Raw genomic sequence first — 115,343 nt, 5'->3', positions numbered from 1 at the left:
ACCGCGCTGGTCCTTACTTATAAGAACTTGTCTCCGGGGCAGTCGGTCGGAGCGACTCGGGCTTTTGAATCCAACGAAAAAGATTTGACCAAGTATAAAACGCTGAAAATGGAAATCCATTACGAAACGGATGCGACGCGGACGCCTGTGCGCTTTGCCTTGCAATTTGGCGAAGGTTCTTTGGACGGTTCGACGGATTATTACGAATGGAGCTTCAGACCGGTCAAAATCACTTGTTCCTCGGCGGAACGCGCGGCGGATTGCCACGAACGGAACTGGCTTGCCAATGCTTTTTCGGAAAAGCTTTCGGCGTTCTCGAATTTGAAAAAAGGACGGAAACCGCCGTATTTGAATGCCGTCGTGGATTCGATTGGCGGCGAGCGTGAAGAAGTCCTGAAGCTGGTCGGAAATCCTTCGACGACTTCTGTCGATTGGATTCGCTTTGTGATTATTGCCGACGAGGACGCTTCGCCTGCGGATCTTTCCGGCGAATTCTGGATTGACGACTTGCGGCTTTCGGACATGGATTCGGATTGGGGCTACGCTTTCCGCACGTCTGGGCAGGCGAATTTCAGCGACTTCCTTTCGGTTTCGGCTTCCGCCCGTTATCAAGATGGAAATTTTGCAACGCTTTCCACCAGTGGCTCGTCTCCGAAACCCGCCCTTTCCGAAGCGGCTTCTCAATTGGATGTTGCCGCAGACGCAAGCCTGAACCTCAATAAATTTTTGCCCGATGACGAAGGCTTCCACATGCCGATGAATTTCGGTTACAGCAGCACGACGGAACGCCCTTATTTGAAACCGACGGACGATTTGGAATTGTCCCGCGACAATCTGGGCGATTTTATCCAAGACGCCTGGGATGGAAAATTGACTGTTGAAAATGCCGATGAAGAAGAAAAATTGCGTGAAAATGCGGAATCCCGCGGATACGAATCTTTTAGTCGGACGCGGCGGTTCAGCTTTAGCTACAGCAAAGATTATAAAATGCAGAGCAGCCCCGTCAAAGAAATTCTTTCGCAGATTTTCTTGGAACGCCCGGCGTGGAGTTACAGCTACACCGAAACGGAATCCCGATCGACGACTTCGGCGGATTCGACTTATTCCTATCACACGATTATCGAATACAGCCTGGGAACCTTCAACCGCTTTAACTATAAGCCTTTCAGCTTTCTCAAGGATTCCAAATGGGCAAAAAGTTTTTCGGACGCGAGCTTTGAACCGTGGCCGCAGACCATCGATTTGACCTTGTTCGACTTGAGCTATGTCCGCTATGTCAATCAGGAGCGGGATCCGGATTTCTCGGAACCGCAGGTCGATAAGAATGTCACTTATACGGTGGATTTGTCGCACAAGGCGAATATCCGCTGGAATATCTTCCCCTTCCTTTCGACAAATTACAGCCTGAACATTTCGCGCGATATGTATGGCGGCGGTGATCAGGAGGATTTTGCCAAAGAGAATTTCTGGTCGCCGGATCATGGCGGGCTCTTTGCTTCGGATGATATTTTTGACTTTGACCACACGGACCGCAAGATTTACATCTCTCCCGACAGCATCGTGGTGATTCCCTATGATACCGTGGCCGTGGTGAACGCCAACGGCGACACCGCTTTGATCGATATGGACAACCCGAATACCTATAAAATTTTGTATGACAGCACGGTCTATTACAAAGTGGATAGTGTGGGAAGTCGCGAATACGGGCGTTCTTACGGCATTCTGAAAAACGAACGCAGCCGCAGCCAGCAATTCAAAACGACATTTAATCCGCTGATCATTCCTTTCTTGCCGATGTCCTTCGCCTTCTCGTCTTCGTTCAAGCAGCAGAAAACGATTCCGGATGAATACGATTTATACGACCCGACGATGGTGGAAAAAAATTACTGGACGATTTCGCAGACGAACCGCTTTGAATTTTCTCCGTCGTTCAAGCTGATCGAATTTTTGAAATTGTTCGGCGAAAAAAATGCCGCCGCGGGATTTTTTGAAAAGCTCCGCTGGCGCGACCTCAAGGCGGGCTGGACCGTGGACCTTTCGACGGTGGGCGAAAACTTTACTCTGGCGCAGCTATACGAAGAACAGGGCGTGACGCCATTCCAGTATTATCTTTACGGTTTGGGAATTGGAAACGGTTACAGGAATCGCGGCATCTGGAATATCGTTTCTGGCGATATGGGGCTGGATCATCGCGACGATTACACGCGATTTGCGCAGTATCGCAACGGCCATGTGGACACTCTCGTTTATCAAGGGAATTTTACGCATAGCGTCAGTCGAACTTTGAATCTTTCGACGGGATTTACGTTGCCGTTCTGGAGTATTGGCGTGGTGACGGATATGCAATGGAAACAGGATTTCAGCCAGTCCCGCGAATACCCGATGTACACGGATTCGACAATTGTTTGGCCAAAGTGGGGCGTAGGCGTGACGGTTCCGAATTTCTCGCAGCGGATAGGCTTTTTGAACGGATTCCGCAGCGTCAGCACAACGCACCGCGTCGATTATACGCACACGCGTTCTGTCAAGCCTTTCCAGAGCGCCGAGGACAGCTGGACGACAACGTGGAATTTCAACCCGCTTATTCGGGTCAGCATTCTTACGCAGCAGAATATACGGATTGAAGACAATACTTTCTTGAAATTGGAATTTACGGATCGCCGCCCGAAATCCGAAGTCATTTCGCAGACGAATTGGCCGAATCCGGTAGAAGACATCTCGGACACCAGCAAATATTATTACACTCCCTGGATTCCGACGGCGCTATATAAGGACTTCGGTTACAATGTGGGCAACGATTTGACGATTTCGTATCCGCTGAAGACAAAGCGCGGTTTCCAGTTCTGGAAATGGTATTTCAAATTGAAGAACGACATCGATTTGCGTTTGACGGCAGGTTATGAATACACCAAAACGGTTCGAGAATCTTATGAACCGAGTGCCGATTATGATCCGTGGGAGAAGGAAAGCGGGACGGACGGCGTTTATAAAAAGTGGTCGATAGAAGGAAAGGATTATACGGTGTATTTCCCCAAGCTGACCAAAACGGAACGCCGCGTGCCGTCCCGGATTCACGAATGGTATGTGCGCCCGAGTGCGGGCTACCAGTTTAATAAAATGGCAAGTATGAGTGCCTATGTGGAATATCGGCAAATTCATGAAAAATTGGACGACGAAACGGCGCATACGGAACAGATTCTGTCGTTTGAAATCGCGCTCCTGTTGAGATTTAATTGATGACGAATAATGTGATTCTGAACGGTTTTTTCACGTTTTTTAAAATCGGGCTTTTTACGTTTGGCGGCGGCTATGCGATGATTCCGCTAATCGAAGCGGAAATCGTGGATAAGAAAAAATGGATTTCCAAAGAAGATTTTTGGGATTTGCTGGCTGTGGCGCAAAGTTGTCCCGGCGTTTTTGCCATCAACATCAGCGTATTTGTCGGCTATCGTTTGCGCGGCTTGGCAGGCGGAATCCTCTGCGCATTGGGAACAGCTCTGCCTTCGTTCTTGATTATTCTTTTGATTGCGATATTCTTTCGGCATTTCAAGGAAAATCCTTATGTCGCTGCCATGTTCCGCGGGATTCGCCCGGCTGTGGTCGCGTTGATAGCGGTTCCGACTTTCAACTTGGCGAAGAAAGCGAATTTGAATCGCCGCACGATTTGGATTCCGGTGGCAAGCGCACTGTTGATCTGGCTTTTGGGCGTGTCGCCGATACTCATCATTTTAGTGGCGGGGCTTTCCGGCTTTTTAGTCGGGAGAAAGAAAAAATGACGTTCTTCTGGTTGTTTGTCACGTTTTTTCAAATCGGTTTGTTCGGTTTTGGCGGCGGCTATGGAATGCTTTCCTTGATTCAGCACGAAGTGGTTTCTTCTAGGCATTGGATGTCCGCAGGCGAATTTACGGATATTGTCGCGATTAGCCAGATGACGCCCGGTCCGATTGGCATCAACACGGCGACCTATGCGGGCTACACGGCTTTGCAAAATGAGGGCGCGAGCCCGTTCCTGTGCGTTCTGGGAAGCTGCACGGCGACTTTTGCCCTGGTTTTTCCCACGCTGGTTTTAATGCTCATCATTAGCCGCTACCTGATGAAATACAAGGACAATGCGTCGGTGCAGTTGGTGCTGTCGAGTTTGCGCCCGGCGGTTGTTGGTCTTTTGGCTGCGGCGACTCTTTTACTGATGACCAAGGAAAATTTTGGATCGTTCTCGGAAGATGCTTTTGGATTTGTCGTTTCGGTCGGTCTTTTTGTTTTCACTTTTGTGGGAACGAAATTTTTAAAAATCAGTCCGATTAAAATGATTGTGGTTTCCGCTTTGTTGGGACTGCTTCTTTTTTAATCTGTGATTGCAAAAAATTGGTTGGGTGAAGAAAAATGGCGCAAGACGGAATGAAGGCTGAAAGGAAAAGTCGGCATCCCCAAATGCCGACTCCAGACGAAAGCGATTTTTATTTGCGCATTAAGATGTGCCGTGAAGTTTTGCCGTTCCCCAATCGGATGATGTAGGCTCCTGGCCGCAAACTCGGCTTGACCTTTTCCCAGAAATCACCAACATTTTCCGCTTGCAAGCGCGCCGATTTTATCCATTGTCCGTGGATATCGAAAATCTGGCATTGGATTGGGGAGGCGTTAAAATTCCATTGAAATGAGGAAACGATGCCGTCCGTTTCACAGGAAGCGCATTCAAAGCGAATCCAGTCGATGTTTACATAGCTGCTGTCGATGTTTAAACGCAGGGTCTGCTCTCCGGCTGTCAGTGCGAGGGTGCCGGCGTCCACGGTGGTGTAGGAATTCCAGTTGCCTAAAGTCGGAATTTGGATGGAAAGCTTTTCGCTTCCGACGGAAAGAGTGACGCTTGCTGCGGTGGAATTGCCGGTTGCGCCGCGGATGGTTACGTTATATGTGCCCAAAGATTTCACGTTCAACGAGTATTCAAAATAGTCCCCGCTGTTTGTATAGCCCAAGGCGTAGCCGTTTTCTGTTGGAACGATGCCTGCGTCGTCTTCCCGGTAGCCCGTGGATTCGTTTTGTCCATCGGCATCGTAAAAAGCATTGATGTCATAATTTTCCGCTTCGACGGTTCCCGGAATGAGAATGCTTCCCGCAAAGGGCTGGGCCGAAGAACTGGAAATCATGGAACTGGAAGAGGGCGGAGCGATTTCGCCGGAACCGTTAGAAAGAACGATGTCTCCGCCATTTGGAACGGCATCAAAATAAATGTAGCCGTCTTGGATTTTTGCATTGACGCTTTTTCCTTTTTGGGTTGCTTTCACCGACGTCCAATTATTGGTGTTTTGAAGGCGAATGGATAGCGGGTAGTCGAAAGGGGAAAGGGACGTGCTAAGATTGTGAGTCAGGGAATAAGTTTCGCTTTGCGCATCACCGCTGAGTTTAGTGATTTTTGAAGCGTCTCGCTCTTTGGAATACATGATGGCATTGCGAAAGGTCGTCACCCAGATTTTGGAATCGTTCTCCTTTGCCCAACTCAAAGCCCCGTCTATCGCCGAAGATGCCGTGGGGGAGTAGCCACTGCCCTGATCGACTTCGTGAATCAGAAAAGTCACCCAGCCTTTTTTGTTTATCGCTTCTTGCATTTTTTGCTGGAAGGCTTGAGCGGAATTCACATTGCCCGTGTTGCCGCAGATGATGGAACTGATGCGGTTGTAGTTTTGCGGCGTTTTGCCGTCGATTTGTCCGCTGCAAATGCGACCGCCGATGTAATTCTGGGAAAGCAGGGTTTCGTCCGGAACATTGCAGTTCGGGTAGGTAATCGTGTTGCACTGCTGGTTGGGGATTTTGCTTTCGATAGTTGCTTTGGAACTGGCGATTTCATTGTTGGGCATGGTTTGCGCATGGCTGTCGGAATGGCTGCCGACTTCGTGACCTTGGGAAACGAGTTCTTTAAACTTTGCATAATTGGGATTCCAATTGTTCACGATGTAAAAACTCGCTTTGTAACCGTATTTGTCAAAGATGGGAACGGCGATGGAAAGCTGGTTGGCAAGATTGTCGTCAAATGTAAATGTGGCGACGGCATTTCGGAAACCCGCCCAATCGGCGATTTCCTGTGCGGTAAGAGAATGCGTAGCGAAGAAAATGGAGGCGGTAAACGCAAAAATTTTTTTCATGATATTCCCCGAAAGTTGAATCGGACTAGGTTAGAAATACTTTTGTTTGGAAATTCGGAAAATAAACGAGGGAATTTTGTGTTGTATAAAAAACAACGCCACCGAAGATTCGGGCTGTTGGACGGGGACGTTTTAAAAATCAAATAGAGTCCATCTTTTGACGGACTCTATTGAAGTACCCCCAACGGGATTCGAACCCATGTTCTGGGAATGAAAATCCCATGTCCTAGGCCTCTAGACGATAGGGGCATCGTTTAGATGAGCCAAATATAGGAAAGCTTTTGGAGTTGTCAAGGGGTAAAATGCAAAAATTCTAAATTGCCGGCATGATTCTTTCCCATTGGCTCAAAAAGACGGCCCAAAAGGTTCTTCTTCGGCTTTTTCCCCTTGTTTTGCTCGCCAGCCTGGCGGATGCCGCCCTTTTGTTTGTCGTTCGGCTTTTTATGCGGATTGTCGGTGGAAAAGTGGATGTACCAATGGGGGAATGGCTTCTTGCCGCCCTGTCGCTTGCTGTTTTGCGCTGGCTGTTTTCGTATTGGCGGGGAATTTCTGTGGAAAAGGCGAGTCGCTATGTGGAAGCAGTGCTTTCGATTTGGTTTGCTAGGCGCCTCCGAACGCTTTCTCCCCGTTTTTTTCATCGCCGGGATGCGGATGAAAATCTGATGGTCGCTTACGATTCCATCCGAATTATCGGGTCCAGCGTGGAAATGCTGATGCAGGCTGTCCAAGCCGTGCTGCAACTGATCGTTTTTTTGCCCGTGCTTTTTGTGATTTCTCCGAGGCTGACTTTTCTTGTTTTGCTGGTGGTTTTGCCTGTCGTATCCTTTGTCCAAAAAAAATTGCATGCCATGGCACCGTCCGTGGAAGAGGAAATGGCGAAACGCGGAACTCTCCGCTTGGATGTGGAAAATGCCAAAATTCTATTTCGGCGCTGGAGTTCTCCGGAAGACCGCCAAAAAATAGGAGCTTCGCTTTCCCAAAAAATTCGCCAAGTTCAAAAATCCGGCATTCTGGTGGGCGGCAAAAAAGTGGCTCTTTCGCAGGGCATGGAAGCGGTTTCTGTTTCGGCGGTCGTGCTGGTTTTGGGATTTTGCGGATGGATGATTTTGCATGGAAATCTGGATGCGGAAAGCTTGGTTCTTTACTGTTCCGCTCTTTTCCTTTGTTACAAGCCGGTCAAAGATTGCGCAAGGATTTTGCCTCAAATGCGGCAAGCGCGGAGTGCGCAAAAAACGCTTTTGGATTTGGAATCGGCTCCTCGAAAAAAATGCCCGAATGTGCATCGTGCGGATTCCCTCGTTTTTTCGGAAGTGTCTTTTTCGTATGCGCCAGAAGAAAAGGGAAATTTTGTTTTTCAAAAATGGAACGGGCAATGGGATGCGGAAACTCCGGTTTTGTTGCGCGGGGCGAACGGCTGCGGCAAATCGACGTTTTTCAAATTGATTTCGGGATTGGAAGAGCCTTGTGCGGGGCGGATTTTTCTTCCCCAAAAATATGCGCTCCATGGCGTCTTTTCGGTTTCGCAGGATTTGGCACTTCCACCGCGGGAATTTATAGGCGAAGCGGTTTCTGAACGTCTTGGCGAAAAGGAATTTGCGGATTTCTATTCTTTGATTGGCGGAGAAAATCTGCTGAAAAAACAGGGGCTTTCCGGCGGTGAAAAAGCAAAGGTCGCCTTATTGTGGGCGTTGGCGTCGCCGTCTCGGATTTTATTGCTGGATGAACCGTTCGCTTTTGTTGCGCAAAAAGAAAGAGAAAATCTTCTGCTCGCTTTTTTGCTTGCCGCAGAAAAATATGGGAAATGGACGTTTCTGGTTTCGCACGAATCGCTTTCGGAAAAACTTGCCTGTCGCTTTACGCTTGTGAATTTGGAAGAATGCAAATGAAATGTCTGTATCGATTTCGCGGCGTTGTGCTGGGAATTTTTGCGCTGGTTCTTTTCCTGTTTCCGCCGCATTCGGGAAAAATTCCGCTGTCGGCGGTGGGGCTGGCTGCCGCTGGCGTTCTTCTGCGAATAGAAGCGCGACGAGTCATGGGGGAACATTCGCGAGGAAATCGGGTAGAGGCTCCGGCTTTGGTGACGTGGGGAATTTATTCCCGTTTAAGGCACCCGCTGTATGTTTCCAATTTGTGCGTCTGTTATGCGTTTATTCTGTTTCATTTAGGGTGGCGGTGGAACGCTTTTGCTTTTGCCGGAGTCGTTACTTCGTTTGTTGTTCTTTTGGCGTTGCGGGAAAATGCTTTTTTAGAAAAGCGTTTTGGGGAGTCTTACAGGCGTTGGGCAAATCGGACGGCGATGTTCTTTCCCTGTAGAAACAAAAATGTAGAACTGGACGGCGTTTTAAACGCTTCGAAGAAATCGGTAAAAAGTGCTTTTATCGCGGATAAGTGGACGTGGATATGGCTGGTGTTTTATACATTGTTGCTGATGATGCGGAAATATGTGATGGATATTTTTCCGTTCTAAAGAGGATTTGCGATGGTCGGATTGAATGCCTTGCGAAGTACTTTAGGTGCGATTGCCTGGGTGGCAAGTCGGGTTTCTTCTGTGGAATCGAGGTATAAAATCCGCAGCCGGATGTATGGCCCTTTTTCGTCCGGTCCTTGTTTTTGGCTCCATGGAGCGAGCCTTGGCGAGTGCAAAATGCTATTGTCTTTGGCGCAGATTTTGAAAAGGGACGTTCCGGAAATTCCCCGAATTTTGATAACGACGCAAAAAACGGAAGTGCTGGAATTTTTAAAACCCGCCGTGGAGGAGTTGGGCTTTGAAACGTCTTTGGCTCCGCTGGACTCTCCGGCTGTCATGCGCCGCTTTATGGAATCGGTTCAGCCGGTGATGCTCGTGCTTGCGGAAAATGAATTGTGGCCGGGATATTTGTCGGCGATGCGCAAAGCTTTTGAAGAGCCTCGAGTCGCTTTGATTTCGGGGCGTTTCTTTCATTGCGTGGACGCTTCCGATTTTGGCTCTATCGGTTTTGCGAGTATGCAAACCGGTGCGGATCTTGCCCGTTTTATGGCAGCGAGCGAATACTCTTTTTCGGCGAAAGCGATTGTCGGCGGGGACTGGAAACTGCTTCGCTGGGCCAAGTTCCCGGAAGAAATGCGTTTGCCTCGTCAAGCGGACGTGGATTCTGCGTTTGTATCCTTTCACCGAGAAGAAATAAAACCGCTGTGCCGAATGTTGCTTTTGGCTCTGCAAAAAAAAGAAGCTGTCGTTTTGGCTCCGCGATTTGAAGAGGAGTTGCCCGCATTTCGGGACGCGCTCTGTCAAAAAAAAATGCCCACGGTCGAATGGCCGGAGGTGCAAAAGGGTGCGGTTTCTTTGGTGACGGAATACGGCAAGCTGACGGAAATTTTTAAGGTCTCCAGGGCGGCTGTTATCGGAGGGTCGTTCTCTAGAAGTTTGGGAATCCATGATTTTTGGGAGCCGTTGAAGCTCGGCGTCGTCACTTATGTCGGGCCGTATTGTCGGGGGCAGCAGGCATCGGTGGAAGCACTTTTACGAGAAGGGGCCGTCGTACGGTTGCGCAGACCTTTGGACTATGCGTCTAGGACCGTTCCGAATCCAGATGCCGTTTGCCGTTTCCTATCGCACGAACGGGAAAAAGCTCTTTCTTCGTATAAGGCGTTTCTCGGATTTGTGCGCTCCACCGTTTTATCTGTAGAACAAAAATCTGACTTGGATGGTAAAGCATGAAAAAAATTATTCTGGCGAGTCCTCGCGGTTTCTGCGCAGGAGTGGACCGGGCGCTTCATATTGTGGAGAGGGCTTTGGAAAAGTTCGGATCGCCGATTTACGTTCGCCACGAAATTGTGCACAATCAGTTTGTGGTGCAAAGGTTTCGCAATGCTGGAGCCATTTTTGTGGAATCCCTTTCGGAGGTGCCCGAAAATTCCACGGTCATCTTTTCGGCTCACGGGGTTCCGGACAGCGTGTATCAAGAGGCTCGGAATCGTCATCTGCGGGTTTTAGATGCTACCTGTCCGCTGGTTCAAAGAGTGCACATGAGCGCGAAACGCCATCACGAAGCGGGACGCCACGTCATTCTGATAGGCCATGCCGGCCATGCGGAAGTGGAAGGGCATTTAGGGCAGCTTCCCGCTAATTCGATGACGCTGATTCGGAATGTGGACGACGTGGAAAAACTTTCTTTTTCGCCTGAAATCAAATTGGCCTACATTACGCAGACGACTCTTTCTGTGGCGGAATCCCAACACATTGTCGAAGCGTTGCGGAATCGCTTTCCCGATATAGCGGGACCTGCGCGCGGGGACATTTGCTATGCGACAGGCAATCGGCAAGGGGCGGTTCGCTCGCTGTGCGGGCAGGTCCAGATGCTGCTGGTCGTCGGTTCGAACAACTCGTCCAATGCCAATCGCTTGGCGGAGCTTGGCGTCGAAAAGGGCATTTCTTCGCATCTCATCGATTGCGTGGACAATATCGAAGAATCTTGGTTTGAAGGAATCGATGTCGTCGGTTTGGCCAGCGGAGCGAGCACTCCGGAAGATCTGGTGCAAGATGTTGTGCACTGGGTGTGCGAAAAATGGCCCGAAGTTCAGGTGGAAAATTGGGTGACCATGCAGGAAAAACTCAAGTTCCCGCTTCCGGACGAATTAGCATCTTGACGAAATCGCTTAAATTAACTAATCTTGTGCCCAATAAAACACGGAGTTATACAATGAGCCGTATTTGCGAAGTTTCTGGAAAAGGTGCCCTTGTTGGCAACATGGTTTCTCACTCGAACCGCAAGAAGTTGATTCGTCAGCTTCCGAACCTGTTCTCTAAGCGTTTTTACATTCCTGAAGAAGACCGCTGGGTTACTCTTCGTGTGAGCGCTGCGGGTTTGCGCACGATCGAAAAACGCGGCATTTATGCCGTTGTGAAAGATCTCGGCCTTTAATCTTTTTCAGAGAGATAATTCGGAAGCCGCCTTGCTTAAGGCGGCATTTCGTGTTTGTGGACAAAAAGTGAATAGATGAATCTATCAACCGTTTTCGAGATAATTCAGCAGGTCGTGATACTTGGCGATGGGAGCCAGGATGAACAAAATATCGTTCGTCTGAAGCTGTACGCCGCCTTTAGGCGGTAAAATCTTGGCGTTCCTTGTGATGGATGTAATCACGACTTCATTGCCCAGATGCAAATCCTTAATGCATTTCCCTTGGCAGAAAGAGGTGGAAAAAACCTGAAATTCGTACATGTCCAGGTCTGCTCGGCGAACGGAATGCAGCTCAACGGAAAATGGCGAAAGGGGACGCTTGGGGATGGTCAATTTGAATAGGCGGGCTAGATGCCCGAGGGAACTTCCTTGCAAAAGGCAAGAAAGGATGACCGCAAAGAAGATGATGTTGAATACGGATTCGTTGGAATCGATTCCGTAGGCGGCGGGATATGTGGCGAGCACGATGGGAACGGCGCCTTTGATGCCTCCCCAGCATAGGAATAGGCGCTCTTTCATGGTAAAGCGGAAAGGAATCGTCGAAAGAAATACGGCGATAGGACGCGCGATAAAAATCATGAGGGTGGCTATCAGCAGGCCTTCTTTCCAGACCAGGGAAAAGCTGCGGGGGAACGCCAAAAGCCCGAGCATCAGGAAAAGCGTCATATTGCTGAAAGTGGAAACGCCTTCCAAAAAATTGCTGACACCGCGTTTGGAAACAAAATCCGAGTTGCCGAGCCAGTAGCCCATAAAAAAGACAGCGATAATTCCGTTCGCTTTGATGATTTCCGCAGAACCGTAGGCCAGCAGAATGACGCCGACGATAAGAACGTAATAGTAGCCGCGGTTTTCTGACTTGAGCTTATCAAAAAGAAGGCGCGCGACTTTGCTGACAAGATAGCCGGTAAGAATGCCGCCGGTAAATTGCCAAAGGAGAGAAGTGATGAATCCGATTGGCGTAGATCCTTGTCCGGCGAGGCTCCCTACAAAAGTTAGGGTGAGGAGAATTGCCATCGGGTCGTTTGCCGCGCTTTCTACATTGAGAGTCGCGGCGATTTTCCGTTTCAACGGATTTTGGCGCGTGATGAGAAGAACGGCGGCAGCGTCCGTAGAAGAAATGATGGAACCTATCATCATCGAAGTCATAAACTCGTAGTCCATGATAAAATGAATCGCGATGCCCAGCACGACTGCCGTAATCAGCACGCCGAATGTGGCAAGAATGGTCGCCGGCTTGGCGACAAGCTGCAAATCGTCCCGCGAAGTTCGAAAACCGCCGTCAAACAGAATGAAAATCAGCAGGATGTCCGCAATCCGCTTGGTGGTTTGGGCGTCGCTGAATTTGATGAGGCCTAGAACATCGCTGCCGACGATAATTCCTACCGCCAAGAATACAAGCAGAACAGGAACGCCGATTTTATCCGAAATCTTCGTTGAAAAAATGCTTGCGATAATCAACAATGCCAGAAAGAAAATCATTTCTCAATAAATACAAAAAAAGTTGTTTGGGCTGCCTTTAAAAATAATTATATACAATCTTCCACTAGACGCTTGCCATTCATTTTTTTTCAAATTGGGAAATTCTTTTCACAAGGGGAACTCATCTTCAAACGGAGTTTTTCTTTCATTCTTTTTAAAGAGGAATGTTTCTTTACAGGTTGAACTCATCTTCAAAACAGAAATTTCTTTTTCAGAAAATGAATTTTTCTCGCAGACGGCGATGCTTGCCTACCCATGGAAATTGAATTTTGCCTTAAACACAGTAGAAGCGGCGGTCCTGCTGCTTTTAAAAGCAAAACGGTTAGCCCCATGAGTCTTGGGAACTTGTTCCCTTAGACGAATTGTCCCTTTCAGGGGTACTTCAACTATGGAATCGGAGATTCCAAGTTTCAGGGATGCAAAGCCGAAGCAATCTGTGCTGGCACCTCGTCATTGCGAGGAGCGTAGCGACGTGGCAATCTTGTCAGCGGGAAAGGATTGCTTCTACACTTCGAGTATAACTCCACTAAGTCAATAAATTGACAAGTGTCGTATAACCCCTCCGGGGTTCGGGGTGACAGTCGCTTTCAAATGAGACTGTTTTTCTCCTTGGCGAGTACGCAATGACGAATACTACCAGTCTCCCTGAAATGATCACTTCATTTTAGTCAGGTAGGCGGGTTCCGAACCGTTTTTGATGATTGCCGGAAGAATGCGGGAAATATCCCAGTCTTCTTTGCGGAGTCGGCGCCGCAGAAGGGCGATGAAGACTTCCATCAGCATTTCGCAATCATATACCGCGCGGTGCATTTCGTCGTTGTTGATGGAAAGGCTGATTTGTCCTTTAATCCGTTGAAACATGTGCGCAAGATCTCCGAGTTTGTGCGTCTTCAGTTCCGGAAGAATGGAACGGGCAACTTTGAGACTGTCCACAATCGGATTTCCCGGCAAGAGCTGCGGGTTCTTGGTGTAGGCGACGTGCAGGAATCCGGCGTCAAAGCTCGCGTTGTGGGCCACGAGAATGGAACTCTGCCCGCAGAACACGGTGAATTTTTTCAGCACGTCTTTGATGGCGGGAGCGTTTTCCACCATGGCGTTTGTGATGTGGTTGATTTTTGTCGCTTCATCGGGAATCATCATCGGCGGTTTGACCAGCGTTTGGAATGTGGCGACTTGTTTGGGGCGAATCGTGCCGTTGTCGTCGCGGACAGTAAATTTTACCGCACCGATTTCAATGATTTCGTCTTTTTTATCAACAAGTCCAGTGGTTTCGAGGTCAAATGCGACAAACGAGGGGTATATCATGCTAGTCTCCGAGAATAAACAAAACTAAAGATAGCTTAAAGAAATTGTCAATTTTGACAAAGGCAGCGGAATGACCGCCTTGTCCCAACTAGAAAGGGAAATGTGAGCCCCGTAATGAATCCGCACCTTCCAGACGGGAACACCCGCTTTGTTGGCAAGCCACCGGGTTCCGGGCTTTTCGATTTCGGCAGGGCCTTGTGGCCCGTCAAGCGCCATGGCGCAAAGGGTTCCTTTTTTCAAAAGCGGCAGAATTTTCCGGATGGCGAGAGATTTTTCATTGCTGGAACCGCGGATGACTTGGTATCCCAGGTCTTTGGCGATTTGGGCGAGAACGTCCCCGTCTGCGCTGGGTGAAATGAAGGCGGCGATCCCCCGGTGATGGAAGCCCGCGGTCGCGGCGAATAAATCTCGGTGCCATAATGCGATAATGCCCGAAGAAATGGTTGAGTCGGCGTTTTCAAAGGAAATTCGCAGAGAACGGAGCCACAATTCCGCTATTTTGCAAAAAAAACGTTTTTTTAAGGGAAGAACTGCCATGGGAACCTTGGAAATTTAAAATTATTTCCTATAATTGGAAGCACTAGGCGACGTACCCAAGTTGGTAAGGGACGGCTCTGCAAAAGCCTCATTCCTCAGTTCGAGTCTGAGCGTTGCCTCGAAAAAGACGGATTTTTTTCCGTCTTTTTTTGTGCGTAGAATTGAAACGCTAAATAAATGGGGTAAGCTCAAGGCGTAGCCTCGAGTTGTTCTGATAAAAAAAGCAGAAAGCGAACTTTCTGCTTTTAAAAGCGGAGGAAAAGAACTTTGGGCTGCGATTAATAGCGTTTGCCTTTTCTGGCGTCGAGAGTGACCTTGGCCGTTTTTTCGCCTTCGATTTTCACCATCTGTTCCGCCATGCGTCCGTTGTTGCATTCCGCGCGAATCATGTGGTCGCCGGCGTCCAGGTTGTTTACGGTGAGCGGTGCGCCGTCCGTGCGGTCCGCATTGTCGCCATCCACATAAATAATGCACTTGCCCGGAATGGTAGTCACTTCAACGTGGCCTTTGGGAATCACTGTGCCAAAATTGAAATTGTTGCGCTTGTCGGATCCCGGCCAGATATTGACGCGCTGATTGACCAGCTCATAGCCTTGATCCACGACAATCAGGGTCTGGCGTCCGGATTTGACGGAACGGTTCTCGATGGGACTTTTTCCCAGCAGTTCACCGCCCAGATAGACTTCGCTGTTGGGAGGTTCCGTGAGAATGGTCACCGTTGCGGCTTGATCACGGGGAGGTGGCTCTTCGGCAAAAGCCGCAGAAGCACAGAAAGAAAGGGTTACAGCGCTAAAAGCGAACAGTTTAGAGATGAATTTCATTTATAGCTCCTTGAAATCCTCTTTAAGATATAAAGAAAAAGGCTTTTGGCGGGAACGCCGGATGTAAAAATCCCCTTATAAATTGTATTTTTCCTCAAATGAAAGAACTTTATCAAAAATTGCGCTCTTTTAACGGCAAAAATTACGGCTTGTATAAAAGTCTTGGTGGAAAATCCTGGCCGTTTGGCGATTTTACATTGGAATTTATTCATGTGCAGGGGGATCCGTTTGCGCCTGCGTCCCGTCTTAAATTCAGCGCGCCTTTAGACCTTTTGGGAATTCCCGTGGAATGGGGAAATTTTTCGGTAAAGCGTCTGGCTTTGGCGGATTTTTTGCTGCGAAAATTGGCGTCGGAAATCGCGTCGCGTGCAGAAGAGGGCGAAGGAAAATTCCCGGTGAGCGTTCTTGTTCCGGGAGAGGAAGTTCTTGTCCGGAATGCGCTCTGGGTTGGCGGGCCTTCGGAAAATGCGGGAAAGGCGATGGTCGAAGTGGTTCTTTCGGTCGATCTTCCAGGGGAAAAACGCCAGATAGATGTCCCGGCGGCAATGGAGCTTTTGACGTCGTTAATTCCCGATTTGCTGATGGCTCTGTATTTGAATGCGGAAACGGAAAAAAAGAAAGCTCTGGATTGCATCGAGTCTTTGGAAGTGCGGGAAGCCCTTTTGCTCGAAACGCAAAAGCGGGGTTTTGTCGCGTTTGTGCCGAACGGAGCGGTTCTTCCCCGAGAATCGGGAACAAGCGATTTGCCAAAAAAAGGAGCGATTCCTTTTCAATCTCCGAAGGAATTGCTGCAAACCTTTGAAGTTTGTGGAAAACAAATCTCGGGAATGGCGATTCCGAAAGGGATAACGGTCATTGCCGGCGGTGCTTATCATGGGAAATCGACGCTTCTTTCGGCACTGGAAAGCGCAGTCGTGCCGCATATTTTGGGGGATGGTCGGGAATGGGTCGTTTCGGATCCGTCGGCGATGCGCATTGCGGCGGAACCCGGACGCCTTGTCAAGGGAACTCGGATTGCGCCTTTTGTGCGGGAACTTCCCTTTGGCGTTTCGACGGAATCTTTTGAAACGTCGTCGGCTTCGGGCAGCACCAGCGAGGCGGCAAACGTCATGGAAGCTTTGGAATTTGGAACTCGCACTTTGTATATCGATGAAGATGCTTCGGCGGTGAATTTCTTGATTCGGGATTCCCGGATGCGGGAACTGGTCGGAGAAAGGGACGAACCTCTGATTCCTCTTTCGGACAGAATAGCCGAATTGAAATCGCTGGGCATCAATATGGTACTGGTTGTCGGGGCGTGCGGGGATTATTTAAAAGTCGCCGATACGGTTCTGGTGATGAAAAATTACGAACCGTTTTGCGAAACGGTTAAAGCAAAGGAAATCGCGGCTCGGTCGCCGGAGCAGTGCCCACTGCAAAAGTCGCCTCCATTTGGAAATTTTGAGTGCAGAAAGCTTCCGCAGCTGTCCGAAGCATTGCTTCCCGGCATCAAAACCCGAAATGCCTTTGAACGGCAGGTGAAAGTGCGCCTTCGCGGGTCGGAATTGAGTATCGGCTATGTTCGGGCGGATTTGCGGGCGATTTTCCCCAAAGCGGAAACGGCGAAATTGAGTGGCTTGGGACTTTTCTTGCTGAATTTATTGCAAAACGCGGAAAATGTTCCGGCAAACGAAGCTATTCGAAAATTGCACGAACAAATCCGGAATGTCGGTTTTCGCAGGCTTCCTCAGGGATTTTCCAAAGACTCGGCTTTGCCGAGAATGGAAGAAATCGCTTCGGCGTTGCTTCGGATGGCGATGGAAAATTAATCCGGTTCTGGCTGTGTCTGCGCTCACGTTTGGACAATTTGTCCATGGGACTTGTACTTGGAAAAATGCAGCCCAATATCCAAAATGTATTTTGTAAAAGATGATTTTATCGGCTGACATCACGGACTATCGAGATTTTCTTAAAGCTTTTTACGAGCGTCGTAAAAAGGAAATGCCATTTTACTCCTATCGAATGATGGGTGAAAAGCTAGGGCTGGATTCCAGTTATCTCTTTCGGGTGTTGCAAAAAAAGCACCATTTACCGGCTCATGCGTTGCGCACGGCCAAGGAAATGCTCGGACTTTCTGGGCGCTCTGCGGAGTATTTTGATTTGCTCTATGCGGCGGCGGTCTCCAAGGATTCTTCCCAAAAAGCGGAACTCATGGCGAAGGCTTTGGCTCTTGGCGATGTCGAACGGCACAGCTTGCAGGTTGCGGAACTGAAATTGCTTGAAAATTGGTGGATTCCAGCGGTCCGCGCTTATTTGGAATTGAATGGCGGAGTTGTGAACACCAAGCAGATTGCTCGGGACATGTGCCCGCCGATTACGGAAGAACAAGCGCAGGAAGCGATAGAAATTTTAAAGGAAGTGGGGCTTGTCAAAAAACTGGCTTCGGGAAAATTGGCGCTGACAGAAACGCATTTGACTGTAGGTGGCCCGGAAAAAGCGCAAGCGGTTCGAAATTTTCAAAAGCAGGCTCTTCGGTTGGCAAGCGATGCGCTGGAAAATATCCCTGCCGAAAAACGCAACATATCGACGCTCACACTCTCTGTCGATCAAGAAGGCTTTGAAGATATTGGCGATATGGTAAAAGAATTTCGCCGACTCGTCCAAAAAAGAGTAGATTCTATACAGAATCCAGATCGGGTAATGCAGCTTTCCATGGCGTTTTATCCGGTCGCGTGGGCGAGGAAAAAATGATACGTCGGATGAGAATGCTTTTGGTGGCTGCTGGGATGGAAATCTTGGCGGCGTGTTCAACAAATGAATCCGCGGGATCTACGTTTGAAACGGAGAATTCCATAGCGAAAATTGTGGTGACCAATGTGGATGGAATCCCGTTGGCGCAAAGCGTCGTCTCTATTCGGGAACAAAATTATCTGCCGTATTTGTATTTGGATTCTGCATTGGGGGAATACGACTCGTTTGACAATGCGCTTGGCATGGAAACCGATGGCTCTGGCGTGGTTCGGCTGGATTCCATAGGGGCGGGCGATTATATTGTTGAAGCTCGCGATGGCGATGGTGCGGATCTGCTGCTCGGAGCGACTCGTTTCACAATTCCCGAAGCGATTTCGGATTCGGCGATTTCTGTCCCGGTTGTTTTAGAAGAACCGGCAACTCTTTCCGGTTTCATTCAAACGGAAAAATCTCCTGTGTTCATAAAAATCCGAGGAACTCATTATTGGGCTCTTGTGGATTCGCTGGGACATTTTTCATTTCCTCAGGTGCCGCAGGGAAATTTTGAAATTGTGGCGGTTTACGAAGATGAAGTTCTAATTGCTGAACCGGTGAAAATTCAAAAGGAAAATGAAGATCTCTTTTGGGAAGACCCCGATTTGCCAGAAAAAGACACGTCCGTACAGCTCCATTCCTATTTGTTTGAAGATTTTGAAGACAGTACGGCGGGTTGGTATGTTTCGACTTCGCAGTATGCGACGGCGCATTTAGAAACGGATTCCGCGGGATTGGGACGTTCGGGACTTGTCGCGCATTTTGCCAATCAGAACGATTCTGCTCTGACCTGGGCATTGATGGGACGTCATATTGGGGATACCGATTTGAGCGAAATCGACTCGGTCACTTTCTGGATTCGCGGAAATATCGAAGGCAAAATTTATTTCTCGTTTGATGTCATTGCGGACAGTTCCGTGTCTTATGATTCGGGAAAGGCGTGGAAGTCTTTTGAAATCGATTCCGTGTGGACGCGCCTGGTGGTAACGCCGGAAACGTTGATTAAAGCGGACAGCATCGGCGAAAACATCGGCTGGGACGCGGTAAAAAATCATGTCACCAACATCTCCATTTTCGGCGGGTCGAGTGGGGAGTTTTGGGTGGACGACATTGTGTTTTACGGAGTGGATTCGACGGCGTTTCGCTTTGTAGAATAAAGCGTGAAAATAAGGAATTTGCGGAAAATTTTCGAGCTCGTTTATTTGCGGATGTAAAAAAGCTGCCTTTAAGAATCTATTTTCAAGAGTCGATAGTATTAGAGAGCTTTGCGATTTTTTAAAACAGAACTTTCTTTTGCTCGATGAGAATTTTTCCTCGCAGACCGCGAGATGTTCTGCATTTTGGCTAGCCGTATCTCCAACGTTCCCAACTTTCAACTAATCATTTATCCCTTGTCGAAGAACGCTCCGAAGCCGTTTTTAGAGTTTTCCAGAAGTGAATCTTAAAAAATGTGAAGATTTCGTTTTGGAAAAAACTATATTGAAATGCCGGTGAAACGTTTTGTATGGAGGTCGATTTAATGCTGAAAATTTTTCCGATTTTACTTTTCGTATCGATTGCTTTTTCAGCGGAAAAAACATTTTTCTTTTTGCCGCCGGATACAAAGAGCTGGTTTGATTCTTCGCCGATAATTGTCGAAAATGGCGATAAGCAATCTTTCAAGGAAATGCTTGCGGATACTCTCCATTGGTTTCGCTATTCATGGGACGAAGATTCTTTGCCGGATTCCATTTTGATTTATCGGGATAGCGATTCGCTTTTTTCGGAACCGATTGGCGCACAAGGATTTCCTTCTGAAATTGCCGTGCAAATTCCGCTGAAGAGCTTGTTTGAAGATAGCCGGGAAGGGGTGATTTCTTTTATTCCCGAAGAGGAGATGCGCCCCGATGAAGACGCGTATGGATTTTATACGAGCGATATCCGCCTGCGAAGCTATCTTGGTTCTTTTAAAAGCGATTTGACGGTTTTTGTCCTGGTGCCCGATTACAAGGAGTGGATAGAAGAAACGCCCGTGATGGTGGATGCGAAAGACTCGCGGGATGACTGGGAACTGGTTCCGGACGATTCTGCGTTTGCGGGCTGGTTTCGGTTTCATTTTTCAAAGGAAGAATATCGCCCTGCATGGTTTTATTTGTACAAGAAAAACGATACGCTGCGAAAAGCGCCGATTGGGAAAAACGGTTACGCTCTTGGCGAAACGCCTTTGTGGCCGCTGGGCGGGCGAGGCGAAGAGGATTCCATTTTCATTGTTCCCGATTTGAATTACGATTGCTTGCCGGAAGGGGAATTTCTGGCGGGGCAAGGCATCGTCTATGAAAATGACGCAAGGCAGGTTTGTACTTTGCAATACAACTGTTTAAAGCCGGATTTTAATCCGGGATGCTCGCATATCAATTTTTCGCCATCTCCGGTCTATTATTCCATTTTTTCTGCAGATTCCGAGCTGGTGAAACCGGATGAACCTTTGCTTTCGCAAAAGTCATGTGTTTGGGGAATTTTTGTTCCGGGGTGTAATGAAAAAATTTTTATGGAAAACGAATATTGCCAATTGGATGCGGGAAATTATCTGGTGAAAATTCATGTCAAAAATTTGGATTCTGCGTTCTTTGTGCCTTATACCGTGGCGAGTACCGCTTTGCCTTTTCCAGATTTCCGAAACAAAGTGGATGTCATTGCCGAAAATTCTTTTGTCTGGATAAGTTCCGCTGCTTCCGAAAGATATTTTGTACTGAATGCCTTGGGGCAGGTTTTGGCGCGGGGAAAAGTCTTGGGCAGCGTGAAAGTGGAAATCCCGACTGCGGGAAATTATTGGGTTCGGGTGGGAAGCGAAACGCATTTTGTGCGGATTCGCGGAAAGTAGGTTAGCAAAGGAAAATTTTGAATTCGCGCAAGGGACGGATGCCCGGATGGGGACGGACGCGCCCGTGGCGCGGCTGGACGGGGAGCGCGCGGTGAGCTTTGCGAACGGAAAGCGCGCGATTACCGCGACGGCCCGGTCCCGGCGGCGGTGATTTTTTCTGGCTGCGTTTTACCGCCGGGATGTGCCCTAAAAAGATTTTTGGATTGCTGCGGCAAGATTTTTGGATTGCTGCGGCAAGATTTTGCGCACAGGTTTCCCGTGGATAAAATGTCCACAAAGAATGCATCTCGGCAATTTTTTCATCGGCATTTCTGAAATAATTTTGGCATAAGTGCTTTTGAAGGAGTGTCTATGTCTAGGAATGTTTGGAAAGAATGCCGGACGGCGTTTTGTGTGGCGGCTTTTGTGGGAGTCGCGCTTGCGGATAATCCGATTTCCAATTATCATTATTTGGCGGATCCGGCGTGCACGGCGACGGATAGCATGTTTTACATTTTGACGGACAGTGACGACCCTGCGGGTTCCGATGGCTATACGATTAAATCGCTTTACGCATTTGGCAGCCGTGATATGAAAAATTGGACGGATTACGGCATTATTTTTGAAGCGAAGCGCGAATACGACAATATCAATGATATTTGGGCTTCGGGCATTGCGGTGAAAAATGGCAAGTTCTATATCGTTTATCCGGATGGCGGTGGAGGCGGTGTCGGGCTGGTCGGTTCTGAAAATATCAATGGACCTTATACGAATCCGATTCCGGGAAACAAGAAACTTATCAACAACTGGGGCGGCGGCCTTGCGGATTGCGATGGCATCGCTTGGTGCTTTGATCCGGCGATTTTCTTTGATGACGACGGCCAGGGATACTTTACTTTTGGCGGCGGGAATAATACGACGCGTCCCGCTGCCGATGGAGACAACAACATTTTCAATATCTACAAGTTGAATGGAGACTTGAGCGGTTTCGATTTGAATTCCAAGACGCAATTGAAGATTGCTGGCCCGCGGGCGATGGAAGCCTCGTATATTCACAAGAGGAACGGCATTTATTATCTGTCCTATAGCACCGCCGATTTGCGAATCGCTTATGGAACTTCGAATAGTCCGATGGGGCCTTACACTTATAAGGGCATCGTGCTGGACAATCCGAATATCGATGGTAAAAATATCAACGCTCACAATAACAATCACCACGGCATTGCGGAATTTAAAGGCAAGTGGTATGCGGTTTATCACGACAGGCGTCTGGTTCAAGCAGCAGAACATCCGGCGTCTTTGGGGGTGGCGAATCCCGAGCCGGCGTATCACCGGAGCGTGAGTATTGACGAATTGACTTGGAATGGGGATGAAATGAACAAGCTAGTGTTTACAAATGAAGGACCGAAGCAAATTGAAAATTTTGATCCCTATCGGACGTATCCGGCTTTGACGAGTTCCAAACAGAGAAATATCCGTAGCCGTACCGATTGGACGCGTGGAACTCCGGTTTCGCACGTTCTGACTCCTTATGCTTCTAAAGAATCCTGGATCCGCGTGAGTGGCGTGGATTTTGGCGATGGGGCGAAAAAGTTTGTAGCGACGGCGGCAAGTGTCGCTTCGGGAAATAAAATCGAAGTGCACACGGGTTCTGCAACGGGGACTCTGGCGGGAAGCTGCGAACTCGAGCAAACTGGCTCTTGGCAGACTTATGCGGAAAACGAATGCGAAGTGAGTGGACTTTCGGGAGTTGTGGACGAGCTTTTTTTAGTGTTCAAAGGAGCTGCGGATTCGACGATGGGGATTTTGGAATGGAGTTTCACTGCGGACGCTTCTGTTGAAATTCCGCAAGCTCCGTTCGGCGGGATCGCCGCAAAAATTCCGGGCAAAATCGAAGCGGAACATTTCGACGAAGGTCAATCTAAGGCTTACAAGGATAATGAAAAGGCGAATCAGGGCGATGCGGATTTTCGTACATCGGAAGGCGTGGACATTGTGCTTGGCGGTAGCGGTATGGCTGTGGGATACACGATTGCCGGTGAATGGATGGAATATACGGTGAATGTGGAAAAAGCGGGTACTTATGCATTGAGTATTTTTGCTGCTAGCGGTTCCGAATCTTCAAGTGCGGTATTCTTTGTTGATGATATTGCCGTTACCGATACGGTGAAATTTCCGAAGACCGATTCGACGTGGAATGTTTATAAAACTGTTGATGCGGGCACGATTGATTTGGTTGCCGGGGAACATGTTTTGAAAGTCTTGATTACGGGCAGCTATGTCAATTTGGACTTCTTTGAATTGACGGATATCGCTTCGACGGAAATTCCGAGCGGGCTGCATTTTTCCGGCAATAGCGCGGAAACATTGTTTGACGTTTTTGATTTGAACGGAAATCGAGTAATGGGAATCCGTTCTCGCGCGGATAAAGTGCTGGATGGAGTCCGCCACGGACTGGCGCGTTCTGGCGTGTATTTAATTCGCGGGCGGACAAACGGATTTGTGAAAAAAATCCGCATTGTAGAATGAAAGGAGTGTTTGGATGAAAAGCTTTAGATGGTTTCCATGTTGTGTGGCTTTAAGTTTTGGTTTGTCAAACGCTGCAACGGTGAATGTGAATCTTGATGAAGAACATCAGGTGATTCGCGGTTTTGGCGGGATGGTGCATAATACGTGGCAAGGCGGGGCGGGGCTCAGCGAATCGGATGCGAATCTGGCTTTTGGCAATGGAGACGGGCAATTGGGACTTACTGTCCTTCGCATTCCGGTAAATGAAAACTCCAGTGATTTTGGAAAAGAATTGGCAGCGGCAAAACTTGCCAAAGAACGCGGTGCGATTGTTTATGCAACTCCGTGGAAACCGCCGACTTCAATACAAACGCCCTATACGTTGAATCGGTGGGGAACCGTTTACAATACGACACAGATTGTTGAAAGCGACTGGCAGGCCTATGTCAATCATTTGAACAGTTTTAGCGATTATATGAAAAATCAGGGAGTTCCTTTATACGCGATAAGCATTCAGAATGAACCGGACTGGTGCGATTCCTGGACCTGCTGGACTGCTGATAATCTGTATAAATTCACGAAAAATTATGCGGGGCAGTTACGCAAGAATGGAACCAAGGTGATTTCGGCGGAATCTTTTGCCTATAGTAAGAGTCTTTACAATCAAATTCTGGAAGACGACGCTGCGCTAAAAAATATCGATATTTTGGGTGCGCATTTTTATGGAAGCGAAGCGAATACGGCGAACAATTATTTTGAATATGCCTTGGCGGATCAGAATAAAGTGGAACGCTGGATGACAGAGCATTACACGGAAAGCCAGGGAAGTGGAAATTATTGGCGCGTCGTAATGAAAACGGGTGACCAGGCGAATGAAAATAAATTGGATACGGTGCGTGCAATGGATGTCGGCTATGAGATTCACCGCGGTCTTGTCATCGGCAATTTCAGTCAGTACACTTGGTGGTACATCCGGCGTTGTTATGGGCTGATTATGGAAAAGGATTTTGGCAACAAACTGTCCATTCCTTCCAATGAAATTGGTAAAGTTTCTAAACGGGGTTATGTTCTTTCTCAGTTTGCCCGTTTTATACGCCCGGGTGCAATCCGTGTGGGCGCTACGCCAAATCCGGAAGCAGAACTTTACGCTTCCGCATACAAGAGTGCTGGCGGGGATAGTACTATCGTCGTTCTCGTGAATCGGGACTATAGAAACGAAAAAACGGTTACGGTGAATGTTCCAAATGCAAATATCGAATCCTTCCATATTTACACGACCAGCGAAGCGAAAAATGCGAAATACGAAGGCGAAGTGAAAGCGGAAAAAGGCAGAGTGACAATCGCAATGAGTTCGGGAGCTTCTAACAAAGATTGCATCGTGACTCTCGTCGGTGTAGGCCCGCAGATTATTGAACCGCAAACGCCTTTTGGCGGCGCTCTGGCAAAAATTCCGGGTAAAATCGAAGCGGAAAATTACGACATTCCCGGTTCGGGCGCAGGAAATTCTTCTTATTACGACACGGATTCCGAAAATAAGGGCGGAGCCTATCGCAATGACGGCGTGGATATTGTAGAGCTCTCCGAGGCGGGAGAATATGCGGTGGGTTACACAAATGCCGGAGAATGGATGGAATACACCATGGATGTTTCCAAAGCCGGAAAATATCGGCTAACATTGAATGCGGCTAGCGGTTCCGAATCGTCAAGCGTGATGTTCTTTGTCGATGATATCGCTGTCACTGATACGGTGAAAATCCCGAAGACAGATTCAACGTGGAATGTTTATAAAGCTGTCGATGCGGGAACGCTTGATTTGAGCGCAGGAACGCACGTGCTAAAAATGCAGATTACCGGCAGCTATGTGAATGTGGATTGGTTTGAATTTCAAGACTTGTCGGATACGGCAACGACGTCTGTGGTGCGGCGCGGGAGTGTGTCAAAATCGGGATCGGTTTTGCTGTCCAAAACGAAAAAATTCTTTGATCTGGTCGGTAGGCGCGTGCGCTTTCGGTAAGCATGATGGATAAATGAAGACCTCGCTATTTTGAGAACGAGGCTCTCCATTTTTGCTGTTGGAATTATCCACAGTAATGACTGGACATTTGACTCCCTTTTTCATCATACACGTAAATCCAACTTCCGCGTTTAACGCTTACTGTCGTAGAAGTGAATCCCATCAATTGTTCTCCAGAAATGGATGCGCACTGCTGGTTCCTTTCGTCATACACATAAATCCAACTGCCTCTTTGAACGGCGGTAGAAATCATTCTATACCTCTTGTTTTTTTGTCCTTTGATTAAAATGCTGATGACTGGACAAATTCGGTCAGCATTGCGGAATGTTTTTCCGCTCTTTTAAATGTAAACAAAAAAAAACATTGTCAAGACTTTTTTGAAATTTTCTAAAAAAACGAAAATAGATGTCAATGCCGGATTTCCATTCAGCGAAATCCTGTTATTATGACTAGATTTTTAACTGAAAAACTGCGTTTCGGTGTTTTTTCCTATTTTCTCCGAAATTTTGATTTTTCTATTAAAAAAATTTTTTTTTGGCAAAATTCCACTCAATTTGTTCATAATCGCTTCGCTTGTCCAAGCCTCTCGCTGTCTGCGAAAAAATTCGTCTTGAACATAAACATTCAATCTATGAGAGAAAATTCGTGATAAAAAACATTCCCTTTTGTGAAAAAGATTGCCGTGTTTCGCTCGCAATGACAAGAATGCGCTGCAGCTTTGCTTAATTCGCTTAAAGGAGGCAAACTTTCAAATACAAAGCGTGGCGGGGGTTAAGGTGAAGGGAAAAAGGAGGGTGGTTTTCGCAATGACGAAAACTGTACTTAGCCTGTTGCCGGTTGCTAAAAAACGAAAAGTCTGATGATGAGAAATAGAATGCAAACCCCGAGCACCCCAAAAAATTTTACTTGCGAGTATTTCGTGGAAGATCGCATATAAATCCTCAGAATTTTTCATTTAAAATTCTATTAGACGTTTTTTGTCGAAAACGGAACTCTTTAAAATTCTATATTTAAAATTAAACGATTTATAATCCTTTCAAAAAATCTATATAAATAGCCTTCAACAAAAGTTCAGGAAGATTTTATGCTGACAGTCTTGTTTTATATCATTATCGGATGCGCCGCAATCGCTTTGGCGATTGCTTTAGTCGTTATCGCCGTCAAGATTTTGCTCGTAGTCATTCCCATCGCATTGGTTGTGGGCGTTGTAGTTCTTTGCGTCAAGGGGTGCGATAATTCGTGGGATTTGGAACATTGGTTTAACGACAAGACGCAAAAAGTGCTTAATGACTCTCCCGTTCGTAAATATCGCAATGTCGAAGAAAAGGATTTGCATGAAGAAATCGCCAGCATTACGCGCCAAAAGGCGGGGGTGAGTATTTCTTCGCTCAGGCCAGAATTGGAACGCGCCATTTTGGAATGCGTGATTCCCGCTTATCGCGAAGCAACGAACGATGACGATTTTAGACCGCTCATCACCAGTGGAAACGATTCGCCAAAACATCATAAGGCATCGGCTCATTATGCCGGTGCTGCTGTGGATTTCAGGACAAAAGACATCGGCAGTTTGCCAAAACGCCAAGCCCTTTATGCACAAATCAAGTCGGAAATCGGAAGCCGCTTTTTTGTTGATCTTGAAGATGTCGGCACGGAAAATGAGCACTTGCATGTGCAGATGCGAAATGGAACGTTCAATCGAAACGAAGTCTATCGGTAGCGGTTAAAAAACAAAACCCTGCGCAAAGCGCAGGGTTTGCATTTTGAAATGGAGAGATTTACTTGAGGGTGCTGACTTGGACGTCCCAGCTCTGACCGTTCAAGGCGACTCGATAGGTGTTTGTTCCTTGCACTTTCATGCCGGCGGTATTGACGGCGGCTGCAGCGGGCTTTGCTGCGACCGGAGCCGCATTCGGGTCCTTCTTGGGAACGCCGATATGGCGGTTGCCCTTGAGGAAATCGATACCCTTGTTGCCGCCTTTCGTCTGAAGACATCCTGTGATAAAGATGTTTTCGTCCGTTACCGGCAGGCCGTTTTCTTCAAGGAGTTTCTTAGCTTGAGGAATGCCAGGTTCGATGATTTCCGCAGCGCATTTGACGCCCGGATGGGCTTCAGCAAACGGTTTCTTTTTCATCTGGTCGGCTGCGATTTTCACGAGTTCGGCATCCGGTTCGCACGGAGTTTTGCCAAGATAGCCGAGGATCATGTTGCCGTAGCCTTCGGTAATTTTGGCCCAAGTATCCAAACCCTTGCTCTTATTTACCGTATTGATATACGCCTGCTGGAAGTAATACTGGGAAACCGGTGTCACGGAAGAGGCAAATCCGCCACGACGGACGCATTCGCTCATGTTGGCAATCACCTGCGGATACAGATGGAATGTTTTCGTTTCGCGCATCATCAGCGTGTTTGCCGTCAGAGCGCCACCCGGCATCGGAGAGAAAATGACGTCCGAAGAAATCTGGCGAGATTCCGGCGGGAAGTTGTAGTCTTTCAGGCATTCTACGGCGACGCTGTTTGCTTCCATCAATTTGGGAATGGCGTTTTCATCGACAATGCCGTCTTCGCCGAGAGCGAGTGCATAGTCCGTGCCCTTCAACGCATGGAACATCGAGAAGAGATCCGGCTGGGAAGTTCCGCCGGAAAGCGGAGTTCGCGCGAGATCCACGCCGTCGGCACCACCTTCGATGGCCGCCAGATATTGACGAAGGCCCGTGCCGCAAGTCTCGTGAGAGTGGATGCGGAGTTCGACCCCTTCGCCAAGCAGTTTGCGAGCGCGTTTGAAAGTTTCATAAACCTTCATCGGATTTGCGGTTCCCGAAGCATCCTTGAAGCACACGGAAGCGAACGGAACGCCTGCATCCAAAATGTTCTTCAGCACTTTCTCGTAAAATTCCGGATCGTGAGCGCCTTTGCAACCAAGCGGGAGCTCCATCATCGTGACGACGACTTCATGTTCAAGCCCTGCCTCGGTAATGCACTTGCCGGAATAAATGAGGTTGTTTACATCGTTCAGCGCATCGAAGTTACGGATGCGGGTCATGCCGTGCTTCTTGAACATCTTGGCATGGAGATCGATCATATCATAGGGTTGCGGAGCGAGTGCCACCACATTGATACCGCGGGCAAGAGTCTGCAAACGGGCTTTCGGTCCGACAGTCTTGCGGAATTCGTCCATCATATCAAAGGCGTCTTCGCCGCAGTTTTGATACAGGGCCTGGAAGCGTGCGCCGCCACCGGCTTCAAAATGCGTGATTCCCGCTGCTGCAGCCGCTTCGACTGCCGGCATGAAGTCTTTTGTAAAGACCCGGGCGCCAAAGATGGATTGGAAACCATCGCGGAAAGAAGTATCTTGAAAGAGAATTTTTTTCATATTTGTTCCCATGGGAGAATCCTTCTCCCTGTCTAAGTGTCCGTTATTTTAATTGCGAAAAATCCATGTTAAAGCGATTCCTCATCCGGAGTTGAATCGTCCTCGTCGGTAACGCAATTCGGAGAGGACGGGTTTTCCATACATTCATCCGTGGTGGACGAATCGCTTGATGAACTAGAGCTGCTGCAAGCGGTGAATGTTGCTGCCCAGAGCAGCATCATCAAAGACAAAGCGCAGAATAATTTCTTTTTCATGCTGCTATTATAGATTTTTTTGCTGGAAAAGAAAATGGCACTTGTCAAATTTCGGCCCATCAATGCGTGAATTATTTGTTCCGATAAATAAAAAAGGGAATTATGGACAATCTTCCACCAAGGGGAACTTAGTTTTCAGTTCCGACTCCCGACTCCCAACTTCCAACCGGTCCCTGAGCCTGCCGAAGGGCATTAACCCCTAGCCAAGCAAATCGGGTGGATTTTATATATACCCCCTAAATAAAAAAGGCTCGCTTCGGAGTTGTTCCAAAACGAGTCCTTTTAAAAAGTCGTTGTAGAATTACTTCTTGGCGACCTTGGCCTTCTTGGCGGTAGCCTTGAGTTCCGAACCGACCTTGAAAGAAACAACCTTCGTCGCTTTGATTTTGATTGTTTCGCCGGTCAGCGGATTGCGACCAGTGCGGGCACCGCGTTCCTTCACGCTGAAGGTTCCGAAGCCGATGAGCTGCACCGGGCCGCCCTTCTTGATGCCTTCAGAGATGCCTTCGAGAACGGCGTTCACGGCCGCTGTCGCAGCAACTTTCGTTTCAATGTTAGCGGCTTTCTGAACGTATTCAACAAGATCTTGCTTGTTCATGGATTTTTCTCCTTAATTGATTTTAGAATTCCATACAGCTATTATAATTTTTTGTTTGCAACAAATCAAGAGATTTTCGCAAAAAACTCAAAAGAATCGTTATTTTTCTAGGTTTTTTCGTTTTGCTCTTCCCAAGATTTATCGCGCCGCCTCGGAAAAATCCGATGTTCGACGTATTCTTGAAATATAGCGATGACGATACAAGTGAACGGAATGGCGCACACCAGCCCTATAAATCCCAAGAGTTTTCCCCAGACAGAGATGGAAAGAAGGATGAGGACTGGAGGCAAATTCATCTCGGTTCCTACGATTTTGGGAATGATGAACATGTCTTCGACAACTTGAATTACAAGGTAAATAGCCGCAATAATTAACAGCACTTGCCAAAAGGGGATGCCCGTGTCAAAAGAGTACATAATTCCCAAGAAAAACGCAATCGGCATACTGGCCACTTGAAGGTAGGGGACCATGTTCAAAAGCCCGATGAAGAGTCCAAAGACGACGCCCATCGGAAAACCGAGAACGCCAAAGGCGATGGCGTAAAGGATTCCGACAATCATGGCGACCAGGCTTTGGCTACGGAAATACGCTTTCATCAACCGATTTGTTTTGCGCAAAAGATCGGGTTTGCTCAAATCGTCAAGCGGTACGAGCAAACGGATTTTTCGACGGATTTTGGGCATATCCATCATCAAGAACGTGGTGTACATAATGATGAATACGATGCTTACCAAAGTTAAAACGACCGAGGCCGTTCCCGAAAGAACCCCCATCGCTCCCGGAAGCAGCTTCCCGATCATCGACTGTACGGTTTCCCAGAAATTGATGTCCTGCAAAGATTCCAGCAGCTGCAGCTGCCCTGTAAAATTGTGCATGGAATTTCTCCAGTCCGACGGGAATAGCGCAAGCACCTGCTGAATCCAGACCGAATCCGACATGAATTTTTTGACGAGGCTTCCGAAACGGCTGAACTCTTCGCAGATCTGCGGAATGAAAATCAAGCAGAAAATCGTAACGACAGCGGCCATCAGACATAGCGTTGCAATTGTCGCTACAATGCGCGCAGAACGTTTTGGAATGCTCCGCAATTTCGGATGGCGTAAGAGAAAACGCGTCCATTCTTCGATTTTATCAACTACGGGATTTACAATGTAGGCGATAAGAAATGCGCCGACAAAAGGCGCAAGAACATTGCGCAGATAATACAGCAAAGCGCACAAACACACCACGATAAGAAATATCGTGATGTACTTGAGTTTGATTTTTGTATTTAACGAAGCTTCTTTTTTTTCAGAGTCGGATTTTTTTTCCATCGATTTTTTACCCCCGCAATATATAGACATGAAAAAAGAATCAAAAGTCCGATGCTCAACCGGATGACGGAACGGTTCTTGCCCGTAAATTCCCATTGCAAAATTTCAATCTCCGTCGGAAAACCGAGAAGGGTTCCTTTGCCCGATTCCACGGCGGCTTGGACAACGCGATTCATATACAGGGAAGAATCCGGTTCTATTCCGTGGATGTCAAACCAGATTTTGCTCGGCTTCAAAAGGGAAAGCGGTAAGCGGACTTCCGAATAAAAACGGGTCGCAGGAATATCCATTTTTAAAGGGCGCAACGTTAAGGGATCTCCAGCTCGGGAAACCTGCGGGTCGGCGACATCTAAAACAAGAACAACGTCGGAACTCGCTCGAAAGCGCAGCACAACGGAATCCATATTCGAAAAATCCGTGCCTTCCAATGCCAATTCTCGCAGCCCGGATTCTAAAGGAATTTCCACGCCGGCATGGGGATGATAAATGCCGGAGTTCAGGGTCATTCGCACGGCAAGGGCGCTATCGCTTTCAAAAAATTCTGCGGTGGAAAATCCGCCTTCCCGGATGTCGCTGTAAATTCGGGCGTTGCCGAACGAATCGTTTTTCGGCCATAGCACAATGTGTTTGGTCGCGAACGCTCCCCAAAACAATCCGATAAGGATTACGCAAATCGCATACGCGAGGGTTAATTTTAACAAGGACTTTTTCACTTTTTCTTTTTCAAAAAACCAAGAGCGGCGACCACGATGACGACGCAGACCAACAAGAAAATCGCAAGCTCCATAGAACCCACACCTTTCGCGGCGATTTTTGTAAATCGGAAGCGCATCGGTTTGCCTCGTTCTACATTCCAGCCGAGAGTGATTTCAAAACGGGATACGTGCTCCTTATGCCGTTGGACCAGTTCCTTGTCCGCTTGATTTTGCTGAAACCAAAATTCGGGAACATAAAATTCCGAGAAAGGAAGTGCGATGTGATTTTCCCCTTTTCGTAATGCGATTTCTTTTAAAAGAAGACGGTATGTCGTCAGCGAATCTTTTTGGGTGACATCGGGGTCGAATGTCCAAATTTTAATGACGAGTTCCGAAGCGGATTCTGAAAAAACATCCATCACGATAGAATCGACCAGAAGCCAGTTTTTGGAATCCAACGTCCAAATCAGGCCGCACCACGCCGCTTTCGATGTGTCCTTTCCCAAAGTACATTGAAATTCCAAAACGGAATCCACCCGTCGAACGGTCGCTGCAGACGAACCTCCGTCCGAGACGTCGTCATAGACAATCGGCAGTTCCGCGCTCGGCTGGGGAAAAATGGGAATGGAAAACTCCCGCTTGGGAACTAGCACAAAAACGACGAACGCGCAAATGATAGCAACAGAAAGGATTGCGAGTTTTTTCGCCATCAGTTCTCCGAAGACGTTTCAAAAATATCCTTGAACTTCATTTCGTATTGCATTGATTCAAACGGATCTTCTTCCGGGGAGGCCGTGCCGAAGATTTTATCGACAATTTTGCCCAGCTGCACGATGAACGCAAAATGGTGCTTTGGCTTTTTGGAAAGCAGCAGGCCATCCGAAGGAGAGGCGACCATTCGACGGAGAAGGGTCGCCATGGTCGAAGCGGGCAGTTGAAACATGTTGCAGCAAGTGGCGACTTTCCCGGCGATGCCGTAATCGGGCAATTTTCCGTCCACCAATTTTTCCCCGTGGTCAATGCAGCTGGTATTTTCTGTTGGCTCAATCCAGTCTGCTCGGCGTTCTTCTAACTTTTGAAGCCAAAGGACTCGCGTCTTGTCGTAGATTTCCCTGCGAAAAGCCATTGTTTTATCGCTTGGGAAAAACGTTCCCAGGCAATGCGGGCAAATTCGCAAGTCCAATCGAGAAAGTTCGACTTTTTTTGTTTCGGATTTACAGAAAGGGCAATTGCTCATCGTCTTTAGAAAATAGTAAATTTTGAGCTATGGCAAAAATAATCCCTGTTACATTGCAAAATTTTGAGACCGAGATCTCAGCAGAGGCGGAAAAACGCCCGGTTGTCCTGACTTTCGCGTCATCCCAAATCCCCGAATGCGCTTCTTACAACCAGATGCTGGAAACCCTCGCCAATGAGCTGGATTTCTCTTTGGGCGAAGTCAATCTGGACGAAACAGACAATATGGCGTTTATGGATTATTTCCAGATTCGGAGTCTGCCTTTTGTCGTCGTCCTTTCCAAAGGAGAAATCGCCGATGCCATCCAAGGCCGAGTTCCTCAAGATGAATTGAAGAAAAGGCTTTCCAAATTTTTTGTATCGGAAGAAGAGAGTGTCCGACAAACGATAGAAGACGCTGTTGCCGAAGGAAATTTTTCCCTTGCTAAACCGCAGATTCTTGCGGAGCTCGCTAAAAAAGCGGACGATCATCTGCAAATCCTGCTCGCGAAATGTGAACTCGGACTTGATGCCGCCGAATCTGCCAAGGAAATTCTGCAAAAAATTCCGGAAACCAGCGATGAATATGCCCAAGCGAAATCGCTTCTGGATTTGATGGATCTTTTGGTGGAGGCAGCCAAAACCGACGCTGTAGAAGGTTCCGCAGAAAAATTTCGCAACGCCTGCAAAGACGCTGCGCGCAAAGATTACCGGTCGGCGCTGGAAGGTCTTTTCCAACTCACCCTTTCCGATGCGGCGTTCCGGGATGGCATTGCCCAAAAATCGATGTTGGTTCTTTTCAGCGCCCTAGGCCCCAAAGATCCGCTCACCTGGGAATACCGCAACAAATTGAACACCTTCTTGTTTATTTAAAATGATGCGTCTGATTTCTTTCTTTACTGCTGTTCTTTTGCCCGTCGCCTTGTTTGCGCTGGACTTTCCTGTCCACAAAAAAGTTCTTGACAACGGATTGACCGTCCTTTTGTATCCGAATACGCAGGCACCGACCGTCAGTTGCAGGCTCTTTTATGTGACCGGTTCCGTGAACGAAATCCCGGGGAGTTCCGGGCTTGCCCATATTCTGGAACACGAATTGTTCAAAGGAACAAAAAAAGTGGGTGTCACCGATTTTCGCAAAGATTCGATCCTCCTTGTGAAGCAAGATTCTGTGATGTCTTTGTCTCGCGAAGCCGCTGTTCGTGGGGATTCTTTGAACGCTCAAAAATTCCGAGCTGAATACGATTCGCTTGTTGAAGAAGAACGGCAATACATGGTGAAAGAGGAATTGTGGAGTGCTTACCAGCAAGCTGGCGGAACAGGACTGAATGCTTTTACAACCGATTTGATGACCGCTTATTTTGTCACTTTGCCCAAAAACCGGCTGGAGCTTTTTCTGTATTTAGAATCGGACCGAATGCAAAATGCGATTCTGCGGGAATTTTATTCGGAACGCGATGTGGTGCGCGAAGAAAGGCGGATGCGCTATGACGATCGCCCTTCGGGAAGATATTTTGAAACGTTGAACGGCATGACTTACGAAGCGTTCCCCTACCGGATTCCTACCATCGGCTGGCCCTCGGACATTATGAATTTGACGCGTGAACAGGCGGCGGAGCACTATCGCAAATATTATAAGCCGAGAAATGCCATCCTCGTTTTGGCGGGTGATTTGGATACGGCATCTGCAATGGCGTTGGTTCAAAAATATTTTGCAGAAATTCCTTCGGGGGAGGCTTTTGCTCCAATCACCGTTCGAGATCCGGAACCTGCCGGAGAAAAACGTTTGACGGTTTACCGCCCCGATGCTCCCAACCGGATGGATTTTATTTTTAAAACTCCGGGCGTCGGCGACAGCAGCCTGTATGCGCTCGATATCGCCGAAGGCGTTCTGAATGGACGCTCGGGAAGGCTCTATAAAAAATTGGTGGAAGAGAAAAAAGTGGCTGTTTCTGCACGCGCCGCGAACTCTGTAAATAAAACCGTTTCGGAATTTTCGATTAGCGTATTGCTGCAACCCGATGCCAATCCCGATTCCGTAGAAGCCTTTGTTTGGGAAGAACTTGAAAAACTCAAAACAGAAACCGTTTCCGAACGAGAACTCGCCAAGGTTAAAAATCGTGCGACGATGGGACTAGTCGAAAGTTTTCTCGATATGGAAAATGTGGCGACGCAGCTCGCTTGGTATGAAATGTTCGGCGACTATAAAATTCTTTTGAACTGGCCGGACAATCTTGGAAAAGTGACTCCGGAAAATGTACAGAATATCGCCCAAAAAACATTCAGCCACAAAAATGCGACCATTGGACTTTTATTGAAAGGCGAGGAACGTTAAATGAAACTGTTTTCCCTTTTGTTGTTTGTTTGTTTCCTTGCCGCTTGTTCGGGGACAAAACAGCCGGCTAAAATTCAACAGCCCGCGACCAAAACCGTCGAAGTCGCTAAAAAAATGGAAACTCCGGCAAGCGATATTCCGGAATCATACAAGGAAATCGTTTTTCCGCCTTTTGCTTATACGGCTCCGTTCCCTGCTGATTCCCGCGTTCAAATTTCAGAAAAAGTAACGGGCTACGTCATTGAAAATAGAAGTCTTCCTCTGATTCACTTTAACATTTTCTTTGAAGAACCGCACGTCACCGACAGTCTGCAAAACAAAGCTGCCAACGCGCTTCTTTCTTTCATGTTTCGCCGAGGCGGTTCCGAAAAACTTTCTCCGCAAGTTTTGGACGATTCGCTGGAATTTATCGCCGCGTCTCTTGCGGGATCGGTCGGCACGTTCACCAGTGCCATTAGCGTGGAATGTATGACCAAAGATTTTCCGCAACTTATGGAACTCGCCAAAGAAGTCTTTTTGCATCCCGCGTTTGACAGCAGCGCTCTTGAAATTCAAAAAGCGAATGCCATCAACGGTTACGAACACCGCTATGATACGCCTAAAGATATTCTCGCCGCTTTGGACACTAAAGTGAATTACAAACCGAATCCTCGCTTATGGACCGCCACTGCCGAGGAATATCGGAATGTCAAACGCAACGACCTTGTTGCTCTTTCCAAGGGACGCTTTCAACGGGGGCGTATTGTTTTTGCGCTCGCCGGGGATTTTAACAGAGATTCCATGGTGACGGAATTAAAACGGTATTTTGAATCCTGGCCATCTGACAAACCGGACTCGTCCAAAATTCCGCCGATGGAACTTTCACAAAAAACGGGAATTTTCCTTGTGGATAAGGATATCACCCAAGCGAATATCCAGATGAGCGCGCCTTTTGTGAAACGTCCACACCCCGATTATTACCCGACGGCAGTGGCAAGTTTTATTTTAGGAGGCGGCAGTTTTTCCTCTCGCCTGATGGCGACGGTGCGCTCTGACAACGGACTCGCTTATAGCATTCACAGTTACGCTGAAAATTCTTACCGCGATCAAGGCCGGGTATTTATTTCTCTGCAAACGAAAGTGGAAAGTGCTGCTCTGGCGATAGACTTGATTCAAAAGGAAATTGAAAAATTGGCAAAGGAAGGCCCGACCGATGCGGAATTGGAACAAGCCAAGAAAACGCTGATAGAAGGACTTCCAAGCCTGTTCGATTCTCCGGCAAGTACGTCCATTCTTTTTGCGCAAGGAGATTTGCTCGGCAAAAAGGATTCGCATTATATTGACTATGTTCAAGAAATCAACGCCGTGACGAAAGAGCAGGTCCAACAGATGATTGCCAAATACTTTGACCCCAAAAAAATGGCAATCTGCATTGTCGGTCCTGAAAGCGGGCTGAAAGATGTTGGGACGTTTACGGTTGTTCCGCTGGACAGCTTGGATATGAGGCAGTGAGCTTTTTGAAACGCTTTTTCTTTATCTTAAACTTTTTTGTTTTTTGTTCGCTTGCGATTGCAGGTCCTGGACAAGAAGAGTTGCGTCACAATGCTTGCGCTGCCGCCAAAAAATGTTTAGATGTCATTCTTCCGAGATGTTCTGCCCAGGAGCTGGAACCCGTCGAAGATGTCGAATATGACGGCGAATTCTGCTCGGCATTTTTGGAATTGCAAAAACGCGGAATTCCACTGCAAAGCCCCGTCACCGCTGAAATTTTTGGGCATCTCGGCGGGCGTTATCGAGTCGTTTACGAAACCGAGGGCAAGCTCCCCGTCAGCGGACCGATGATGAGCTATCTTTTTGATCATTTCCCGTTTACGACTGCGCTGGTAAATGCCATGCAAGAAACCAATTACACGATTCACTACAATTCGTGGGATCAGCGGCTTTTCAGCGGCAATAACGGCGGAAATCTTTTTGGTGATTTTTACTGGGTTTTGCAGGATAGCGCTGGAGTCGGAAAAGGATTTCACAATGTTTTTTACGGCAGCGGACGTTGCAAAATTCTTCGCTGGAATCTGCATGGAATCGCCATCGCTGTTTTGGACATGTATCCGAACGGCGATGCGACCCGCTATAAATTCAAAGCGATTGTATTCCCGGCTAACGCCGTTTTGAATTCCATTATGAAAATGGGCGTCTTCCGGGATGTGGTCAATTCCAAAATTTCGGAAATTATCCGCAACATTTCGGAATCTTCGGAAAGTTACGTCGAAGGCAATCATGAACCCGTCGAAAAATCCGAAGTTATTCAAAAAAAATACAGTAAGGAAATTCATGAATTTCTGCAAGTCGCGTCTGGAAAATTATTTTGGACCGTCGGCGACGCTGTTCAAAAAAAACGCGAAGAAAAACGAAAACAGAAACCGAATTTTGTAACCGAAATTCCGATGATTTTCAAACAGGAAAATTCCCATGGCAACCCCTGACTATACTTATTCTTCCCCGGAAATGCAAGCGAAAATCGAAGCACTGCTCCCGCGGATTACAGAACACCGTCGCGATCTTTTGATGAAAGTGGTTCAAAATCGCACGCGGCATTTTTGCATGGTTCTCGAAGACCTTTTTGACCCGCATAACATTTCGGCGGTCATTCGCACGGCAGAGGTTTTCGGATTGGAAGACGTGCACATCATCGAAGAAGTGAATCCTTACAAAGTAAACAAATCTATTTTGAAAGGATCCATTAAATGGATGAATCTTTATTTGTATAAAAAACGCAAGGCCTGCATGGAACATCTGCGGCAAAAAGGTTACCGCATCGCCGTTGCTAGCACGAATACGACAAAGTCCGTTTTGGATTTGGATCTTTCTCAGCCGACCGCTTTCTATTTGGGAAGTGAATTTACCGGAAATCATCCTGATACCCTTGCAACCGCAGACTGCGAATTTATTTTACCGCAATACGGCATTACCGAATCCATGAATGTTTCCGTTGCCGGAGGCGTTCTCATGTGTTATCTGGATCACTTTATGCAGCAAAAAGGGCGTTCTCAATTTACGCTTTCCCCTGGCGAACGCGATGAACTTTTGCTCGAATGGCTAAAAAGGCATATAAATGACGAGTCCGCATCCAGCTCTATCACTCGCATAGACGGCGAATAAGTTAAATTGTATTCGCGATGAAAAAGAATATCGGATTATATCTCGCTGTCGGCCTTGTTGTCCTGCTCGCCATTATCATTTTGATTTTTGGCCTGTTCTTTTTGAACGACAAGGATCCCCGTGAAGTTTTTGACACCTATTATCTGCGATTTCCTCAAGTCAGCACCTTGACTTTGGACGACCCTGTTAAAATCAACGGCGTAAAGCTCGGTAAAGTCGAAGATATTTATTTGTCTGGGCATCGCGTTCTTGTTGTGGTGCGAATCCGTAACGACGTGCGAATCCCGGTGGGCTCCGAAATTCGCGTGCAGAACATCGGCATTATGGGAGAACGCCAAATCGGTATCATCCTTTGCGATTCCAGCGAAAATTATTCGCCCAACGACACAATCGACGGACAATTTGATGCGGGCATTGCCGAAGCGCTTGGGCTTGCGGGAGAAATCATCGATTCTACAAAAACGCTCATCACTTCGGTTCATCAAGTGATGGATTCGACCATCGCGAATCCCGAATTCCGGACTAAATTCCGCACGATGATGGACAAGGCGGAAAATCTGGAAGATCGTCTGGCGAAAATGCTCAAGGACACGGATCCGCAAATCAAAAGCAGCTTGAACAATCTGAATATGGCCACCGTTAAAGTAAACGCTTTGCTTGACACGGTAAAAGCTCCTGTCAGCGGGCTTCTTGCCGACGCCGGCAATTTGATGCAAGACGCGGGCGGCATTCTTGTCAAACTGGATTCTGTGACAAATCGCTTGACTCTTTTGACATCCAAGCTTCAATCCACGGACAATACGGCGGGAATCCTGCTCAACGACAGAACTCTCCATGACGATTTGGTTCAGACTCTCCATTCCGCGGACAGCCTGTTCCAAATTATTCTCCAAGACGGTTTGGATATTAACGTGGATTTCTTTTAATTAGGACGGATGTATTGTATGCTGACTAAAGAAATTGTCGTCACCAACAAGCTCGGCGTGCACGCGCGCCCCGCAGGAATGATTGTCGATATTACCGGAAAATCCCAAAGCGACATCTCTCTGGAATACGAAGGCAATAAAGTAAATGCCAAAAGTATTTTGAATGTGATGATGCTCGCCATTACGCCGGGTTCCACCGTCAGATTTACCGCCGATGGTGCTGATGAAGAACAGGTTTTGAATCAACTGGAACAACTTTTCCGCGAAAATTTTCATGAAGAGCAAAATGACTAATAAGCAAAAAAATCGAACGGTTCTAGTGGGAGTGGCCGCTTCTCCCGGTTATGCTTATGGTCCTGTCCGCAAAATTGAAACCCGAAAATATTCTTTAGACTCCTCGGCTTTGCCAACCAGTGCGCTTGCCGAAGAAGAAAACCATTTTTTATCTGCTGTCGATAAAGCTGCCAAAGAAATTCAGAACTTAAAAAAAGTTACCGGAGAACGGTTGGGTGAAGAAGAAGCCCGCATTTTCGATTCCCACTTGATGATGCTTCGGGACTCGACGGTTCTGGATCCGATTATTCAAAGCATCCGTCAAAAAAGGCATAACGCCCGTTGGGCTGTTCATAGCACGCTTTCGGCTTTAATTGCCAAATTTGAAAGCAGCAAAATGGAAATCATGCGTGAACGCACGATGGATTTGCGGGAGATTTACAATCGTTTGCTTGCCGCTTTGGACGAAGCGACTTCCGCGCCTCTGCCTCAAAGCAAAACTCCTTTGGAACCGTCCAATATCGTTTCGCACGAATTGACTCCCGGTATGCTGATGTCCATTGAAAAAAATGAGGTGCTGGGATTTGCGACGGACATCGGTGGGCGCACAAGCCATATTTCCATTCTTGCCCGAGCCATGCAGCTCCCTGCGGTTTCCGGTTTGCGCAACATTTCCGTTGTCATTGAAGATAACGATATGCTGTTTATTGATGGAACCGGAGGAATGGTCATCGTTAATCCAAACGAAGAAGACCTGAATCGCTACCAGGAAAAGCTGGCGGTTTACAATAAGCAGAAGCAAGAACTTTTCACCATGCGCCAATTGGAGCCGATGACCTTGGACGGCAAATACATTACGCTCCATGCGAACATCGAGCTTCCTATTGAAGCAGAATCCGTTCTGGAATTTGGCGCAACAGGCATTGGACTTTACCGTTCCGAGTTCCTTTTTTTTAGAAAGGGAACGCCGACTTGCGAGGAACAGACCGCTGCCTACTCGCATATTCTGAAAAGGCTTTCCCCTCATCCGGTGGTTATTCGAACCTTGGATGCTGGCGGCGACAAGCTCGTTTCTGATATTTCCGCCGCGGATGAAGCGAATCCTTTTATGGGCTGGCGTTCCATTCGCGTGTGCCTTACCCGCAAAGACCTTTTCCGTGAACAATTGCGTGCTTTGCTTTTGGCGAGTCGTGAAGGACATTTGCGCATCATGTTCCCCATGATCAGCAGTTTAAATGAACTCCGCGAAGCTAAGGCTCTTTATTATGAATGTCGGACGCAACTGCTGAATGAAGGCGTGGAGCTTCCCGAAGTGCAAGTCGGTTGCATGATAGAAGTCCCGGCGGCGGTCATGATGGTTGATACTCTCGCTAAAGAAGTGGATTTTTTCAGTATTGGTACAAATGACCTGATTCAATTTACGTTGGCTGTAGATCGTACAAATGAATTGATTGCCAATATGTTTGAACCGCATCATCCGGCTGTTTTAAATATGATAAACCGCACTGTTCAAGCGGCTCATAGCGAAGGCATTCCCGTTTGCGTCTGCGGCGAAATGAGTGCCGATCCCTTGTCCACGCTTGTTCTGGTCGGTCTAGGCGTCGATGAACTTTCCATGACACCCTGGAGCATTATGGAATGCAAAAAAATCATTCGATCCGTCAATTACGAAGATGTGAAAGCTACTGCCCGCGCCGTTCTTAAAATGGATACCGCCGCCGATGTCAATCGTTATCTCCGTCAAAAATATCTACAGATGATTATCGACTTGGGCATTTCCAGTTTTATCACATCTCACGAAATCAAGAATCCGTTAGAAAAAAATGCTTAAAAAAATTCTTCTTGTTGGTGCTTTGCTTTGTGCCGCTCTTTTTGCCTCTACAAAAGATTCTGCACAGGATCGGATTCCGGGATATGATTTTCAAAACAAAGTCATTCGCTATGAACGCAATCAGAAAAATTGCGATTCCCTGCCTGACGGTTTGGAAAAAGATTTCACTTGCGCTGCAGCCGCTTATTATCAAGGCGATTTTGAAGGCTCGCTTAAGGCATACGAATCTCTTCTTGGCAAGGATGAAAGTCTAGATAAAAGTATCTTGTCTCGAATAGCGCGATCCCAGTTTGAACGAAAACAATATGCGCAAGCTAAAAGTACCATCGCTAAAGGGGATGAAAAGTTTCCCGATGACGCTGGCTGGAAAGAATTTGCGGCACGAGTTCGGCTGGATTTGAATTTAGAAGACCCGAATATCAAACCCAAAGCGAAAGCGGATTCCATTGACGTCTTTTTGAAAAATTACGGCGACGATGTGCGAGTTCCTCGTTTGCGTTATACAAAAGGAACTTTGCTCGAACAAGCGCACTGGTATAAAGCAGCAAAGACCGCGTACCTTTACGTCATCGCTCATCCCTCGGAATATGGTGACGCCGCCTGGAAAGCTTTGCGCCGCATCCGTTCCCATTCCATCGCTGAAACCCTCGATGAAAAAATCACTTATACGAGTCGCCTTTGCAGCAAGGGCTTTCACAAGGAATGCCTCGATTTGATCGATTCCATTTTTGCGATAGATGCCGTTCAAGTTTCTGGACGCGACACGAGCAAAGCGCCCGTTTTAAAAACCGCAGAAGATTCTCTCAACCAGAAATTGCCCCCCAGCACGATTTCGTTAAAAAATCGTATCTCTTTGTGGGAATTTCGAGCGGCGGCCTACAAAAATTTGAAGCAGGATTCCGCGGCCATTCGGACTTATGAATTTTTAACGGACAGTGTGGATTCCCGAGCGGCATGGTTGCAATCTTTAGTTCGTCTTTATCGCGCAAATGGCATGACGGTCAAGGCGGCAAAAATCGATTCGCAATTCCAGGCCAAGTTCCGCTTTACTTTGCAAAACGCCAACAACATTTGGGTTCGGGCGTTTGAATTGGAGCAAGCGGGCAAATTTGCGGAAGCCATCGCCAGTTATGATTCCCTTTCCAATCCCCGTTTTAAAAACAGCAACAAAGTCAAATGGATTCGTTTTCGAATCGCCCTCTGCTATTTGAAACAGAACAAAATGGATTCCGCCATTATCGCTTTCAATAAGGCGAAAAGCGAAGATTTTCTCTGGAGTTCCAGCGGAGCAAGGATGTTTCTCGGCGACATTTATTTCTCTCAAGGCAAAGCAGAAGAGGCCAAGGCGGCCTATCTCGATTGCATCAAAGATTTTCCGGTCGGCTACTACGCGCATCGTTCCCGCATCAAATTGATAGAAAACGGCTTGATGGATTCTGCATCGGTTCCGTGGCTCGCTCCTCGAGATATGTCGGACTCGGCGACTATCGTCTGGATTCGTTCCATTCAAAAAGGAAAGTCGGATTCTTCTCACAGCGAAGCCCGCTACAAGATGGCGCAAAAGCTTTTGGACTTCGGATTTGCCGAAGAAGCCTTTGATTTATTTCACGCTGCCAAAAAGAAAAATCAAGATCGTTTGGATTTCTTGTATTCCTATGGCAAACTTTTCCTTGCTTACGATGAACTGATTCAAGGCTATGCGTTGGCACGAAAATTTCAGAATACGATTCCTCGCGCTTTTTTAGGGGACGCTCCGCGCGGTGTGATGAAATTTTTGTATCCCATGCCGTTCAAAGAACAGATTTTCGCCGCTGCGGATTCTTCCATCGACCCGTTCTTTGTTTACAGCGTGATGCGTCAGGAATCCACTTTCAACTATTTGATTACAAGCCCGGCGAATGCTTGCGGCCTTTTGCAAATTATTCCTCCGACGGCGAAAAAACTTGCCGATGCTGAAAAAATTCAAAACTTTTCTTCGGCTCTGCTGTACAATCCTTATATGAATATCCGATTGGGAGTGCGTTACTTGAAAGATCTTCTCAAGGAATACGAGAACGATCCCATGTATGTTCTGGCCAATTACAATGCGGGCCCCCGCCCTGCAAAACGCTGGCAAGCGGCTAGCAAAAACATGTCGTGGGATATGCGGGCCGAAGAAATCAGCTACTGGGAAACCCGCGACTATGTAAAACGCTGCTTGGGCAATTACTGGGTCTATACCGAAGTTTGGGAACGCTAAATGTTGCTTTTTGTTTTGACGTTTGGCGCTGCAATCTGTTTTGCTTTCGGGAATGTCCTTTCCAAATCGGGAGTTGCTAAATCCGGGAAAAAAGCAGACTTTGCACATCCTATTCAATTTATTCTCGGCTTTCTCACCTCTAAACGCTGGTGGACGGGATTTTTTCTTTCGGCATGCGGGAATGCGGGCAACTATTCGGCGATGGCGCTTTATAATTTGAGTCTGGTCAAACCGATTTCCGCATTGAATCCGGTTCTTACCGCTGTATTTGGGTGGCTCTTTTTGAAAGAGCCTATTAACCGACGCATTGTCGCTGCCATTGTGTGCGTTCTTTGCGGGCTTCTTTTTGCGTCCGCAGAAATCGGAGAAAAGGCAGGTGTGCAAAATATTCCGGCTCTCTGGATTTTTGTCGCCATTTTTTTGGCTTTCGCCTTTTCTTGCCGGTTCATTTTTCGGCGCAGCGAAATTAGCGATTCCCTGATGATGGGAACCTGCTACGGGCTTTCGGATGTTTTGTATAAAAGTCTTGCGATTGACGCTACCGCAAAGGGGATAGAACTTTCCGCTGGTGAATTCGTTTACTGGCTTGGTGACATTCGGGTTTGGGCTTTTGCGGCGACCTATCTTACCGCATTTCTTTTTACGCAAGTCGCTTTTTCTCGTGGGCGCGCCCTTTTTGTAATTCCGTTTAGCGCGGCGATCGGAGCCGTTGTTCCTATTCTCGCCGGGGCGCTTATTTTTGCGGAGCCGTTTCCTCCGATGAAAATCGTGAGCATCGTTCTGGTCATTTTCGGCTCTAGTTTGTTCATCACGAGCCCGCGCGAAATCATCAAGAAAAATTTTAGTAGGAAATTCTATGCAAAATGATATTTGGTTCAAAGCGATAGGACATTGCAAACCGGAAGAATACGATTTGGCGACGTTCTTTTTGATGGAAGCGGGAGTTGGCGCTTTGGAAGAACTTGAAACTTCTAACGCCGAGCGCACCGATTTTTGTTTTTATTCCGAAAGTCAAGAATTTCGAGACGGTATAATTGCTCGGTTTCCGCAATATCATTTTGTGGCAGAAAATGAAAAGGCTAAAGATTGGGATCGCTGGTGGCGGGACAGAGCGACTCCGGTCCATGTCTCCGAAAAAATCTGGGTGAGGCCGCCTTGGGTTGAATTTACTCCTCCAGAAAAAAACGCCGTTCTCTTGGTGCTTGAAGCCAAAAGCGCTTTTGGAACGGGCGATCACGCTACGACGGCTCTGATCTCCGGCATGATGGAATCCTTGGATTTTCAAAACAAGATCGTCCTCGACATTGGAACGGGAACGGGCATTCTCTCGATGATTGCCGATAAACTGGGAGCGCGCAAAGTCATCGGTACGGAAATCGATCCGCTAGCCCTTCCTTGCATTGTGGAAAATTTCAAGCAGAATCAATGTGGAAATTCCCGCGCCGTGTTCGGGTTTTTAAGCGCGTTCAGCGATTCCGCTTCCTTTGATATTATCGTTTGTAACATGATTCGCACCGAATTTTGGCCCATGCGAAAAGACGTGGAACGGATGCTTTCTAAAGGCGGACATTTTCTGCTCACCGGGCAACTGACCGCCGAAAAGGATTACATTCTCCATTGGTTTCAGGAATGCGGTTTTCAAGTCGTTCGGGAAAATACACGGGACGAATGGTGGTGCGTTGACGCTGTTTACACGGGAAAAGTACGATGACGACTTTCTTTGCGCGCGCCGTTTTAGGAAAAACAACCGAGAAACCTGTATGGCTGATGCGCCAAGCGGGACGTTACTTGCCCGAATATCGTGCACTCCGCAAACGTTTTCCTGATTTCATTTCTTTTGTACGTAATGCGGATGCTGCTGCCGAAGCGACCTTGCAGCCCGTTAATCGTTTTGATATGGATGCGGCAATCCTCTTCAGCGATATTCTTGTGACTCTTCCTTCCATGGGATTTGATTTGAAGTTTGAATCCGGAAAAGGTCCTGTCATTTCCAATCCTTTTCGCGACGCGTCTTGTGCGAAAAATCTTCGGCAAGTTCGTTTAGAAAACGATTTAGCATATACGAAAGCCGCTTTGCAAAAAGTCCGCGCCAAGCTCTCTTCGGAAAAATCCCTCCTCGGTTTTGTCGGGGGGCCGCTTACGATTGCTTCTTATGCTATTGAAGGTGGAACTTCTAAAGATTTGCACAGGACCAAATCCCTTTTTTATAATGATTCTGATGCTTATGCTGTTTTGCTGAATGCAGTTGCCGAAACAACCGGCAAATATCTGGCTCTTCAAGCGGAATGGGGCGCAGATGTTCTCGTCATCATGGATTCGTGGGCTGGGCATTTAAGCGGTGACGATTATCAAAAAATGGCAAAGCCCTACACGGATAAAGTCGTTTCCATTGTTCGCCAGCAAACGGATGCTCCCATTATCCATTATGCAAACGGCGCTTCGCATCTCGTTGCGGATTTTATCAAGTCCGATTTTAATGTTGTCGGAGTCGATCATCGAACCGATTTGGCAAATCTTCTGGACAAGAATCCAGGAAAAATTTTCCAAGGAAATCTGGACCAGGCTTTGCTTTTTGCAAATCCCGAAATCATTCGGGAGCGGACTCAAGAAATTTTAAAGACCGTTGGAAATCGTCCGCACATTATGAATCTTGGGCACGGCGTTCTTCCCGATACGCCTATTGACGGAGTTCGTACTTTTGTCGATACGATTCACGGAAATCATTTATGAATGAAAAAGCATACTTTCCAGCCATCGACGGATTGCGCCTTTTAGCTTCCCTCAATATCGTGATGCTGCATCTAGCTTCCTCTTCGGCACTTGGCTATATGGCGAGTTGGACTTGGGTAATGCCGATTGTAACTGCTCCCGCTTTTGCCGCTGGGCTCTTCTTTATTCTGGCCGGATTTTTATTTGCTTCTAAATTCAATGACCCGGACAGACGCTTGCCCGTCATACCCTTTTTGTTTGCTCGTATCGCAAAGCTCTATCGCTGCCATTTCGCCATGACGCTCCTGATGTTTGTCGCTATTTACGTCAAAGTGGGCGGGTTTGAAAACATGTTTCACCCCATCCGCTCCCTTTTCATGCACCTTTCGCTTTCGTGGGCGTTTTTTCCGCAGTTGGGAATGAAACTCAATGAACCCAGCTGGTCTTTAACAGCATTCTTTATTTGTTATGCAATCACTCCATTTTGCGCGCGGCATTTGGCGAAAATTTCCAGTCGAAAAATTCTGTGGACGCTTTGTGCGCTGGTTTTCCTTCCTGGAATCCTGTGGGGATTTTTCTTTGCATACGCCGGTTTTCTAGGAAACGTTCCGCTTCTTGGAGATTTTTCCAATTACAATTTGCGCTATCAGTATTTTCACATGTTTCCCTTTGTACGCATTTTTGAATATCTGTTCGGGATGATTCTTTTTAGGCTTTACAAATCGGGCGCATTCGATATTTTGAAAAAAAATTATGTCGCTGGAATTTTGCAGATTTTCTTTTTGGCGATTCTCTATGCGAGCCTTTTTACGATGAAATCCGAAAACGTCGCCTGGAATTTTATTTGCCATCATTCCGTTGCGGTTCTTATTTATGGCGGTCTTATCATCTGCGTCACGACATCCAAGGGTTGGCTTTCCCGAATTTTTTGCCAGCCGCTCATTCGCGCTGTCGGGCGCGCGTCTTTTTATCCGTATCTGATTCACTTGCCGCTAGTCACCATCGCCTGGGGCTTTTGTGATATGAACCGTCCTCTTTCCACCGTTCTCTTTCTCCTTTTCATTTACACGGTGAGCACGCTCTACCAAAAGCACAAAGATCGCTTGCATCGTTTGAAAAAAAGTGCGCATTCGCTTCCCCCGCAGAAGTAGCCGCGCAACGGCTGTTGGCTGTTTTTAAAATTCTAGTCTTTGGGTATTTTGGGACGGTCGAACCCGTCGAACATATTGATTTTTCTTTATCCGGGCAATTTTTAGAGGTTGCCTGTTTTTTGTTTTTCTAAATTAACGGAATAATTTTTAAAAAGGACTTTCAATGAGTATTCTTGATTCGCTTCTTCATAAGGTTTTCGGAACTCCACACGAGCGTAAAGTAAAATCCCTTCGCCCGATCATTGCGCAAATTCACGAGGCACGTCAAAAACTGGAAGTTCTAGATGACAAGGAATTGGCGGCAAAATCCGCAGAATTTCGTGAAGCGATAAAAGCCGGCAAAACGCTGGACGACATCAAGGTCGAAGCCTTTGCCGTGTGCCAAGAAGCGTGCGACCGCCGTTTGGGCATTTTCAACGTGTTCAAGCCGGAATTTGAATTTGATTTTTCTTCTCTCGGCGACGATCCGGAAATTATCGCCGCAGTGGAAGCCGCCAAAGCCGATATGGCTGCGGGCAAACCCGAATGGGAAATCTATATGCCCGCTAAATTCTACGCGAAAGTTCGCGAGCTTTTTCCCAAGTCGGAAAAGCCTTTCCGAATGCTGCCCTTTGATGTCCAGCTGATTGGCGGACTGGTTTTGCACGAAGGCGCTATTGCCGAAATGGCGACTGGCGAAGGAAAAACTCTGGCTGCGGTCTGCCCCGTATATTTGAATGGACTTTCTGGAAAAGGCGTGCACGTCGTCACCGTAAACGACTATCTGGCGACCCGAGATTCTAAACAGATGGGATTTGTTTACAAGTTCCTCGGTTTGACGGTCGGTTTGATTGTTCACGATTTGGATTCGGCACAACGCCGTGAAAGCTACAACTCCGATGTGACTTACGGAACCAATAACGAATTCGGATTTGACTATTTGCGCGACAATATGGCTGTAGATCCGAAGGACGTGGTCCAGCGCGAACCGAATTTTTGCATTGTCGATGAAGTGGACTCGATTCTTATTGACGAAGCGCGGACGCCTCTCATCATCAGCGGTCCTGCCGAAGATGCCACCGACAAATACACCAAAGCTCGCCAGCTGATTTTGCAATTGACCCGCGGCAAAGATTATACGGTCGATGAAAAAGACAAAATCGTGCAGCTCACGGAACGCGGTACAAACCATATCGAACAGATCATGGGTTTTACCAATCTGTATGGCGAACACGCGGAATGGGTGCATTTTATCACTCAGGCTCTCAAAGCGGAAAATCTGTTTCTTCGCGACAGGGATTACATTGTTCGGGACGGCGAAGTCGTTATCGTCGATGAAAATACGGGCCGCCTCATGGAAGGCCGCCGCTACTCCGACGGCATTCACCAGTCCATTGAAGCCAAGGAAAATGTTCCTATTCGCCGCGAAAACCAGACCCTCGCGACCATCACATTCCAAAACTATTTCCGGATGTACAAAAAGCTTTCGGGCATGACGGGAACGGCAGAAACGGAAGCGACGGAATTCATCAAAATTTACAACATGAACACGTGGGTGATTCCCACGAACAAGCCCTGCATCCGTAAAGATATGCAGGACATGGTTTACAAAACCGAAGACGCCAAGTGGAAAGCCATCGTCGCCGAAATCCAGAAGCGGCATGAAAAAGGACAGCCTCTTCTTGTCGGCACGGCATCGGTGGAACGATCCGAAAAGTTGCATCAGCTTCTGGTAAAAGCGGGCATTCCCCATGACGTTCTGAACGCCAAAAATCATGGGCGAGAAGCGGAGATTATCCAGTTTGCAGGCTACAAGGGAAAAGTCACTGTCGCCACAAATATGGCTGGGCGTGGAACCGACATTGTTCTAGGACCCGGTGTCAAGGAACTCGGTGGCTTGCATGTTCTCGGTACGGAACGGCACGAAAGCCGGCGTATCGATAACCAGTTGCGCGGACGTGCGGGGCGTCAAGGCGATCCGGGTTCATCGCAATACTTCCTCTCTTTGGACGACGATCTGATGCGCATTTTCGGCGGCAGCAATGTCAAGCAGCTGATGAACCGTTTTGGAGTCGGCGATGACGAAGTCATTACGCATCCGATTGTCTCTCGTTCCATCCGCGGTGCGCAAAAACGCGTAGAAAGTCAGAGCTTTGACACGCGTAAATACTTGCTGGATTATGACAACGTCATGAACGAGCAGCGTAAAGTGATCTATGGCATTCGTCGGCGCATTCTCAACGGTGACGATGTGCGCTCGGACATTTGGACAAACATCCAGGACGCCTGCGATATTAAAGTCTCCCAATTTGTTGGCAAGGAACGCTTTGCCGATGAATGGAACTGGGACGGATTGACGACTGCGGTTAAATTGAGCTTCGCCGTCAACTACAACCCGGCTGCGGAAGAGCGTGGCAAAAAAACAGCGGAGCAGGTTTTGGACGAAGTAATCGCTCTTTGCAAAAACAAATACGACAAGCTGGTCGAAATTATTCCCGACAACGATTTCCGCAATATCGAACGGCGCATTTTCCTGTACACCATCGACCAACACTGGAAAGAAAACTTGTACGCAATGGACCAGTTGAAAGACGCTATTCGCTATCAGGGTTATGCGCAAAAAGACCCGCTGGTGATGTACAAAAATCAGGCGTTTACCACATTCCAGAATTGTTTGGAAAGCATTGCCACGATTACTGCCCAGCGCATTTTGAACATCCGAATTCAGTTGGCGAACGGCGTTTCCGTTGCTCCGGAGCAGCTGCAAAAAGCTCCGCGCCCAAGCGAAAATCCGAACAATGGGAATTCCGCAGCGACCGAACAAGAACAGGAAACGCCTAAAGCAGTCAATCCTGTTCCGCCATCGACTCCGTCCGCAATTCCGAGTTCCGCACTTCCCGGTACACGTCCGCAAGGATTACGCCGTGCTGGAGTTCCCGGCGCTCGCTTAAAGAGCGACCATCCGAAGCTCGGACGCAATGACCCGTGCTGGTGCGGTTCTGGCCTCAAATACAAAAAATGCCACGGCAAAAACGAAGATTAAAATCTGTGCATTTCAATATGGAACGGCGGGACTTTTCTCTTCGCCGTTTCTTTTTTCCAATAGAACAAGAGGATTTCGCATGATACAAACCGCAAAACGTTTTTTTTGTTTAGAGGGAATCGATGGTTCGGGAAAAAGTACTCAACTGAAATTTCTTGCATCCGATTTGCAAAAAAGAGGTTTTGACGTACTCTGCATTCGGGAACCGGGCGGCTCTGAAATATCGGAAAAAATCCGAAACTTGCTTTTGGATGTTCGTTACAAAGGCATTATGAGCGACAAGACCGAATTGCTTTTGTACAATGCGGCCCGCTCTCAGGTTATCGCCGAAAAAATTGCCCCGGCTCTGGATGCGGGAAAAATTGTCTTGGCTGATCGATTTGCCTGGAGCACTCTTGCCTATCAAGGTTACGGTCGGGGAATTGACCCGCAAACCGTTCTGGATCTTTCTCAAATCGCTTGTGGGCATTATAATCCAGAGCTGACTCTTGTTTTGGATCTTTCTGTGGAAGAAAGTCGCCGGAGACAAACAAACGATAACCGAATTCCCGACAGGCTCGAAAGCGAATCGGCAAATTTTTTCAACCGTATTCGAAATGGGTATCGGCAAATGGCACAGGATTTTCCCGAATGTGTTTCGCTCATCGACGCGGAACAGCCTGCGGATAAAGTTTACTCTCAAATCCGTCAGGCCATTTGGAAAAAACTCGATTCTTAAAAGTTGTATCTCGTGTATAAATTAATGGAATGCATCGTGCGGGACATCGGTTGCACCCGTTCATAGGCGGCGATTTTAGCATAAGAATTGAGGCTAAGTCCCAGAGAAAAACGCAGTGGCAAATACAGATCGGCTCCGGCGCTGTTGAAAATCACAAAGTCGTAACCGTTGGTTCCGTAATGCGGTTCAGTATTGGGCATCGTATGGAACAAATATGCCGCAACCGAGTTGTATAGTTTTCCCCATTTTTTCAGCTCGATTTCTATGGAAGATTTATAGCTGAGTCCCAAGCTGTACTGGTAATCTCTCGTTTCTTCATACGTGGAATCCGTCAGAGCAAGCACATCGCCGTAATTAAAGTCCGACGAGCCTAGCATAACGAAGGAAGGCATGTGAATCATGCGGAAATTGAGGTTTTCAGAAAGATGAATGCTGACGTCGGCGCCCAAACCGATAGCCAGCGCGGACATTTCGACCAAGTCGCCGTAGAACGTGTCGAAATGCAGATATGTAGCCAGGTCCACCCAGTTTTCGCCGGAATTTAGATGGATGTTTTTGAGTTTTCCCACGGAATTCATCCGCATCATCATACCGTCTTCACTTTGCTCCTGATTGAAATCAAAAGTAAAGTATTCAAAAGGCTTTTGAATTTTGCGATTTGCCCTGCCGTAAACGAGATTCAAACCATAACCGAGCGACGAAGAGTTCCAATCGCTATCGGAACGGACATCGGCGTCTTCGTCGTAGCGGTATTCGCTGCCAAACCGATGGCCGACTCCGATAAACACGGACCAATTCAGCGGCGCATACCCCGGATTTGTTGGACTTGCTCCAGTCACTCTTTCTTGCAAGTAAGCAATCGGGCTAGAGACGAAGGCGAAGATGTTGTCCAAAATTCCCGCATCCGGTTTAGAAAGAACCCGTGTCGAAATCCGGTAGAGCATTTCGCCGTAGATGGTGCCGCCAACGCTGGTCGCTATCAGGTCGTTCGGTGCGGGATATTCTGTTTCGCAGAACATTTCCCAGACGTAGGAACCCGTAAAGGCAAACAAAAAGCTTTCGTAGAAAGAATAGCCCGACGCACGAGCCGCTGAATAATACATGCTGCCCTGATAAGGGTGCCCAAAAAAGTTGATGGCAAAATGGTTGTCGTCCCATTGCCAGCCTTCTCGATAGTTGCGCTTCCAGTAAGACGGTCCGGTTTTAGCGTAATCTTTCCGCAAAACGGCATAATCCCAAGCCCACACCAACACGTTTTGGGCAATCACTTCCGCAAAGGGGACGATGGTGGGGTACCGCTTGCCTGTCGGGGTTCTAGGCGTAAATTCCGGAATGGAGTCCGCTGAGGCTTCCGTTTTCTTCTGCGAAGCCGATAAGGAATCCTCTGGAGATGGCGTGGATACGTCTGCATAAGCAAACGTTGAAACCAAAACCAAAGAAAGAAAAAACAGAACTTTTTTCATGGCGATAAAAAATGTCCTTTTTGTAAGTTTTTTCTAGATGCTAAAAGATAAAATAAACTATTTCCCGATGAAGCGAAGAAGAGCGCGGGGTTTTATGTCCGTTTTTCTATATTTACGGCACAATGCAATTATGTCTAGAACCCAATCAGCTGGAAAAAGTCCAGAGAATTTTAAACGCCCATTTTGCCGAATTTGAAGTCGATGCCTACGGTCCGCGTGTGACCGGAGTCGATCTGACCCCGGATTCCCCGTTGAATATCGTGGTGGTTTCTACAAAACCGGTTTCATTTGAAGAAATGGTCAGCGTCGAAAAGGCCTTTGCCGAAAGCGAACTCCCCTTTCGAGTGGACATCGTTGACTGGTCCAAGCTGACGGAAAATATGCAGAAGGACATTAAAAAAGAACACGTCGTCATTCAAGAAGCCAATTCCAGCGCTATCTGATTTCAGGAATTTATGAATACTTCCAAATTTATTTTTACCCTTTCGTTTATGGCGGCATTTTCAGCCGCGACCGCTCAGAATGTGCAACCGAGCGACTGCTCCGCGGCGACTATCGAAACGCTGAAGCCTCTTGCCGAAAAAAAGATGAAAACCGAAGAAGGCTATCAGGCTTCCTTGAAATTGGCGGCTTGTTACCTCGCTGCAGATGACACGGCGAATCTGAACAATCTGACTACTCGCTTTTTGGAGTATTATGCCGGAGAGCCGAAGCGTTCACGTATGGAGCTGATCGCCGCCGAAGCGATGCTCCGTAAAGAGCAGTCCGTTGAAAATGCCATCGACATTTTGCTGAATGTCCTCTCTTATAGCCAGAACAATGCTATCAAGGAAGACGCTGAAAAATTGGCGATTCGCACGATTTCTAAAAATCCCAACTTGCAGATTGCGCAGCTCACCAACATCGCCGACAAGGCTCTTGTGAATCGTAAAGTCGCCAATGCGACTTGGTTGCGACTGGGGCGGGAACAAGCGAGAAGGCAAAACTCCAAAGCGGCGCGCCATTGGTTCAAAAGGGTGATAAGCGCCAACGAAAATGCGGACTGGGTGGCGACTGCCCAAGAAGAAATCGCCAAACTGGAAGGACAGCCTTCTATTCCTACCGTTCTGATTTTGGCTCCTCTGACCGGGGATTTCGCTGAATTTGGAAACGATGCGGTCAAAGGCGCTCGCTTGGCTTTTGAACAGTCGAATTTGAAAAATAAAGTCAATTTGCGTATTGCCGACACGCGGGCAGACGCTGTAGAAGCTCTTCGGCAAACCCGCCTTGCTGTCGCCCAAGACAGCGTTGTCGCCATTATTGGTCCTTTAATGAGTGCCCCGGCGGCAACCGTTGCCGCTTGGCTTAGCTCCGTTCACACCCGCATCCCTATGCTGACGCCTACTGCGACTGATGCCGGAATTTCCCGAATGGGACCCAACATTTTCCAAGTTAATGTGAGTATGGAAAATCTGGCGACGGGAATCGCCAATTACGCCATGAGCTGCTTGGGAATTCGCGAATTTGCCGTTCTTTCTCCTGTCGGGGATTTTGGAACCGCTATGACGCAAAGCTTTGAACGCGCTGTCGAGCGTCGGGGTGGTGCTGTTGTCGCCATTCAGGAATTTGAAGAAGGCCAACCGGATTACACCACAGAATTTCGGAAACTTCGGGCAACGCGTTTCAAACAGATTCTGCATAAACGAAACATCGCACGAGGAGCCAAAGATTTAGATGCCATCGGCGGCAAGGAACGCAAAGCTTTTTTGCAGGATTCCGTTTTCAGCATCCCGGGAGTTTTCATCCCCAGTTCCAGTCCTTCGGATGCAGGTCTCATCGCTCGACAAGTCGCTTTCCATAAAATTCGCGGAACCCTTTTAGGGACTTCGGGGTGGTATGGCCAGGACTTGATTGATGAGGGAAAAAAACTGGTCGAAGGGGCGCATTTTAGCGTTTCTTCTGCTACGACGGATTCGAGCAAAAACTATACGAATTTTTCCAACGCTTATAAATCCGCTTTTAATGAAGAACCCAAACCCGACAAGGTCAGCGGCTTGAGTTATAATGCGGCGAACATCGTTTTTTCCCTGCTCGCAAACGGCGAAACGGATTTGGTAAAAAAAATATCTTCGCAAAAAACATTCTCCGGCGTTTACGGCGACATCCGATTTGAGCGTGGGGCAAATGCCAATGTGCAAATCATGAGTGTGGATTCCAGCGCATTTGTCGATAAAACCCAGTGCCCTGCCAAATGACAATTGTCCGGATGCCAAATTGAAATTCTTTTCAGCCGTTTTTGCTTTAATCCTATGCGCTCGCACACTTTCTGTAGCTGCGGACTCCGCCATTTTTGCTCTGCCTCCAGAAATCCAAAATGCGGCAAAGCGATCCATGGATCAAGCGTTGAACACAAATTATGCGGCTTCTTTTTTGGCGATAGAAAAAATTCATTCTCAAAATCCGGGAGTCGCCTGCGTTTTAAAAAACATAGTCCGGCTGACAAAATTCGACGATTTGGGGGATACTCTGGCTTTGGAAAAAGCGGCGGAAGAACTTGCCGATTGTCAAGCGGACGGTGCTTGGGACGTGTTGCGGGAATTTGAACTCGGCTATGCAAAATCCGCACAGGGGCATTCCTTCAAAGGGGCTTTGGCAACCCGACGTGCTGCCAAAAAGTTTGAGGATTCTCAAGACAAAGATGCTCGGGCGATTTATTCCATCTATGCGTATTACGTCGAAGATGGCTTCGGATTCTTGCCTTTCATTTCGGACGACAGGGAGAATCACCTTAAAATTCTGGAAGAACGTGCGGCTCATTCGCCTCTTTTTTGGGCGATTTTTGCAACGCCATTGGCGTGGATGTATTACGACAAAGAAGAATACGACAAAGCGCTTGCTGTCGTAGAACGCTCCCTTGCCAAATCTCCGAAGAATCCCATCTTCATTCAAATGAAAGCGGATATGCTTTACAAACAAAAGCGTTACGCAGAAGCCGCTGCCATTTACGAAAACAGCGCTGCGGAATATTTAAAACGTTCGGGAAAATCGGTGCGGTATTTTTGCGCTATTGGCAATTTGGCTCGAATTTATTTGGATGCGGGAAAAGAAAATCTGTCTCGGCAAAATGCCGAAAAATTGAACGACCCCGACTATAAAAAAATTGAAAACTGGATGCCCGAATCCCTTGTCAAAGATTTGAAAAAGAAAAAACTTTATCCTTGATTTTTTGGGAAGCTTTTCAAAAAATTACCAATTTTACAATACCCCTTTTGAATCGTCCGCAAAAGGAATGTGGAACCCATTCACTTAATATATATTTTCAAGAACTTCGGATTTCGTGAAATCCAGAGCAAAGGATGGTGAAAATGGGAAAGGGCATATTGTCCAAAGCTGCTGGGACGATGCTGTGCATCGCTTTTGGGATGGTGGCGTTGCCCGCTGCCGAATACAAACTCCAAGATTTAGACTATACCGACCACCTTGCGCCTCTGCTGAAAAATCCGGGGCGCGGGCTGGCTCCAATGAAGGGCTTTCGGGTTAAGCCCGGCGAGAGTCTCAATCTTCGTACGAATGGAACGGTTTATAACGACTTTATGCGGTTCCATGTGGACCTCGGGGCGTTTTCTGACAATGCTTTCGTCTCCATCAAAGGAACCGACACCATATTCGGCGTTTCCCAACCGATCGACAGTTTTGCCATTGCCAGCGTTCACGCCGTTTTGGATTCCCTCCGTCGGCGCGGCGGTTCTTGTGTTATTCGCCAATCTTATGACATGAATTGCTACGGCAAACAGGAGCCTTCTACAGAATGGATTCTTAAACATGCCGCTCAAATGGCAAAAGCCTATAACGGCTATGAAGATGTCATTCATTATGTGGAAATCGGGATGTTCGGCACTTGCGGCGAGCAAACGTCGATGAATGGCGAATCTCAGGAAAAGATGGCTGAAGTGCTGCAAACTTTTCTCGAAAATACAAATGATGAAATTCCGGTAGGTATGCGCAGTCCCTATGTGATTGCCGTATGGCTCGGGCTCAAAGACGCCTATTCAGGCGGCGGACCCGCTTTTGGCGATTTCGATATTCATTCCGCGCGTTTTCAGGATTCCGTTCAATCTCGTCAAAAATATTTTCATCGTGTCGGACTTTATAACGACGGCTACTTGGGCAGCGACAACGATCTTGGAACTGTCGGTTGGGGGCATCCTCCGCTCTCCCGAGAGAAGATGGTACAATGGCTCGAATCCGAGCGAGTTCCTTATGGCGGGGACTTTGTACACAATTACAACGATTCTTCTAGGCCTCCGCTCAATACTGCCGAGTATATGAGTTACGAAGGTTTTCGGACGCACACGTCTTACGTCGGTTCTTTCGGAAATCTGGACAAATACTACCACAATATGGGCGAAGTGCTTTTTAAAGGTCCGGACGCAGAATACGGCGGCAAAGCGACCGGTTACGAATACATTCGCGACCATTTGGGCTACCGATTCGTTCTGCGTTCTTCCGAAATTTTGGATTCGATTGGCGTTGGCGGGCGATTTCAAGCGCGGGTAAAAATTCAAAATGTTGGCTTTTCCAACAACCGGATGGTTAAAAAAGCGACGCTTCTTTTGAAAAACGCCAGCGATTCCACTCAAATTTTTGAATTGCCTCTCGACATTGCCCCCACTCAAATTCATTCTCGCAAATTGAATGTCAAAAGTGAAAATCCGACAAGTCTTTGGAATGGCGAAAATTTTTACAGCCTTTACGACGAAACAGATACGTTTGACGGCATAAACGTCTTGGAATTTTCTGCATCTCTCCCCGAAACGATGACGCAAGGAAAATGGAATTCCTTTTTAAGATTTTCCCGTTATGGAAATTTTAAATCGGACGGTAATTTTCACACCATCCGATTTGCAAATGATTCCACTTATTACGATGCGGCAACAGGATCCAACTTCATCGGCAGTTTTGTCCTTTCGGACAAAGTACCGGCAGCGATGCATTCGGCAGAAACCATGGTCAAGAATCCCGCCTTTAGGGTTTATGGAAAAAATTTGGAATTGGAAAATGTTAGCCGTGTAGAAATTTACGACTTGCAAGGTTCACGGATTTTGAAGCAAAGCATTCAGGGGAATGCGATCCTTCCCCTACAATACAAAAGCGGAGTCTATATCATTCGGCTTCAAAATGGAAATTTCTTGAAAAAAGGAAAGATCCAAATACAATAAACTTTGGCAGCGTCAAAGGCGAGCTTATGAGTTGGAAGGATTCGCCGTGTTTCATTCGAATGGCGCATTCTAAAGAAAATTGCGCTTTCGAGTTTCGTCGTTGTAAAGATGGCCCGGCTAGCTTGACAGGCGCACCAAGCATGTAAATCGACATTGCAAGGAACAAAAGCGATGCGGCAATCTTGAAGTATTGCCCCAAGCGGCGGAATGCCGTTTCCCCGAATTTTCATATATATTTTGAAAGGTTCATCGATAGGAGATACTTATGGGTTGGCGTGGTTTGAAATGGGTGCATTCTCTTTTTGCAATGGGAACGGTTGCTTTCGGAAATCTTTGGGCGCAGGATGTTTTTATTACGGTGGATCAATTCGGGTATCGACCTGCGGCGAAAAAAGTGGCGGTTTTGCGCAGCCCGGAATCGGGGTATGACGCGGCACTTTCCTATGTGCCGGGAACGGTGATGGAAGTGGTGGATTCAGCTTCCAACAAGATTGTGTTTTCTGGAGCACCGGTGGCGTTTCAAGAGGGGGCAGTGGATACGGCTTCCGGGGATAAAATCTGGTGGTTCGATTTCTCGAATCTTTCGGAACCGGGGACGTATTTTATCCGGGACAAGTCGGATTATGCCAAACAATCCTTTTATTTTCGCATTGGCGAGGATATTTACAACGATATTTTGAAGGCGGCATTGCGTGTGCTCTATTACCAGCGGGTAGGCATTGCCCACGAGGCGGCGTATGCTGGCGAAGAATGGGCAGACGGCATGAATCACGCTCAAGACAAAACGGCCCGCCTTTTCACCGATTCCACCAATGCGGCGACGGAGCGTGACGTGAGCGGAGGCTGGTTTGACGCCGGGGATTATAACAAATATACGGTCTGGAACGGCAACTATGTGGAAATGCTGTTGCGCGCCTATTTGGAACGGCCCAAGGCTTTTACTGACGATTACGGGATTCCCGAATCGGGGAATGGCATTCCCGATATTTTGGACGAAGTGAATTGGGGATTAACCCATCTGCTTCGGATGCAGAATGCGGACGGCTCGGTGCTTTCCGTGGTGGGCGAGTCTCACGCTTCTCCGCCTTCGGCAGCGAAAGGCCGCACTTATTACGGAGCGCCCAATGCGGTTTCGGCCTATTCGGCGGCAAAGGCTTTTGCGCTGGGTTCGATTGTAGCAAAGCTCCGGAAGAATACGGAATATGCGGCCACATTGCAAGACGCGGCTTTGCGCGCTTACGCCTGGGCGGAAGCTCATCCGGATTCCATGTTTTTTAACAATCTGGAATCGGCGGGGACAAAAGGGCTTGCCGCAGGCCAGCAGGAAGTGGAAGAAAACGAAACGACGGCTCCCAGGCTTGGACTTGTAGTGCTTGCGGATTTTGCCCTGTATGAATTGACGGGGGATGCTGCCTATTTGAATCGCTTTAACGAAAGCATCGACCGATTTCCTTTGATGACAACTTATGGGAGTTGGGCGATGGATCAGTATCGCCATGCACAGCACCAGATGTATATCCAGTATTTAGGTTACAAGGACGCCGATAAAAATGTGAAGGCAAAAATCGAAGAAAAATTTGTGAACGCCTTTTCTACATCTATGAATTTTGTGCAACAGCTGGAACGAGATGGCTATCGTGCGTATTTGCGGGATTACAACTGGGGTTCCAATTCGGCAAAATCGGCGGGGGGACTTTTCTTTGACCAAATGGCAGAATTGAAAACGACTTCTGGAACCGATGCGGCAACCTGGCACAACGCTGCCGAGGAATACTTGCACTACTTGCACGGCGTGAATCCTTTCGGCATGGTTTACCTTTCCAATATGTCCCGTTACGGTGCGGAAAAAAGCGTGTCGTCTTTTTACCACACTTGGTTTAACGATGGCTCGCCTAAGTGGGACTCTGTGAGTAACTCGACTCCGGGACCTGCGCCTGGTTATTTGACGGGAGGCCCCAATGCCCGTTACAGTTGGGACGCCTGCTGTGCTGAATATGATGCCGACAACAGCAAGAAAGGATGCGGAAGCGTTTCAAACAATAAATTGTGCTATGCCTTTTCGCAACCTGCCGGTGAACCGCCAGCAAAAATGTACAGGAATTTCAATAACGGCTGGCCTCTCAATTCTTGGGAAGTGACGGAACCCAGTCTTGGTTATCAGACCAATTACATTCGGCTTCTTTCGCGATTTGTCGAGGAGCGGGGTGTGGGCTTTGACGAAGATTTGGGAATGGCGCGACCGATGCCTGCACCGCCTTCCGCGTTGAAAATTTCTTTGTCCGGGAAAAATCTGATGGTGCTCTGTAATGCCGACGTTCGGGAAGTGCGCCTTTTTGATGTGAATCATCGGGAAGTGTTGCTGTGGAGTGGCTCTACACAAAGCGTGACGCTGAATCTTTCTGCGCTTCCGTCGGGAGTGTATTTTGCGCGGGTGCGGGCTGGCAAGGATGCAAAACTTTCAAAAACGATGGCCTTTCCTTTGTTTCAGTAATGGCGTTGCGTGAGGCATGCGAAGGGTGGCACTTGCGCCAGTGCGTAGCACCGACTGGAAGGTAGCCCGGAGCTCGCCGACCCGGCGGAAGTTTTAGTTCGAACGTTTATGGAGCCGGGGCACGCCCATCTCAAAAATTTTCTTTGCGAAAAAAAATTCTTCCTCCTTTTTTACAGTTGGAATTTTTTCATTTCGCAGTCGATGACGCCCTCGTTCTCTATTAAATATGAAGCATTCAGATAACATAGGTTCTTTTTTCAGGCTGTAAAAATTTTCTTTGTTTTACTGGACAATCCCTGTGTTTTCCCGCTTGGAAACCAAAAAATTCCTACATTATGTCCAAAGATTCAACACAGTGAAGGAAACTATGGCAGCCATTCCGGAAAAAAAAGACAATCTTGTCATTGAAAATATCCAGCCATCCATAGATGCCGGGCGATTCGCCATCAAGCGCGAACCCGGTGACACCGTTCAAATCACCGCGGACATTTTCCGCCACAGCCATGAAAAATACGACGCCGCTATCTATTATAAATTGCGGAATGAACGCCGGTGGCGCAAAGCGCCGATGCACTTTGTCGATAACGATATGTGGGCGGGTGAATTTGTCGTGAACAGCATCGGTTACTACGATTATAAAATTGTCGCTTGGACAATCGATCCCAAGGACACGCCGACGGAAAGCGCCCTTTTTGAACTTCGAGTGGATCCTGTTTATGCGCGCGCGGGAACCTGGTATGAAATGTGGCCGAAGAGTCAGGGAAAAAGCGATACGAAGAGCGCCACTTTTAAAGATTGCGAAGCCCAGCTTGACTATATTCGCGATTTGGGATTTGATACGGTGTATCTGGTTCCCATTCACCCGATTGGCGTTACCAACCGCAAAGGTGCCAACAATGCGCTTCACGCTAAAACCGACAAAAAGGGAAAACCGCTGGAACCGGGATGCCCTTATGCCGTCGGCAACAAATTCGGCGGGCACTTTGACGTGGATCCCGAACTCGGGACGATGAAGGACTTTGAACATTTTGCCAAAACGGCGCGTTCCAAAGGTTTGCGGCTGGCTTTGGACATCGCTTTGAATTGCAGCCCGGATCATCCCTATGCGAAAAAGCATCCGGAATGGTTCTATCACGAGCCGGACGGCAGCATTAAATTTGCTGAAAATCCTCCCAAAAAATACGAAGACATTTATCCGTTCGATTATTACAACAAAAATTACAAGGCCCTTTGGAAAGAGATTCGGGACATCATCCTCTTCTGGGCGGACAAGGGAATCGAGATTTTCCGCATCGACAATCCGCATACAAAACCGTTCCCGTTCTGGGAATGGCTGATTCGCGAAATCAAGGAGCAGCGACCGGAACTCGTTTTCCTTGCCGAAGCATTCACTCGCCCCAAGATGATGCACCGTTTGGCGAAATCCGGCTTTGACATGAGTTATACCTATTTTGCTTGGCGTGAACAAAGGTGGGAATTTGAACAGTATTTCAAGGAACTCACACAGAGCAATGCCAAAGAATACATGCGTGGCATTCTTTTTCCGACGACACCGGATATTTTCCCGAAGTATTTGGCAAATCAGGGGCCTGCACAATTCAAGCAGCGGTATTTTTTGGCGGGAACGCTTTCTAGCTTGACCGGGCTTTACAACGGCTACGAGCTTTGCGAAAACATTCCTTCGCCGGTAAAAGAAGAACTTTGGGATAGCGAAAAATACCAGTATAAGGTTCACAACTGGAATGCTCCGGTAAATATCAAGGATTTTGTGCGCAGGGTCAATGAAGCCCGCCAGAACCATCCCGCTTTGCAGGAATACGACAACCTGGATTTCCATAGCGCGGACAATTCCAATCTGATGGTCTATTCCAAAAAGAAGGATAACGACGTCATCCTTTGCGTTGCCAACATGGATATGCACAACGCCCAGGAAGGAACCATCTCGTTGGACATGTCTAAGCTGGGACTTGCCGAAGACGCGTTCTTCTTTATCAAGGATTTGATTACGGGTGAATCTTATGTTTGGCATGGGGCGCATAATTTTGTGCGACTGGATCCGAACAAGGCTCCTGGCCATCTGCTGGTTGTCAAAAAACTGTAATTTCCCGCAAAAATTTCAGAACATCACCCACGGATATCGGGGTGATGTTTTTTTGCAACGCGTTTTTCTTTTCAGGCATCTAAAGGCATCATGAGTAGTCCAATTCTTTCCATTCGCCATTTACGCCGCGAATTCAAAATGGGCGGTGAAACGGTACATGCTCTGCGGAGTGTGAGCTTTGATGTCTGCGCAGGTGAATTTCTGACCATTATGGGAACGAGTGGATCCGGTAAAAGTACCATGTTGAATATCTTGGGCTGCATGGACAAGCCGACTTCCGGGGAATATATTTTGGGCGGCGAACATATTGAAAAAATGAAAACGGAATCTCTGGCAAATATCCGCTGCCGAAAATTGGGATTTGTTTTTCAGACTTACAATCTGCTTTCTCGTACAAGCGCTATTGAAAACGTGGAACTCCCCCTTTTGTACAATTCCAAAATCGCTGCGGAAGAACGCCGGGAGCGAGCGTTTAACGCGTTGAAACGCGTCGGCTTGGAAAGTCGAATGAATCATTTGCCCAATCAACTTTCGGGCGGCCAGCAGCAACGCGTCGCTATTGCAAGAGCTCTGGTAAACGATCCGGTCATCATTCTTGCTGACGAAGCGACGGGGAATTTGGACACCCGCACGAGCTACGAAATTATGGAAATTTTTCAGGAACTCCATTCTCGTGGGAAAACCATCGTCTTTGTGACTCACGAGCCGGATATTGCGACATTCAGCACGCGCACAATCGTTTTGCGCGATGGACAAATCCGGCGCGATTCGCCGAATGAAAATGTGCAAAGTGCCAAAGCTGCATTCGAAGCGTTGCCGCCCGCCGAAACTTTTGAAGAAACGGAGTCCCTATGAATCCGACGACTCTCATTAAAATCGCTTTTCGGGCTTTGCTGCGCAATCGGATGCGGACATTTCTTTCTGTTTTGGGCATCGTTATCGGTGTTGCTGCGGTCATCACGATGGTCGCTATGGGAGAAGGCTCCAAGCGTTCGATCAAAGAAAAAATTACCGCCATGGGAACGAATGCTATCGTCGTCATGCCCAATGTAGAACGCCGTGGCGGAATTCAGCTGGACGCCAGTTCCTCCACGCAAACGCTGGAAGAAGAAGATGTTGTCGCCCTTCGCCATCAGGCTCGATATATCAACGGCGTTTCTCCTGTCGTTACGGCGAACGGTCAAGCGATTGCCGGCAATAAAAATGAATCCGTTTCTTTGACCGGAATCAGCACGGACTATTTAAAAATCCGAAATTACGAAATTGAAAACGGCGTGATGTTCGACGATTCCGCCGACCGCATTGCCAAAGTCTGCGTCATCGGGCAGACTGTCGTTTCGACGCTCTTTCCCGATACCGATCCAATCGGCAAAACCATCCGCTACAAAAACATTCCCCTCAAAGTTATCGGCACATTGAAAGCCAAAGGCTCGGGGGATTTTGGACAAGATCAGGATGAAGTCATTTTTGCTCCCTACCAGACGGTGATGAAACGCTTCAACGCGACGACGGATATTCGCACGATTTACGCCAATTCCATTGGTGAAGGCTATGCGGCAAAGGCCAGCGAAGAAATTCTTTCCATTTTGAAAGAACGTCGTTCCTGGAGCGGGGAAAAAGAACCGTTCCGAGTGCACACCCAAGAAGAAATGATTGAAATGATTACGAGTACTTCCGACCTGCTTTCTTTGGTTCTTACTGCCATCGCAGGAATCAGCTTGCTCGTCGGGGGCATCGGCATTATGAACATTATGTACGTTTCTGTTACGGAACGCACTCGGGAAATCGGGTTGCGCATGGCGATTGGCGCACGCGGACGCGACATTCTTTTGCAGTTTTTATTCGAATCGGTGATGATCAGTTTGCTCGGAGGACTTGTCGGCATTCTTTTGGGCTCTGGAGCGACGGCGTTCATCCGGTGGATTTTAAATTGGCCGATGAGCATCACTCTTTCCAGCGTGCTCGTCAGTTTTGGCGTCTGCTTTGTGACGGGAGTGTTTTTTGGCTGGTATCCCGCCCGAAAAGCCAGCAGGCTTGACCCGATTGAAGCTTTGCGATTTGAATAGCGCTTGCCCAAACCAAAAAGAAAAACGAGCATTGGCGTTTGGCAACGAGAAGCCGCCGACAAGTACTTTTGGATTTTCTATATTGAAATGCGTCCATCTTCCCTAAAAAGGTCGCCTCTATGGAACTCACACCGCTTGACATCCGCAATCAGACTTTTCACTCCAAACGTTTTGGGGGCTTTGATCCCGAAGAAGTCAAGGCTTTTTTGGAAACCGCAGCCAAGGCTTTTGAAGAATCTGGACGTGTCCGCACGGATCTGACGGAGCGTTTGAAAATCGCCGAAGAACGTGTAAACTATTACAAGCAAATTGAAAAGACGATTCAGGATGCTGCGATTACCATGCAAAAGACCATGGATGAAATCAAGCGTTCCTCGGAGAAAGAAGGCGAACTGATTGTTGCCGAAGCGAAAACGCGCGCGCAGCACGAGATTGAAAATACCCGCCGGGAAGCCGAAAAATTGCGGGCCGAAATCGAAGAATTGCGCCAACTTCGCACTAATTATTTTATTCGGATTCGCGCTATGGTCAAAAGCCAAGCCGATCTTCTTTCCGCTATGGAAAAAGAACAGAATCCGGAAATAGCGGACGACGAAAAACCTCTTGTTTTTTAAAAGCGAGTCGCCGCCGATTTTTTGAAAATGAATTTTTAAAAGCGACCTAAAATGCGAATTTCCATTAAAGTTCACGCACGGAGCAAGCGGGAAGGAGTCGTTCCGCAGCCCGATGGTTCGTATAAAGTGGATGTGAAAGCTCCCCCCGTTGAAGGGAAAGCGAATGAAGCGGTTTGCGCAGTCATCGCTGAATTTTTTAAAAAATCGAAAAGTGCCGTCCGCGTCGTCACGGGGTCCACAAACAGCCGCAAAATCGTTGAAATCGACGATTAGCGTCGTGGGATTATTTCGCTTCGCACGGAAAATCATTTAATGAAAACGAAAGCGTATCGCCCAAAAATTGTTCAAAGGGATAACGCTTAAAAGAGACCAGCGCATTGCCGAACAGCAGTTCGTTGGATTCTGGAATAAACGCCGCGCATTTCCCGTGGGAAAAGAGCATCGGCTTGGATGCACGACCGCTGTTGAGTTTTAAATACACTTCGCTCGCATTTTTATACATCACGCTTTCCACGAAATTCAAAAAAATCGTTCCTGGGACATGGCGCAACTCGCGGCAGCGAATTCGGTTTTTATCCCGCTCGCAATAATATGCCGAATCGGGAGAAGAACGGAAAAATTCATCCGCAGAAAGCGAAACCCATGAGACTTTTCGGGAATTTATGGGCGAAATCGAAGCGGAATCCCCGTTTCCCGCCTCTCCGTAATAGTGGATTTCGCGGACAATGCGCTCTGCGTCGTAGGACTCGGCGGTTCCGTCTGCACCTTCATAGACAAAAGAACCGAATGTTTCAATGAACGTGGCGTTTCCCAAAGAATCGAACACCGTCGAAGATTCCCATTCTCCATGCCGATATGTATTCTTCGCGGAAAAATTCACGCTGTCCCGATAGACATATCGAATCGTGTCGTTTTTGGGAGACCAGGCTTTGGAATGCTTGGTAATTACACGGATCAAGCGGCCTTGGGCATCGTAGGAATAAGTTTCCGTCCAGTTCAAAAGGTCCGGATAAAAAATGCGCTCGTCAAAACGGAATTGCACCGTTTGCAAAACGCCGTCCTTAAAATGCCTTTCCAAAGAGCCGATTTTTTTTCCATCTGGGTTCAGAGCCACGATGCGCACCAGGGAATCCCTTTCGTCGTATTCATATAAATGCCGATATTGAACGCTCGGCGAAGAACCCGTAACTGCCACAATCTGATGCTTGCCGTTTTCTTCCCAAGAAAGGTGTCCGTCCGAAGAATTCCAGGAACCATCGATGGGACTCTGGCGATAAAACGGATTGGAATTTTCTTCGATAATCCGATTGTCGTTGGCGAGAAAATAGACAAAGTCCTTGTCGGCATCAAAAAGGTGGACGTAAATTTCTCGACGGTTCGCTTTGTGGACTACCTGCGCAAATGTATTGATGGTTCCCGAACTGTCAAAGCTGGAAAAATCGGCAACTTCCCCATTGGGAAGATAGTGGATTTTGACGGTTCCCGAAAAATGCGGTTCCAAAAGATTTCCGCTTTCGTCCTTTTGCACCATGTAGCTGCGTTGCAAAATAAATTTCACCGGGCCGTGTATTTCCTGATATTTCTTGGCTTCCCGATTTCCCAAAATGACTTCGTAAATCGTTTTTACATTTGGGGGCGTTCTTAAACTGAATTGCAGACGCTCGGCTCCCCGAGAATCCAATTCCGTGCTGCATCCGGCCCAAAAAATGACGCCAACTGAAAAGACGATAAGGGGAAAAGAAAAACGCATGGTGTAGAATATAAAAAAATCCCTCGACTCGTTACAAAGCGGGCAAAGTTTCCTAAAATTACAAAGAGCAGCAGGAACTGCCGTTGTCAAAATGCCGTGGCAAAGGAAAAGCGGCGAAGGAGTCTAGATGACAGAAATTCAAAAGAAAGTGCAGGAACTCGGCTTTGCGCTCCCCAGTTGCCCAGCTCCGCTTGCCGCGTATGTCCCGGCGACCCGATTTGGCGAAACCATCGTCGTTTCCGGGCAGCTCCCTTCGGTAAATGGGGATTTGTCCGACTTTTGTGGACAGGTTCCCACGGGAATCAGCCCCGAAAAAGCGAAAAACGCCGCTGCGATTTGCTTTTTGAACAATCTGGCTGCGGCCATGACCCTTTTAGAACAAGGAGAAACCCTGCGTCTGGTTCAAATGCAGGGATTTGTACAATCCGAAAAAGATTTTCACGAACAGCCCGCCATTTTGAACGGAGCATCTGAACTGGCCGTCAAAATTCTCGGGGAATATGGTCGCCATGCGAGAACCGCTGTTGGCGTTGCCGCCCTTCCCAAAAATGCAAGTGTCGAAATCAGCTGCACCTTTCAAGTCGTTCCCGAAAAAGTCCGTTTCAACGGACGCTACAACTGGATAGAAAAGAAATAGCATGGATTCTTTGAAGCTCCCCCTTCCCGACGATTTTCACGTTCACCTGCGCCAAGGTGAATTGCTTGCGCATTACGCCAAAACCGTTGCACAGGATTTTGGTCGCATTCTCGTGATGCCGAATACCGTTCCGTCGATTTCCAGTGCGCAAAGCCTTTGCGAATACCGGAAACAAATCCATGACGCTGCGCCGGGTTTGGATCTTTTGATGACGTTCAAGTTGAATGCGCAACTTTCCTCAAACGATTTGCAACAATTAAAAGATGCCGGAGCCGTTGCCGGAAAATATTATCCTGCGGGCGTGACGACAAACAGCGAAGACGGCGTCTCGGAATTCGAATCGATTTTCCCTGTCGTTGCTGAAATGGAAAAGTTGGGGCTGGTACTGTGCATTCATGGCGAAGAACCCGGAGCGTTTTGCTTGGACAGGGAATCGCTTTTTATCCGACGGGTGGAATGCCTTGCTCGGAAATTTCCAAAGCTTAAAATCGTCTTTGAACATCTTTCGACAAAAGCGGCTGTTGACGCCGTTCTTCGCTTGCCGTCCAATGTAGCAGCGACGATTACGGTTCACCATTTGTTGCACACCCTCGACGACATTGTGGGTGCGTCTTTACATCCGCATCATTTTTGCAAACCTCTGCCGAAACGTCCCGAAGACAGGGAAGCTTTGCGGGCGGCGGCTTTCAGCGGCAATCCAAAATTCTTCTTCGGTTCGGATTCCGCTCCGCACGAAAAAGGAAAAAAGGAAGGTCCTTGCGGCGCGGCGGGCGTTTATTCGGCTCCGGTTGCGGTTCCTATCTTGATCGAAATTTTTGAAAGGAACGGCGCATTGGACAAACTTCCGGACTTTATCGCTGGATTTGGCGCTGATTTTTATGGCATTGAACGCACAAAAAAATGCTGCACCTATCTTCAAAAACCGTGGACGGTTCCTGAAAATATCGACGGTGCAGTTCCCCTGTTTGCCGGGAATGTGCTAAAATGGCAAAAATGCGCAGACTGAAATGGCTCCGATTGCAAAAAAACTTGCAATTAACAAAAGTTTACGCTATTGCGGATTTCCTTGCGAAGACCTAAATTTAAGGAAAACAACATTCTCGTCTAGAGGTATTTTATGAAAGGACTGATTTATTTGGCAGCTGCGTCGCTCCTTGCGACAAGTGCCTTTGCGCTTCCTAAAGCAACAGAAGTTTATGCCAATATGGGCTTAGGCTACAACATCGGCAACACCATGGAAGTGCCGGGGAATCTCACACTCACAGCCTGGGGCAACGATTTTCCCACCGCCAAATACATCCAATCCATTAAGGCCGCCGGATTCAACACGGTCCGTATTCCTTGCGCCTGGGATTCCCACGCGACGAATGGCGTAATTAACGAAGGCTGGCTGGATTCCGTGAAAACCGTCGTGGACATGGTCATCGACAATGGCATGTATGCAATCCTGAACAGCCACTGGGACAACGGCTGGCTTGAAGACCACGTCTGGGACGGCAGCGGTTTTGATCGCAACGGAAATGCAGCCAATAACGACGCCAATGCCATTGCCGCCCAGCAAGAAAAATACTGGAAGCAAATCGCCAACAAGTTTAAGGATTACAACGAAAAGCTGATTTTCGCCAGTGCCAATGAGCCTGGCGTAAACGACCCTTGGAACGGCGGCAGCGATAATGGACAATGGGGCTTTGATCAGGCCCGTATGGAAGTGCTAAAGCTCTACCACGAAGCTTGTCTAAAAGCCGTTCGCGAGACAGGCGGAAACAACTCTACCCGCACCATCGTGGTCCAGATGCCCCGTACGGAAATCGACAAGTACGAACTTCTTGCGGATAATTATCCCACCGATCCTGCTGGCACAGGCTACACTATGGCGGAAGCCCACTTTTACCCCTATCAGTATTCTTTGATGACCCAAGATGAAAGCTGGGGACCCTGTTTCTATTACTTTGACGGAATGGAATCTAGCACCGACACCAAGCACAATATGGGTTCTTCGGAAAGTACGCTTGGAACGAAGCTTTATATCGACAAACAATTTGATTTGTTGAAAAACGCTTTTGTGAATAACGGCATTCCTGTGGTCATTGGCGAAATGGGTGCCATCAAGCGTCTGGAAGAAATTTCTGGTGACAACCTGAAACTGCATCTGGAAGGACGCGCTGCATGGTATGGCTATGTCGCCGCCGCAGCAAAGGCCCGTGGTATCGTTCCCTGCGTTTGGGACACCGGCGACGAAGGTAACGGCAACATGACCATTCTTCATCGCCAATCCAAATTCGCGGGCAACGTCGGCGATATTGTGGATTACGAAGTGCTGAATGCGATGCGCAAGGCTTATGGCTTGGATACCCTTCCCGGAAATTCTATCAATAAATTCGTCGAATCTAGCTTGGATACAAATGATAAAGTGCTCAAAATCACCTATACGAGCAAGCAGTCGGATTCCTCTGAAACGGGAACTATGCGCATTGATTTGAACGGAGTTAATTGGAGCGACTATGTAGCTATTTCTTTCCAAGCAAAAGTGAATGTTTCTTCGGCGGGTCCCTGCAATGGAGCAAAATGCAATGAATTTGCTTGGACTTCCCTCAGCCTGTTCGCGATGAGCGGGGGGGACTGGGCGTGGGATGATTATAAGTTTGCCGAATCCGAAATTTCCTCGGCATGGAAGACCTATACGGTTTCTCTGGATGCCAACGGCCTGAACATCACCAACAAAAGCAAGGTGAACGCCATAGGTCTTAACCTCTATGGGACGCAGGTTTCCGGCACAATCGAAATAGACAACATCACGCTGCACAAGGCAGATGGTTCTACCGTTGTCCTGCAAGACTTCAACAAGAAAACACCGACTTTGGAAGGCATCGCCTCGGGCGAACTTGTGACCGCGACCACCGCAATCCAACGTCCGGCGGCTTCTGTCGCTCTCGACAGCAAAATGCAAGTCAGCGTTCAGGCGGGAATTTTGAATGCGTTGTTCCATGCGAATCGCGCTTCTCAAGGATCCTTGAAACTCGTTAATAGCATCGGTCAGGTCATCGCTTCGCAGAATTTTGTTTCTTCTGTGGGAGCGAACTCGATTTCGATCGAAACCAATTATCACGGAACTGGATTCTTGGTTCTGGATTTGAATAGCAATCGCACGACTTTGCCGATTCGCCTCAAGTAAAACATTTCCTCTTTGAAATAAAGCGAAGGTCCAGTGGGTCTTCGCTTTTTTATTTTATTGTCGAATTCACGCTAGTACAGCAAGCTGGCTCTGTTCAAGGAGAAAAAAATGAAAGTCGAAAAGATCACCGATTTAATTGGCAACACGCCGCTGGTCCGCATCAACAAGCTGAACGACAGCGAAGCCGTCGTCTATGCCAAAGTGGAGTCCTTCAACCCGCTTTCCAGCGTCAAGGACCGCGTCGCCCTGAACATGGTCGAATCCGCCGAGAAGGAAGGGAAGCTCCGGAAAGGCTCCGTAATCATCGAGCCGACCAGCGGAAACACAGGCGTGGGCCTCGCCTACGTCGCCGCCGTCAAGGGCTACCGCGTCATCCTGACCATGCCCGAGACCATGAGCGTCGAACGCCGAAAGCTCCTTGCCGCGCTGGGCGCGGAACTTGTACTCACCGACGGCAAGGCGGGCATGAAGGGGGCCATCGAGAAGGCGAACGAAATCGCCGCCCAGACCCCGGGCTCGTTCATCCCGCAGCAATTTGAAAACCCCGCCAACCCGGAGGCGCACATCCAGACAACGGGCCCGGAAATTTGGAAGGACACCGAGGGCAAAGTCGATATCTTCGTCTCTGCCGCGGGCACGGGCGGAACCGTCACCGGCGTGGGCACCTTCCTCAAGAGCAAAAAACCGAACGTGCATATTGTCGCCGTCGAGCCGGACACTTCTGCGGTGCTTTCCGGGAAGCCGGCCGGTCCGCACAAGATCCAGGGAATCGGCGCAGGATTTGTTCCCAAAATCTACAACCCGAAAGTTATCGATGAAATCTACCTGACGAACGACGTGAAAGCCGGCAATATCGCCCGCCGTGCGGCCAAAGAAGAAGGGCTCTTGGTGGGCATCTCGTCCGGAGCCGCTTTGGAAGCCGCCCTCACGATCGCCAAGCGTCCCGAGAACAAGGGCAAGACGATTGTAGCACTTCTCCCGGACACCGGCGAACGCTACCTTTCCACTTGGCTTTTTGAATCGTAAATTTCAAATCGTCTTTTCAATCCGGCAATTTTTCCAGCTTAGCCGAAAATTGTAGGCTTCGCGGCGTTTTCAAGTTGTCAAATTGAACCACATACGCAGCCGCCGAGATATCGACGGCTGTTATCTTTCCTTCTCCAAAAATTTTATGCCGAACCCGGTCGCCGACAAAAAACAGATTTTGCAGTAGTTGTAAACTCTCTTCGCTCTGCTGAATTTTTCGCAGCGCATTTTTGCGCAAGTCGTCGGGAAGAGGTCGCACAAATTCCAGATTTTCTTCTCCGGATTCAAAAATAAAGCGAGAGGGAAATTTGCTCAAATTCGCGTCGCCGCCACCTTCATTTTCCGAAAGGAAGAGCCTCTCTTTGGCTCGAGTGAAAGCGACATAGGCGATTCGGCGTTCCTCTTCCATTTCTTCTGCCGTTTCGATTTGCGCACTGGGGAATAAGCCTTCGGAAAGTCCCGTTACAAAGACGAACGGATATTCTAAACCTTTTGCAGCATGGACGCTCAACAATTTAACCGCATTTCGGCGTTCTTCCTTGTCCAAATTTCCATATAATGCGACTCGAGAAAGAAAATCTTCCAGATTGGCGTCGGGATCGTGAGCGGCTTGCGCCACCGACTGTTTCAATTCTGCAATGTTGTCCAGACGATCTTGCTCCGCATCCATCCGAATAAATTCCGTATATCCCGAAAGATCCAGAATTTCGTCGAGGATGTCGTCCATCGGTTTGTTTTCCATTCCTTTTTGTGTGGCTGCAATCGCTTGAACAAAACGCTTGGCTCCCGTTCCCCGAAAAATTTCACTGTCCAAATTTTCGAGAAGAGCATTGTAAAGGGAAATGCGATTCGCTTCGGCGTATTCTTTCAAAAATTCGATTTTCTTTTTGCCGATTTTTCGACTCGGCGTTTGAATCGCGCGCAAAAAAGCGATGTCGTCCTGTGTCGTGAGCATTCTTAAATAAGCGATGACATCTTTAATTTCTTTGCGCTCGTAAAAGGAAATGCCCGAAAGAATACGGTACGGAATTTTTCGCTGAATCAAAATTTCTTCGATGCCGCGAGACATAAAATGCGATCGATACAAAACGGCAATGTCGCCAAGGCTTGCTCCTTGAGAGACCAGATTTCCCATTGTATCCGCAATCCAATTCGCTTCATCTTGAGGTTTTTTCGCATGAAAGTAGAGGGTTTTCGCTCCGTCGGAATGCAATGCGCGCAATTCCTTGGGAAAACGCACCGAATTATGTGCAATCAATGAGTTCGCCGTTTTTAAAATCTGCGGCGTACTGCGGTAATTGTCTTTCAAAACAATCGTTTTGGCATCTGGATATTTTTTGTCGAAATCCAAAAAGAGCTGCACGTGTGCATCGCGCCAAGAATAAATCGTCTGGTCGCTGTCGCCGACGATAAAAAGATTGCCGTGCTTTGCAGAAAGCGTCTGAGCAATGGCGTATTGCTTTTGGCTCACATCCTGAAATTCGTCCACCATCACATATTGCATCCGGCTTTGCCATGCTTCTCGAGCTTCTGGAAAAACGTTTAGAATGTAACCGGTAAAATTGATGAGGTCGTTAAAATCCAATCCGTAATTTTTCTTTTGTTCGTAAAGATAACGCAAAAAAATCTGGTTGTTCTTTTCGGGTTCTGCGGCGATTTTTTGTAACAGCTCCTCGCTGGAATTGCGTATGAATTCCGAAATGTAATCGTCTGTGATTTTCTTTCCTTCCAGCACTTGGTCGATTGTCCGTCGCATTGTCGTGTCGCGAAGGGTGATTTTCATATCGGCAAAAATCCGCTGCAACATTTGCCGCTGATCTTCCGTATCGATCACAATAAAATTTTTGGGATATCCCAGCCGGTAGATTTCTTCTTTCAAGAATCGGGTGCAAAATGCGTGAATCGTACTGATAAATCCCAAATCCAAATCGCCGAGCATCGCTCGCACCCGGCTTTTCATTTCATTGGCGGCTCGATTGGTAAATGTAACCGTCAAGATGTTTGCAGGCGAAATTCCCAATTCCGAAACCAGATACGCATATCGGGAAGTCAGTGTTTTTGTTTTTCCCGTTCCTGCTCCGGCCATCACGCGTATATGGCCTTCGGTCGTTTCTACCGCCGACAGCTGTTCCTTGTTGAGTTGTGAAAGAAAATCTTCCAAAATCCGATTTTAATTTCCGCGTTCCGCCATCGACAACAAGAACGCTTTGAGCGTTTCGATATGCTCATTTTTGGGAAGAGAGTCCGAGATTTCCGACGCATCCATAATATGCTGCATCGCCATCTCTTTCGTTTTATCAAAAGCGCTGGATTTCTGCAAACGTCGGCAGATTTCTTCGGGAACGCCGGCTTCGGCGGTTCGCGTTAAAAGTTCTTGCATCGCCTGCTTGTTGTTTTCCGGTTCGTGTTGCAGATAAAGAATCAGCGGAAGAGTCGTCAGGCCGTTGGAAATGTCCGTGAATTTGGCTTTGTCCAAATTGCTAGCGCCGACGCCATAGTCCAAAAGATCGTCGATAATCTGGAAGGCGATTCCGAAATGGGAACCGATTTTGCCAAATTTTTCTACATCGTCTTTTGAAAATCCCGCGATGAATGCTCCTATTCGGGCACTGGCTTCTATTAACGCTGCGGTTTTCCCTTCGATAATCCGATTGTAGCGTTCCAAGGAAATGTTCACGTCTCCCGTGGAGTCCAACTCGCAAATTTCCCCGACAATCAGGCGATTTGCTGCCGACGACAGTTCCAAAGGAATTTTCCGTTCTTTTTCGTGAATCACCGCTCGCATCGCTTGAGACAAAATGTAATCGCCCATCAAAACGGCGACTTTATTTCCCCATTCCACATGGGCAGTGCGTTCCCCGCGGCGGAGAGTCGTGCCGTCTATGATGTCGTCATGGACAAGGCTCGCCAAATGCAGCAATTCAACGCCCGCACAGGCGTGAGCCACCCGGTCCGATTCCGGAAGTTCCTTTCCCGCCGTAGCAATCAGGGCCAGAACCGTGGAGCGAACTTTTTTTCCTTTCCGCTGAATGAGCTTCATCATGCGTTCTGAAACGCCATCTGGTGCCGAACGCGCGACAGCGATAATGGTTTCATCTGCCCGGTTCAGATATTCCTGAACTTGCGTTCGGGCGGTCTGAAGCACTTCTTGAAAGGAACTGTGTCCGGAAAAATTCATGGCAAAATCAAATGTCCAAATCGTTGATGACTTTGTAGGCGTTTTCTTCAATAAATTTGCGGCGAGGTTCCACGTCTTCGCCCATCAGCATACTGAAAACGTTGTCCGCCAAAACCGCATCGCGAATATGGCATTTTTTCATGATGCGGGATTCCGGATTCATCGTCGTTTCGGCGAGCTGTTCCGGATTCATTTCACCCAGACCTTTGTAACGCTGGATGTCGTAATTCTTTTTTTCGGCAGCGTCAACGCTTGCCAGTTCCGCTTCGTCGAAGATGTAGCGAATGAGCTTTTTTCCTTGCGACAAACGGAAAAGGGGAGGCTGGGCGACAAAGACGTAACCGCCATCGACAAGCGGACGCATATAGCGGAAGAAGAAGGTGAGAAGAAGCGTCTGGATGTGGGAACCATCGACATCGGCATCGGTCATGATGATGACTTTGTGATAGCGCAATTTTTCCAATTTGAATTCGTTGCCGATACCGCAGCCCAAAGCGTTTACCAAATCCTGAATCGAATCCGCATTCAGCACACGGTCCAGTCCCGCTTTTTCGACGTTCAAAATTTTTCCGCGCAAAGGCAGAATCGCCTGAAATTCCCGGCGACGTCCTTGCTTTGCAGAACCGCCTGCAGAATCTCCTTCCACAATAAAGAGCTCGCATTTTGCGGGGTCGCGCTCGCTGCAATCCGCGAGCTTTCCCGGAAGTCCGCCGCTTTCCAAAACATTTTTGCGCCGGGCCAAATTCCGAGCCTTGTGCGCCGCTTCGCGAGCAACCGCGGCGTTGTAAACCTTATCGACAATCGCTCGGACAATCGCCGGATTTTCCGCAAAGAACTCGTCGATTTTCGCTCCGAAAGCCGTGTTCACCAAACCGGCAACTTCCGAATTTCCCAAACGGCGTTTGGTCTGTCCTTCAAACTGCGGCTGTGGAATTTTAATCGAAATGACCGCCGTTAGGCCTTCGCGAATATCGTCTGCGGCAATCTGCGTATCCTTTTTGCCTTTGGGCAGAATTTCTTGCACATACTTGCCGATGATGCGGGTCATCGCCGTTTTAAATCCCGTGACGTGCGTTCCGCCATCATGCGTATTCACGTTGTTCACGAAGCTGAAAAAGTTTTCTTGGTAGCCGTCGTTATACCAGAGGGCGACTTCTAGCGGATAAGTGCCCGCTGTCGTAGAAATGTGAATCGGTTCATCGAAAAGCGGCTTGCGATGTTCATCCACATATTTGACGAAAGCCGAAACGCCGCCCGGGAAATAGAAGGAATCGCTTTTTCCGTCTGGAGTGCGGGTGTCCGACAAGGAAATGCGGAGCCCGCTCATCAAGAAAGCCAGCTCGCGGAAGCGTTCTGCAAGAATGCTGTAATCGTAAACGGTTTCCGTGAAAATGCTGTCGTCCGGATAAAATTCCACAGTCGTTCCCGTTGAACCGTCCGAAGGCCCGATATCCTTTTGCTCGGCAAGAGGCTTTCCTTTAGAAAATTCCTGCTGAATCATGCGGCCATTTCGCCGAACGGTCACAATCAGTTTTGTAGAGAGCGCATTTACGCAGCTCACGCCTACGCCGTGCAAACCGGCAGAAACCTTGTAGGAATTGCTGTCGAATTTTCCACCCGCGTGCAATTTCGTCATGACGACCTGAATCGTTCCCACATGCTCCTTGGGGTGGATGTCCGTCGGAATGCCGCGCCCGTTATCGACGACGCGAATGCCGTTTCCCGGCAAAATGGAGATTTCGATATGGGAGCAAAAACCGGCCAGCGCTTCATCGACAGAGTTATCTACAACTTCCCAAACAAGATGGTGAAGGCCCACGGAATCGGTTGAACCGATATACATCGCCGGACGAACCCGGACAGCTTCCAGTCCTTCAAGAACGGTAATGCTGGAGCCACTATATTCTTCTGCCATGAAAACCTCTGTACTTCAAAATTAAACGAATCGGATATTCTTGACGTATTTCACGCCCAAGAGCCCGTTACAACGCTCAATAATAGCTTTTTTCTGGTAGGCGGACTCGCTTTTCCACACGGAATTCGAGGCTTTTAGCACCAAAACGGAATCCTGTAAATCTACGATTTTCAAGTGCTCCGACATCGGCTTTCCAAAAAGGGTTTCGATGTTGGAAACCAGCTTGAAAAGGTATTGCTTTTCTCCCAGTGCGCCTGCGGAAAGAACTTTGGCAAGGATGACTCCCGCATGGGTTAGACTCTTCAATTTATGTTCTTTGGGATCCGTTCTGCGTTTTTTGGGACAATCTTCGGCAAACATCATACGAGCAACAACTTGGAGAGAACGAAGCCGCCAACTAGAATGCTGGTCATGCCGGCAACTACCGTCGCCTTGGTGCTTTTTCCGACGCCTTCTGCTCCACTGTGCGTATTGTATCCAAAAAAGCAGGCGTAACTGGCAATGAAAAATCCGTAAAGTGCTGCCTTGATGAGTCCCACGGCGAAATCCCAGTCTTCGTAAAACATTCGAACGCCGTAAAAGAAGGTGGAAAAAGACACTTCCTTGTACAGGAACGCTGTCGCATAACCGCCGACGATGCCGATGAAAATGCTGATGATCGTCAAGATGGGAAGCATGACGACAGTGGCAATCAGCCGCGGTGCCAGCAGAAAACGGTAGGGATTCAAACCGAGAACGTTATAGGCGTCCAGCTGTTCTGTTACCGCCATCGTGCCGAGTTCCGAACACATCGAAGCTCCCACGCGACCCGCCAGAACCATCGCCGTCAAAATCGGGCACAGCTCGACCATCACGGATTTTCCGACGGCCATTCCCACGAATACCAGCGGAATCATGTCTCCGAATTGGTAGGCGAGCTGCCACGCCATAATCGCGCCCGTCGCCAGGCTCGCCGCAAAAACCACAGGGATGCTTGTAATCCCTGTAATGTACATCTGTTCGACAATTGTATGGAAATTGCGAAAAGAACTGGGAATGCTTTTTCCCAGCTCCCACATAAACACAAAGTAACCTTGGACCGTTTCAAAACATTTTCGAACATAATGTCCAAGGCTCTCTGCCGCTATGTCCATTACAGCAAACATTGCGCTATTTCTTTTTGCCCTTCGCCGGAGATTTTGTCGGAGCGCTGATCGTCTTTTTGTATAAATCCATATCCGACAGATATTTAATCGCTTCCTTGACTTGGGCGTCTTTTTTCAGTACAAACGCCGTGCTGGCGGAATCGCCCACGATGGAAGTCAAAAGCTCCCGCTTAATGCCGTCCATAATATATTCGCGGTTCTCTTCAAACTGATTGTTCCGATCGTTTTCCAACGCCTTGCGAAGAGCGTTAACTTGTGCGCTAAGAAGCGTATCGGAAAGGGTTTTGGAAGAATCGCCCATAAAGTTCTGTTCGCGAATCAAATCCTTTTCCAGAATTTCAAGAGTCGCAATGGAATTGCTTTTGATTTTGGTGAAATTGGTATCCTTCAGGCAGAACTCTTTGAACTGCGTAAACAGGGAATCGGGAACTTGCCAGTCGCCGTCGATTTTTACGCCTTGCTTTTCCAAACTGGGGCGGATTTTGACGGCGAATTTGAAATACATCGTCATCCGTTCCTGCACTTGAACAACCCAAGGAATCGGGTCCAGTTCCACGTCCACGTCTGGCGTAATTCCGCCGCCGCCATACATTTTGCGCCCGGCATTGGTAAAGAACGTGTCTTGTGCGACAGTATCGCTTGCCGCTTTTACGGAGTCCGCCGGTTCATCCAGTCCTTCTTCTTCGGCCAGAGCTTCCTCTTCGCGGATTTTCAATCCTTTAATGCCGTTTTCCGGCTTGTTGATGCAGCGGCCAAATGGCAAATAATAGAAGGCTGTCGTCAGCTTCAATGCGTAACCCTGATTGTCCAGCGGGAAAATCGTCTGCACGGAGCCTTTGCCAAAAGACGTCCTGCCTATGATCAGACCGCGGTCCCAATCCTGGATAGCGCCGGATACAATTTCTGCGGCACTTGCCGAACCTTGGTTTACCAGAACGACTAGCGGCACATCCGGAGACACGATTCCATTTTTATGGGCGCGACTTTCTGTCTGTTGTGTCCGGCCACGCGTGCTGACAATCAAATCCCCTTTGTTCAAAAAGAGTTCGCCGATTTCCACCGCCTGATTTAAAAGTCCGCCCGGATTGTAGCGCAAATCCAAAACGAGTTTTTTCATTCCTTGCTTCTGCAAACGCTGAATGGCATCGACGACTTCTTCCCGGGTTTTCAAGGAGAACGAAGCCAATTTGATGTAGCCGATATCCTTGGTCAGCATTCCGCTGTAAGGAACGGCGTGGACGACGATCTTCGCGCGGGTAATGGTAAAATCCATCAAATCCGTCACGCCAGCTCGTGCAATGCTTATCGTCACATCGGTTCCGACTTTTCCGCGGAGTTCGCCAACCGCTTCGTCCAAAGTCCATCCCTTCGTGTCTTTGCCGCCGATCTTCATAATGCGGTCGCCAGCTCGAATGCCCAATTTGAAAGCGGGCGTTCCCGCCAACGGAGAAATCACCGTGAGGATGTTGTCGCGAAGGCTAATCGTAATGCCGACGCCGCCGAATTCCCCTTCCGTCGAAACCTTCAAATCCTCGTAATCCTTAGGGGCGAAAACCGCCGTATGCGGATCCAAAATGTTTCGCATTCCTTGAATCGCCGATTCGGAAAGTTCCGCCGGATCCACACTTTCTACATATTTCAAATTGATTTCCGAAAGAACTTTGTTCAGCCGGGAAAGTTCCTCGTAAAAATCGCCAGGGGCTTTCTTTTCGGATTTGGAAGTTGCGGATGAAGCGACGCTCGCCGCAAAAGTAATCAGGAAAATCGTTTTAAAAACGATGCACGAAAATGACGTTTTGAATTTCATGCGATAAACATATAAAATTTAAGGATTATTGAAAAAAGAAATCGGGAAAAGAACCCGCCGATAGAAAGCATATACAAATCGGAAAGTCCTGGGAATGAAAGAACTCTAAAAAATGGCGGCAAGGTGTGCGGCGGAACTTTTCTGAAATAAGTTAGTTGGAAGTTAGGAGTTGGAACTAATAACTAATCGACCGACGCCCGGATGGGTTCGGACAAATTTCTGGAAATTTGGCTGAACGGACGCCGAAGGCGATAATGCTAGGGAGCGGCCCGCCGCAGGCGGGAAACGCCCGGAAATAGCGAGATGGCTTGCGAAAAGGAAACGATTCTTTTCTATAATAGCTGCATGATTTGCCGAATGTTCCTTTCTCTTTTCTTTGCGGTTTCGTTGGCGCTGGCGGCTCTTTCGGAAAATGTCGAGTCCAATTTTGTGGAAAGCTGCGTGGCTGGTGGCTCGTCCGAAAAATTTTGCGAATGCGTTTTTTCCAAGGTGGAACGCAAGTATTCCCAAGCGCAGATTGACGCGATTGAACTCAAGATGCGTCGCGGCAAAGAGGATTTGGGATTTTCTAAATTTGTAAAACAGGCGTCGGCGGAATGCGATGCGGCGATGAAGTCGGGGGCGTCGCTCGGCTCGCTGGCTGTTAGCGAGGATGCTCAGGTTCCAGAAATCGCATTGTCTCCGGAAGAGGCGGCGGCTCTAGAAGCTTTGGGCGTCGATGCGGATTTGGTGCAGGGTTTTGCTGCGCTCCTTTTGGAATCGCCGGAATACAAGAATGTGGTTGTCGCGGAATGCGCCGTGGAACTGTTGCCCTATTTGGGGCGGAAACAGTCCGAAAAAATCTGTGATTGCGGCTATCAGAAATTGATTGCGGGCGATAATTGGCGCAAATTGTTGGAAATTCTTCGCCGGGAGGATGCGCAAAAAGATTCCCTGCTGATGGAGATGTTCCTTTCTTGTATGCCGGAAAAATTTACGCCGGAGCTGAAAAAATATCTGATGGATTCTTGCTTGCTGGCGGCCTCGAAGAAGGATTGTTCTTGCCTTGTCCGAGAATTGGATCAAAAGTTCACTTTGGCGGAATGGCTTCGTTTAGCGTTGTCCGATTCGACTTTTCTTCAGCAATATATAGATAAGGCGGCATCCCTTTGCCAAGAATGAATTTATTTTTCTAAAAGCCATTAAAAAAGGAGTTTTTTGTGCTTGAACGAGAATGGAAAATTTTAGCGAGTGTGGCATGTGCCGCATCCTTTGCATTTGCGGCAACGGTGACGGTGAATCCCGAACAAACGGCTCAGAAAATTGTGGGTTTTGGCGGCGGAGTTGTGTATTACCAGAGCTGGATTACGCACCTTTCGGAAGCAAACCAACAGGCTCTTTACGATACGGCATTTACGGGGTTGAACCTTTCCCTTTTGCGCATCGGAAACTGGAAACAGGAAGATACGACAAGCATCGCTGACGACGTGAAAATCGTTCAGGCGGCAAAGCAGCGTTTGGGTTCTCATCTGAAAATCGAAATGTCCAGCTGGTCGGCTCCGGCGAGTTTGAAGCCGAGCGGGAGTGTAATGGGTAATGTGGGGGCCTCTACTTTGGGGACTCTTAAGTCGTCTTCTTCAGATCCTTATGGGAATTACGTCTATAGCGAGTTTGCGAGCTGGTGGAAACGCTCCTTTTTGGCGTATAAGTCGGCGGGAATCGCTCCGGATTACATCAGCATCCAGAACGAACCCGATATGTTTGCCGAGTATGAAGAAACGCTTTTTCGCCCGACAGAAACCTCTACGATGGCGGGCTATGCGCAGGCTCTGGCCGCCGTTCGCGATACGATGAACACGGTTTCGGGGGCCCCTAAAATTCTTGGACCGGAGCCGCTCGGCATCGGTTACAGCAATTTTCAGAACTACATGAAGGAACTGGACGATTCTAAATTGGACGGTTACGCTTACCATCTGTACCATGCGGGAAACGGTAACGACACCTCTCTTGCGAATTACAAAAATCCCGAAAATTTCCGCAGCCCGATGAAGGCGATTGCCCAGAATTACGGCTCGGATGCGAAACCGATTATCATGACGGAATTCTGCTCTATGGCGGAAAACGGTGTGGAAAGTTACATGGTCGGGCTCGCGCACATTATGCAGGTGGGATTTACGGATGGAAAACTCGGCGGCTATATCGCATGGGAATTGCTGTGGGGCGAAGGCAAAGGTCAGCTGATAGGCGTTTGCACTGCGGGCTGGGGAAGTTGCGAAAAAGACGAAATCGTCATCTCTCCGGAATATCATGCGATGCGCCATTACTCCAAATTTGTGAATCCGGGTTGGAGTGTCGTTTCGACGGAATCGGCGGCAAGCGATTTGAAAACCGTCGCTTTTAAGAGTGAAAACGCCGACTCGGTGACGCTGGTGCTTGTCAATACAGGAAATACCGAAATTCGCATAGATGCGCCGACTGTTTCGGGAATGAATGTCGCTCTTGCGGTGCAATCCAAGGAAAATGGAGCGAAAAGCAAAAATATCACGATAGCGGGCTGTTATGCGTTGCCGGCTCGTTCCATTACTTCTCTCGTTTACACCCAGACGGCGAGTGCGCCAAGCGTGCAGACTTGTGTCGATGAAACGAGCGACCCGAGTTATGTGGAACCGTCTTCGTCGGACACGCTGATGATTGTGGATTACAGCAAAACTTCGACGGCGGAAGGCTGGTCCGCCGACACGTCGCTTTCAACTCCGGTTTATGGAACATCGACGGTCGATGGCGTTTCAAGTTATGTTTTTGTGAAACAGGCGGGGTGTGATCAGGGTGATTGCGGATACAAGCACGCCTATTTTGCGCTTTCTGCGGAACAGGTGGATAATTTTGCCAAGTGTTCGGATTTGGTGGTTGTCATGCACAGCGCAGACGATACGACGGCCTATGTCAATATCGGTGGCGTGGGCGCGGAATGGGTGGATTACAAATACGGAGTTCAGGCGGGCAGTGCCTCTTGGGTTTCCTCGTCGATTTCTTTGGAAAAGGAAGCCGGTAATGCTTCGAACCGTTTGAAATTCAACAGCAATGCTTCGGGATTTTACATTTCTAAAATTTTTGCGACGGGTTGCAGTGACGCTTCCATTCCGCAGCGTGTGCAGGTTGCTTCACAAAAGTTTGGCGGCGTTTCAAAAATTTATGACATGCAGGGGCGTCTGGTTTGGAATGGCGAACTTTCTTCGTCGGACATATCGGGTCATGTTCTGCATTTGCAAAATTTAAAAGCGGGCGTTTACACGATTCGTTCCGGGAGCAGGACCATGACCGCTGTCAAAAAGTAAAATGCCTTTTACCGTTGAGGAAATCGGCTATTTCACGAGCAAGGCGTCGTTCAAATACGAAGTTCCTCGACAAGGCGTTTTTTTTCGCGGGCATCCCGGGAAAATAGAGCTTTTGTCTCACCGGGGCTTCGAAGAAGCTCTTCGGGATATCGAGGGCTTTGAACGGATTTGGGTTCTGTTCCTTTTTCATCGGAATGCGGGCTGGCGTCCGACAGTGCGACCGCCTGTTCCTCCAATAGATCATGAACGTGTCGGCGTCTTTGCTTCCAGAAGCCCGTATCGCCCGAATCCCATCGGCATTTCTTGCGTTCGACTTTTGTCCGTGGAAAATCTGACGTTGAATGTGGATGAAGCGGACTTGTTGAATGGCACGCCCATTTTGGATATAAAACCGTATATTCCCAAGGCGGATGCTTTCCCCGAAGCCAAATCGGGTTGGGTCGATTTGCAAAATTCTCTTGAGTGGACGGTTTTGTCTTCGCCGGAATTTAAAGCGCAGAGCGATTGGATTGCCGCAGCCTGCGGTTGGGATTTGCAAAGTTTTGCGGAATGCCAGCTGTGCCACTCTCCGTTGGATGCTTCGCGTCGTCGGGTTCGGGTGGATTCTATTCGGTCTCGAGCGGAATTGGCGTTTCGGACTTTCCGGATTGCTTTTTCCTTTGACGAATCCCGTCGGCAAATTGAATTGTTACAAATTTACAGCGGCTACTCGGCGGAGGATTTAAAAGCCGGAGAGGATATTTATGGCGACAAGCCTATTCACCGGGATTTTTTAGCGCATTTTGCACAAATGCCGAAAGCGTAAAATTGAGAAGAAGTCAGAATGGTTCCTTTTTCCAGATGCTTTTGAATGTCTTCGGGAACGACAAATACATCGTGGATGGCGTTGCATTCCTGGCATTTAAAGTGGATGTGCGGAAAAGTGTCCGCATCATAGTGGATGCTGCCGTCGCCAAAGTCCAAAGCGGAAACCAGATGGCATTTTTGAAAAGTCTGCAACGTATTGTAAACCGTCGTGCGGGAAAGAGTTGGAATTTCGGGATGCAGAGCTTCGTAAATCGTATCGACTGTCGGATGATTTTTTTGCGAATGCAAATAATCTAAAATGCGCATCCGTTGAATGGACGGGCGTATGTTCTTGCTTTTCAAAGATTCCGACAGATTCATAGAAAATAAAAAGGGAGCAGTGGCCTGCCCCCTTCCTCTTGTAAAGATGACTACTTGTTGAAGTAACGATTCAGAAGGCCTTGGAATGCACCGCCGTGACGGGCTTCGTCCTTGCACATTTCGTGAACCGTGTCGTGGATGGCGTCGTAACCGAGTTCCTTGGCGCGCTTGGCAATTTTGAGTTTGCCTTCGGTAGCGCCGGCTTCTGCGGCGACGCGGACTTCCAGGTTTTTCTTGGTATCCGCTTCGACCACTTCGCCGAGGAGTTCTGCAAACTTGGCCGCGTGTTCCGCTTCTTCAAAAGCAATGCGCTTGTAGGCTTCGGCGACTTCAGGATATCCTTCACGGTCGGCTTGGCGGCTCATCGCCAGATACATGCCGACTTCCGTACATTCTCCGGTGAAATTTTCTCGAAGCCCTTGGACGATTTCTTCGTCAAGACCTTTGGCCACGCCGATTTTGTGTTCGTCAGCCCAAACGATTTTTCCGCCTTCTTTCTGTTCTTCTTTCAGTTTGAACTTGGATTTTGGCGCTTTGCACTGCGGGCAAACTTCAGGAGGTTCTTCTCCAAAAGAAACGTAACCGCAAACAGTACAGACCCAAACTTTCATAGTTGTCTCCTTGTTGTGGGCTTTATGGCAAGCCCGTTGTTTGTAACTATTCTAAATTTATAATAATTACAAATAAAAAGTCAAGTGCTTTTTTCGATTTTTTTTTGTCTTTTTGGAAAAAAGGTGATTTTTCTGGCTTTAATGGGAATTTTGCGCACTTTTTCTCCCGCATTTTCCTTTCAAAACCTGGATTTTGTTAAACTTTGTCAAAACATCTTTTGTGGAACGTTTTATCATTTTGAGGTTTATATGTCCGAAAAAACGCATCAGGTTCGAGTTCGTTTTGCTCCAAGCCCGACAGGCTTTCTTCACGTCGGCGGAGCCCGTACGGCAATATACAATTACTTTTTTGCCAAAGCGACGGGGGGCACTTTTTATTTGCGCATCGAAGATACCGACAGAAAGCGTTACAATGAAGCGGCGCTCAAGGATTTGTTGCGGGATTTGAAATGGCTCGGTTTGAACTGGGACGAAGGTCCGGGTTGTGAAGGGGCGTGTGGTCCTTATTTCCAGAGCGAACGTTTGGAAATTTATCATCGGGAAATTCAGAAACTGCTGGATTCCGGGATGGCCTATTATTGTTTTTGCTCGGAAGAACGTTTAAACGAAATTCGTGCGGCGCAAAAGAAGGCCGGAGCTCCGGAAACGGGCTATGATAGGCACTGCCGAAATATCCCAAGGGAAGAAGCGGAAGCGAGAATCGCCGCTGGGGAAAAGGCGGTCATCCGTTTTAAAATTCCGGAATCGGGTTCTACCGAATTTGAAGATTTAATCCGCGGGCGCATTGAGTATAAAAACGAAGTGCTCGACGATCTGGTTCTTATCAAGCGGGACGGTTTTCCGACTTATCATTTTGCGAGCGTCGTGGATGACCATCTGATGGGGACGACTCATGTTTTGCGCGGCGATGAATGGATTAGTTCAACGCCCAAACATGTTCTGCTTTACAAGGCTTTTGGCTGGGAACCTCCGGTTTGGTGCCATCTGCCCGTGATTTTGGATTCCAAAAATGGCGGGAAGCTTTCCAAACGCAACGGGGCTGTTTCGGTCGGCGAATTCCGCGAACTGGGCTATTTGCCGGAAACGATGGTGAACTATTTGGCGCTTCTCGGCTGGAATCCGGGGGACGATCGGGAAGTGATGACCTTGGACGAGATGATTCAAGCGTTCAAACTCGAAAACATCCACCCGACGGCGGTTAAATTTGACGAAAAGAAATTGCAGTGGATGAATATGCAGCACATTCACACGACGCCGAATGAAGTCCTTTTGAAAGAAATGGTTGCGGGCCTGGAGGCAAAGGGAATTTCGGTTGCGGGCGAATCTGCTGAACGCCTCAATGCGATTGTGGAGATGTTGAAGCCCCGAGTGCATTTCTTAAAGGATCTGGCCGATATGGCGGTGTACTTCTTTAAGGCTCCGACGGAATATGACGAAAAGGGACGGCGGAAACATTGGGCGGCAGGCAGTCGTGAAATCGCTCGCTCTGTCCGCGAAATGCTCATGTCCGTAGAACCGTTTACAACTCCCGAAATCGAAAAGGGTTTTGTGAAGCTTACCGAAAAGCGCGGTTGCAAATTGGGAGAACTTGTCGGTGCTGTCCGTTTGGCTGTTTCTGGAGTTACTGCGGGTCCCGGTTTGTGGGAACTTTTTGAAGTCGTCGGCAAGGATGAAACGATTCGCCGCATTGCCAACGCGGAACCTTTGATGCAGGAATGATTTTCGAGGCGGAATGCTCCGATACTGGATTCATCAGTTGTGGGAAATGCCGCTTTTCTGTGCGAAGTGCGGGGCGATTACCGCTCATGCGATTTTAGCCAGAGAAGCGTTTTCCAAGCGCTTTGGAATTTCCAAGGATGTTCCGTTTGTTTGTCGGTGCAATGCCTGTGGAACTTTTTTCGTGGCGTTTGCGGGTGAAATGTATTTGGGCGGCAATGAATCCAAAGACGAATATGCCAAGCTCCTTTCCCAGAATCGTCTGCTTCCCGGAGATTGGGTGTATATCGACGGAAGGCCTCGTCCGAGTCAGATTTCCGGACTGTTCGTCACCAAGCAAGAAGAAACGGTGATGCTAAAATCGGTCGGCGTACAGGAAAAATTTTCTAGGCCGCTGCTGTCTCGATATAACGAACAAGCACCACAGGGATTTAAACTTTTGCCGGCGCAAATCGGTTCGGTTTTGCTCGGCGATCCGGTCTATCACGTTTTGCGAAAAGCGACGGGATTTGTTGTCGGACGGATTTTGGACAAGTCGTCTGAAAAAGTTGTCGTGCGTTTGGAAGGTGGAAAAGTACTTTTTATCACTCTTCCCGAAAAAAAACAGGCTCTTCCGGATGATGTTTTGTTGAAACGATTGACTGCAGAGATGTCTCGAAAATTTCCCGGCCTGTCTTCGGAATTTCGGTTGAACGTGGTGCGTAACATTGCCTACGTTTACGGATCGGTCGCCGATTTGCCAACAAAGGAAAACGCTCTTGCATTTGTAAAGTCCTTTTCAGATTTTCGCGGCGTAGTCGATATGCTTTCGGTGAAATATGCAGGAACTCCGATTTCCGATGCCGATATTTGCCGCGACGCGTTTCGCATCTTGGAAAAAGAAAAATCGCCGCTGTTTTACTACGATCTCCATGCGGAAAATGGTGAATTGACGCTAAATGCTTACTACTTTGCCGGTTCGGATTTGGATGGGGTCACAAAGGAATTGCAGAACATTGCTGGCATTCGCCGGTTAAAATTGGAACTGGAAAAAGTGGAAGAATCGCCGGCTGCGCTTTGGCGCAAAGCGAACGCTTTAGAAAAATTGTTGAAAACGCAATTCATCAAATTCTGCCTGCGGGTCATTCCGCTTTCGGAAGGGCTTCTAGTAGAAGGCCATGTAAAAAATCACCTGCAAAAAAAAACGCTGGAATTTTTTGCAAACAGGATTACAAACAAAATCAAAATCGTTACCCGTTTGCGGGTGAGCGACTGAGGAGAAATCATGCCCAAATCGACTTATGAAAAATTGAACCAGGTGAAACTGCGATTGAGCTTGCCGAATAAGCCCGCTTCGATTGCAGAACTTGCGGATTATATGGGATGCGACGCGAGAACGATTTATCGTTATCTGGAAACTCTCAAGGCGGAAAATTGCGGGCTTCGGCAAGACAAGTCTTCAAAAAAGTTTTCCATTCAGCCTGTGGCGAGTCGGCGTCCCGAAGCGATTATTCGTGGACTCAAATCGGTGCAGAAAGTGCTGAATGAAATTGGAATCTCCGCTCACAGCAAAAGTGTCAAAAAGGCCATTGATTTTCTTTGCGGGGATGATTCCGCTGAAAATGCGCTGAATCAAGTCATCAATGTGGACTCGGATTTTATTGTCGATTTGGGACCTTTTTCGGAATACAGCGAACATTTGGAATTTAGGGAAACGGAAATTGAAAAATTTTTGGCGGCAATCAAGGAGCGGGCGAAAATTTTGCTGACATATGTGCCGGTAAGGGAAAACGGTAAAGAGGAACAATACGAAGTGTGTCCGTTGAAATTGGTGTTGCGCATCGACACTCTTTATCTGGTCGCCGATCTCCATTCAGAAATCCGTTTGTTTGCTTTGAGCCGAATCCGGAATTTCCGCAGAACGGGAGCTTTCTTCCCCGAAATTCCGTTCGACTATAAAAAATTGTACAGTCATTGCTTTGGCAAATTCACCGGTTCGTCTTACCCTAAAATCAAAGTGCTTATGGAAGTGAAAGCCTTTTGGTTGCAAACGCAATTCCGCGAGGCGCACTTCAATCCGGCGGTTAAAATCCGTAAGCAGCAGCCGTTCACCGTAGAAATGCACATTTACGACACGCCGGATTTTGAAGGCTGGCTGTTGAGCATCTTGCCGCAGGTGAAAATTTTGGAACCGTCCAGCTTAAAAGAAAATCTTCGGAAACAATTAAAGGAATCGAGCAAGGCTTTATGATCTCTGATCGTTTATCCGATTACGCTTTTGATTTTCCCAAGGAATTGATTGCCAGTCGTTCGCCGGGAAAAGGAAAAACGCAAATTTTGCATTGTCCCAAAGATGGAAAAGGTCCGTTGGAAATTGTTCCCGCGCCTCGGATTGTCGAATTTTTCCGTCCGGGCGATTGCATTGTGGTCAATAATACAAAAGTGATTCCTGCGCGTCTTTTCGGACGGACTCTGCATGGTGGGCAAGTTGAAATTCTGCTGGTGCAAACCCTTTTTCCCGATGAAGCGGGAAATGCTCGATGGGAAGCCTGGGTGCGTCCAGGCAAAGCGTTTCCGGTGGGACGGAAACTGGAAATCGCGGGCATTAAAACGTATGTAGAACAAATTAATCCTGATGGTGCTCGTGTTCTTCGCTTTGAAGCGACCCCAGTGGAACTCGAAAAGGTGATGAATGAGCAGGGGCACGTTCCCTTGCCGCCATACATCGCTCGCCCCGACGACGAAGAAGATAAAAAAGCGTATCAGACGATTTTCGCAAAATACAACGGCGCGGTTGCGGCACCGACGGCGAGTCTGCATTTTAACAGCCAGATGCTGGAAGACTTGAAAGCGAAAGGCGTCAAAATCGCCGAAGTAACCCTTCATGTGGGACCTGGCACGTTCCAGAATATCGCAACTGAAAATTTCCGCGAGCATAAAATGCACGGCGAACATTACGAACTCACGCAGGAAAACGCGGACATCATCAACGGCGCACGTCAAAACGGAGGCCGAATTGTTCCCATCGGAACGACCAGCACTCGGGTTATCGAAACCATCGCGCAAGAAGACGGCACGCTTTCGGCGCAGACGGGCGTGACCCATGCTTTTTTCTATCCCGGCTATCGTTATAAAATCGCTGACGGTCTCCTCACCAATTTTCATTGGCCCAAAAGTTCTTTAATCCTTTTAGTCGCCGCGTTCTATGGACGCGAGAACACGCTTGCTGCATACAAATATGCTGTGGAACATCGGCTGCATTTGTTCAGCTATGGCGACGGAATGTTAATCCTCTAATTCATACGGTACAAAATGGCAACGCAACCTCTTTACTTTGCAATTCACGGACACTTTTATCAGCCTCCTCGCGAAAATCCGTGGACGGGGGAAATTGAAAACCAGCCGAGTGCGGCTCCTTTCCACGATTGGAACGATCGCATTGCTGCTCAGTGTTACAGCCCGAATGCTGCAAGCCGAATCCTTTCGGGTTCCGGTCGCATTCAGGACATTGTGAACAACTACGAATACATGAGTTTCAATATGGGCCCGACTCTGATGGGCTGGATTCGGACGCATTTGCCGGACACTTACCGCCGCATTCAGGAAGCCGATGCCAAAACGCTGAAACGCTTGGGACATGGAAATGCGATTGCGCAGGTTTACAATCACATCATCATGCCGCTGGCTTCTCCGGAAGATCGCATTACGCAAATCCGCTGGGGCATTCGGGATTTTGAAACGCATTTTGGCAGAAAGCCCGAAGCGATGTGGCTTGCGGAAACCGCCATCAATATGGACGTCGTTGTCGATTTGATTCGTGAAGGAATCCGCTTTACCATCCTTTCCCCAACGCAGGCGGAATGCTTCCGTCCGCTGGACGTCAAAAATGCGGAATGGAAAGGCTGCGAAAATACGGACATCGATACGACTCGCCCTTATCGCATTTACCCTGTGGATGCAGATGGGAAAAAAATTTGCGACGGTTATTTGGACGTTTTCTTTTATAATCCCTGGCTTTCGAGTGCCGTGGGCTTTGAACATCTTTTGCGAGATGCGAATGTTTTCGGCAAGCGAATTCAAGACGGCTTTGACCCGAACCGGGATGAACCGCAACTGGTGAGCATTGGAACGGACGGCGAATCTTACGGCCATCATGAACCCTTTGGCGATATGTGCGCGGCGTGGCTTTTTCAGCATTATGCGCCCGAGCACAATATGGTGCCGGTGAATTTCGGATGGTTTTTGGAAAAATTCCCGCCCAAATATGAAGTGCGATTGAAGAACGTCCATTCCGAAGGTTGCGCCTGGAGTTGTGCGCACGGAGTCGGTCGCTGGTATCGGGATTGCGGCTGCTCGACAGGCGGCGGTGCGGATTGGAACCAAAAATGGCGAACGCCGTTGCGTGACGCGATGAATTTCCTCAAAAAATTTGCCGACGATGTTTTTGTCCGAGAAATGGAAAAAATTTCGGCGGTGTCGCCGTGGGACGCTCGGAATTTATACATAGACGCTCTGATCAAGCCCGAAGAAAAAGAGCGCAAGGAAAAATTCCTGGATAAAATTTTAAAAGACCCTAAAGATAAAAAGGCGAGAACGACGGCGATTCGTCTGCTGGAAGTGGAAAAATTCTGCATGTTCTCGTTCACCAGTTGCGGCTGGTTCTTCAATGATATTGAGGGCTTGGAACCAGTGCAGAATATGCGCTATGCGGAAAGGGCTTTGGAACTTTTGCGCCCGTTCTTGCCCATCAATCATCCGCTGCGGGATCAGTTCTTGAGCATTTTGGGTCGCGCGACTTCCAATGAACATCGTTGGAGCGGAACAGAGGTTTTTGTCCGCTATGCCATGCCCGATATGCCTGTTGCGTTCAAGCTACTTGCAGAGCGTGCCGTCGTGCTGCATTTGGGGTTGGAAAAATTTGAAGAAAAATCCCAGCTGGATTCTCGATTGACAGCTTCTGTTGTATGCTCCCGAAAGTTTGAAACAATTGTCCACGCTTCTTTTGACGACGCCGACATTGGTGAAACGACCGAAGCGACAATTCTGGCTTTGAACGATACCATGGGACGGGTCACTGCGGTTGTGTTTGGTGGCGTGCGTCCCGAAGAGGTTTCGTTTATTCCGAATTTCAATGCGACGGTGAAGGATTTGCAGATGCAATTCCCGACAGCTTATATTGTCCGGATGCGAAATTTGATGAGCGATTCCTTGCGGCACATTAACCAGCTTCTGACCAATTCCCGGTTGGAAAAGGTGACGCAGGCGTTTGATGGTTTTGCAATTCAGCACGGGCTCTCCATCGATTCTTTGGCGGACCAGGATCACACTTTGACGGATACCATGCGCAAAGCTTTATCGTTGGAAATCAATGCCAAAATTCACGAAATGGCGCTGCGCTATTTGAAAGCGCACGATGAAACGCTTTTGAATGAAGTGCACGAACTGGTGGACGAAGCAAAATCCTTGAATACGAATTTTTCGTTCGGCGGAACAGGGCGAATGTTCCACAAAAAACTGTCGGAACTGATTGCCGCCGCTTCAGAGAAAAACGACGAGCTGGTCATCAAGCATATCACGGGACTTATCTCGATGGCCGGCTGGCTAAATTTGTATATCGACAAGACGTCGCTCGAAAATCAGGCGTTTGAAAGTTACAAACGCTATATCGCCGATTCGGAAAATCCGCAGAGCCGTGCGCTTTTGCCGATGTTCGACTGGCTGAATTTTGAAAGGCGAACAAAGGACAGATAATTTGTCAGACGGATTCTCGCTTGCGGAATGCTCCTTTGCATTTTGCAGCGAGACCGTTTTTGATGGGATATCTGTGTAGAAGGCTTGTTGTCAAATGCGCAGAAATAACGTATCTCTTTAAAAAAAGGGAAGATTTATGTTTAAACAAAAATTGATGAGCTGGGGATTTCTTTTGGGAAGTGTTCTTTGCGGAATAGTTGCTCTGTGTTTTTTGATATCGACTTTGGTTATACTTTTCAGCAATGAAAGCGGGCTAGGTCCGGTCATTATCAGCTTCATTTTTTCTGGACTGACGTTGTTTATTACTGTAAAATTGAGGAAAAAGGGGCTAATGCTTAATGCTGGACAAGGAATGGAAGAAGGGCTACGCTTTGAAAACAGAAAAGTTGCCCCAGAAAAAAGCCCCGATTCCTGAAAAAAAGACTCCGCAAAATACGCTTGACACTCTTTCTTCAAAAAAGAAATCCGAGGCTAAGGAGTCTGTTCAAACGGTGCCAGAGAAAACTTACACAGAAGTCAAGGCGGAAGCGCCGAAAGAACAGCCGAATCAAAATAGCCTCTCTTTTAAGCAAAAAATGAAGCAGATGGATAAAAAAATAAATGCGCAAAAATACATTCTGAAAGCGACGGAGCGCATTTTCCGCATCAACGAAAAAATATCTTTGGACAAGGCGTATTTAAAAGGCGTTCAGGAAAACATCGTCTTGAATGGCACGAATGCACAAGGCAATGAGGAGCGGATGTCTTTGGACAATGCGTGCAAAATGATCGCTTGCTTGGATTTGCTCTATGTGCAAAAACGGCTCGGTCATGAGTTTGATTATTCCCAAAAGGAAAGCTCGGGGGTGTTTTATTATATCGTAGCGATGAATGTACCTGATATTTTATGGACCGCTTCAGACTTTCGACCGTATGAAAGAAATAGCGACGTAAAAAAGCAGGTCCTCCAGTTGATTCTTGGCTGTGAAAAAATGGAAAGTCTCTACGATGAAAATGGAGTGCTTTCTTTAGCGCTCGCCATTTTGCGTGGCCCTTTGGCAAAAGAATATAAAGAGGCTCTTTGCGAGTATGCAAATGTGGTTGCAGAGGCCGATGGAAACGTTTCCGAAGAAGAAAAGCGTTTCTTGCAAGAGCTGAATGATTGGGATGCGGAAACGGTTGAAAAGAAAAAAAACGAGAAGCTAGACGAGCTTCGTTCACTGGTCGGTTTGGAAGGTGTTAAACAGGAAATCGAATCCTTCCGTAATTTCTTGTTCGTGCAGAAAACCCGCAAGGAGCAAGGGCTGTCCGTACCGCCGATTTCTTACCATTGTGTGTTCACAGGAAATCCGGGAACGGGTAAAACGACAGTCGCCCGCATTATGGCCGCCATTTATAAGGATTTGGGTATCTTGAAAAAAGGACATTTGGTCGAAGTGGACAGATCCAAGCTTGTCGCCGAATATGTGGGGCAGACTGCAGTCAAGACGAACGCTGTTGTCGATGCGGCTTTAGACGGCGTTCTCTTTATCGACGAAGCTTACACTCTTTCTAATGGGGGCGCAAACGATTTTGGCAAAGAAGCGATTGATACTTTGCTCAAAAGAATGGAAGACAATCGGGATAGGCTTGTGGTTATCGTTGCAGGCTATACGAACGAGATTCGCACTTTCATCGATTCCAATCCGGGGCTTCAGTCCCGATTCAATCGCTACATTGAATTTCCGGATTATTCAGTCTCCGAATTGCAGGAAATTTTTGAACGGCGCGCCCAAAAGTTCCAATACGAATTGTCTCCGGATTTCAAAGAGGCTTTGTCCGTATTTTTGCAATCCGCCGTTGAAAATCGAGACGAGCATTTCGGCAATGTGCGCTTTGTTCGGAATGTGTTTGAAAAATGCGTGGAAAGGCAGGCAAACCGTTTGGTAAAGGACGGCTCTATGAAAAATTTGAACGTACTTGTGCCTAGCGACTTGTTGCCGGAATAGTTTTTATTCGGGCGATTCCGATTTCATTTTCTATTTCTACATTTACCGCACTATGTCACTTCAATTCTACAACACCGCATCTCGAAAAAAAGAACCGTTCAGCCTTCTTCCCGGCGAAGATACCGTCAAGATGTATTGCTGCGGTCCGACCGTTTACCATTTTGCGCACATCGGCAATTTGCGCACCTACATTTTCGAAGATACGCTTTGTAGAACGCTGAAGTATTACGGCTACAAATTAAATCATATCGTGAACATCACCGATGTCGGGCACTTGACAAGCGACGGCGATACCGGCGACGATAAAATGGAAAAGGGTGCCGCCCGCGAAGGCAAATCCGTCTGGGATATCGCCAAATTTTACACCGATGCTTTTATGGCGGATTGGCACGCCTTGAACATCTTGGAACCGACCCGTTGGACGCGCGCGACGGATCACATTCAGGAACAAATTGAACTGGTGAAAAACCTAGAAGAAAAAGGATTCACATACAGAACTTCCGACGGCATTTATTTTGACAGCCTCAAGTTTCCGCGTTATGCGGATTTTGCAAAACTGGATGTGGAAAATTTGAAAAAGGGTTCCCGCATCGACATGGGAGAAAAACGCCACGCGACGGATTTCGCCCTGTGGAAGTTCAGCCCCAAAGACAAAAAGCGCCTGATGGAATGGGACAGCCCTTGGGGCGTCGGATTTCCGGGCTGGCATATCGAATGCTCGGCGATGGCGATGAAATACAACGGTCCGACTCTCGACATCCATTGCGGAGGAACGGATCATGTCCGCGTGCACCACACCAATGAAATTGCCCAAAGCGAGTGCGCCACGGGAAAGCCTTTTAGCCGCTTCTGGATGCACGGGGAATTTTTGCGCTTGGACGGTGCAAAAATGAGCAAAAGCTCAGGCGAATTTTTAACGGTCTCCGTCCTCGTCGATAAAGGTTACAACCCGCTGGACTATCGTTTGTTCGCCTTGACAAGCCATTACCGCAATTATCTGAATTTCAGCTTTGAATCGCTGGACAGTGCTCGGGAAGCGTTGAAAAGCCTGCACAAAAAAACGGATCCGCTGATGGGTAAAGCGACGGCTATTGAAAGCGAAGAAGCGAAAAAATGGCAGCAGAAATTTAAAGAAGCGATTGGCGACGACTTGAATATGCCGCGGGCACTGGGCATTTTGAACAGCGTTCTGAAAACGGATTTGTCCGAAGGCGAAAAGGCGGCACTGGTTGCGGATTTCGACCGTGTCCTCGGATTGAAATTGGACGAGCCCCGGAAAGACTATCAGAAAAAAGCCGACTCGGCTTCATCGGATGATTCCGAACAAATTAATTTCTTGGTCGCCCAGCGTACCGAAGCTCGCAAAGCTAAAAACTGGGCGGAAAGCGACCGCATTCGCGACCTGCTGAAGGGAATGGGAGTCGAAATCAAGGACGGACCGCAAGGAACGTCTTGGACAAAAAAATAGCGCGAAATTTATTGGAGAAAGCCATTTGCCGCCCCGATTTTTTTGCCGGCTAAATCGGAATTTTTGATGGGCGTGCCCCGCCTTGGCGGGGCGGTGTGCTATGGGCTGCCCTCTGGTCGGTGCTTTGCACTGGCGCAAAAATTTCCCACGTTAAATTTTGCGCCACCCTCCGCGTACCTCACGCAAAAGCATTTCCCGTTTGCGTACGGTTTTCCCACTTCGAAAAGCAAAAACACGGTTGCCCGTATGCCGGGCAACCAGCGAGCCCATAGGGGTAAGGGACGGCTTTCTTCAGTTTCGTCATAAGCCCTACTGCATCGATGCCTATTTTCTCGTCCATATTCAAAAAGCACAAAAGTGTTTCCTACTTGTTAATACTAAAAAAATCCTTGATATTGCGGGAATTCCTTTGGGAAAGAGTTGGAGGGTAATAGAGTTGTGCCTGTTATCAAGTCGCCAGATGTTAAAAACCGATTGGCGGTATTTTATTTGTAAACAAAACCTTATGGACTATTTATCCAAGTCTCGTTGAATTTGGCCGTAGAAAAACGGCCATTTTATCAATATTTTTTATTGCGTGTTTTGGATATAAAAAAGGAGTAAAAATGGGTGAAGGATATCGCGCACTATTTACAACAGCTGTCTTTACTGCATTTTGCAGTATGTCGTTCGCTTATACTTTAACAGGGACTGTCAGCGACACCGGCGGAGGTGCCGTTAAAGGGGCAGATGTCGTCTTGTTGAGTAAAGGGAAATCTACCACCACCGATAGCATGGGAAAATTCATTTTTCAAGAAGATGATCCTGCGGGAATACTTCCTTCGCAGTCTTTAGGATCCTTTAGCTTGAACAATGGAGTTTTGCATTTTTCGCAAAATGGGAGTATTCCTACTCAAGTTAAAATTTTTGATTTGATGGGCAACCAGATTTTTACAACGCTTTTGCAGGGTTCTGGCATTGTCGACCTCAACAGTTTTATTGAAACTCAAGGTGTATATTTGGCTCATATCAAAATGGGCAGCGCGCAGGAATCATTCCGCTTCACCTCCCGTAAAAATCATAGCGGTTCGGTATTTTACAAGAAACAACGAATTCTGTTTAAAACTCAAGGGGAAACTGAAACCCTGCAAATCTCTGCCGAAGGTTTTGACACTTTGAAGGTCTTCTTGTCGAATTTAGACACTGCCTTAAATTTGACCTTGAATAAATCCTCTTCTGTAGAACCCCAATATTCTTTTGGCTGGGGACTCAAGAACACTCCCGTACCTAGCAAGGGCTGTGGAAAGCAAAGTTCCTTACAGGCTATCCAAAAAGTCGAAAACGGTGAGAAATTTCAAATTAACGTGGGAGGAACCAACCGTCAGTTCTTCATCACTTTGCCAAAAAATTACGACAAAACCAAGCCGTACAAACTGTTAGTGGCAAACCACTGCATGGGAAGCAAGGCCGAAGACTTCGTCCACCACAGCCCCGACTACGATCACCCTTCCCCTTACTACGGCCAGCAAAATCTGGATGCCGAGGGTAACTACATTTTTGCAGCCCCTCAAGGAGATGATAGCGGTATGTGGACCAAGGGGCAAGCCGACCACGAATTTTTCGGTCAAATGCTGACAACCATCGAAGATAATTACTGCATTGACACCAGCCGCGTATTTGCTACGGGCTTCAGCTTTGGTGCCATGTTCACGAACTCGCTGGCGCAAAGTTTCCAGCACCGTCTTCGTGCCGTCGCCGTTTACGCTGTGGCAGACTACAACATTTGGCTGCCCGACAACGCCGGTAAACCTATTGCTTGGATGGGAATTCACGGTAAAAACGACCAAATCTGCAACTATGACCGTGCAAAGACCAGTGCCTTGCCGCGAATCCTTAAGAATAATGGCCCCGACGGAACCGATGTTAGCTCCGAAAAACCGGAAGAATTTCAAGGCAGCGCAGGACACCTTTGCTACGACTTTAAAAATGTGGATCCGCGATTCCCCGTAAAATGGTGCAGTTGGAATGGTGGGCATCAGTGGACTGCTCATGACGGAGGCAACACAAGCGTGGGTGCCGGTTGGGAAAACACTTGGGTTCCTGATGTGGTTCACGAATTCTTTGAACAGTTCTAAACTTACACACACCAATAAAAAATGTCCCGAGTGTTGTGCGCGACACTTGGGGATTTATTTGTGTTCAGGAAATTCACAGGGGGACAACGGGCAACATTTATATTCACCGGCTGAAAATGCCGAAGTGTTCAAATCTGGTGTAGGCTAACGAAGGCAATAGGAATGCAACTGAGCCATTGAGGTTTTATTCCGTTAGTACGCAAGGGAATTTTGCTTTCCCATTCCTGAACATCAAGAAGAAGGTTCCCCGAAGGGAACCTTCTTCTTGTCAAAAATTTTTACTTGCTGACGTCGATCGCTTTTAAACCCGGACGGGAATTGGCGAATAGAATGCCTATGGAAACGCCAAAACCGTGATGGATTTCTTTGGCGAACGTCCATTGGTAAGAGCCTTTTAGGCGGAAAGAAACCCAAGATTCCCGGAAAAGGAAAAGTCCCGCATTTGCTTCGACGGTAGGGCCGAAACGATCTCCGAATGTATCGGCTGCGTCATCTTCGGGAATAGCCCGAATTCCCGCCATACCGCCGATGAACGGCGCAATTCCCGTGGGCAAAAGCATCTGCTGCAAGCCCAGCTTGGCACTGAATCCGTTGCCGGGGAAAGAATAGCCCGCATCGGCAGTCACGCTCGTATAGGGCAAAAGTTGGAAATTGGCGATAAAGCTCGCTTCACCAAAGGCCGTGCGGTTGTCTTTCCAAATGTCGTTTACCGGCTTTCCTGCTCCGATTTCCAGACCGTAGCTGGCGAACGGATTGTAAACGGGTCTTTCGGCGGCGGCAACAGCGACCAGCGCTAAGAGTATTGCAAAAATTTTTTTCATCGTCATCTCCTTTTGCCGACTTGATTTATCCAAAATTAGAAAAAACGTCCGCTGTAAACTGTGAATTTACAATTCGCCCGATAAAATGCAAAATCAGAAATACGAATGGCGAATTTTATTATATTGCAGACATTCAAATTTAACCAGAAGGTAATTATGTCTAAATTCATTCGCCTTTCGATTCTTTGCGCCGCTCTTTTGGCTTTGGTAGCTTGCTCCGGCGGCGGTAAAAAAGTCACTCGGATTGAATCCGATTCCGTAACGGATCTTTCGGGCAAGTGGAACGATACCGATTCTCGCCTTGTCGCCGAAGAGATGATTCAGGATTGCATCGCTCGCCCGTGGTACAACAAGTTGTTGCAAGGCAAGAACGGTGAACTCCCGACGGTTGTCATCGGTGCCGTCCGCAACAAGAGCCATGAACATATCAACGTGGAAACCTTTATCAAGGATATGGAACGCGCCCTCATCAACAGCGGCAAGGTGGATTTTGTGGCGAACGCCGAAGAACGCGGCGAACTTCGCGCCGAACTGGCTAGTCAGGCGGGCAATGCGACCGAAGAAACGCGAAAGGAAGCCGGTCAGGAAATCGGAGCCGACTTGATGCTCACCGGCAGTCTGAATTCCATTGTGGATCAGGAAGGCGGTGAACAGGTCGTATTCTATCAGATCGACTTGCAGCTGGTGGACATCCAGACTCACAAGACCGTCTGGATTGGCGACAAGAAAATCAAAAAATACATGAGCCGTTCTTCGGTAAAGATGTAATCTTCAGGGGCGGGAACCAAACGGCTTCCCGTCCATTTTTCATTGAGGGAATGCTTAAAAATTTTGCCGATTGGGATTCGGCGTGCAGGACGTAGGCGCATTTTATGAACAAAAAAATATTTCCGCTTTTTTTCGTTTTCGTTTTTCTTTGTGGTTGTGCGAATAAATCGATGACCCGCTACGAGGAACTTGCCGCTCCTATGGAAAAAAACGGCATTGCGGCGACTATTGAGTCGGTGCAAAAAAATCAAGATAAATTATACGGGGACAATTCGGTCTTTCTCTATCATTTCGATTTGGGAACCCTCTACCATTACAATGGCGACTACAAAAAAAGTGCGGCGGAGTTTGAAAACGCCAAGCAGGTTTACGAAGATCTTTACACCAAGTCCGTAACAAACGAAGCGGCTTCCGTCATGACGAACGACAATGTGCGCCCTTATCGCGCGCGTCCGTTTGAAATCCTTTCGCTTTACGAAATGAACATTGTCAATTACCTTGCCATGCGGGACATCGACGGGGCTTTGGTCGAGTGCCGCGCCGCAGATATCGCCTTGCAGGCCTTGTATCAGAAAGACAACAAGAAGACGAACGATGCGGGCTATTTGCGCTACTTGATAGGCCTTGTTTACGAAATGGAAGGGGCAAAAGACGATGCGGCTATCGCCTATTACAAGACGGCAAAGGCGTACGAAGAAGAACAGATGAAGCTCCCTGCCGAAGCGCAAGCGTTTATCGAAAACCGTCTGCACAAAGCGGGTCGCGGCGACGAAATGAAGAGCTTGCCGCTGCCCAACAAAAACATCCCGGTGTCGGTACCGGAAGCCGCAGATGAATTGAACGGCGAAATTGTGGTCGTCGGCTATGCGGGGCACAGTGCGATTCTAGGCGAGTGGATGCTTTCCGGAACATACGTCCGGGGCGGCATTCTCAATGTGATGGGAAAAAATCCGCAGAGCGGGCGAGTGGAAAGTTTGACCATTCCTTTCCCGGCGTCGGCGCTGGGGTCCCACGGGGGAACGACCGTCTCGGTAACGATTGCCGTTCCGGAACGCAAGGACGTGCCTTATAAGGTGGACCATTTTGAAATTCGCTTGAACGGAAAAGTCGTCATCCCGGAAGTCTATCAGGACAATACAAAGCACCTCGTAAAAAATCTGAATGAAGAACGGGCGACAACGCTGGGGCGGACCGCTGTTCGCGTCTTGACGCGCACTTTCATCGCTTATCAAGCCAAAAAGCAAATGGAAACGGACAATGTTTTCATCAACCTGCTGACCAATGTCGGAACGGATGTCGCTGCCGCGCAGCTGGAACAGGCGGATTTGCGTGTCGGGCTTTTCTTGCCGCAGAACATTCGGCTGGCCCGGATCCCGGCTTCGGCGGGTTCGCATAAATTAACCGTTCTGGCGGTGAACAAAAATGGCGGAGCCGTCAAACGTTACGAAATGAACGTTTCTGTCAAAGCGGGACAAAAGACAGTCGTCGTCGTGCCTGCTGTTTACTGATGGGCAAAAGAAACGCCGAATTCCGGAGACTCCAGTAAAGTGCGGAGCTCTGCAAAATTCATAGCACTCGGAACTTCCGGGTGCTTTTCGCCAAATAGAATCGCCCGCATTCCAAAACGCATCGCCCCCAGAATATCCCGCTGGTAATTGTCGCCAATCATCACGGCTTCTTTTGGACTTGCGCCCAGCTTTTGCAAAATATCTTGGAACATCTTGGGGGAAGGTTTTTCCTCGCCGCATTCTTCACTAGTCACGATTTTTTGAAACACTCCCGTAAGCCCCAGCCTTTGCAGTTTGCGCAGTTGGATATGGAGAGTCAGGTCGGAACAGATCCCCAGGGGAATTTGTACGCATTGTAACTGGAGCAGCAGCTCTTTTGCTCCGGGAAATGATTGCATCGCATTCAGGTAGGCGTTCCAATAGGCGTCATACAGAGGAATATCGTAAATGTCCGCGGGCAAATTCAGCACTTCGCAAAGGTGATGGCAAAAGAGCAGGCGATTATGCCCCGCCGCGGTTTTCGGGTGCGCTTTTTTGGTAAATCGGTCGCATTCGGCATACAGCGACTCGAAGCGTTCCCGTGAAATCTCGACCGTGCCCCGCAGCGTTTCAAAGACGGCAGAACGCCCCGCCAAATCGCAGGGGGAATAAGGATAGAGCGTGTTGTCCAAATCAAAAACGATAGCCCGCATGGAGCCAAGTTTAGCAAAAAATCAGCGCAAACGGTTGAATTTTTTCATCTCCTTGTCCAAAAAGGCATCGACGTATTTTGCATAAATTAACGTGGTCGCCAAATTCCTGTGTCCGAGTAATTTTCCCGTAGCGGGAAGCGGAATGCCGATAGTGATGCAGGTCGTCGCAAAAGTGTGCCTTGCCAAATGGCAATGCAAATAACGGTTGCAGCCGAGTTTTTGGGCGGCGCTACGCAATTTCCGGTTGAATTGCGTGTTTTCGGCAACATGAAAAACGGGACCTCGCGTCGGTCGTTTTTCGATTAAAAGCCTGGCTTGCACCGGAATGGGAATATAGACTGCTTCGCCGGTCTTGTGCGTCTGCTTGCGAATCTTCCAGTCGGCAATCTCCATCGCATCCAGGGATTTCAAATCGCTGTACCGCAACCCCGTGAAACAGCTGAACAGAAAAACGCGCATCGCTTCGCTTTCCCGCGAATCCAAAATGTTCTTGCTGTCTGTGTAATTCCAGAACAGATTCCGCAATTCCCGTATCGTTAAAAATCCCCTTCGCGAATAAACCCTGCCAATGCGAAAGCCGGCAAAAGGATTGTCCATTTTGAAACCGTTTGCAATAAGTTTGTTCAAAAAAATGCGGAATACGGAAAGCGCCTTGTTCACCGTGGCCGGCTTATTGCCCTGTTCCTGCAAATGCGCCTTGTAGGAATGAATAAACGCCTTGTCTATTTCTTCGCATTGGAGCCCGGGGCGAAAATACTCCAGTTTTTTCAGATTCCAGAAATACGTTTTGATGGTAGTCGGTTCCAACTCGTTGTCGTTATTACGGATGAACGCGTAGGCTGCGGGGAAAAATAGCATAGAAAAGTCCTTTTTTTTGAAGTTTAAGTTGCCGAAAAATAAGGAGAATTGCCCAAAATTGAGGTGTGCAAACAAAATTTTAAAGATTTCTATTCTAATTTGGAGTATGAAAAAACGCTGAAATTTGCAAAATTCCGCAAAATTTTCCAAATGAATGACTAAAAAATGACAAAAGAATGACAAACCTATTGCTTTTCCTAAACAAAGCATTTATATTATCGGTGTTGAAGAAAACAACAAAACCTTCAAAACTTAACAAAGGAGTTTATCATGAAGAAAGGTTTTACTCTTATTGAATTGATGGTCGTCGTGGTCATCATCGGTATTCTCGCTGCTGTCGCAGTTCCTAAGCTCTTCGGCATGATCGCGAAGTCCAAGGCTTCCGAAGTCGGTCCGGCTGCTGGAACCTACGTGAAGTTGCAACAGGCTTACTTCGCTGAACAGAATAAGTTCGGTGGATGGAGCATGATTGGCTACACCGCCCCGGGTTCTGGCGAAACGACGAACTTCTATTATGGCGAAAACTTTGATCACAACACTACAACAGATAATGCTTCTGGAGTAGGTTGGGCTGCAGACAACAAGGTCGTTTTAAATGACTGTGGTAAAGGCTCCGGAGTTACGGCAAATAATGCAACTGGAGTTACTGATGCTAACTGGAAAATAACTGTTTCCGCAAACACTGCAACCGGAAATGGTGATGTGAATTTCACATCTGTTGTCAAAACCACTGGTTGTAAGGCTTTGACTCCGACCTTCGAAAATATCGGTAAATAATCGTCAAGCAAAAAATAATTAAAAAAGAGCCCTCCAAAGAGGGCTCTTTTTTTTATACTAAACCCTGCTAGCTATTACTTACCAATCTTGTCGAAGTTCGGGGTAAGAGCCGTGCAATTAGCAAGATTTGTTGGATTAATTGCTGCGGTAAAGGAGGCTTCACCAGCAGAACCAGAAGCAGCAGTAGTTTTAACAGTCCAATTGATGGCTGCAGGGCAATCATTCAACTGGGCAAGATTTTTTGCAGACCATCCGGTGACGCCAGTTGAGTTAAGTATAGCAGTATTATCGGTAAAGGCGCTAGCAGCATCGGTGTATTCGAAATTAGTAGTGTGAGATTTAGCACCACCTGTAGCAGAGCCAGTCGCATCTTCCTGACCCGGGCCCTTGTAACCAATTATCTGCCAGTTTCCAATTGCCACAGATTCAGAAATATACGCCTGCTGCAACTTCACGTAGGATGAAGTGAAAATGTCGCGACAATATCAAGCTGAGAGGAATACAATCGTCATCAAACCATAGAGAATCTTATGCTTCGCCTTGAGCGAATTCATCCAATGATTTGGTATGTACCACAGGAAATTTAATTTGTCTCAATTCTGAGAAATGAGCATCGTCCGTCACAATGTAGTCCGCTTGGCAGGCAAACGCGCAGTCAACAAACTTATTGTCATCGGGATCTTTTTTGATTAGGTTTAGTTTGAAGAATGGGTCTTTGCGGATGACATTTTCTGAAAATTCAAGAACTTTAACGAACAAACCTGCGACTGCCGGAGACGCCCGCATTCCCAAAATTTCTTCATATTCATGCATAATTTCGTTGGACAAACACAGTACGTATTCCTCGTTCAAAAATTTTTCATAAAGGAAGTGATACTTGCTATGCCTCCCCAACATTTGCAAGATTGCGTTCGTGTCGATAACAATTTTTTTCCTGCTATCCACGATACGGAGTCCGCAGGTGTTCGGATTGTAATTTATCTAGACGGATTTGGTCCAAAGTGCCGTCCGTCCACAGGTGGTCGAGTTCCTTTTCCAACCGTTGGGCATAGAAATTCCTTAGCGTCTTCATCAAGGCGCAAAGTTCCTCTTCGCTGGACACATTCGCGAAGGATTTCAAGACCAGCATTTGTGCCGGGTTGATTTCTGTCAGTGTCATATCAACGGCCATATACATCCTCAGCAAGAATATACATTTTTTTTCAAAGAAAATGCAATTGCATTAAACAAACACCACAACAAATCAATAATTCCCCCGTATACTACGTGAAGTTGCAACAGGCGTATGTGTCAGAAGCAGCAAACATCGGTGACTGGTCTCAGATTGGTTATACCGCTCCAGGAACAAACGGTACAACATCAAACTTCACTTATTCTCAGCCGAACACAGGATGGAGTAATAACACTGTAGAACTTGCAAGCGGTATGACAGACGCTTGGGGTGCAAGCAACATTACCAAACTCAATGATTGTGCACAAGGTAAAAACTGGACTGTTTCTGTCACTGCTGGCACATCGGGCACCGCTTCCGGCGAGGCCGTTTTCACCGCACAAGTGGCCACCGCCAATGGAGATTGCAAGGCTCTTACCCCCAATTTTGAAAATATCGGCAAGTAATCGCCTAATAAAACACAATAAAAAAGAGCTCTCCAAAGAGGGCTCTTTTTTTATCCTAAACTCTGCTAGCTATTACTTGCCGATCTGATTCCAGTTCGGGGTGAGCTGGAGGCAATCTTGGGTAAGGGAGCTCGGCGTGAAGGTCGCTTCACCAGCAGCAGTTCCTGCGCCCACAGTGATCGTCCAATGATCACCGATATCGCAATCGTTCAACTTAGCTTTATTGCCTGCAGTGAAACCGACAATGGAAGCTGAACTTGTGAGGGCGACAGTGTTTTTGTCATATCCGGTTGCATCCTTGTAGCTGAAATTATTCGTTTTAGACGATGCACCACCGCTAGCACCAGTAGCGTTCGTATTGTCGCCAGGACCCTTATAGCCAATCACAGCCCAAGAACCAATTGCAACAGCTTCGGAAACGTAAGCCTGCTGCAACTTCACGTAGGATGTGTTTTTTTAGAAAAGAGGTCATTTTTCACAAAATGTCTTGACTAGCACAAAATAATTTGCTAATTTTTGATTTAGTAAATTAAGAATAAGTAAAATATGTTTTGTGGTCGTAAAAAAGAATTAGATTCCTTAGCCGGACTTTATGAATCTGGCAAATTTGAATTTGCCGTTGTCTATGGACGCAGGCGTGTCGGCAAGACCATGTTGCTAAACGAGTTCTGCAAGGGGAAGAAAACCATCTTTTTTACAGGGATCGAAGCTTCGGTCTCGGAGAACTTGTCGCAACTATCCAAGGCAGTCCTCGAACATTCAGATGCAAAAGAATCTTCTTTCGATTCTTTTGAAAAAGTTCTTTCGTATCTTGATTCTCTTGCCCAAAACGAAAGAATAGTCCTTGTTATTGATGAATACCCCTACCTCGCCAAATCCGAAGCATCATTCCCTTCTTTGCTTCAAAAGCATATCGACCATGCGTGGAAAAAATCGAAATTGATGCTGATTCTTTGCGGATCTTCCATGAGTTTTATGGAAAATCAGGTCCTTGGCTACAAGAGCCCCCTTTATGGGCGTAAGACTTCGCAACTAAAGATTTTGCCTTTCAGTTTTTTTGAAAGCCGTGAACTTTGCGAGAACTTCGTTGCCGAGGAACAGGCTCTGCTTTACGGCGCACTGTGGGGCGTTCCTGAATACTATTCCCATCTTAGCAACCATGAGGACTTGGACGGCAACATCGTTAACCTGATGTTCAGACCTGGAGGACGCCTGTTTGAGGAGCCTTTGAACTTGCTGAAACAGGAAATGCGTGCTCCTGCCACCTACAACGCCGTCATAACAGCTATTGCACAAGGGGCAAGCCGTTTAAACGAAATATCTACGCACGCGGGGCTTGAAACGGGCGCGGCAAGCAATGTTTTGTCAGCCCTCATGGAACTTGGCATAATCCGAAGGGAAATTCCAGCCACAGAAAAGAACAGCCGCAAGTCCATATACATAATCAACGACTTGATGTACCGTTTCTGGTTTTCGTTTGTTTGGGAAAACCAGACAAACATAAATAGGGGAATCGGAGACGCCGTCTACAAAAATTTCGTAAAAGGGAAACTCAACGAGTATATGGGGCACGTATTCGAAGAAATATGCTTGCAATACCTGTATACAGAAAAAGGCTTGGCACAACTCCCGTTCTTGCCCCATACCATGGGCCGCTGGTGGGGGACTAACGCAAAAGAGCGGAGAGAAGAAGAAATAGATATCTTGGGCTTGGGTGAAAAAGACTTGCTATTTTGCGAATGCAAGTGGACAAATAAACTGACAGATGTTGACGTTCTTAACGCCCTGATTGAAAAGTCAAAACTCCTAAACGCAAAGAACAAACACTACATTTTCTTCAGCAAATCTGGATATACAAAAAAATTCATTCAAATCGCAAAGAATCGAGATGATGTTGCTTTAGTGACGTTCGATGAAATGATTCGCGAAGGGTGATTTTCGCCATCTTACGAACACATCCTACGTGAAGTTGCAGGACGCTTTCTTCGCAGAAAGAAATGCCGCAGGAAGCTTTGCCTTGATCGGTTATTCTGTTCCGACAAGTACGAACTTCACTTATGCTGGCGCTATTGCTGCGGCAAATACCGCAACCTCAGCAACAGAAAAAGCGTGGTCTGCCAACAACCTGGTAAAACTGAACGAATGCACTCCTGGTGGATCCGGCACTCCGAACTGGACCATTAAGGTTACTCCGGGTGCACCGACCTCTGCAGCATCCGCAGGCATAACCTACGAGGCTAAAGTTGGTGGAACAAACGGTTCTTGCCTGTCTCTGACGCCGAACTTCACTGCTATTGATGGCACAATTGACTAGCCGTAAATAACGTTTTGAAATAGAAAGAGCCTTCCCTTTGGAAAGGCTCTCTTCATATGTTATTTTTGCAATGCTTGTTAGGAATTAGTTAGAGTTAGCTTTACCATCGCCAATCTGATGGAAGGACGGTGTCAAAGCAAGGCATGCGCCCGTTCCAGAACCTGTAGCTTGAGTCAGAACAGTGTTAATCGTAACGGCACCACCAACGCCAGGTGCAGCAGTGAGAGACCAAGCGGAGGTCGCCTTACAATCGTTCAAGTCAACCTTAGATTCGGCTTTCCAAGCATCTGTGGTTGAAGTGGCTGCCGTTCCGTCAGCGGTAACTTCGCCAGAATAATTGAAGTTCGTTGTAGAACCGTTACCAGGAGCAGTATAGCCAATCAGAGTCCAGCCACCGATTGCATTCTGTTCTGCTGCATACGCCTGCTGCAACTTCACGTAGGATACGGCAAAGATTTCTATTAGAGATGCGTTTTTTCCATCTTATCGCAAAGAGCCAAAATCGAAGGTCTCATTCTAAATGACAGTCCGGCAAGTTCAACCGTTTCCAACAGTGGAACTAATTCTGCAAATGAATTTTCCGTCAAACTTTCAGCACATTTCCGCATTTTTTCGATTAGCCCCTTTATATCTTTGGCCGCCACGATGTTTTTATAAGATCGGGAGTTTTTTAATCGTCTATGCAAAATTTCCATTTGTGGCTCAGTCTTGAATAGAGATTCATATTGATAAACATCGTAAAAATCTCTCATCAATTCACGTTCATTCCAAGCTGCAATTTTGTGTGCAAACGCAACCCCAGGTTCCATCACCCGGATTATACGGGCAGGATAACCATACGGAATACTTAACAGCGATGATGACATTGCTATAGACGGGCATTCCATTTCAACATTGATTTCAATTTGAGCTTGTTGTCCTGCATAATCCACGATTATGCGTAGCGCTTTTGAATTCATTGATATTCTGAACATCAATCCGTCGACTAGCGAAAGAGCCTCCTCAACAAGAGTCTTCACATCTTTTTTGGAATCGAAAGGTATGAAAACGTAATCAACATCATTTGTGTATCGGGGACTATGCATTAAACGGAGAGACATTCCGCCTTTCAAAATTGCGGAATTACCAAATTTTTGTGCAAAAAAATCTATAATCCACGACAAAAGAGCTTCGGTACTTTTAAATGTTTCCATAAACAGTATTCCTTACAAATGCTTTAAATTTCGGATTAGCATAACGTTCCAAATATGAATCCATCGTCTCTTTTGACAAAGCAGAAAAATTAATGTCTTGGAAAATATTAAAGTAAAATATTTTTTTGTGTTGATGAAAATAGAGTGTATCAAGGACCGCTTTTTCTGCATTCGCCATTCGCACTCCATTGTTGAGAATCGCTGTTCCGAAAAACAAGTTCTTCGATATCTTGGCGTATGAAAGATTTACTTCGCCTTTATATTCGCTAGCCTTCGATGTGACAATACAACTGATCAAAAATGGACTTTCCGTTCCAATCAACTTATAGTACGCTAAAGCTGAACCGAATGAAATGTACGAATCCGTACGAACCTTAGCCGAAAGAATCATTGGATCAAAATTTTGCGTTATATAGATTCCTCGAGAATAGCGCTTTAATAAACCGGCTTCTTCAAATTGCTTGATTTTAATCCAAAGCATCTGCTGACTCGATATATCGAATAGTGAACTCAACTCCGATAGCGAAAATACACCGCCAATTTTCGGGGCGAATTCCAATAATTTTTGAGCATTTTCTAGCATCTTTTTCATATTGCTAGAAAATATACTAAAAATTAGACTGTCTAGAAATATGAAAATGTTGGACAAAAATTAAAAATCTTACCGAAAACAACGAAAGTCGCTATGGATTTTGAATGCATCCTACGTGAAGTTGCAGCAGGCTTACGTTTCCGAAGCTGTTGCAATTGGTTCTTGGGCTGTGATTGGCTATAAGGGTCCTGGCGACAACACAAATGCCACGGGCGCAGCTGGCGGCGCAACTTCCTCAACAAACAACTTCAATTATAAGGATGCCACCGGATTCTCCAATAACACTGTCGCCCTCACAAGTTCAGCTTCCATTGTCGGTTTCACTGCAGGCAATAAAGCTAAGTTGAACGATTGCGGTATCGGTGATCATTGGACGATCACTGTGGGCGCAGGAACTGCTGCTGGTGAAGCGACCTTCACGCCGAGCTCCCTTACCCAAGATTGCCTCCAGCTCACCCCGAACTTTAGCCAAATCGGTAAGTAATTTTTCCAAAAATTTGCGAAAAGAACTCTCCCTTGGAGGGTTCTTTTTTATCAACATCAGCTTTTAAAACAGAAAAGAGCTCTCCGTAGGAGAACTCTTTTTTGCAATTGTCTTTTGCTAGACGATTACTTACCGATGTTAGCAAAGGTCGGAGTCAAAGCCTGGCAACCTTCAGTCTTAGCTTCAGCTTTGAATGTCAAATCGGTGTTCGTAGAGTTCGGAGTAACGCTAACAGTCCAGTTTGCTCCAGAAAGGTTTACATTACCAGCAGTGACTCCAGTCACAGCAGCGCATTCGTTCAATGCCTTCGGGTTTGCAGCCTGCCATGCAACCGTTGCACTGGAAACATTCGAGCTGTTTTTAAGATCAATTTCACCGATACCGTAGTAGAAGTTCGTGGTAGTGCCATCATTCGGAGCCGTGTAACCGATAAGCGTCCAACCGCCAACAGTAGAGGCTTCAGAATAGTACGCCTGCTGCAACTTCACGTAGGATGAAGTGAAAATGTCGCGACAATATCAAGCTGAGAGGAATACAATCGTCATCAAACCATAGAGAATCTTATGCTTCGCCTTGAGCGAATTCATCCAATGATTTGGTATGTACCACAGGAAATTTAATTTGTCTCAATTCTGAGAAATGAGCATCGTCCGTCACAATGTAGTCCGCTTGGCAGGCAAACGCGCAGTCAACAAACTTATTGTCATCGGGATCTTTTTTGATTAGGTTTAGTTTGAAGAATGGGTCTTTGCGGATGACATTTTCTGAAAATTCAAGAACTTTAACGAACAAACCTGCGACTGCCGGAGACGCCCGCATTCCCAAAATTTCTTCATATTCATGCATAATTTCGTTGGACAAACACAGTACGTATTCCTCGTTCAAAAATTTTTCATAAAGGAAGTGATACTTGCTATGCCTCCCCAACATTTGCAAGATTGCGTTCGTGTCGATAACAATTTTTTTCCTGCTATCCACGATACGGAGTCCGCAGGTGTTCGGATTGTAATTTATCTAGACGGATTTGGTCCAAAGTGCCGTCCGTCCACAGGTGGTCGAGTTCCTTTTCCAACCGTTGGGCATAGAAATTCCTTAGCGTCTTCATCAAGGCGCAAAGTTCCTCTTCGCTGGACACATTCGCGAAGGATTTCAAGACCAGCATTTGTGCCGGGTTGATTTCTGTCAGTGTCATATCAACGGCCATATACATCCTCAGCAAGAATATACATTTTTTTTTAATAGTGTCCGCTAAAAGTTAATCAATTTCGTAGAAAAGTTATAAAAAAAGACGGTTCCCGATAATCGAGAGCCGTCACTTTTGGTATCGTTTTAAATAACCACAAATAAAAGGAACCAAAAGCAGTATGAAAGATAGCAACTTTAGCGGACAGCCGGTATTTTCCCAGATAATGAAGCTTATTCCCAAGAACCTTGTCCTGTCCCTATCTAGACAGAACGGCGGGGAACGCTATGTCAAGAAGTTCGATGCGTACCAGCATTTGCTTGTGCTCTTGTTTTCCGTCATGGAGCAGTACAAGTCCATCAATCAAATCTTGCTGGGGCTCGAAGCGGAATCGAGACGGCTAGTCCACGCCGGACTTACGGAGATCCCCAAAAGAAGCACATTCGCTGACGCGAACGGACGGAGACCGGCCGCGATATTTGAACGGCTCTACCATGAGTTGCACAAGAAGTACGAGCACTGTTTAGCGGACAGCCGGGACTATTTTTGGTCCAAAAGGCTTTATGTCATGGACTCGACGACTGTCTCCCTCTTCACCGACGTGATGAAGGGTGCCGGCAGGAACCCGAAGCTGGGCAAGAAGAAGGGCGGAGTCAAGGCGCACACCGTGATGAAGGATTCGTCTGGAGCGCCGGAGTTCGTCATCGTGACCCCGGCAGCGAAACATGACAGCACTGAACTCAAGAAAGTCAAGCTTCCCTCGGAATCATTTCTTGCTATAGACAGGGCATACATCGACTACAAGTTGTTCGAGAGCTTCTCCAAAAAGAAAACGACCTACGTGACCAGGATGAAGAAGAACCTCAAGTACGACCATGTGTCGGACAACCCCGTTTCAGACAACATACTTCGGGACGAGAATGTCCAATTTCATTTTGTCTCCCGCAAGAAGGAGCGAGTTCACAGGGCCCGCATAGTCGAACATTATGTCGAGGAGACGGGAAAGACATGGCGGCTGCTTACGAACAACAATGAACTTCCTGCCAAGGAAATAGTCGAAATTTATCGAAGACGCTGGCAGATAGAAACCTTCTACCGCAGTCTCAAGCAGAATTTTCCGCTTCATTTCTTTTACGGAGACAGCGAGAATGCGATCCGGATACAGATCTGGATAGTAATGATAGCTAACCTGCTGACAGCCATTGTTCGTGCGCAGACAAAAAGGAAGCTGAGTTTCTCCAGCACGGTTCTGCTGATACGCCAGTGTGCAACCTACTACGTAGACCTGTACAAACTCCTGGAATCTCCAATAAAGGCTGTAAGGGATGCATACGTCGGTGGACTCGCTCCACCGCAATCACAGCAGTCATTCCTGTCCCAACTGAACTGAGGGGGGGCTCGTATTTTGAAACAAGTCCCGTTTTCCTTGAAAACGGGACGTTTTGGGGATTATGAATTCATGAATTAAAGTTTAGCGGATAACAATAATTTTTTTTCAAAGAAAATGCAATTGCATTAAACAAACACCACAACAAATCAATAATTCCCCCGTATACTACGTGAAGTTGCAACAGGCTTATGTTTCTGAAGCAGTAGCTATTGGAACTTGGTCTGTTATTGGTTATAAGGGCCCTGGCGACAATACGAACGCTACTGGTGCTAGCGGTGGTGCATCGTCTAAAACGAATAATTTCAGCTACAAGGATGCAACCGGATATGCCAACAACACTGCAGCTTTGGATGCATCGGGAAAGGTCGGTTTTACTGCCCACAACGAAGCTAAATTGAACGATTGTACTCAGGGCGACCATTGGACCATTACGGTTAAATCAGGATCAGCTGCTGGTGAGGCAACCTTCATTCCGAGTACTCTTATTCAAGACTGCTTACAGCTCACTCCGAACTGGAATCAGATCGGCAAGTAATAGCTAGCAGAGTTCAGGATAAAAAAGAGCCCTCTTTGGAGAGCTCTTTTTTATTGTGTTTTATTAAGCGATTACTTGCCGATATTTTCAAAATTGGGGGTAAGAGCCTTGCAATCTCCATTGGCGGTGGCCACTTGTGCGGTGAAAACGGCCTCGCCGGAAGCGGTGCCCGATGTGCCAGCAGTGACAGAAACAGTCCAGTTTTTACCTTGTGCACAATCATTGAGTTTGGTAATGTTGCTTGCACCCCAAGCGTCTGTCATACCGCTTGCAAGTTCTACAGTGTTATTACTCCATCCTGTGTTCGGCTGAGAATAAGTGAAGTTTGATGTTGTACCGTTTGTTCCTGGAGCGGTATAACCAATCTGAGACCAGTCACCGATGTTTGCTGCTTCTGACACATACGCCTGTTGCAACTTCACGTAGGTTTACGCCTTCTTCCATGAAACCTAAAATTGACTAATTTAATATTGAATATTATATTGGTCAAAAAGTCAGTATTACACAAGAGGTTTTATGGATTATTTTAAGCGGACGCTCGAAAACGCGATCAGAAGACTGGCCGCATCCTTTTCGGTGGTCATGGTTACCGGTCCACGGCAGGTGGGCAAGACCACCTTGTTACGCAACTGCGACCCGAACAGGCGCTACGTATCGCTGGATCGCCTGGAACTGAGGGCGCTTGCCCAAGAAAACCCGGATCTTTTTCTCCAGCGTTTTCCACCCCCTGTATTCATTGACGAGGTGCATCATGCACCCCAGTTACTCCCTTATATCAAGGCGGTCGTAGACGAATCGCATGAGCGCGGCGCATTTTGGCTGAGTGGTTCCCAACAGTTTCGCCTGATGAAGGGCGTTTCCGAAAGCCTTGCCGGGCGTGTCGGCGTATTGCAACTGCAAGGTTTTTCGTTGAACGAAACCGCTGGCACCCCCGATATAGAAAAGTTCGTACCGACTACGGAATGGATAGAAAAACGCGCTTCAGTAGTCGATGGCATGGAATACGGGAGCATATTCCACCGTATATGGCGTGGAAATTACCCTGCCCTTTATGAAAATCCGCTGATGGACTGGGAAGACTTCTATAGTTCCTACGTCCAGACCTATGTAGAACGGGATGTCCGCGAATTGATAAACATCGGCGACGAACTCGCTTTCACCAAGTTCATCACCGCCATCGCTTCCAGGACGGGCCAACTCCTTAACTATTCCGATGTGGCAAAGGACATCGGGAAGAATGTGCCGACCGTACAGCGCTGGTTGTCGCTATTAATTGCTTCGGGGCTCGTCTATTTGCTATACCCCTACGCACAAAGTATCGGAAACCGCATGACAAAGATGCCCAAGGTCTATTTTCTCGACACGGGCCTTGCCTGCTATTTGACACGGTGGACTTCGCCGGAAGTGCTTGAATCCGGTGCCAAGAGCGGGGAAATGCTGGAAACCTTCGTCATTTCGGAACTTTTGAAAACCTACTGGCACAACGGTCGCCAACCGAACTTTAGCTTCTACCGGGACAAGGAAAAAAGGGAAATCGACCTGATTGTCGAGGATGCCGGGAAATTATGCCCGGTCGAAATAAAGCAAACTTCAAATCCGACTAGAAAGGACATTCGCCACTTTGACATTCTTGAAGAAAATGGAATGGACGTCGGTTGCGGAGCCGTAATTTGCCTTGCAAAAACGCATTTGCCGTTAACGGATAAGGTCAATATATTGCCGTTAGCCTACTTGTAGAAAATCAGTCTATTACAGGCGATTGCAATCGTAAACCTACGTGAAGTTGCAGGACGCTTTCTTCGCAGAAAGAAATGCCGCAGGAAGCTTCGCCTTGATCGGTTATTCTGTTCCGACAAGTACGAACTTCACTTATGCTGGCGCTATTGCTGCGGCAAATACCGCAACCTCAGCAACAGAAAAAGCGTGGTCTGCCAACAACCTGGTAAAACTGAACGAATGCACTCCTGGTGAATCCGGCACTCCGAACTGGACCATTAAGGTTACTCCGGGTGCACCGACCTCTGCAGCATCCGCAGGCATAACCTACGAGGCTAAAGTTGGTGGAACAGACGGTTCTTGCCTGTCTCTGACGCCGAACTTCACTGCTATTGATGGCACAATTGACTAGCCGTAAATAACGTTTTGAAATAGAAAGAGCCTTCCCTTTGGAAAGGCTCTCTTCATATGTTATTTTTGCAATGCTTGTTAGGAATTAGTTAGAGTTAGCTTTACCATCGCCAATCTGATGGAAGGACGGTGTCAAAGCAAGGCATGCGCCCGCTCCAGAACCTGAAGCTTGAGTCAGAACAGTGTTAATCGTAACGGCACCACCAACGCCAGGTACAGCAGTGAGAGACCAAGCGGAGGCCGCCTTACAATCGTTCAAGTCAACTTTAGATGCGGCTTTCCAAGCATCTTTGGTTGAAGTGGCTGCCGTTCCGTCAGCGGTAACTGCGCCAGAATAATTGAAGTTCGTTGTAGAACCGTTACCAGGAGCAGTATAGCCAATCAGAGTCCAGCCACCGATTGCATTCTGTTCTGCTGCATACGCCTGTTGCATCTTCACGTAGAATGAAAAAAAGAGAAGCAAAGGAACTCTGTTCGGCATACTTATATTTGTTTTTCAAAAACGATAATCTATATTCTAAACATGACGGACAAGTACAAAATTCCTTACGTAAACATGTGCATTCGCCTTTTTGCTAAGCGATTCCAGTTGCCGCTTCAGGGGGCGGCGGATTACTTGTGCCGATTTAAGGGTATCCGATTTCTAGACGAATCTTATTCTACAGAGCACCTTCTGCCGGTGGAAGATACCTTAAATGATTTAGTTGCC

The 115,343-nt window shown here is 47.6% G+C and carries 108 protein-coding genes, 2 tRNA genes and 1 pseudogene (2 of these 111 only partly in view); 70 read left to right on the top strand and 41 right to left on the bottom strand.

The features are described 5' to 3' along the window. The 3 genes in view from sprA to BGX14_RS07655 are tightly spaced (each overlapping or abutting the next) and all read left to right on the top strand, a layout consistent with a single transcriptional unit that may run on beyond the window. A protein-coding gene (sprA, locus tag BGX14_RS07665; RefSeq protein ID WP_095879528.1) for a cell surface protein SprA crosses the window boundary here: on the top strand, positions 1 to 3,237 show its 3' portion. 3,546 nt of this gene lie to the left of the window's left edge; the window shows 3,237 of its 6,783 coding nt (coding positions 3,547–6,783); its start codon lies off the left edge, out of view; the stop codon is at positions 3,235 to 3,237. Continuing rightward, a complete protein-coding gene (locus BGX14_RS07660; protein ID WP_095879527.1) occupies positions 3,237 to 3,776 on the top strand; it encodes a chromate transporter in 540 nt (179 codons plus the stop codon). The genes sprA and BGX14_RS07660 overlap by 1 nt, the downstream gene beginning before the upstream one ends. Beyond that, positions 3,773 to 4,345, top strand: coding sequence for a chromate transporter (locus tag BGX14_RS07655; protein WP_073303946.1), 573 nt, complete (start codon positions 3,773 to 3,775; stop codon positions 4,343 to 4,345). Before BGX14_RS07660 ends, BGX14_RS07655 begins: the two co-directional genes overlap by 4 nt. A 109-nt stretch (positions 4,346 to 4,454) precedes the next feature. Here the strand turns inward: BGX14_RS07655 and BGX14_RS07650 are convergent, their stop codons facing one another. Both BGX14_RS07650 and BGX14_RS07645 read right to left on the bottom strand, forming a co-directional pair. After that, complete coding sequence (locus BGX14_RS07650; RefSeq protein WP_073303948.1) at positions 4,455 to 6,134, bottom strand: carbohydrate-binding protein; 1,680 nt, start codon at positions 6,132 to 6,134, stop codon at positions 4,455 to 4,457. Between the two features lie 176 nt (positions 6,135 to 6,310). Next, positions 6,311 to 6,383 (bottom strand) — tRNA-Glu (locus BGX14_RS07645). A 77-nt stretch (positions 6,384 to 6,460) separates the two neighbouring features. On the opposite strand from BGX14_RS07645, the gene BGX14_RS07640 reads away from it, so the two are divergent. From BGX14_RS07640 to rpmB, 5 genes are read left to right on the top strand one after another with little or no spacing between them, the layout of a single operon-like run. After that, positions 6,461 to 8,020, top strand: a complete 1,560-nt coding sequence (locus BGX14_RS07640; protein WP_095879526.1) for an ABC transporter ATP-binding protein/permease — start codon at positions 6,461 to 6,463, stop codon at positions 8,018 to 8,020. Further along, positions 8,017 to 8,601, top strand: coding sequence for an isoprenylcysteine carboxylmethyltransferase family protein (locus tag BGX14_RS07635; RefSeq protein WP_158223261.1), 585 nt, complete (start codon positions 8,017 to 8,019; stop codon positions 8,599 to 8,601). The genes BGX14_RS07640 and BGX14_RS07635 overlap by 4 nt, the downstream gene beginning before the upstream one ends. A 12-nt stretch (positions 8,602 to 8,613) precedes the next feature. Next, entirely contained in the window at positions 8,614 to 9,831 is a 1,218-nt protein-coding gene (locus tag BGX14_RS07630; protein ID WP_095879524.1) for a 3-deoxy-D-manno-octulosonic acid transferase, read from the top strand. Continuing rightward, complete coding sequence (ispH, locus tag BGX14_RS07625) at positions 9,828 to 10,760, top strand: 4-hydroxy-3-methylbut-2-enyl diphosphate reductase (RefSeq protein WP_095879523.1); 933 nt, start codon at positions 9,828 to 9,830, stop codon at positions 10,758 to 10,760. The genes BGX14_RS07630 and ispH overlap by 4 nt, the downstream gene beginning before the upstream one ends. A gap of 53 nt (positions 10,761 to 10,813) precedes the next feature. Continuing rightward, positions 10,814 to 11,035 (top strand): 50S ribosomal protein L28, encoded by a 222-nt coding sequence (rpmB, locus tag BGX14_RS07620; RefSeq protein WP_073303956.1) that lies wholly within the window; start codon positions 10,814 to 10,816, stop codon positions 11,033 to 11,035. An 84-nt stretch (positions 11,036 to 11,119) separates the two neighbouring features. Here the strand turns inward: rpmB and BGX14_RS07615 are convergent, their stop codons facing one another. Beyond that, positions 11,120 to 12,553 carry a potassium/proton antiporter gene (locus BGX14_RS07615; protein WP_073303958.1) on the bottom strand — a complete coding sequence of 478 codons (1,434 nt, stop codon included), beginning with the start codon at positions 12,551 to 12,553 and terminating at the stop codon, positions 11,120 to 11,122. A gap of 94 nt (positions 12,554 to 12,647) precedes the next feature. Between BGX14_RS07615 and BGX14_RS07610 the strand changes: the two genes are divergently transcribed. Beyond that, entirely contained in the window at positions 12,648 to 12,887 is a 240-nt protein-coding gene (locus BGX14_RS07610; RefSeq protein ID WP_095879522.1) for a hypothetical protein, read from the top strand. A gap of 320 nt (positions 12,888 to 13,207) precedes the next feature. Here the strand turns inward: BGX14_RS07610 and BGX14_RS07605 are convergent, their stop codons facing one another. Together BGX14_RS07605 and BGX14_RS07600 are read right to left on the bottom strand one after the other, a co-directional pair. Then, positions 13,208 to 13,858, bottom strand: a complete 651-nt coding sequence (locus tag BGX14_RS07605) for a PolC-type DNA polymerase III (RefSeq protein ID WP_073303962.1) — start codon at positions 13,856 to 13,858, stop codon at positions 13,208 to 13,210. A gap of 24 nt (positions 13,859 to 13,882) precedes the next feature. Then, positions 13,883 to 14,395: a DUF374 domain-containing protein gene (locus BGX14_RS07600; protein ID WP_083545763.1), complete on the bottom strand. Its 513-nt coding sequence runs from the start codon at positions 14,393 to 14,395 to the stop codon at positions 13,883 to 13,885. A 46-nt stretch (positions 14,396 to 14,441) separates the two neighbouring features. Here BGX14_RS07600 and BGX14_RS07595 point away from each other — a divergent pair. Further along, positions 14,442 to 14,514 (top strand) — tRNA-Cys (locus BGX14_RS07595). 159 nt (positions 14,515 to 14,673) lie between these two features. Here BGX14_RS07595 and BGX14_RS07590 read toward each other — a convergent pair. Continuing rightward, the gene (locus BGX14_RS07590; protein ID WP_233126446.1) at positions 14,674 to 15,216 is read right to left on the bottom strand and encodes a PEGA domain-containing protein; all 543 of its coding nucleotides are present in this window, start codon (positions 15,214 to 15,216) and stop codon (positions 14,674 to 14,676) included. A 98-nt stretch (positions 15,217 to 15,314) separates the two neighbouring features. Here BGX14_RS07590 and BGX14_RS07585 point away from each other — a divergent pair, with 98 nt between their 5' ends. The 4 genes from BGX14_RS07585 (at position 15,315) to BGX14_RS07570 (ending at position 20,839) form a co-directional block, all read left to right on the top strand. Next, positions 15,315 to 17,024 carry an ABC-ATPase domain-containing protein gene (locus BGX14_RS07585; protein ID WP_095879521.1) on the top strand — a complete coding sequence of 570 codons (1,710 nt, stop codon included), beginning with the start codon at positions 15,315 to 15,317 and terminating at the stop codon, positions 17,022 to 17,024. Between the two features lie 100 nt (positions 17,025 to 17,124). After that, positions 17,125 to 17,946 (top strand): DUF4423 domain-containing protein, encoded by an 822-nt coding sequence (locus BGX14_RS07580; RefSeq protein WP_073303966.1) that lies wholly within the window; start codon positions 17,125 to 17,127, stop codon positions 17,944 to 17,946. Then, on the top strand, positions 17,943 to 19,136 hold the full coding sequence (locus tag BGX14_RS07575; protein ID WP_143394185.1) for a hypothetical protein: 1,194 nt from the start codon (positions 17,943 to 17,945) through the stop codon (positions 19,134 to 19,136). The genes BGX14_RS07580 and BGX14_RS07575 overlap by 4 nt, the downstream gene beginning before the upstream one ends. A 362-nt stretch (positions 19,137 to 19,498) precedes the next feature. Continuing rightward, on the top strand, positions 19,499 to 20,839 hold the full coding sequence (locus BGX14_RS07570; RefSeq protein ID WP_143394184.1) for a hypothetical protein: 1,341 nt from the start codon (positions 19,499 to 19,501) through the stop codon (positions 20,837 to 20,839). Position 20,840: 1 nt separating this feature from the next. Here BGX14_RS07570 and BGX14_RS07565 read toward each other — a convergent pair whose 3' ends face one another. After that, positions 20,841 to 21,125: a hypothetical protein gene (locus BGX14_RS07565; RefSeq protein WP_095879518.1), complete on the bottom strand. Its 285-nt coding sequence runs from the start codon at positions 21,123 to 21,125 to the stop codon at positions 20,841 to 20,843. A gap of 65 nt (positions 21,126 to 21,190) precedes the next feature. Here BGX14_RS07565 and BGX14_RS07560 point away from each other — a divergent pair, with 65 nt between their 5' ends. Both BGX14_RS07560 and BGX14_RS07555 read left to right on the top strand, forming a co-directional pair. Beyond that, positions 21,191 to 23,347 carry a family 43 glycosylhydrolase gene (locus BGX14_RS07560; protein WP_095879517.1) on the top strand — a complete coding sequence of 719 codons (2,157 nt, stop codon included), beginning with the start codon at positions 21,191 to 21,193 and terminating at the stop codon, positions 23,345 to 23,347. A 61-nt stretch (positions 23,348 to 23,408) separates the two neighbouring features. Next, a complete protein-coding gene (locus BGX14_RS07555) occupies positions 23,409 to 25,340 on the top strand; it encodes a carbohydrate-binding protein (protein WP_233126445.1) in 1,932 nt (643 codons plus the stop codon). Between the two features lie 64 nt (positions 25,341 to 25,404). Here BGX14_RS07555 and BGX14_RS07550 read toward each other — a convergent pair whose 3' ends face one another. After that, positions 25,405 to 25,593, bottom strand: coding sequence for a hypothetical protein (locus BGX14_RS07550; RefSeq protein WP_095879515.1), 189 nt, complete (start codon positions 25,591 to 25,593; stop codon positions 25,405 to 25,407). An 831-nt stretch (positions 25,594 to 26,424) separates the two neighbouring features. Here BGX14_RS07550 and BGX14_RS07540 point away from each other — a divergent pair. Then, positions 26,425 to 27,057: a hypothetical protein gene (locus BGX14_RS07540; protein ID WP_073303983.1), complete on the top strand. Its 633-nt coding sequence runs from the start codon at positions 26,425 to 26,427 to the stop codon at positions 27,055 to 27,057. A gap of 58 nt (positions 27,058 to 27,115) precedes the next feature. Here the strand turns inward: BGX14_RS07540 and BGX14_RS07535 are convergent, their stop codons facing one another. The 8 genes and pseudogenes from BGX14_RS07535 to BGX14_RS16495 form a co-directional block, all read right to left on the bottom strand. Further along, positions 27,116 to 28,711 carry a biotin attachment protein gene (locus tag BGX14_RS07535; protein WP_073304057.1) on the bottom strand — a complete coding sequence of 532 codons (1,596 nt, stop codon included), beginning with the start codon at positions 28,709 to 28,711 and terminating at the stop codon, positions 27,116 to 27,118. A 68-nt stretch (positions 28,712 to 28,779) separates the two neighbouring features. Next, complete coding sequence (locus BGX14_RS07530; protein WP_143394183.1) at positions 28,780 to 28,965, bottom strand: hypothetical protein; 186 nt, start codon at positions 28,963 to 28,965, stop codon at positions 28,780 to 28,782. A gap of 301 nt (positions 28,966 to 29,266) precedes the next feature. Further along, positions 29,267 to 29,563 (bottom strand): HU family DNA-binding protein, encoded by a 297-nt coding sequence (locus BGX14_RS07525; protein ID WP_073303987.1) that lies wholly within the window; start codon positions 29,561 to 29,563, stop codon positions 29,267 to 29,269. A 107-nt stretch (positions 29,564 to 29,670) separates the two neighbouring features. Beyond that, positions 29,671 to 30,876: an AI-2E family transporter gene (locus BGX14_RS07520; RefSeq protein ID WP_073303989.1), complete on the bottom strand. Its 1,206-nt coding sequence runs from the start codon at positions 30,874 to 30,876 to the stop codon at positions 29,671 to 29,673. Further along, complete coding sequence (locus BGX14_RS15520; protein WP_158223260.1) at positions 30,834 to 31,589, bottom strand: hypothetical protein; 756 nt, start codon at positions 31,587 to 31,589, stop codon at positions 30,834 to 30,836. The genes BGX14_RS07520 and BGX14_RS15520 overlap by 43 nt, the downstream gene beginning before the upstream one ends. After that, the gene (locus BGX14_RS07515; RefSeq protein ID WP_073303994.1) at positions 31,586 to 32,281 is read right to left on the bottom strand and encodes a hypothetical protein; all 696 of its coding nucleotides are present in this window, start codon (positions 32,279 to 32,281) and stop codon (positions 31,586 to 31,588) included. The genes BGX14_RS15520 and BGX14_RS07515 overlap by 4 nt, the downstream gene beginning before the upstream one ends. Continuing rightward, positions 32,281 to 32,697 carry a hypothetical protein gene (locus tag BGX14_RS07510; RefSeq protein ID WP_233126444.1) on the bottom strand — a complete coding sequence of 139 codons (417 nt, stop codon included), beginning with the start codon at positions 32,695 to 32,697 and terminating at the stop codon, positions 32,281 to 32,283. Before BGX14_RS07510 ends, BGX14_RS07515 begins: the two co-directional genes overlap by 1 nt. A gap of 27 nt (positions 32,698 to 32,724) precedes the next feature. Then, positions 32,725 to 32,808, bottom strand: a pseudogene (locus tag BGX14_RS16495) (hypothetical protein); the annotation flags it as partial. Positions 32,809 to 32,837: 29 nt separating this feature from the next. Between BGX14_RS16495 and BGX14_RS07505 the strand changes: the two are divergent. The 15 genes from BGX14_RS07505 (at position 32,838) to tmk (ending at position 51,125) form a co-directional block, all read left to right on the top strand. Then, positions 32,838 to 33,659: a tetratricopeptide repeat protein gene (locus BGX14_RS07505; protein WP_078775512.1), complete on the top strand. Its 822-nt coding sequence runs from the start codon at positions 32,838 to 32,840 to the stop codon at positions 33,657 to 33,659. Position 33,660: 1 nt separating this feature from the next. Further along, positions 33,661 to 35,118, top strand: coding sequence for a pitrilysin family protein (locus tag BGX14_RS07500; protein WP_073304000.1), 1,458 nt, complete (start codon positions 33,661 to 33,663; stop codon positions 35,116 to 35,118). Then, positions 35,119 to 36,609, top strand: a complete 1,491-nt coding sequence (locus BGX14_RS07495) for a pitrilysin family protein (RefSeq protein WP_073304006.1) — start codon at positions 35,119 to 35,121, stop codon at positions 36,607 to 36,609. 80 nt (positions 36,610 to 36,689) lie between these two features. Next, positions 36,690 to 37,580 carry a hypothetical protein gene (locus BGX14_RS07490; protein WP_143394182.1) on the top strand — a complete coding sequence of 297 codons (891 nt, stop codon included), beginning with the start codon at positions 36,690 to 36,692 and terminating at the stop codon, positions 37,578 to 37,580. Next, on the top strand, positions 37,567 to 38,256 hold the full coding sequence (locus tag BGX14_RS07485) for an RNA methyltransferase (protein WP_233126443.1): 690 nt from the start codon (positions 37,567 to 37,569) through the stop codon (positions 38,254 to 38,256). Before BGX14_RS07490 ends, BGX14_RS07485 begins: the two co-directional genes overlap by 14 nt. A 17-nt stretch (positions 38,257 to 38,273) precedes the next feature. Continuing rightward, positions 38,274 to 39,182, top strand: a complete 909-nt coding sequence (locus BGX14_RS07480; RefSeq protein ID WP_073304010.1) for an MlaD family protein — start codon at positions 38,274 to 38,276, stop codon at positions 39,180 to 39,182. Positions 39,183 to 39,200: 18 nt separating this feature from the next. Continuing rightward, positions 39,201 to 39,476 (top strand): HPr family phosphocarrier protein, encoded by a 276-nt coding sequence (locus tag BGX14_RS07475; protein ID WP_078775507.1) that lies wholly within the window; start codon positions 39,201 to 39,203, stop codon positions 39,474 to 39,476. Further along, positions 39,469 to 41,286, top strand: a complete 1,818-nt coding sequence (gene ptsP / locus BGX14_RS07470) for a phosphoenolpyruvate--protein phosphotransferase (protein ID WP_158223259.1) — start codon at positions 39,469 to 39,471, stop codon at positions 41,284 to 41,286. The genes BGX14_RS07475 and ptsP overlap by 8 nt, the downstream gene beginning before the upstream one ends. Beyond that, positions 41,279 to 43,525: a transglycosylase SLT domain-containing protein gene (locus BGX14_RS07465; RefSeq protein WP_095879513.1), complete on the top strand. Its 2,247-nt coding sequence runs from the start codon at positions 41,279 to 41,281 to the stop codon at positions 43,523 to 43,525. Before ptsP ends, BGX14_RS07465 begins: the two co-directional genes overlap by 8 nt. Next, positions 43,526 to 44,392 (top strand): EamA family transporter, encoded by an 867-nt coding sequence (locus BGX14_RS07460; protein ID WP_095879512.1) that lies wholly within the window; start codon positions 43,526 to 43,528, stop codon positions 44,390 to 44,392. It abuts the gene before it with no gap. Continuing rightward, on the top strand, positions 44,382 to 45,236 hold the full coding sequence (locus BGX14_RS07455) for a 50S ribosomal protein L11 methyltransferase (RefSeq protein WP_073304020.1): 855 nt from the start codon (positions 44,382 to 44,384) through the stop codon (positions 45,234 to 45,236). Before BGX14_RS07460 ends, BGX14_RS07455 begins: the two co-directional genes overlap by 11 nt. Then, complete coding sequence (hemE, locus tag BGX14_RS07450) at positions 45,233 to 46,255, top strand: uroporphyrinogen decarboxylase (RefSeq protein WP_095879511.1); 1,023 nt, start codon at positions 45,233 to 45,235, stop codon at positions 46,253 to 46,255. Before BGX14_RS07455 ends, hemE begins: the two co-directional genes overlap by 4 nt. Then, positions 46,252 to 47,385: an acyltransferase gene (locus tag BGX14_RS07445; protein ID WP_095879510.1), complete on the top strand. Its 1,134-nt coding sequence runs from the start codon at positions 46,252 to 46,254 to the stop codon at positions 47,383 to 47,385. The genes hemE and BGX14_RS07445 overlap by 4 nt, the downstream gene beginning before the upstream one ends. A gap of 163 nt (positions 47,386 to 47,548) precedes the next feature. Then, a complete protein-coding gene (gene secA / locus BGX14_RS07440; RefSeq protein WP_073304027.1) occupies positions 47,549 to 50,407 on the top strand; it encodes a preprotein translocase subunit SecA in 2,859 nt (952 codons plus the stop codon). A gap of 79 nt (positions 50,408 to 50,486) precedes the next feature. Further along, entirely contained in the window at positions 50,487 to 51,125 is a 639-nt protein-coding gene (gene tmk / locus BGX14_RS07435) for a dTMP kinase (RefSeq protein WP_233126442.1), read from the top strand. Here tmk and BGX14_RS07430 read toward each other — a convergent pair. Further along, positions 51,122 to 52,588 (bottom strand): DUF3943 domain-containing protein, encoded by a 1,467-nt coding sequence (locus tag BGX14_RS07430; RefSeq protein ID WP_073304029.1) that lies wholly within the window; start codon positions 52,586 to 52,588, stop codon positions 51,122 to 51,124. The two genes, tmk and BGX14_RS07430, sit on opposite strands and share 4 nt — an antisense overlap. A 122-nt stretch (positions 52,589 to 52,710) precedes the next feature. Here BGX14_RS07430 and BGX14_RS07425 point away from each other — a divergent pair, with 122 nt between their 5' ends. From BGX14_RS07425 to BGX14_RS07375, 10 genes are all read left to right on the top strand, one after another. Further along, complete coding sequence (locus BGX14_RS07425; RefSeq protein WP_073304031.1) at positions 52,711 to 53,031, top strand: DNA polymerase III subunit beta; 321 nt, start codon at positions 52,711 to 52,713, stop codon at positions 53,029 to 53,031. Between the two features lie 12 nt (positions 53,032 to 53,043). After that, entirely contained in the window at positions 53,044 to 54,822 is a 1,779-nt protein-coding gene (locus tag BGX14_RS07420) for a penicillin-binding protein activator (RefSeq protein ID WP_095879509.1), read from the top strand. A gap of 19 nt (positions 54,823 to 54,841) precedes the next feature. Continuing rightward, on the top strand, positions 54,842 to 55,789 hold the full coding sequence (locus BGX14_RS07415) for a hypothetical protein (RefSeq protein WP_233126441.1): 948 nt from the start codon (positions 54,842 to 54,844) through the stop codon (positions 55,787 to 55,789). Between the two features lie 143 nt (positions 55,790 to 55,932). Continuing rightward, positions 55,933 to 57,786 carry a DUF4832 domain-containing protein gene (locus BGX14_RS07410; RefSeq protein WP_158223258.1) on the top strand — a complete coding sequence of 618 codons (1,854 nt, stop codon included), beginning with the start codon at positions 55,933 to 55,935 and terminating at the stop codon, positions 57,784 to 57,786. 265 nt (positions 57,787 to 58,051) lie between these two features. Next, positions 58,052 to 60,277: a glycoside hydrolase family 9 protein gene (locus BGX14_RS07400; RefSeq protein ID WP_095879506.1), complete on the top strand. Its 2,226-nt coding sequence runs from the start codon at positions 58,052 to 58,054 to the stop codon at positions 60,275 to 60,277. Positions 60,278 to 60,644: 367 nt separating this feature from the next. After that, the gene (locus BGX14_RS07395) at positions 60,645 to 62,378 is read left to right on the top strand and encodes a maltotransferase domain-containing protein (RefSeq protein WP_095879801.1); all 1,734 of its coding nucleotides are present in this window, start codon (positions 60,645 to 60,647) and stop codon (positions 62,376 to 62,378) included. A gap of 90 nt (positions 62,379 to 62,468) precedes the next feature. Beyond that, the gene (locus tag BGX14_RS07390; RefSeq protein WP_095879505.1) at positions 62,469 to 63,233 is read left to right on the top strand and encodes an ABC transporter ATP-binding protein; all 765 of its coding nucleotides are present in this window, start codon (positions 62,469 to 62,471) and stop codon (positions 63,231 to 63,233) included. Then, the gene (locus tag BGX14_RS07385; protein ID WP_073304040.1) at positions 63,230 to 64,444 is read left to right on the top strand and encodes an ABC transporter permease; all 1,215 of its coding nucleotides are present in this window, start codon (positions 63,230 to 63,232) and stop codon (positions 64,442 to 64,444) included. The genes BGX14_RS07390 and BGX14_RS07385 overlap by 4 nt, the downstream gene beginning before the upstream one ends. Before the next feature lie 119 nt (positions 64,445 to 64,563). Then, entirely contained in the window at positions 64,564 to 65,058 is a 495-nt protein-coding gene (locus BGX14_RS07380) for a DivIVA domain-containing protein (RefSeq protein ID WP_073304042.1), read from the top strand. A 51-nt stretch (positions 65,059 to 65,109) separates the two neighbouring features. Continuing rightward, a complete protein-coding gene (locus tag BGX14_RS07375; RefSeq protein WP_078775492.1) occupies positions 65,110 to 65,331 on the top strand; it encodes a DUF167 domain-containing protein in 222 nt (73 codons plus the stop codon). Between the two features lie 10 nt (positions 65,332 to 65,341). On the opposite strand, the gene BGX14_RS07370 is transcribed toward BGX14_RS07375, so the two are convergent. Then, positions 65,342 to 66,808 carry a hypothetical protein gene (locus BGX14_RS07370; protein WP_095879504.1) on the bottom strand — a complete coding sequence of 489 codons (1,467 nt, stop codon included), beginning with the start codon at positions 66,806 to 66,808 and terminating at the stop codon, positions 65,342 to 65,344. A 127-nt stretch (positions 66,809 to 66,935) separates the two neighbouring features. Between BGX14_RS07370 and BGX14_RS07365 the strand changes: the two genes are divergently transcribed. The 4 genes from BGX14_RS07365 to cysK all read left to right on the top strand — a co-directional run bounded on the left by BGX14_RS07365 (position 66,936) and on the right by cysK (position 71,643). Next, entirely contained in the window at positions 66,936 to 67,445 is a 510-nt protein-coding gene (locus BGX14_RS07365) for a RidA family protein (protein ID WP_078775489.1), read from the top strand. A 1-nt stretch (position 67,446) separates the two neighbouring features. Continuing rightward, a complete protein-coding gene (gene pyrC / locus BGX14_RS07360; RefSeq protein WP_078775488.1) occupies positions 67,447 to 68,451 on the top strand; it encodes a dihydroorotase in 1,005 nt (334 codons plus the stop codon). Between the two features lie 111 nt (positions 68,452 to 68,562). Further along, positions 68,563 to 70,617, top strand: coding sequence for a glycoside hydrolase family 5 protein (locus BGX14_RS07355; RefSeq protein WP_095879503.1), 2,055 nt, complete (start codon positions 68,563 to 68,565; stop codon positions 70,615 to 70,617). A gap of 108 nt (positions 70,618 to 70,725) precedes the next feature. Next, positions 70,726 to 71,643, top strand: a complete 918-nt coding sequence (gene cysK, locus BGX14_RS07350) for a cysteine synthase A (RefSeq protein WP_095879502.1) — start codon at positions 70,726 to 70,728, stop codon at positions 71,641 to 71,643. A gap of 16 nt (positions 71,644 to 71,659) precedes the next feature. On the opposite strand, the gene BGX14_RS07345 is transcribed toward cysK, so the two are convergent. From BGX14_RS07345 to BGX14_RS07320, 6 genes are read right to left on the bottom strand one after another with little or no spacing between them, the layout of a single operon-like run. Next, a complete protein-coding gene (locus BGX14_RS07345) occupies positions 71,660 to 73,804 on the bottom strand; it encodes an ATP-dependent helicase (protein ID WP_078775484.1) in 2,145 nt (714 codons plus the stop codon). A gap of 9 nt (positions 73,805 to 73,813) precedes the next feature. Next, complete coding sequence (locus BGX14_RS07340; protein ID WP_095879501.1) at positions 73,814 to 74,821, bottom strand: polyprenyl synthetase family protein; 1,008 nt, start codon at positions 74,819 to 74,821, stop codon at positions 73,814 to 73,816. 7 nt (positions 74,822 to 74,828) lie between these two features. Continuing rightward, positions 74,829 to 76,736 carry a DNA topoisomerase (ATP-hydrolyzing) subunit B gene (gene gyrB / locus BGX14_RS07335; protein ID WP_073301549.1) on the bottom strand — a complete coding sequence of 636 codons (1,908 nt, stop codon included), beginning with the start codon at positions 76,734 to 76,736 and terminating at the stop codon, positions 74,829 to 74,831. A 21-nt stretch (positions 76,737 to 76,757) separates the two neighbouring features. Beyond that, entirely contained in the window at positions 76,758 to 77,099 is a 342-nt protein-coding gene (locus BGX14_RS07330) for a DUF721 domain-containing protein (RefSeq protein WP_078775480.1), read from the bottom strand. Next, positions 77,096 to 77,881 carry an ABC transporter permease gene (locus BGX14_RS07325; RefSeq protein ID WP_073301553.1) on the bottom strand — a complete coding sequence of 262 codons (786 nt, stop codon included), beginning with the start codon at positions 77,879 to 77,881 and terminating at the stop codon, positions 77,096 to 77,098. The genes BGX14_RS07330 and BGX14_RS07325 overlap by 4 nt, the downstream gene beginning before the upstream one ends. Positions 77,882 to 77,885: 4 nt before the next feature. After that, positions 77,886 to 79,688 (bottom strand): S41 family peptidase, encoded by a 1,803-nt coding sequence (locus BGX14_RS07320; protein ID WP_073301555.1) that lies wholly within the window; start codon positions 79,686 to 79,688, stop codon positions 77,886 to 77,888. 357 nt (positions 79,689 to 80,045) lie between these two features. Here BGX14_RS07320 and BGX14_RS07315 point away from each other — a divergent pair, with 357 nt between their 5' ends. Genes BGX14_RS07315 through tsaA form a run of 3 tightly spaced genes read left to right on the top strand, consistent with a single transcriptional unit; the run spans position 80,046 to position 83,807 of the window. After that, positions 80,046 to 80,849: a hypothetical protein gene (locus BGX14_RS07315; RefSeq protein ID WP_078775476.1), complete on the top strand. Its 804-nt coding sequence runs from the start codon at positions 80,046 to 80,048 to the stop codon at positions 80,847 to 80,849. 38 nt (positions 80,850 to 80,887) lie between these two features. After that, entirely contained in the window at positions 80,888 to 83,002 is a 2,115-nt protein-coding gene (locus tag BGX14_RS07310; RefSeq protein WP_095879499.1) for a glycosyl hydrolase, read from the top strand. Position 83,003: 1 nt separating this feature from the next. Continuing rightward, positions 83,004 to 83,807, top strand: coding sequence for a tRNA (N6-threonylcarbamoyladenosine(37)-N6)-methyltransferase TrmO (tsaA, locus tag BGX14_RS07305; protein ID WP_095879498.1), 804 nt, complete (start codon positions 83,004 to 83,006; stop codon positions 83,805 to 83,807). Here the strand turns inward: tsaA and BGX14_RS07300 are convergent. Beyond that, on the bottom strand, positions 83,762 to 84,169 hold the full coding sequence (locus tag BGX14_RS07300; RefSeq protein ID WP_073301563.1) for a Fur family transcriptional regulator: 408 nt from the start codon (positions 84,167 to 84,169) through the stop codon (positions 83,762 to 83,764). The two genes, tsaA and BGX14_RS07300, sit on opposite strands and share 46 nt — an antisense overlap. Positions 84,170 to 84,219: 50 nt before the next feature. Then, positions 84,220 to 84,780, bottom strand: a complete 561-nt coding sequence (locus BGX14_RS07295; RefSeq protein WP_073301565.1) for an NADH peroxidase — start codon at positions 84,778 to 84,780, stop codon at positions 84,220 to 84,222. Between the two features lie 249 nt (positions 84,781 to 85,029). On the opposite strand from BGX14_RS07295, the gene gltX reads away from it, so the two are divergent. The 9 genes from gltX (at position 85,030) to BGX14_RS07255 (ending at position 97,775) form a co-directional block, all read left to right on the top strand. Then, a complete protein-coding gene (gene gltX / locus BGX14_RS07290; RefSeq protein WP_095879800.1) occupies positions 85,030 to 86,499 on the top strand; it encodes a glutamate--tRNA ligase in 1,470 nt (489 codons plus the stop codon). 13 nt (positions 86,500 to 86,512) lie between these two features. Then, positions 86,513 to 87,751, top strand: a complete 1,239-nt coding sequence (locus tag BGX14_RS07285; RefSeq protein WP_095879497.1) for a hypothetical protein — start codon at positions 86,513 to 86,515, stop codon at positions 87,749 to 87,751. A gap of 9 nt (positions 87,752 to 87,760) precedes the next feature. Continuing rightward, entirely contained in the window at positions 87,761 to 88,726 is a 966-nt protein-coding gene (locus BGX14_RS07280) for a YafY family protein (protein ID WP_095879496.1), read from the top strand. Further along, positions 88,723 to 89,772: a tRNA preQ1(34) S-adenosylmethionine ribosyltransferase-isomerase QueA gene (gene queA, locus BGX14_RS07275; protein ID WP_073301570.1), complete on the top strand. Its 1,050-nt coding sequence runs from the start codon at positions 88,723 to 88,725 to the stop codon at positions 89,770 to 89,772. Before BGX14_RS07280 ends, queA begins: the two co-directional genes overlap by 4 nt. Positions 89,773 to 89,787: 15 nt before the next feature. Then, positions 89,788 to 92,226: a DUF3536 domain-containing protein gene (locus BGX14_RS07270; RefSeq protein WP_095879495.1), complete on the top strand. Its 2,439-nt coding sequence runs from the start codon at positions 89,788 to 89,790 to the stop codon at positions 92,224 to 92,226. A 136-nt stretch (positions 92,227 to 92,362) separates the two neighbouring features. Then, positions 92,363 to 92,641: a hypothetical protein gene (locus BGX14_RS15275; RefSeq protein WP_143394181.1), complete on the top strand. Its 279-nt coding sequence runs from the start codon at positions 92,363 to 92,365 to the stop codon at positions 92,639 to 92,641. Beyond that, the gene (locus BGX14_RS07265) at positions 92,598 to 94,193 is read left to right on the top strand and encodes an AAA family ATPase (protein ID WP_198951173.1); all 1,596 of its coding nucleotides are present in this window, start codon (positions 92,598 to 92,600) and stop codon (positions 94,191 to 94,193) included. The genes BGX14_RS15275 and BGX14_RS07265 overlap by 44 nt, the downstream gene beginning before the upstream one ends. Positions 94,194 to 94,245: 52 nt before the next feature. After that, positions 94,246 to 95,661, top strand: coding sequence for a cysteine--tRNA ligase (cysS, locus tag BGX14_RS07260; RefSeq protein ID WP_095879797.1), 1,416 nt, complete (start codon positions 94,246 to 94,248; stop codon positions 95,659 to 95,661). A 605-nt stretch (positions 95,662 to 96,266) separates the two neighbouring features. Next, on the top strand, positions 96,267 to 97,775 hold the full coding sequence (locus BGX14_RS07255; protein WP_095879494.1) for a T9SS type A sorting domain-containing protein: 1,509 nt from the start codon (positions 96,267 to 96,269) through the stop codon (positions 97,773 to 97,775). 278 nt (positions 97,776 to 98,053) lie between these two features. On the opposite strand, the gene BGX14_RS07250 is transcribed toward BGX14_RS07255, so the two are convergent. After that, positions 98,054 to 98,596, bottom strand: coding sequence for a hypothetical protein (locus BGX14_RS07250; RefSeq protein ID WP_143394180.1), 543 nt, complete (start codon positions 98,594 to 98,596; stop codon positions 98,054 to 98,056). Positions 98,597 to 98,752: 156 nt separating this feature from the next. On the opposite strand from BGX14_RS07250, the gene BGX14_RS07245 reads away from it, so the two are divergent. Beyond that, entirely contained in the window at positions 98,753 to 99,364 is a 612-nt protein-coding gene (locus BGX14_RS07245) for a penicillin-binding protein activator LpoB (protein WP_073301584.1), read from the top strand. A 104-nt stretch (positions 99,365 to 99,468) separates the two neighbouring features. After that, positions 99,469 to 100,872, top strand: coding sequence for a hypothetical protein (locus BGX14_RS07240; RefSeq protein ID WP_143159255.1), 1,404 nt, complete (start codon positions 99,469 to 99,471; stop codon positions 100,870 to 100,872). On the opposite strand, the gene BGX14_RS07235 is transcribed toward BGX14_RS07240, so the two are convergent. Together BGX14_RS07235 and BGX14_RS07230 are read right to left on the bottom strand one after the other, a co-directional pair. Next, entirely contained in the window at positions 100,866 to 101,564 is a 699-nt protein-coding gene (locus BGX14_RS07235) for an HAD family hydrolase (protein ID WP_095879492.1), read from the bottom strand. The genes BGX14_RS07240 and BGX14_RS07235 overlap by 7 nt on opposite strands. 21 nt (positions 101,565 to 101,585) lie before the next feature. After that, positions 101,586 to 102,422, bottom strand: a complete 837-nt coding sequence (locus BGX14_RS07230) for a site-specific integrase (RefSeq protein WP_095879796.1) — start codon at positions 102,420 to 102,422, stop codon at positions 101,586 to 101,588. Positions 102,423 to 102,692: 270 nt separating this feature from the next. On the opposite strand from BGX14_RS07230, the gene BGX14_RS16345 reads away from it, so the two are divergent. Then, on the top strand, positions 102,693 to 103,199 hold the full coding sequence (locus BGX14_RS16345) for a type IV pilin protein (protein WP_158223257.1): 507 nt from the start codon (positions 102,693 to 102,695) through the stop codon (positions 103,197 to 103,199). A gap of 74 nt (positions 103,200 to 103,273) precedes the next feature. Here the strand turns inward: BGX14_RS16345 and BGX14_RS07220 are convergent, their stop codons facing one another. The 3 genes from BGX14_RS07220 to BGX14_RS07210 form a co-directional block, all read right to left on the bottom strand. Then, positions 103,274 to 103,654, bottom strand: coding sequence for a hypothetical protein (locus BGX14_RS07220; RefSeq protein WP_095879490.1), 381 nt, complete (start codon positions 103,652 to 103,654; stop codon positions 103,274 to 103,276). A gap of 73 nt (positions 103,655 to 103,727) precedes the next feature. Beyond that, a complete protein-coding gene (locus BGX14_RS07215; protein ID WP_083545554.1) occupies positions 103,728 to 104,144 on the bottom strand; it encodes a putative toxin-antitoxin system toxin component, PIN family in 417 nt (138 codons plus the stop codon). Next, entirely contained in the window at positions 104,137 to 104,358 is a 222-nt protein-coding gene (locus tag BGX14_RS07210) for a hypothetical protein (RefSeq protein WP_073301912.1), read from the bottom strand. The genes BGX14_RS07215 and BGX14_RS07210 overlap by 8 nt, the downstream gene beginning before the upstream one ends. A gap of 107 nt (positions 104,359 to 104,465) precedes the next feature. On the opposite strand from BGX14_RS07210, the gene BGX14_RS07205 reads away from it, so the two are divergent. Continuing rightward, positions 104,466 to 104,816 carry a hypothetical protein gene (locus BGX14_RS07205; RefSeq protein ID WP_095879480.1) on the top strand — a complete coding sequence of 117 codons (351 nt, stop codon included), beginning with the start codon at positions 104,466 to 104,468 and terminating at the stop codon, positions 104,814 to 104,816. Between the two features lie 72 nt (positions 104,817 to 104,888). Here the strand turns inward: BGX14_RS07205 and BGX14_RS07200 are convergent, their stop codons facing one another. Further along, complete coding sequence (locus tag BGX14_RS07200) at positions 104,889 to 105,257, bottom strand: hypothetical protein (protein WP_095879489.1); 369 nt, start codon at positions 105,255 to 105,257, stop codon at positions 104,889 to 104,891. A gap of 105 nt (positions 105,258 to 105,362) precedes the next feature. On the opposite strand from BGX14_RS07200, the gene BGX14_RS07195 reads away from it, so the two are divergent. Continuing rightward, positions 105,363 to 106,751 carry an ATP-binding protein gene (locus BGX14_RS07195; RefSeq protein WP_095879488.1) on the top strand — a complete coding sequence of 463 codons (1,389 nt, stop codon included), beginning with the start codon at positions 105,363 to 105,365 and terminating at the stop codon, positions 106,749 to 106,751. 28 nt (positions 106,752 to 106,779) lie between these two features. Further along, positions 106,780 to 107,130: a hypothetical protein gene (locus BGX14_RS07190; protein WP_095879487.1), complete on the top strand. Its 351-nt coding sequence runs from the start codon at positions 106,780 to 106,782 to the stop codon at positions 107,128 to 107,130. An 84-nt stretch (positions 107,131 to 107,214) separates the two neighbouring features. On the opposite strand, the gene BGX14_RS07185 is transcribed toward BGX14_RS07190, so the two are convergent. From BGX14_RS07185 to BGX14_RS07175, 3 genes are read right to left on the bottom strand one after another with little or no spacing between them, the layout of a single operon-like run. Further along, positions 107,215 to 107,568, bottom strand: coding sequence for a hypothetical protein (locus BGX14_RS07185; protein WP_095879486.1), 354 nt, complete (start codon positions 107,566 to 107,568; stop codon positions 107,215 to 107,217). A gap of 23 nt (positions 107,569 to 107,591) precedes the next feature. Continuing rightward, complete coding sequence (locus BGX14_RS07180) at positions 107,592 to 108,323, bottom strand: nucleotidyl transferase AbiEii/AbiGii toxin family protein (RefSeq protein WP_078775449.1); 732 nt, start codon at positions 108,321 to 108,323, stop codon at positions 107,592 to 107,594. Then, on the bottom strand, positions 108,310 to 108,915 hold the full coding sequence (locus BGX14_RS07175; protein ID WP_095879485.1) for a hypothetical protein: 606 nt from the start codon (positions 108,913 to 108,915) through the stop codon (positions 108,310 to 108,312). Before BGX14_RS07175 ends, BGX14_RS07180 begins: the two co-directional genes overlap by 14 nt. Positions 108,916 to 109,030: 115 nt before the next feature. Here BGX14_RS07175 and BGX14_RS07170 point away from each other — a divergent pair, with 115 nt between their 5' ends. Next, positions 109,031 to 109,399 carry a hypothetical protein gene (locus tag BGX14_RS07170; RefSeq protein WP_095879484.1) on the top strand — a complete coding sequence of 123 codons (369 nt, stop codon included), beginning with the start codon at positions 109,031 to 109,033 and terminating at the stop codon, positions 109,397 to 109,399. A gap of 125 nt (positions 109,400 to 109,524) precedes the next feature. On the opposite strand, the gene BGX14_RS07165 is transcribed toward BGX14_RS07170, so the two are convergent. The 3 genes from BGX14_RS07165 to BGX14_RS07155 form a co-directional block, all read right to left on the bottom strand. Beyond that, a complete protein-coding gene (locus tag BGX14_RS07165; protein WP_095879483.1) occupies positions 109,525 to 109,887 on the bottom strand; it encodes a hypothetical protein in 363 nt (120 codons plus the stop codon). Between the two features lie 73 nt (positions 109,888 to 109,960). Beyond that, positions 109,961 to 110,377 (bottom strand): putative toxin-antitoxin system toxin component, PIN family, encoded by a 417-nt coding sequence (locus BGX14_RS07160; RefSeq protein WP_083545554.1) that lies wholly within the window; start codon positions 110,375 to 110,377, stop codon positions 109,961 to 109,963. Continuing rightward, the gene (locus BGX14_RS07155; protein ID WP_073301912.1) at positions 110,370 to 110,591 is read right to left on the bottom strand and encodes a hypothetical protein; all 222 of its coding nucleotides are present in this window, start codon (positions 110,589 to 110,591) and stop codon (positions 110,370 to 110,372) included. Before BGX14_RS07155 ends, BGX14_RS07160 begins: the two co-directional genes overlap by 8 nt. Before the next feature lie 172 nt (positions 110,592 to 110,763). Between BGX14_RS07155 and BGX14_RS07150 the strand changes: the two genes are divergently transcribed. Then, on the top strand, positions 110,764 to 111,972 hold the full coding sequence (locus BGX14_RS07150; protein ID WP_095878730.1) for an IS4 family transposase: 1,209 nt from the start codon (positions 110,764 to 110,766) through the stop codon (positions 111,970 to 111,972). Positions 111,973 to 112,141: 169 nt separating this feature from the next. Further along, a complete protein-coding gene (locus BGX14_RS07145) occupies positions 112,142 to 112,507 on the top strand; it encodes a hypothetical protein (protein WP_095879481.1) in 366 nt (121 codons plus the stop codon). 71 nt (positions 112,508 to 112,578) lie between these two features. Here BGX14_RS07145 and BGX14_RS07140 read toward each other — a convergent pair whose 3' ends face one another. Continuing rightward, positions 112,579 to 112,929, bottom strand: coding sequence for a hypothetical protein (locus BGX14_RS07140; protein WP_095879480.1), 351 nt, complete (start codon positions 112,927 to 112,929; stop codon positions 112,579 to 112,581). 94 nt (positions 112,930 to 113,023) lie between these two features. On the opposite strand from BGX14_RS07140, the gene BGX14_RS07135 reads away from it, so the two are divergent. Both BGX14_RS07135 and BGX14_RS15270 read left to right on the top strand, forming a co-directional pair. Continuing rightward, on the top strand, positions 113,024 to 114,244 hold the full coding sequence (locus BGX14_RS07135) for an ATP-binding protein (RefSeq protein ID WP_095879479.1): 1,221 nt from the start codon (positions 113,024 to 113,026) through the stop codon (positions 114,242 to 114,244). A 40-nt stretch (positions 114,245 to 114,284) separates the two neighbouring features. Beyond that, entirely contained in the window at positions 114,285 to 114,635 is a 351-nt protein-coding gene (locus tag BGX14_RS15270; RefSeq protein ID WP_143394179.1) for a hypothetical protein, read from the top strand. An 84-nt stretch (positions 114,636 to 114,719) separates the two neighbouring features. Here BGX14_RS15270 and BGX14_RS07130 read toward each other — a convergent pair whose 3' ends face one another. Next, complete coding sequence (locus BGX14_RS07130) at positions 114,720 to 115,115, bottom strand: hypothetical protein (protein ID WP_095879478.1); 396 nt, start codon at positions 115,113 to 115,115, stop codon at positions 114,720 to 114,722. Between the two features lie 42 nt (positions 115,116 to 115,157). Between BGX14_RS07130 and BGX14_RS07125 the strand changes: the two genes are divergently transcribed. Next, positions 115,158 to 115,343, top strand: the 5' portion of a protein-coding gene (locus tag BGX14_RS07125; protein WP_073301621.1) for a DUF3791 domain-containing protein. The gene runs 33 nt beyond the window's last position; the window shows 186 of its 219 coding nt (coding positions 1–186); the start codon lies at positions 115,158 to 115,160; the stop codon falls past the right edge of the window.

The sequence above is a fragment of the Fibrobacter sp. UWS1 genome, from assembly GCF_002300445.1.
GTDB lineage: Bacteria > Fibrobacterota > Fibrobacteria > Fibrobacterales > Fibrobacteraceae > Hallerella > Hallerella intestinalis.
This window is presented reverse-complemented; position numbering and strand designations above follow the sequence as displayed.

Bases quoted from the DNA above. Each gene is read 5' to 3' on its own strand.
- BGX14_RS07455 (WP_073304020.1), top strand. From the start codon at position 44,382: ATGCAAAATGATATTTGGTTCAAAGCGATAGGACATTGCAAACCGGAA.
- tsaA (WP_095879498.1), top strand. From the start codon at position 83,004: ATGCCTTTTACCGTTGAGGAAATCGGCTATTTCACGAGCAAGGCGTCG.
- BGX14_RS07515 (WP_073303994.1), bottom strand. From the start codon at position 32,281: ATGGCGAAAAAACTCGCAATCCTTTCTGTTGCTATCATTTGCGCGTTC.
- BGX14_RS07650 (WP_073303948.1), bottom strand. From the start codon at position 6,134: ATGAAAAAAATTTTTGCGTTTACCGCCTCCATTTTCTTCGCTACGCAT.
- BGX14_RS07385 (WP_073304040.1), top strand. From the start codon at position 63,230: ATGAATCCGACGACTCTCATTAAAATCGCTTTTCGGGCTTTGCTGCGC.
- BGX14_RS07590 (WP_233126446.1), bottom strand. From the start codon at position 15,216: ATGAAATTCATCTCTAAACTGTTCGCTTTTAGCGCTGTAACCCTTTCT.
- BGX14_RS07365 (WP_078775489.1), top strand. From the start codon at position 66,936: ATGACAGAAATTCAAAAGAAAGTGCAGGAACTCGGCTTTGCGCTCCCC.
- BGX14_RS07280 (WP_095879496.1), top strand. From the start codon at position 87,761: ATGCCCAAATCGACTTATGAAAAATTGAACCAGGTGAAACTGCGATTG.
- BGX14_RS07330 (WP_078775480.1), bottom strand. From the start codon at position 77,099: ATGATGTTTGCCGAAGATTGTCCCAAAAAACGCAGAACGGATCCCAAA.
- BGX14_RS07235 (WP_095879492.1), bottom strand. From the start codon at position 101,564: ATGCGGGCTATCGTTTTTGATTTGGACAACACGCTCTATCCTTATTCC.
- BGX14_RS07505 (WP_078775512.1), top strand. From the start codon at position 32,838: ATGGCAAAAATAATCCCTGTTACATTGCAAAATTTTGAGACCGAGATC.
- BGX14_RS15275 (WP_143394181.1), top strand. From the start codon at position 92,363: ATGTTTAAACAAAAATTGATGAGCTGGGGATTTCTTTTGGGAAGTGTT.
- BGX14_RS07605 (WP_073303962.1), bottom strand. From the start codon at position 13,858: ATGATATACCCCTCGTTTGTCGCATTTGACCTCGAAACCACTGGACTT.
- BGX14_RS07510 (WP_233126444.1), bottom strand. From the start codon at position 32,697: ATGGCTTTTCGCAGGGAAATCTACGACAAGACGCGAGTCCTTTGGCTT.
- BGX14_RS07320 (WP_073301555.1), bottom strand. From the start codon at position 79,688: ATGAAATTCAAAACGTCATTTTCGTGCATCGTTTTTAAAACGATTTTC.
- BGX14_RS07525 (WP_073303987.1), bottom strand. From the start codon at position 29,563: ATGAACAAGCAAGATCTTGTTGAATACGTTCAGAAAGCCGCTAACATT.
- BGX14_RS07230 (WP_095879796.1), bottom strand. From the start codon at position 102,422: ATGCTATTTTTCCCCGCAGCCTACGCGTTCATCCGTAATAACGACAAC.
- gltX (WP_095879800.1), top strand. From the start codon at position 85,030: ATGTCCGAAAAAACGCATCAGGTTCGAGTTCGTTTTGCTCCAAGCCCG.
- BGX14_RS07175 (WP_095879485.1), bottom strand. From the start codon at position 108,915: ATGAAAAAGATGCTAGAAAATGCTCAAAAATTATTGGAATTCGCCCCG.
- BGX14_RS07615 (WP_073303958.1), bottom strand. From the start codon at position 12,553: ATGATTTTCTTTCTGGCATTGTTGATTATCGCAAGCATTTTTTCAACG.
- BGX14_RS07420 (WP_095879509.1), top strand. From the start codon at position 53,044: ATGAATACTTCCAAATTTATTTTTACCCTTTCGTTTATGGCGGCATTT.
- cysS (WP_095879797.1), top strand. From the start codon at position 94,246: ATGTCACTTCAATTCTACAACACCGCATCTCGAAAAAAAGAACCGTTC.
- gyrB (WP_073301549.1), bottom strand. From the start codon at position 76,736: ATGGCAGAAGAATATAGTGGCTCCAGCATTACCGTTCTTGAAGGACTG.
- BGX14_RS07535 (WP_073304057.1), bottom strand. From the start codon at position 28,711: ATGAAAAAAATTCTCTTTCAAGATACTTCTTTCCGCGATGGTTTCCAA.
- BGX14_RS07585 (WP_095879521.1), top strand. From the start codon at position 15,315: ATGAAAGAACTTTATCAAAAATTGCGCTCTTTTAACGGCAAAAATTAC.
- BGX14_RS16345 (WP_158223257.1), top strand. From the start codon at position 102,693: ATGAAGAAAGGTTTTACTCTTATTGAATTGATGGTCGTCGTGGTCATC.
- BGX14_RS07575 (WP_143394185.1), top strand. From the start codon at position 17,943: ATGATACGTCGGATGAGAATGCTTTTGGTGGCTGCTGGGATGGAAATC.
- BGX14_RS07135 (WP_095879479.1), top strand. From the start codon at position 113,024: ATGGATTATTTTAAGCGGACGCTCGAAAACGCGATCAGAAGACTGGCC.
- BGX14_RS07540 (WP_073303983.1), top strand. From the start codon at position 26,425: ATGCTGACAGTCTTGTTTTATATCATTATCGGATGCGCCGCAATCGCT.
- BGX14_RS07285 (WP_095879497.1), top strand. From the start codon at position 86,513: ATGCTCCGATACTGGATTCATCAGTTGTGGGAAATGCCGCTTTTCTGT.
- BGX14_RS07195 (WP_095879488.1), top strand. From the start codon at position 105,363: ATGTTTTGTGGTCGTAAAAAAGAATTAGATTCCTTAGCCGGACTTTAT.
- BGX14_RS07560 (WP_095879517.1), top strand. From the start codon at position 21,191: ATGTCTAGGAATGTTTGGAAAGAATGCCGGACGGCGTTTTGTGTGGCG.
- BGX14_RS07325 (WP_073301553.1), bottom strand. From the start codon at position 77,881: ATGTTTGCTGTAATGGACATAGCGGCAGAGAGCCTTGGACATTATGTT.
- BGX14_RS07315 (WP_078775476.1), top strand. From the start codon at position 80,046: ATGTTCCTTTCTCTTTTCTTTGCGGTTTCGTTGGCGCTGGCGGCTCTT.
- BGX14_RS07410 (WP_158223258.1), top strand. From the start codon at position 55,933: ATGGGAAAGGGCATATTGTCCAAAGCTGCTGGGACGATGCTGTGCATC.
- ispH (WP_095879523.1), top strand. From the start codon at position 9,828: ATGAAAAAAATTATTCTGGCGAGTCCTCGCGGTTTCTGCGCAGGAGTG.
- ptsP (WP_158223259.1), top strand. From the start codon at position 39,469: ATGACTAATAAGCAAAAAAATCGAACGGTTCTAGTGGGAGTGGCCGCT.
- BGX14_RS07500 (WP_073304000.1), top strand. From the start codon at position 33,661: ATGATGCGTCTGATTTCTTTCTTTACTGCTGTTCTTTTGCCCGTCGCC.
- BGX14_RS07425 (WP_073304031.1), top strand. From the start codon at position 52,711: ATGCAATTATGTCTAGAACCCAATCAGCTGGAAAAAGTCCAGAGAATT.
- rpmB (WP_073303956.1), top strand. From the start codon at position 10,814: ATGAGCCGTATTTGCGAAGTTTCTGGAAAAGGTGCCCTTGTTGGCAAC.
- cysK (WP_095879502.1), top strand. From the start codon at position 70,726: ATGAAAGTCGAAAAGATCACCGATTTAATTGGCAACACGCCGCTGGTC.
- BGX14_RS07395 (WP_095879801.1), top strand. From the start codon at position 60,645: ATGGCAGCCATTCCGGAAAAAAAAGACAATCTTGTCATTGAAAATATC.
- secA (WP_073304027.1), top strand. From the start codon at position 47,549: ATGAGTATTCTTGATTCGCTTCTTCATAAGGTTTTCGGAACTCCACAC.
- BGX14_RS07300 (WP_073301563.1), bottom strand. From the start codon at position 84,169: ATGAATCTGTCGGAATCTTTGAAAAGCAAGAACATACGCCCGTCCATT.
- BGX14_RS07550 (WP_095879515.1), bottom strand. From the start codon at position 25,593: ATGATTTCTACCGCCGTTCAAAGAGGCAGTTGGATTTATGTGTATGAC.
- BGX14_RS07245 (WP_073301584.1), top strand. From the start codon at position 98,753: ATGTCTAAATTCATTCGCCTTTCGATTCTTTGCGCCGCTCTTTTGGCT.
- BGX14_RS07210 (WP_073301912.1), bottom strand. From the start codon at position 104,358: ATGACACTGACAGAAATCAACCCGGCACAAATGCTGGTCTTGAAATCC.
- BGX14_RS07400 (WP_095879506.1), top strand. From the start codon at position 58,052: ATGGGTTGGCGTGGTTTGAAATGGGTGCATTCTCTTTTTGCAATGGGA.
- tmk (WP_233126442.1), top strand. From the start codon at position 50,487: ATGATACAAACCGCAAAACGTTTTTTTTGTTTAGAGGGAATCGATGGT.
- BGX14_RS07295 (WP_073301565.1), bottom strand. From the start codon at position 84,780: ATGAAAGTTTGGGTCTGTACTGTTTGCGGTTACGTTTCTTTTGGAGAA.
- pyrC (WP_078775488.1), top strand. From the start codon at position 67,447: ATGGATTCTTTGAAGCTCCCCCTTCCCGACGATTTTCACGTTCACCTG.
- BGX14_RS07630 (WP_095879524.1), top strand. From the start codon at position 8,614: ATGGTCGGATTGAATGCCTTGCGAAGTACTTTAGGTGCGATTGCCTGG.
- BGX14_RS07355 (WP_095879503.1), top strand. From the start codon at position 68,563: ATGAAAGGACTGATTTATTTGGCAGCTGCGTCGCTCCTTGCGACAAGT.
- hemE (WP_095879511.1), top strand. From the start codon at position 45,233: ATGACGACTTTCTTTGCGCGCGCCGTTTTAGGAAAAACAACCGAGAAA.
- BGX14_RS07655 (WP_073303946.1), top strand. From the start codon at position 3,773: ATGACGTTCTTCTGGTTGTTTGTCACGTTTTTTCAAATCGGTTTGTTC.
- BGX14_RS07530 (WP_143394183.1), bottom strand. From the start codon at position 28,965: ATGAAAAAGAAATTATTCTGCGCTTTGTCTTTGATGATGCTGCTCTGG.
- BGX14_RS07445 (WP_095879510.1), top strand. From the start codon at position 46,252: ATGAATGAAAAAGCATACTTTCCAGCCATCGACGGATTGCGCCTTTTA.
- BGX14_RS07485 (WP_233126443.1), top strand. From the start codon at position 37,567: ATGGCAACCCCTGACTATACTTATTCTTCCCCGGAAATGCAAGCGAAA.
- BGX14_RS07635 (WP_158223261.1), top strand. From the start codon at position 8,017: ATGAAATGTCTGTATCGATTTCGCGGCGTTGTGCTGGGAATTTTTGCG.
- BGX14_RS07255 (WP_095879494.1), top strand. From the start codon at position 96,267: ATGGGTGAAGGATATCGCGCACTATTTACAACAGCTGTCTTTACTGCA.
- BGX14_RS07460 (WP_095879512.1), top strand. From the start codon at position 43,526: ATGTTGCTTTTTGTTTTGACGTTTGGCGCTGCAATCTGTTTTGCTTTC.
- BGX14_RS07375 (WP_078775492.1), top strand. From the start codon at position 65,110: ATGCGAATTTCCATTAAAGTTCACGCACGGAGCAAGCGGGAAGGAGTC.
- BGX14_RS07520 (WP_073303989.1), bottom strand. From the start codon at position 30,876: ATGGAAAAAAAATCCGACTCTGAAAAAAAAGAAGCTTCGTTAAATACA.
- BGX14_RS07640 (WP_095879526.1), top strand. From the start codon at position 6,461: ATGATTCTTTCCCATTGGCTCAAAAAGACGGCCCAAAAGGTTCTTCTT.
- BGX14_RS07660 (WP_095879527.1), top strand. From the start codon at position 3,237: ATGACGAATAATGTGATTCTGAACGGTTTTTTCACGTTTTTTAAAATC.
- BGX14_RS07580 (WP_073303966.1), top strand. From the start codon at position 17,125: ATGATTTTATCGGCTGACATCACGGACTATCGAGATTTTCTTAAAGCT.
- BGX14_RS07250 (WP_143394180.1), bottom strand. From the start codon at position 98,596: ATGAAAAAAATTTTTGCAATACTCTTAGCGCTGGTCGCTGTTGCCGCC.
- BGX14_RS07600 (WP_083545763.1), bottom strand. From the start codon at position 14,395: ATGGCAGTTCTTCCCTTAAAAAAACGTTTTTTTTGCAAAATAGCGGAA.
- BGX14_RS07180 (WP_078775449.1), bottom strand. From the start codon at position 108,323: ATGGAAACATTTAAAAGTACCGAAGCTCTTTTGTCGTGGATTATAGAT.
- BGX14_RS07370 (WP_095879504.1), bottom strand. From the start codon at position 66,808: ATGCGTTTTTCTTTTCCCCTTATCGTCTTTTCAGTTGGCGTCATTTTT.
- BGX14_RS07270 (WP_095879495.1), top strand. From the start codon at position 89,788: ATGGCAACGCAACCTCTTTACTTTGCAATTCACGGACACTTTTATCAG.
- BGX14_RS07475 (WP_078775507.1), top strand. From the start codon at position 39,201: ATGCTGACTAAAGAAATTGTCGTCACCAACAAGCTCGGCGTGCACGCG.
- BGX14_RS07150 (WP_095878730.1), top strand. From the start codon at position 110,764: ATGAAAGATAGCAACTTTAGCGGACAGCCGGTATTTTCCCAGATAATG.
- BGX14_RS07480 (WP_073304010.1), top strand. From the start codon at position 38,274: ATGAAAAAGAATATCGGATTATATCTCGCTGTCGGCCTTGTTGTCCTG.
- BGX14_RS07340 (WP_095879501.1), bottom strand. From the start codon at position 74,821: ATGAATTTTTCCGGACACAGTTCCTTTCAAGAAGTGCTTCAGACCGCC.
- BGX14_RS07390 (WP_095879505.1), top strand. From the start codon at position 62,469: ATGAGTAGTCCAATTCTTTCCATTCGCCATTTACGCCGCGAATTCAAA.
- BGX14_RS07495 (WP_073304006.1), top strand. From the start codon at position 35,119: ATGAAACTGTTTTCCCTTTTGTTGTTTGTTTGTTTCCTTGCCGCTTGT.
- BGX14_RS07465 (WP_095879513.1), top strand. From the start codon at position 41,279: ATGCTTAAAAAAATTCTTCTTGTTGGTGCTTTGCTTTGTGCCGCTCTT.
- BGX14_RS07570 (WP_143394184.1), top strand. From the start codon at position 19,499: ATGCTGAAAATTTTTCCGATTTTACTTTTCGTATCGATTGCTTTTTCA.
- BGX14_RS07155 (WP_073301912.1), bottom strand. From the start codon at position 110,591: ATGACACTGACAGAAATCAACCCGGCACAAATGCTGGTCTTGAAATCC.
- BGX14_RS07380 (WP_073304042.1), top strand. From the start codon at position 64,564: ATGGAACTCACACCGCTTGACATCCGCAATCAGACTTTTCACTCCAAA.
- BGX14_RS07565 (WP_095879518.1), bottom strand. From the start codon at position 21,125: ATGCATTCTTTGTGGACATTTTATCCACGGGAAACCTGTGCGCAAAAT.
- BGX14_RS07430 (WP_073304029.1), bottom strand. From the start codon at position 52,588: ATGAAAAAAGTTCTGTTTTTTCTTTCTTTGGTTTTGGTTTCAACGTTT.
- BGX14_RS07130 (WP_095879478.1), bottom strand. From the start codon at position 115,115: ATGCCGAACAGAGTTCCTTTGCTTCTCTTTTTTTCATTCTACGTGAAG.
- queA (WP_073301570.1), top strand. From the start codon at position 88,723: ATGATCTCTGATCGTTTATCCGATTACGCTTTTGATTTTCCCAAGGAA.
- BGX14_RS07240 (WP_143159255.1), top strand. From the start codon at position 99,469: ATGAACAAAAAAATATTTCCGCTTTTTTTCGTTTTCGTTTTTCTTTGT.